Source organism: Cytobacillus sp. FSL W8-0315 (assembly GCF_038002905.1).
In the GTDB taxonomy this organism is placed as follows: domain Bacteria; phylum Bacillota; class Bacilli; order Bacillales; family Cytobacillaceae; genus Cytobacillus; species Cytobacillus pseudoceanisediminis.
On record NZ_JBBOOC010000001.1, the window covers coordinates 2,880,191 to 2,995,533 of the forward strand.

98 protein-coding genes and 6 pseudogenes (2 of these 104 running past the window's edge) are annotated in these 115,343 nt (G+C 38.8%); 76 read left to right on the forward strand and 28 right to left on the reverse strand.

All coding sequences use genetic code 11. The features are described 5' to 3' along the window. The 7 genes and pseudogenes from MKY20_RS14805 to MKY20_RS14835 form a co-directional block, all read left to right on the forward strand. Positions 1–562, forward strand: the 3' end of a protein-coding gene (locus tag MKY20_RS14805; protein WP_341001735.1) for a dihydrolipoamide acetyltransferase family protein. It extends 653 nt beyond the left edge of the window; the window shows 562 of its 1,215 coding nt (coding positions 654–1,215); the start codon falls outside the window, past its left edge; it ends in the stop codon at positions 560–562. 15 nt (positions 563–577) lie between these two features. Continuing rightward, a complete protein-coding gene (gene lpdA / locus MKY20_RS14810) occupies positions 578–1,957 on the forward strand; it encodes a dihydrolipoyl dehydrogenase (RefSeq protein ID WP_341001737.1) in 1,380 nt (459 codons plus the stop codon). 14 nt (positions 1,958–1,971) lie between these two features. Further along, a complete protein-coding gene (locus MKY20_RS14815; RefSeq protein WP_019382247.1) occupies positions 1,972–3,030 on the forward strand; it encodes a 2,3-butanediol dehydrogenase in 1,059 nt (352 codons plus the stop codon). A gap of 191 nt (positions 3,031–3,221) precedes the next feature. Continuing rightward, the gene (locus tag MKY20_RS14820; RefSeq protein WP_009333898.1) at positions 3,222–5,105 is read left to right on the forward strand and encodes a sigma-54-dependent Fis family transcriptional regulator; all 1,884 of its coding nucleotides are present in this window, start codon (positions 3,222–3,224) and stop codon (positions 5,103–5,105) included. Between the two features lie 583 nt (positions 5,106–5,688). Then, complete coding sequence (gene purU / locus MKY20_RS14825) at positions 5,689–6,588, forward strand: formyltetrahydrofolate deformylase (RefSeq protein WP_341001743.1); 900 nt, start codon at positions 5,689–5,691, stop codon at positions 6,586–6,588. A gap of 278 nt (positions 6,589–6,866) precedes the next feature. After that, a pseudogene (locus MKY20_RS14830) lies at positions 6,867–6,986 on the forward strand (DinB family protein); the annotation flags it as partial. Between the two features lie 21 nt (positions 6,987–7,007). Further along, the gene (locus MKY20_RS14835; RefSeq protein WP_251267021.1) at positions 7,008–7,496 is read left to right on the forward strand and encodes a DinB family protein; all 489 of its coding nucleotides are present in this window, start codon (positions 7,008–7,010) and stop codon (positions 7,494–7,496) included. A 96-nt stretch (positions 7,497–7,592) separates the two neighbouring features. Here the strand turns inward: MKY20_RS14835 and MKY20_RS14840 are convergent, their stop codons facing one another. After that, positions 7,593–8,063 (reverse strand): DinB family protein, encoded by a 471-nt coding sequence (locus MKY20_RS14840; RefSeq protein ID WP_341001746.1) that lies wholly within the window; start codon positions 8,061–8,063, stop codon positions 7,593–7,595. Positions 8,064–8,334: 271 nt separating this feature from the next. On the opposite strand from MKY20_RS14840, the pseudogene MKY20_RS14845 reads away from it, so the two are divergent. Then, positions 8,335–8,548, forward strand: a pseudogene (locus tag MKY20_RS14845) (acetyl-CoA C-acyltransferase); the annotation flags it as partial. Positions 8,549–8,682: 134 nt separating this feature from the next. On the opposite strand, the gene MKY20_RS14850 reads toward MKY20_RS14845, so the two are convergent. Then, entirely contained in the window at positions 8,683–9,240 is a 558-nt protein-coding gene (locus MKY20_RS14850; protein ID WP_256815137.1) for a helix-turn-helix domain-containing protein, read from the reverse strand. A 113-nt stretch (positions 9,241–9,353) separates the two neighbouring features. Between MKY20_RS14850 and MKY20_RS14855 the strand changes: the two genes are divergently transcribed. The 9 genes from MKY20_RS14855 (at position 9,354) to MKY20_RS14895 (ending at position 19,791) form a co-directional block, all read left to right on the forward strand. After that, positions 9,354–9,950 (forward strand): LysE family transporter, encoded by a 597-nt coding sequence (locus tag MKY20_RS14855; RefSeq protein ID WP_341001750.1) that lies wholly within the window; start codon positions 9,354–9,356, stop codon positions 9,948–9,950. Positions 9,951–10,116: 166 nt separating this feature from the next. After that, on the forward strand, positions 10,117–11,694 hold the full coding sequence (locus MKY20_RS14860) for a helix-turn-helix domain-containing protein (protein WP_341001753.1): 1,578 nt from the start codon (positions 10,117–10,119) through the stop codon (positions 11,692–11,694). A gap of 111 nt (positions 11,695–11,805) precedes the next feature. Then, positions 11,806–12,990, forward strand: a complete 1,185-nt coding sequence (locus MKY20_RS14865) for a metal-dependent hydrolase family protein (protein ID WP_341001754.1) — start codon at positions 11,806–11,808, stop codon at positions 12,988–12,990. Positions 12,991–13,141: 151 nt separating this feature from the next. After that, the gene (locus MKY20_RS14870; protein ID WP_232292501.1) at positions 13,142–14,557 is read left to right on the forward strand and encodes a sodium:solute symporter family protein; all 1,416 of its coding nucleotides are present in this window, start codon (positions 13,142–13,144) and stop codon (positions 14,555–14,557) included. A 26-nt stretch (positions 14,558–14,583) separates the two neighbouring features. Further along, complete coding sequence (locus MKY20_RS14875; protein WP_341001757.1) at positions 14,584–15,714, forward strand: M24 family metallopeptidase; 1,131 nt, start codon at positions 14,584–14,586, stop codon at positions 15,712–15,714. 70 nt (positions 15,715–15,784) lie between these two features. Further along, positions 15,785–16,990, forward strand: coding sequence for a metal-dependent hydrolase family protein (locus MKY20_RS14880; protein WP_217031846.1), 1,206 nt, complete (start codon positions 15,785–15,787; stop codon positions 16,988–16,990). Between the two features lie 144 nt (positions 16,991–17,134). Then, positions 17,135–17,497, forward strand: coding sequence for a Na-translocating system protein MpsC family protein (locus MKY20_RS14885; RefSeq protein WP_009333910.1), 363 nt, complete (start codon positions 17,135–17,137; stop codon positions 17,495–17,497). A gap of 132 nt (positions 17,498–17,629) precedes the next feature. Next, on the forward strand, positions 17,630–18,652 hold the full coding sequence (locus tag MKY20_RS14890; RefSeq protein ID WP_256815147.1) for a Nif3-like dinuclear metal center hexameric protein: 1,023 nt from the start codon (positions 17,630–17,632) through the stop codon (positions 18,650–18,652). A gap of 17 nt (positions 18,653–18,669) precedes the next feature. Further along, a complete protein-coding gene (locus MKY20_RS14895; RefSeq protein WP_341001766.1) occupies positions 18,670–19,791 on the forward strand; it encodes a hypothetical protein in 1,122 nt (373 codons plus the stop codon). A 48-nt stretch (positions 19,792–19,839) separates the two neighbouring features. Here MKY20_RS14895 and MKY20_RS14900 read toward each other — a convergent pair whose 3' ends face one another. Beyond that, on the reverse strand, positions 19,840–20,304 hold the full coding sequence (locus tag MKY20_RS14900) for a hypothetical protein (protein WP_341001768.1): 465 nt from the start codon (positions 20,302–20,304) through the stop codon (positions 19,840–19,842). A 214-nt stretch (positions 20,305–20,518) separates the two neighbouring features. Between MKY20_RS14900 and MKY20_RS14905 the strand changes: the two genes are divergently transcribed. Then, complete coding sequence (locus MKY20_RS14905) at positions 20,519–21,157, forward strand: hypothetical protein (protein ID WP_341001770.1); 639 nt, start codon at positions 20,519–20,521, stop codon at positions 21,155–21,157. Positions 21,158–21,827: 670 nt separating this feature from the next. Next, a complete protein-coding gene (locus tag MKY20_RS14910) occupies positions 21,828–22,394 on the forward strand; it encodes a competence protein ComK (protein ID WP_284521830.1) in 567 nt (188 codons plus the stop codon). Between the two features lie 89 nt (positions 22,395–22,483). Here the strand turns inward: MKY20_RS14910 and madM are convergent, their stop codons facing one another. Both madM and madL read right to left on the reverse strand, forming a co-directional pair. After that, positions 22,484–23,248 (reverse strand): malonate transporter subunit MadM, encoded by a 765-nt coding sequence (gene madM, locus MKY20_RS14915; RefSeq protein WP_341001774.1) that lies wholly within the window; start codon positions 23,246–23,248, stop codon positions 22,484–22,486. Further along, positions 23,229–23,642 (reverse strand): malonate transporter subunit MadL, encoded by a 414-nt coding sequence (gene madL, locus MKY20_RS14920; protein ID WP_341001776.1) that lies wholly within the window; start codon positions 23,640–23,642, stop codon positions 23,229–23,231. Before madL ends, madM begins: the two co-directional genes overlap by 20 nt. Positions 23,643–23,929: 287 nt before the next feature. On the opposite strand from madL, the gene MKY20_RS14925 reads away from it, so the two are divergent. From MKY20_RS14925 to MKY20_RS15010, 18 genes are all read left to right on the forward strand, one after another. Next, the gene (locus MKY20_RS14925; RefSeq protein ID WP_341001778.1) at positions 23,930–24,595 is read left to right on the forward strand and encodes a GntR family transcriptional regulator; all 666 of its coding nucleotides are present in this window, start codon (positions 23,930–23,932) and stop codon (positions 24,593–24,595) included. Beyond that, complete coding sequence (gene mdcH / locus MKY20_RS14930; protein ID WP_256815154.1) at positions 24,592–25,518, forward strand: malonate decarboxylase subunit epsilon; 927 nt, start codon at positions 24,592–24,594, stop codon at positions 25,516–25,518. The genes MKY20_RS14925 and mdcH overlap by 4 nt, the downstream gene beginning before the upstream one ends. Before the next feature lie 29 nt (positions 25,519–25,547). After that, complete coding sequence (mdcA, locus tag MKY20_RS14935) at positions 25,548–27,194, forward strand: malonate decarboxylase subunit alpha (RefSeq protein ID WP_252245055.1); 1,647 nt, start codon at positions 25,548–25,550, stop codon at positions 27,192–27,194. 18 nt (positions 27,195–27,212) lie between these two features. Continuing rightward, positions 27,213–28,082: a triphosphoribosyl-dephospho-CoA synthase gene (locus MKY20_RS14940; RefSeq protein WP_341001783.1), complete on the forward strand. Its 870-nt coding sequence runs from the start codon at positions 27,213–27,215 to the stop codon at positions 28,080–28,082. A gap of 18 nt (positions 28,083–28,100) precedes the next feature. After that, on the forward strand, positions 28,101–28,412 hold the full coding sequence (locus MKY20_RS14945; protein WP_009333922.1) for a malonate decarboxylase subunit delta: 312 nt from the start codon (positions 28,101–28,103) through the stop codon (positions 28,410–28,412). After that, positions 28,390–30,081 carry a biotin-independent malonate decarboxylase subunit beta gene (mdcD, locus tag MKY20_RS14950; RefSeq protein ID WP_009333923.1) on the forward strand — a complete coding sequence of 564 codons (1,692 nt, stop codon included), beginning with the start codon at positions 28,390–28,392 and terminating at the stop codon, positions 30,079–30,081. The genes MKY20_RS14945 and mdcD overlap by 23 nt, the downstream gene beginning before the upstream one ends. Continuing rightward, a complete protein-coding gene (locus MKY20_RS14955; protein WP_341001788.1) occupies positions 30,075–30,692 on the forward strand; it encodes a malonate decarboxylase holo-ACP synthase in 618 nt (205 codons plus the stop codon). Before mdcD ends, MKY20_RS14955 begins: the two co-directional genes overlap by 7 nt. Positions 30,693–30,863: 171 nt before the next feature. Beyond that, positions 30,864–31,514, forward strand: coding sequence for a hypothetical protein (locus MKY20_RS14960; RefSeq protein WP_009333925.1), 651 nt, complete (start codon positions 30,864–30,866; stop codon positions 31,512–31,514). Between the two features lie 239 nt (positions 31,515–31,753). Beyond that, positions 31,754–32,494, forward strand: a complete 741-nt coding sequence (locus MKY20_RS14965) for a hypothetical protein (RefSeq protein WP_284521836.1) — start codon at positions 31,754–31,756, stop codon at positions 32,492–32,494. 258 nt (positions 32,495–32,752) lie between these two features. After that, positions 32,753–33,670: a heme o synthase gene (gene cyoE, locus MKY20_RS14970; RefSeq protein ID WP_009333927.1), complete on the forward strand. Its 918-nt coding sequence runs from the start codon at positions 32,753–32,755 to the stop codon at positions 33,668–33,670. A 314-nt stretch (positions 33,671–33,984) separates the two neighbouring features. After that, positions 33,985–34,461, forward strand: coding sequence for a hypothetical protein (locus tag MKY20_RS14975; RefSeq protein WP_341001792.1), 477 nt, complete (start codon positions 33,985–33,987; stop codon positions 34,459–34,461). Between the two features lie 314 nt (positions 34,462–34,775). Continuing rightward, the gene (locus MKY20_RS14980; protein WP_252245052.1) at positions 34,776–35,279 is read left to right on the forward strand and encodes a DUF2243 domain-containing protein; all 504 of its coding nucleotides are present in this window, start codon (positions 34,776–34,778) and stop codon (positions 35,277–35,279) included. Next, positions 35,269–36,093: a cytochrome c oxidase assembly protein gene (locus MKY20_RS14985; RefSeq protein ID WP_341001795.1), complete on the forward strand. Its 825-nt coding sequence runs from the start codon at positions 35,269–35,271 to the stop codon at positions 36,091–36,093. The genes MKY20_RS14980 and MKY20_RS14985 overlap by 11 nt, the downstream gene beginning before the upstream one ends. A gap of 261 nt (positions 36,094–36,354) precedes the next feature. Next, a complete protein-coding gene (locus MKY20_RS14990; RefSeq protein WP_009333931.1) occupies positions 36,355–36,900 on the forward strand; it encodes a helix-turn-helix domain-containing protein in 546 nt (181 codons plus the stop codon). A gap of 43 nt (positions 36,901–36,943) precedes the next feature. Then, positions 36,944–38,989 carry a hydantoinase/oxoprolinase family protein gene (locus tag MKY20_RS14995; protein WP_192908782.1) on the forward strand — a complete coding sequence of 682 codons (2,046 nt, stop codon included), beginning with the start codon at positions 36,944–36,946 and terminating at the stop codon, positions 38,987–38,989. Next, positions 38,990–40,738, forward strand: coding sequence for a hydantoinase B/oxoprolinase family protein (locus MKY20_RS15000; RefSeq protein ID WP_009333933.1), 1,749 nt, complete (start codon positions 38,990–38,992; stop codon positions 40,736–40,738). Between the two features lies 1 nt (position 40,739). Next, positions 40,740–41,069: a cupin domain-containing protein gene (locus tag MKY20_RS15005; RefSeq protein WP_192908781.1), complete on the forward strand. Its 330-nt coding sequence runs from the start codon at positions 40,740–40,742 to the stop codon at positions 41,067–41,069. Between the two features lie 96 nt (positions 41,070–41,165). After that, entirely contained in the window at positions 41,166–42,515 is a 1,350-nt protein-coding gene (locus MKY20_RS15010) for a purine-cytosine permease family protein (protein ID WP_251267000.1), read from the forward strand. A gap of 62 nt (positions 42,516–42,577) precedes the next feature. Here the strand turns inward: MKY20_RS15010 and MKY20_RS15015 are convergent, their stop codons facing one another. The 3 genes from MKY20_RS15015 to MKY20_RS15025 form a co-directional block, all read right to left on the reverse strand. Continuing rightward, positions 42,578–43,576: a hypothetical protein gene (locus MKY20_RS15015; RefSeq protein ID WP_251266999.1), complete on the reverse strand. Its 999-nt coding sequence runs from the start codon at positions 43,574–43,576 to the stop codon at positions 42,578–42,580. Next, entirely contained in the window at positions 43,563–43,910 is a 348-nt protein-coding gene (locus tag MKY20_RS15020; protein WP_009333937.1) for a PadR family transcriptional regulator, read from the reverse strand. Before MKY20_RS15020 ends, MKY20_RS15015 begins: the two co-directional genes overlap by 14 nt. Before the next feature lie 627 nt (positions 43,911–44,537). After that, the gene (locus MKY20_RS15025; protein WP_251266998.1) at positions 44,538–45,161 is read right to left on the reverse strand and encodes a LysE family translocator; all 624 of its coding nucleotides are present in this window, start codon (positions 45,159–45,161) and stop codon (positions 44,538–44,540) included. Between the two features lie 112 nt (positions 45,162–45,273). Between MKY20_RS15025 and MKY20_RS15030 the strand changes: the two genes are divergently transcribed. Beyond that, positions 45,274–45,819, forward strand: a complete 546-nt coding sequence (locus MKY20_RS15030) for a cupin domain-containing protein (protein ID WP_071155333.1) — start codon at positions 45,274–45,276, stop codon at positions 45,817–45,819. Between the two features lie 560 nt (positions 45,820–46,379). Here MKY20_RS15030 and MKY20_RS15035 read toward each other — a convergent pair. Then, the gene (locus tag MKY20_RS15035) at positions 46,380–46,856 is read right to left on the reverse strand and encodes a CBO0543 family protein (RefSeq protein ID WP_341001804.1); all 477 of its coding nucleotides are present in this window, start codon (positions 46,854–46,856) and stop codon (positions 46,380–46,382) included. A 293-nt stretch (positions 46,857–47,149) separates the two neighbouring features. On the opposite strand from MKY20_RS15035, the gene MKY20_RS15040 reads away from it, so the two are divergent. After that, the gene (locus MKY20_RS15040) at positions 47,150–47,476 is read left to right on the forward strand and encodes an ArsR/SmtB family transcription factor (protein WP_035329701.1); all 327 of its coding nucleotides are present in this window, start codon (positions 47,150–47,152) and stop codon (positions 47,474–47,476) included. Between the two features lie 84 nt (positions 47,477–47,560). Then, positions 47,561–48,076, forward strand: a complete 516-nt coding sequence (locus tag MKY20_RS15045; RefSeq protein ID WP_251266995.1) for an SRPBCC family protein — start codon at positions 47,561–47,563, stop codon at positions 48,074–48,076. A 716-nt stretch (positions 48,077–48,792) separates the two neighbouring features. On the opposite strand, the gene MKY20_RS15050 is transcribed toward MKY20_RS15045, so the two are convergent. Beyond that, entirely contained in the window at positions 48,793–49,329 is a 537-nt protein-coding gene (locus MKY20_RS15050; RefSeq protein ID WP_061794373.1) for a hypothetical protein, read from the reverse strand. Positions 49,330–49,426: 97 nt separating this feature from the next. Between MKY20_RS15050 and MKY20_RS15055 the strand changes: the two genes are divergently transcribed. Together MKY20_RS15055 and MKY20_RS15060 are read left to right on the forward strand one after the other, a co-directional pair. Then, positions 49,427–50,050, forward strand: a complete 624-nt coding sequence (locus tag MKY20_RS15055; RefSeq protein WP_251265153.1) for a hypothetical protein — start codon at positions 49,427–49,429, stop codon at positions 50,048–50,050. A 304-nt stretch (positions 50,051–50,354) separates the two neighbouring features. Then, a complete protein-coding gene (locus tag MKY20_RS15060) occupies positions 50,355–50,582 on the forward strand; it encodes a hypothetical protein (RefSeq protein ID WP_251265154.1) in 228 nt (75 codons plus the stop codon). A 728-nt stretch (positions 50,583–51,310) separates the two neighbouring features. Here MKY20_RS15060 and MKY20_RS15065 read toward each other — a convergent pair. The 8 genes and pseudogenes from MKY20_RS15065 to MKY20_RS15100 form a co-directional block, all read right to left on the reverse strand. Then, positions 51,311–51,562 (reverse strand): annotated as a pseudogene (locus MKY20_RS15065) (hypothetical protein); the annotation flags it as partial. 286 nt (positions 51,563–51,848) lie between these two features. Further along, complete coding sequence (locus MKY20_RS15070) at positions 51,849–53,030, reverse strand: M24 family metallopeptidase (protein WP_341001814.1); 1,182 nt, start codon at positions 53,028–53,030, stop codon at positions 51,849–51,851. Next, positions 53,011–54,057 (reverse strand): ABC transporter ATP-binding protein, encoded by a 1,047-nt coding sequence (locus MKY20_RS15075; RefSeq protein ID WP_251266993.1) that lies wholly within the window; start codon positions 54,055–54,057, stop codon positions 53,011–53,013. Before MKY20_RS15075 ends, MKY20_RS15070 begins: the two co-directional genes overlap by 20 nt. Beyond that, positions 54,015–55,004, reverse strand: a complete 990-nt coding sequence (locus tag MKY20_RS15080) for an ABC transporter ATP-binding protein (protein WP_251266992.1) — start codon at positions 55,002–55,004, stop codon at positions 54,015–54,017. The genes MKY20_RS15075 and MKY20_RS15080 overlap by 43 nt, the downstream gene beginning before the upstream one ends. Positions 55,005–55,021: 17 nt before the next feature. Further along, positions 55,022–55,924 carry an ABC transporter permease gene (locus MKY20_RS15085; protein ID WP_251266991.1) on the reverse strand — a complete coding sequence of 301 codons (903 nt, stop codon included), beginning with the start codon at positions 55,922–55,924 and terminating at the stop codon, positions 55,022–55,024. Positions 55,925–55,932: 8 nt separating this feature from the next. Further along, positions 55,933–56,850 (reverse strand): ABC transporter permease, encoded by a 918-nt coding sequence (locus tag MKY20_RS15090; protein ID WP_284521845.1) that lies wholly within the window; start codon positions 56,848–56,850, stop codon positions 55,933–55,935. A 72-nt stretch (positions 56,851–56,922) separates the two neighbouring features. Further along, positions 56,923–58,473 carry an ABC transporter substrate-binding protein gene (locus tag MKY20_RS15095; RefSeq protein ID WP_341001818.1) on the reverse strand — a complete coding sequence of 517 codons (1,551 nt, stop codon included), beginning with the start codon at positions 58,471–58,473 and terminating at the stop codon, positions 56,923–56,925. Further along, positions 58,463–58,912 (reverse strand): MarR family winged helix-turn-helix transcriptional regulator, encoded by a 450-nt coding sequence (locus tag MKY20_RS15100; protein WP_258752449.1) that lies wholly within the window; start codon positions 58,910–58,912, stop codon positions 58,463–58,465. Before MKY20_RS15100 ends, MKY20_RS15095 begins: the two co-directional genes overlap by 11 nt. A gap of 610 nt (positions 58,913–59,522) precedes the next feature. On the opposite strand from MKY20_RS15100, the gene MKY20_RS15105 reads away from it, so the two are divergent. Then, positions 59,523–60,752, forward strand: a complete 1,230-nt coding sequence (locus MKY20_RS15105) for a histidine--tRNA ligase (RefSeq protein WP_341001822.1) — start codon at positions 59,523–59,525, stop codon at positions 60,750–60,752. 434 nt (positions 60,753–61,186) lie between these two features. Here the strand turns inward: MKY20_RS15105 and MKY20_RS15110 are convergent, their stop codons facing one another. Beyond that, positions 61,187–62,422 carry an IS110 family transposase gene (locus MKY20_RS15110; RefSeq protein ID WP_035333656.1) on the reverse strand — a complete coding sequence of 412 codons (1,236 nt, stop codon included), beginning with the start codon at positions 62,420–62,422 and terminating at the stop codon, positions 61,187–61,189. A 556-nt stretch (positions 62,423–62,978) separates the two neighbouring features. Between MKY20_RS15110 and MKY20_RS15115 the strand changes: the two genes are divergently transcribed. Then, positions 62,979–63,644, forward strand: a complete 666-nt coding sequence (locus tag MKY20_RS15115) for an HAD family hydrolase (RefSeq protein WP_341001826.1) — start codon at positions 62,979–62,981, stop codon at positions 63,642–63,644. Between the two features lie 376 nt (positions 63,645–64,020). Here MKY20_RS15115 and MKY20_RS15120 read toward each other — a convergent pair whose 3' ends face one another. Next, entirely contained in the window at positions 64,021–65,028 is a 1,008-nt protein-coding gene (locus MKY20_RS15120; protein ID WP_284521865.1) for a DUF3231 family protein, read from the reverse strand. A 335-nt stretch (positions 65,029–65,363) separates the two neighbouring features. Between MKY20_RS15120 and MKY20_RS15125 the strand changes: the two genes are divergently transcribed. Further along, complete coding sequence (locus MKY20_RS15125; protein ID WP_445293099.1) at positions 65,364–66,992, forward strand: metal ABC transporter solute-binding protein, Zn/Mn family; 1,629 nt, start codon at positions 65,364–65,366, stop codon at positions 66,990–66,992. A gap of 545 nt (positions 66,993–67,537) precedes the next feature. Here the strand turns inward: MKY20_RS15125 and MKY20_RS15130 are convergent. Then, on the reverse strand, positions 67,538–67,789 hold the full coding sequence (locus MKY20_RS15130; protein WP_341003357.1) for a LysR substrate-binding domain-containing protein: 252 nt from the start codon (positions 67,787–67,789) through the stop codon (positions 67,538–67,540). Between the two features lie 323 nt (positions 67,790–68,112). Here MKY20_RS15130 and MKY20_RS15135 point away from each other — a divergent pair, with 323 nt between their 5' ends. The 5 genes and pseudogenes from MKY20_RS15135 (at position 68,113) to MKY20_RS15155 (ending at position 74,953) form a co-directional block, all read left to right on the forward strand. Then, positions 68,113–68,754: a TetR/AcrR family transcriptional regulator gene (locus MKY20_RS15135; protein WP_009334034.1), complete on the forward strand. Its 642-nt coding sequence runs from the start codon at positions 68,113–68,115 to the stop codon at positions 68,752–68,754. Positions 68,755–68,796: 42 nt separating this feature from the next. Continuing rightward, entirely contained in the window at positions 68,797–71,106 is a 2,310-nt protein-coding gene (locus tag MKY20_RS15140) for an ABC transporter permease (protein ID WP_019382085.1), read from the forward strand. Positions 71,107–71,119: 13 nt separating this feature from the next. Continuing rightward, positions 71,120–71,878 (forward strand): ABC transporter ATP-binding protein, encoded by a 759-nt coding sequence (locus tag MKY20_RS15145; protein WP_217027020.1) that lies wholly within the window; start codon positions 71,120–71,122, stop codon positions 71,876–71,878. A 495-nt stretch (positions 71,879–72,373) separates the two neighbouring features. After that, a pseudogene (locus MKY20_RS15150) lies at positions 72,374–73,713 on the forward strand (UDP-glucose dehydrogenase family protein). Further along, positions 73,691–74,953: a glycosyltransferase family 4 protein gene (locus MKY20_RS15155; RefSeq protein WP_019382082.1), complete on the forward strand. Its 1,263-nt coding sequence runs from the start codon at positions 73,691–73,693 to the stop codon at positions 74,951–74,953. Before MKY20_RS15150 ends, MKY20_RS15155 begins: the two are co-directional and overlap by 23 nt. Before the next feature lie 707 nt (positions 74,954–75,660). On the opposite strand, the gene MKY20_RS15160 is transcribed toward MKY20_RS15155, so the two are convergent. Beyond that, positions 75,661–76,530 (reverse strand): LysR family transcriptional regulator, encoded by an 870-nt coding sequence (locus MKY20_RS15160; protein WP_341001838.1) that lies wholly within the window; start codon positions 76,528–76,530, stop codon positions 75,661–75,663. Between the two features lie 287 nt (positions 76,531–76,817). Here MKY20_RS15160 and MKY20_RS15165 point away from each other — a divergent pair, with 287 nt between their 5' ends. The 3 genes from MKY20_RS15165 to MKY20_RS15175 all read left to right on the forward strand — a co-directional run bounded on the left by MKY20_RS15165 (position 76,818) and on the right by MKY20_RS15175 (position 80,126). Continuing rightward, positions 76,818–77,705: a DMT family transporter gene (locus MKY20_RS15165; RefSeq protein ID WP_009334040.1), complete on the forward strand. Its 888-nt coding sequence runs from the start codon at positions 76,818–76,820 to the stop codon at positions 77,703–77,705. A gap of 627 nt (positions 77,706–78,332) precedes the next feature. Beyond that, positions 78,333–79,280, forward strand: a complete 948-nt coding sequence (locus tag MKY20_RS15170; protein WP_217027014.1) for a LacI family DNA-binding transcriptional regulator — start codon at positions 78,333–78,335, stop codon at positions 79,278–79,280. 75 nt (positions 79,281–79,355) lie between these two features. Further along, on the forward strand, positions 79,356–80,126 hold the full coding sequence (locus tag MKY20_RS15175) for a Cof-type HAD-IIB family hydrolase (protein ID WP_019382076.1): 771 nt from the start codon (positions 79,356–79,358) through the stop codon (positions 80,124–80,126). Between the two features lie 554 nt (positions 80,127–80,680). On the opposite strand, the gene MKY20_RS15180 is transcribed toward MKY20_RS15175, so the two are convergent. Together MKY20_RS15180 and MKY20_RS15185 are read right to left on the reverse strand one after the other, a co-directional pair. Beyond that, the gene (locus MKY20_RS15180) at positions 80,681–81,928 is read right to left on the reverse strand and encodes a helix-turn-helix domain-containing protein (RefSeq protein ID WP_341001839.1); all 1,248 of its coding nucleotides are present in this window, start codon (positions 81,926–81,928) and stop codon (positions 80,681–80,683) included. Between the two features lie 230 nt (positions 81,929–82,158). Next, entirely contained in the window at positions 82,159–83,877 is a 1,719-nt protein-coding gene (locus MKY20_RS15185) for a M4 family metallopeptidase (protein ID WP_341001841.1), read from the reverse strand. 247 nt (positions 83,878–84,124) lie between these two features. On the opposite strand from MKY20_RS15185, the gene MKY20_RS15190 reads away from it, so the two are divergent. The 10 genes from MKY20_RS15190 (at position 84,125) to MKY20_RS15235 (ending at position 95,971) form a co-directional block, all read left to right on the forward strand. Further along, positions 84,125–84,937: a DUF4047 domain-containing protein gene (locus tag MKY20_RS15190; protein WP_341001843.1), complete on the forward strand. Its 813-nt coding sequence runs from the start codon at positions 84,125–84,127 to the stop codon at positions 84,935–84,937. Next, a complete protein-coding gene (gene sipW, locus MKY20_RS15195) occupies positions 84,906–85,454 on the forward strand; it encodes a signal peptidase I SipW (protein ID WP_284521872.1) in 549 nt (182 codons plus the stop codon). The genes MKY20_RS15190 and sipW overlap by 32 nt, the downstream gene beginning before the upstream one ends. 79 nt (positions 85,455–85,533) lie before the next feature. Beyond that, positions 85,534–86,151: a TasA family protein gene (locus tag MKY20_RS15200; protein ID WP_009334048.1), complete on the forward strand. Its 618-nt coding sequence runs from the start codon at positions 85,534–85,536 to the stop codon at positions 86,149–86,151. A gap of 279 nt (positions 86,152–86,430) precedes the next feature. Then, positions 86,431–86,625: an aspartyl-phosphate phosphatase Spo0E family protein gene (locus tag MKY20_RS15205; protein ID WP_019382072.1), complete on the forward strand. Its 195-nt coding sequence runs from the start codon at positions 86,431–86,433 to the stop codon at positions 86,623–86,625. Positions 86,626–86,928: 303 nt separating this feature from the next. Beyond that, a complete protein-coding gene (locus MKY20_RS15210) occupies positions 86,929–91,017 on the forward strand; it encodes a S8 family serine peptidase (protein ID WP_341001848.1) in 4,089 nt (1,362 codons plus the stop codon). A 388-nt stretch (positions 91,018–91,405) separates the two neighbouring features. After that, positions 91,406–91,825, forward strand: coding sequence for a VOC family protein (locus MKY20_RS15215; protein ID WP_009334051.1), 420 nt, complete (start codon positions 91,406–91,408; stop codon positions 91,823–91,825). Between the two features lie 495 nt (positions 91,826–92,320). Further along, the gene (locus tag MKY20_RS15220; protein ID WP_009334052.1) at positions 92,321–92,818 is read left to right on the forward strand and encodes a DinB family protein; all 498 of its coding nucleotides are present in this window, start codon (positions 92,321–92,323) and stop codon (positions 92,816–92,818) included. A gap of 422 nt (positions 92,819–93,240) precedes the next feature. Next, positions 93,241–93,759, forward strand: coding sequence for a YfiT family bacillithiol transferase (locus MKY20_RS15225; RefSeq protein ID WP_009334053.1), 519 nt, complete (start codon positions 93,241–93,243; stop codon positions 93,757–93,759). Positions 93,760–93,931: 172 nt separating this feature from the next. Beyond that, positions 93,932–94,630, forward strand: coding sequence for an MBL fold metallo-hydrolase (locus tag MKY20_RS15230; protein WP_009334054.1), 699 nt, complete (start codon positions 93,932–93,934; stop codon positions 94,628–94,630). A 168-nt stretch (positions 94,631–94,798) separates the two neighbouring features. Further along, on the forward strand, positions 94,799–95,971 hold the full coding sequence (locus MKY20_RS15235) for a cytochrome P450 (protein ID WP_071158854.1): 1,173 nt from the start codon (positions 94,799–94,801) through the stop codon (positions 95,969–95,971). Between the two features lie 343 nt (positions 95,972–96,314). On the opposite strand, the gene MKY20_RS15240 is transcribed toward MKY20_RS15235, so the two are convergent. Next, a complete protein-coding gene (locus tag MKY20_RS15240) occupies positions 96,315–97,094 on the reverse strand; it encodes a protein kinase domain-containing protein (protein ID WP_009334057.1) in 780 nt (259 codons plus the stop codon). Positions 97,095–97,452: 358 nt separating this feature from the next. Here MKY20_RS15240 and MKY20_RS15245 point away from each other — a divergent pair, with 358 nt between their 5' ends. From MKY20_RS15245 to MKY20_RS15255, 3 genes are read left to right on the forward strand one after another with little or no spacing between them, the layout of a single operon-like run. Then, positions 97,453–98,124, forward strand: a complete 672-nt coding sequence (locus MKY20_RS15245; RefSeq protein WP_009334058.1) for a response regulator transcription factor — start codon at positions 97,453–97,455, stop codon at positions 98,122–98,124. Continuing rightward, on the forward strand, positions 98,112–99,218 hold the full coding sequence (locus MKY20_RS15250) for a HAMP domain-containing sensor histidine kinase (RefSeq protein ID WP_009334059.1): 1,107 nt from the start codon (positions 98,112–98,114) through the stop codon (positions 99,216–99,218). The genes MKY20_RS15245 and MKY20_RS15250 overlap by 13 nt, the downstream gene beginning before the upstream one ends. A gap of 51 nt (positions 99,219–99,269) precedes the next feature. Next, complete coding sequence (locus tag MKY20_RS15255; RefSeq protein ID WP_034296879.1) at positions 99,270–100,754, forward strand: serine hydrolase domain-containing protein; 1,485 nt, start codon at positions 99,270–99,272, stop codon at positions 100,752–100,754. Positions 100,755–101,097: 343 nt separating this feature from the next. Here MKY20_RS15255 and MKY20_RS15260 read toward each other — a convergent pair whose 3' ends face one another. After that, positions 101,098–102,333, reverse strand: coding sequence for an IS110 family transposase (locus MKY20_RS15260; RefSeq protein WP_252222885.1), 1,236 nt, complete (start codon positions 102,331–102,333; stop codon positions 101,098–101,100). Positions 102,334–102,943: 610 nt separating this feature from the next. Here MKY20_RS15260 and MKY20_RS15265 point away from each other — a divergent pair. The 5 genes and pseudogenes from MKY20_RS15265 to MKY20_RS15285 all read left to right on the forward strand — a co-directional run bounded on the left by MKY20_RS15265 (position 102,944) and on the right by MKY20_RS15285 (position 107,822). Beyond that, positions 102,944–103,741, forward strand: coding sequence for a phosphotransferase (locus MKY20_RS15265; protein WP_009334061.1), 798 nt, complete (start codon positions 102,944–102,946; stop codon positions 103,739–103,741). Positions 103,742–103,946: 205 nt separating this feature from the next. Beyond that, positions 103,947–104,284, forward strand: a pseudogene (locus tag MKY20_RS15270) (VOC family protein). Positions 104,285–104,674: 390 nt separating this feature from the next. After that, positions 104,675–104,884: a heavy-metal-associated domain-containing protein gene (locus MKY20_RS15275; RefSeq protein ID WP_009334062.1), complete on the forward strand. Its 210-nt coding sequence runs from the start codon at positions 104,675–104,677 to the stop codon at positions 104,882–104,884. Positions 104,885–105,565: 681 nt separating this feature from the next. Continuing rightward, positions 105,566–106,831 (forward strand): erythromycin esterase family protein, encoded by a 1,266-nt coding sequence (locus MKY20_RS15280; RefSeq protein WP_341001862.1) that lies wholly within the window; start codon positions 105,566–105,568, stop codon positions 106,829–106,831. Between the two features lie 358 nt (positions 106,832–107,189). Continuing rightward, positions 107,190–107,822, forward strand: coding sequence for a type 1 glutamine amidotransferase family protein (locus MKY20_RS15285; protein ID WP_251264888.1), 633 nt, complete (start codon positions 107,190–107,192; stop codon positions 107,820–107,822). A 548-nt stretch (positions 107,823–108,370) separates the two neighbouring features. On the opposite strand, the gene MKY20_RS15290 is transcribed toward MKY20_RS15285, so the two are convergent. After that, on the reverse strand, positions 108,371–108,724 hold the full coding sequence (locus MKY20_RS15290; RefSeq protein ID WP_251157043.1) for a DoxX family protein: 354 nt from the start codon (positions 108,722–108,724) through the stop codon (positions 108,371–108,373). Between the two features lie 112 nt (positions 108,725–108,836). Between MKY20_RS15290 and MKY20_RS15295 the strand changes: the two genes are divergently transcribed. After that, positions 108,837–109,544, forward strand: a complete 708-nt coding sequence (locus tag MKY20_RS15295; RefSeq protein ID WP_251157044.1) for a Crp/Fnr family transcriptional regulator — start codon at positions 108,837–108,839, stop codon at positions 109,542–109,544. Between the two features lie 602 nt (positions 109,545–110,146). Beyond that, positions 110,147–111,229: pseudogene (locus MKY20_RS15300) on the forward strand (DUF3626 domain-containing protein). Between the two features lie 1,159 nt (positions 111,230–112,388). On the opposite strand, the gene MKY20_RS15305 reads toward MKY20_RS15300, so the two are convergent. Beyond that, a complete protein-coding gene (locus MKY20_RS15305) occupies positions 112,389–112,610 on the reverse strand; it encodes a hypothetical protein (protein WP_019383356.1) in 222 nt (73 codons plus the stop codon). Positions 112,611–112,797: 187 nt separating this feature from the next. On the opposite strand from MKY20_RS15305, the gene MKY20_RS15310 reads away from it, so the two are divergent. From MKY20_RS15310 to MKY20_RS15320, 3 genes are all read left to right on the forward strand, one after another. Beyond that, positions 112,798–113,493, forward strand: a complete 696-nt coding sequence (locus MKY20_RS15310; protein WP_009334070.1) for a response regulator transcription factor — start codon at positions 112,798–112,800, stop codon at positions 113,491–113,493. A 3-nt stretch (positions 113,494–113,496) separates the two neighbouring features. Beyond that, the gene (locus MKY20_RS15315; RefSeq protein WP_251157046.1) at positions 113,497–114,432 is read left to right on the forward strand and encodes a sensor histidine kinase; all 936 of its coding nucleotides are present in this window, start codon (positions 113,497–113,499) and stop codon (positions 114,430–114,432) included. A gap of 206 nt (positions 114,433–114,638) precedes the next feature. Continuing rightward, positions 114,639–115,343: the 5' portion of an ABC transporter ATP-binding protein gene (locus MKY20_RS15320; RefSeq protein WP_251157081.1), read on the forward strand. Its footprint extends 219 nt past the window's final position; the window shows 705 of its 924 coding nt (coding positions 1–705); the start codon lies at positions 114,639–114,641; the stop codon falls past the right edge of the window.

The following is a 115,343-nucleotide window of genomic DNA, read 5'->3' on the forward strand; positions in this document are numbered from 1 at the left end:
GAAGCAAACAGCCGAAACGATCCAAAACCGTTATGAGAATAAACTGACGGTGACTGACTTTATCGCTCGGGCAGTGGTGCTTTCGCTTCAGCAGCATCCGCAAATGAATAGTGCCTATATTGATGAAACAATCCATTTATTTAAGCATGTGCATCTTGGAATGGCAGTTGCTATTGATAAGGGCTTAGTTGTTCCAGTTATTCGCCATTCTGAAAAGTGTTCACTCATTGAATTGTCAAGTAGCATTAAAACGTTGGCACAGAAGGCAAGAGTTGGGCAGCTGAGCAGCGAGGAGATGCAGGGATCTACCTTTACGATCAGTAATCTTGGCTCTTACGGTGTGGAACATTTTACCCCAATCTTAAATCCGCCGGAATCAGGGATCCTTGGAGTCGGAGCTGTCTATGATACGCCGGTTTTTAAGGGGGAAACAATAGAAAAAAGAAGCATCCTGCCTCTCAGTCTGACGTTTGACCACCGTGTCCTTGATGGAGCACCGGCAGCAGCGTTTTTACAAACAGTCAAACAGTTTTTGGAAGAGCCGGTTACGATGCTTTTATAGAAAGAAGGGAATGCTTTGGGATCGATCGCCATTATTGGAGGTGGACCTGCTGGATATGTAGCTGCCATTACGGCTGCCCAGCAGGGACAGGAAGTGACCATTATTGACCAAGGGCCTCTTGGAGGAACATGTTTAAATGAGGGCTGTATGCCTACAAAATCTCTGTTAGAAAGTGCTGAAGTGTACAGCCAGCTATATCATGCCAATAAGTTTGGGATTCGTCTGCCATCTGGGCTAATAGAAATTGATTGGAATGCGGTCCAGGATCGTAAAAACAGGATCGTTTCAACTCTTGTTCAAGGGATTCAATATTTAATGAAGAAAAATAAAGTGAAGGTAATTAAAGGAACGGCCTCTTTCAAGACAAGTCAGGTTCTGCAGGTTGTGAGCAATGGAAATCAGCAAGAAATGAAGGCCGATAACATAATCATAGCGGCAGGTTCCGAACCTGCCCCATTGCCCTTCGCCCCCTTTGATGGAGAATGGGTGATTCATAGCGGCCAGGCAATGTCACTTCAGTCGATTCCATCCTCGCTGCTGATTGTCGGCGGTGGTGTAATAGGCTGTGAGTTTGCCAGTATTTTCAGCAGAATGGGCACAAAAGTGACCATTGTCGAGATGGCGGGTCAGCTCCTTCCAGGCGAAGATGAGGATATCGCTGGTGTCTTACATAAACAGCTTGAAGAAGACGGCGCAGCGATTTACACTTCTGCTGCTCTCAAGCATTTGGAAGCAGCCCGGAAGAAAGCGTTCATTGAAGACGATAAGGGACTCCATGAAATTCAGGCAGACCGGGTTCTCGTTTCCGTTGGCCGCAAGCCTAGAGTCAATCACTTGGGTTTAGAAGGTGCAGGGGTTGACTTTTCCAATCAGGGGATCCATGTGAATGACCATATGCAAACAAACATCCCTTCCATTTATGCATGCGGTGACGTAGTCGGTGGAATTCAGCTTGCCCATATGGCTTTCCATGAAGGAAAAGTGGCGGCTTTAAATGCCTGTGGGATGGATGCTGTACTTCATGCCAGCGCTGTTCCCCGCTGTATTTACACATCACCTGAAATCGCAAGTGTTGGCTTAACAGAAAAGCAGGCGAGAGAAAAATATGGTGATATCAGAATGGGTGAGTTTCCATTCTCGGCAAATGGCAAGGCGCTAATCGCCAATGAACAGGCTGGAAAAGTAAAGGTTATGATCGATCCGGAATTCGGGGAAATCGTCGGAATTTCCATCGTGGGAGCTCATGCAACAGAGCTTATTGGGCAAGGAGCTGTCATGCTTCATGCAGAATTGACAGCAGACCTGATGGAAAATTTCATCTCCGCCCATCCAACCCTTTCTGAAGCCGTTCATGAAGCGCTGCTAAGTGCTGTTGGTCATGCTGTTCATGTATAAAAGGGGGGATTTGATTGAAAGCAGCTCTTTGGTATAACACAAAAGATATCCGTTTGGAAACAATTCCTGAGCCTTCTCTTGAAAAGGATCAGGTGAAAATAAAGGTTTCTTATTGTGGCATATGCGGGTCAGATTTGCACGAATATTTGGCCGGTCCCATTTTTATCCCAGTAGAAGAACCCCACCCCATATCGAAGGACAAGGCGCCGATTGTCATGGGTCATGAGTTTGCCGGGGTGGTCGCTGCCGTTGGGGAAGATGTAACTGGAATAGAAGTGGGGGACCGCGTGTGCGTAGAACCGATTTACAGCTGCGGAACATGCCGCTCTTGCCGTAAAGGACACTATAATGTTTGTGAACATTTAGGTTTTATCGGTCTTTCCGGCGGATTAGGCGGCTTTTCAGAATACAGTGTGGTGCCATCTAAGATGATTCATAAAATTCCGGACCATATGACATGGGAACAGGCAGCTCTAGTTGAGCCGGCAGCTGTTGCCGTTCACGCTGTCCGCCAAAGTGACATGAAGATTGGGGATTCAGTCGCTGTTATTGGAACAGGGCCAATCGGTTTGTTGGTTATTCAAGCAGCTAAGGCAGCTGGTGCAAGTAAAATCGTTGCAGTCGAGGTTTCCCCGGAACGAAGGGATTTTGCAAAACAGGCTGGAGCAGACCTTGTCATGGATCCTTTAGAAAGTGACCCCATTCAAGCCATAAAAGAATTTACTGATGGGCTTGGAGTTGATGTTGCATTTGAGGCAGCTGGCATCGAGGCTGCTATTCATACCGCAATTGAATCGACAAAACCGGAAGGGAATGTAGTGAATATCAGTATATGGGAAAAACCTGCCAGCATTCCGGTAAACCAATTTATTTTAACAGAGAGAAAGATGACTAGTATCATAGCTTATCGAAACATCTTCCCGCAAGTTATTCAATTGCTTGCGAATGGGCAAATGAAAGCAACAGAGTTCATCACGAAAAAAATTTCCCTTGATCAAATCGTTACTGAAGGGTTTGAAGCACTCACGAAAAATAAAAACCAAATTAAAATATTGGTAGATCCATCATTATAAGATCATTTCAGGCTTCGTGCTAATGCGCGAAGTTTATTTTTTTGAATATTCATAATAAGGAACCGCTGCTTATTGAAAGCGGATACATAATTTAATATAATAAACTTGAAAAATGCCTATTAACACTCAGAGACTCATGTTCAAATGAAATAAATGTATGCCGGAAAATTTTTCTGAATAGAGGGGGCTCCATGGATACTACTTTTTATTTTGATACTTGGAAGCGATTTGTTCATGAAGGTGTTCTTGACCAATCACGATTAGACAAACGAATTTTGGAATCCTGGTACCGATGTAAAAAAGAAAGAGTAAACCCATATTTGAATAAAGGCATGCATTTATTAACTGAAGAGGAATTACATAATAAGAAAGCTCAAAATTCACTGCTTATCGAAATGACTGACCCGTATTTAAAAAAGATGGATCCGATGATAAAAAGTTCTGGCATGATGGCATTATTGGTCGATCCTGATGGATATGTATTATCCCTATTAGGGAATGAAAAAACCTTAATGGATGCCAGCAGAATTAACTTTATGGAAGGCGTACGCTGGACTGAGGGCGCTGTCGGGACTAATGCAATCGGAACGGCATTGGCAACAAAAGAAGCAGTCATGATTCAGGGCCCTGAGCATTACTCTGTGGCTTCTCATCAATGGAGCTGCTCTGCCACTCCCATTATGGACGACCATGGAAGATTACTTGGAGTCATCGATGTTTCATGTCCCGTAGAGCAATCTCACCCTTTTATGATTGGCATGGTTACTTCCATTGCTTATGCGATTGAAAAAGAATTAATTAAGAGATCCCACAGAAAAGAAATCACCATGGTCCGGCAAGCATCCCAATTAGCTGAGACCCATCACAGCCAGCTCTTCATCGTGTGTAATCAGCACAAACAAATCATATCCGCAAGTAAACCCGTCCGTGAGAAAATACCGCAGGTCATTGGAATGAATCTGCAGGAATTACTGCATAACAGATACCGGATCAAGTCTGAAATGCCTATCTATACAAAGGAAGACAACTGTCTGAATGGAATCTGCCTTTTCCTGTCTGAAGTGAATGTGGCTCATCAAAAAGCTTGCTTCCTTCCCTCAAGACCAGCAGACTCCTTTGTATTTAAAGGGGAATGTGGAGTAAGTGAGATTTTCCAGAACACATTAAAGAAAGTGAAACTCGTTGCTCCAACAGATGCTACCGTATTTATCTCAGGGGAAACGGGTACAGGCAAAGAGTTGATTGCAAGGGCCATTCACGATAACAGCCCTCGCAAAAACGGCCCTTTTATCTCGTTGAATTGCGGAGCTATTCCTAAAGACCTTATGGAAAGTGAACTCTTTGGGTATGCAGAAGGGGCTTTTACCGGGGCAAAACGTCAAGGAAATAAAGGGAAATTTGAACAGGCTCAAAGGGGGACGATTTTTCTTGATGAAATTGGTGAAATTCCGCACACGATGCAGGTAGCTTTACTGCGTGTCCTTCAGGAAAGGAAGGTCACCCCTATTGGCGGAACCAAAGAAGTTTCTTTGGATGTCCGGATCATAACGGCGACACATCGTGACATTACTGACCTTGTAAAACGGAGAGAATTCCGTGAGGACCTCTATTACCGTTTAAATGTATATCCAATCGATGTTCCGCCCTTAAGAAATAGAAAAGAAGATATCCCGTATCTCATTAAGCATATTTGCCAAAAGAACAATTGGAGCATAGGCAGCATAGACATCCAAGATCTGATTACCAGATTAAGAGACTATGACTGGCCAGGAAACATAAGGGAATTAACCAATCTGATCGAACGGCTGCACATCATGCTCCCAGAACAACAGTCAGACTACACCATTTTAGAACAGCCTCCAGAGCTATTAAACTTGAATTATTCTTCCGCTTCAGCGAATCCGTTTGAAGAAGGCAAAGTGGAAGAAACAAGCTTAAACACACGTGAGAAAATCCAAAGGGATTTAATGCTGGACGCTTTAAAACGGACAAATGGAAATGTAACAGCAGCAGCAAAATTCCTTGGCATTCCACGAAGTACTTTTTATAAAAGGCTGAAGAAGTTTGGAATGTGATTATGAGAAACTAAGGACGGTTCTTTTGCTTTCAGGAAGAAAGCTAGGGAACCGTTTTTGACATGTATCTGTATGATGGAAGATTCCATTGGACTGCCCAAGAGGTGCAAAACTCTCGGTGTGTTTAAGAATTCACTCACCGTAGTAGGGCACCTTTATTATTTGCAGGATAGACACGGTCCCTTCTCTGTAAGGTCGAATCCAATCATTAACCTATTTAATCTTAAGGCTGTTTTCGCACAATGGTGAGACCCCACAGGCGCTGCGAGCCGAGGAGGCACACCGCCCCCGCCCCGCGGTTCGCTGAGCATCCTGGAGTGGAAATCAACCTCTTCTCACTCATTGTTTTTTAATCACAAAATCATAAAAAACAACAATCTTTTAGATAAAAAAGAGCTGCCGCTTATTCGAGTAGCTCTTTCGTAGACATTCCATTGAAAGGGCTGGCACCAAGACTTCAGCTTTACTCCATGTTTACTATCCCATAAACCCAAATAAATAACTTGATAAAAAATAAAAATATGCTTTTAAATCCAAACCAATAAGTCTATTATAGTTATTAAAATTAAAAAAGGAGATTCATATGAATTCATCTATTCAAGAACAACTTCAAGTATTTAGAGAAAGTCAAAAAAACAGGGGGCGGCTGCTTATCAATTGTCCTGATCAACCGGGTATTGTGGCTGCTGTATCCAAGTTTCTGTTCCAGCATGATGCTAATATTATTGAATCGAGTCAATATTCGACAAATCCAGAGGGTGGCACCTTTTTTATACGAATCGAGTTTGAATGTCCTGGTTTACAGTCGAAGGAAGAAGAGTTGAAGAGTCAATTTAAGGAAATCGCAGAAACATTTTCAATGGAATGGAAATTAGCATTTGTTTATGAATTGAAGAAGACAGCCATTTTCGTATCAAAAGAACTTCATTGTTTACGTGAGCTGTTATGGGAATGGCAAAGTGGTGATTTGCTTACCGACATCGCTCTTATTGTGAGCAACCACGAGGAAGCAAGAGAGATTGCAGAATCCTTGCATATTCCATTCTTTTACATACCAGCAAGTAAAGAAAATAGAGTTGAAGTTGAAGAAAGACAGCTGCAGCTTTTAAAAGAATTTGATATTGACTTAATCATCTTAGCAAGATATATGCAAATTTTGACGCCAGCCTTTGTGGGGGCTCATCCATTCAAGATCATTAATATTCATCACTCTTTCCTTCCTGCATTTGTTGGTGCGAGGCCATATGATCGAGCCCATCAGCGCGGAGTAAAAATAATTGGGGCAACGTCTCATTATGTTACAAACGATCTTGACGAAGGACCAATCATTGAACAAGATATCAAGCGTGTTGACCACCGGGATCATATAGATGATCTAAAAAAGAGCGGACGTTCTATTGAACGAAGTGTTCTTGCCAGAGCGGTTAAATGGCATTTAGAAGACCGGATTATTGTTCATGAAAACAAAACAATTGTTTTTTAAGGAAAAGGAGCAGTAATGAGTGCCTGTCCCTCAGTTTAGTAATGCATTTTCATGTGACCCCCCTGTCAAGTAGACATGGAAATATTAAAAAAGCTTTAGGCAGCTTTAGCTCTATATTCCATAGGGCTAAGGCCGTTTAAGTGTTTTTGGTTTCTGCTGAAGGTTTTACCGAAATGAAATGGCAAGATCTTGTACGACGATTAGACGAGGGATCAGCTTAGTGGCAAAATGAGATTGAGGCAGCCACGGAATCAAAATTGCATGAATAAATCCCCCATTTTCCTGTAGACGCGCTTTGGTGGGGGGCGTTATCAAATTTGTGCTCACATAACACTTATCATATTGGACAGATCATCTATATTCGAAAAGTCCAGGGTTCCAGGCAAAGTAAAGAGTAGAAAGAAAAGAGGATGGATACAATGGAGCGGAAGGAATATGAATGGGTCAAAGAGAATCGAGAAGTGCTCTTGGACTTTTGCAGTAAAATGGATCCAAAAGATTTTACGTGTGAAATGGGATTCGGCTGGCAGAGTGTGCGTGACACACTTGTTCATATAGCGAATTGTTATCATGGCTGGCTAGGATCATTTGTTTTATTAAAAACGAAGGAGCCTATCACACCTAGAGAAAACATTCCGACAATCGGTATCGAGGAAATCAGGACACTGTTTGAACAAGCAGATGCTTATGTGTATGAAGTTCTTGAGTCATTTTCTCAAAAAATGGATGAGTCAATCGTGCAGCCTATTCCTTGGAGAGAATCAACGGAGGAGATTTCAATGACTCCTCGAAAACTGTTCATGCATACTGTCACTCACGAATACCATCACAAAGGACAGATAATGGCGATGGCCCGCCAGTTAGGGTATGAACCGCCAAATACGGATGTTCTGGGGACGAGAGAGTAGATTTAGATAAGAAAGGATGCCCAATGGTGATATACGTAATATCGATGGGCACCCTTTGTCACTTTTAAGACTAAAATTAAAATGATCTTTCCTTTTTTAGCTCTTTACTCCTGTATGATGAATAACCCGTTCCATCGCTTGAATATGCCCCAAATGGTTTGCCTCATGAAATAACGCAAATTCGGCTAATTCACCAAAGGTTTCAAGTCCCAGAAATGGTTTATCTAGCTTTTCATTTAACCGTCCAGCTGGAATTTGCTGGATCCGGGCCAATTGATCCTTCAGCTGGATAATGAGCTCATCTGCTTCAGGTATATCACCTTTCCAATCAGCCGGCTTAGTACCGTTTCCAAATAATTCAATATAGTTTGCAGGGATATGGGTCGTTTTACGGGGAAAGCCGAACATAAACTGTTCACAGACCGTTAATACATGGCCAATATGCCAATGGATCGTGTTGTTAAAACCGTCTGGCTGTATACTTGCTACATCCTTTGATACGGACTCGATCTTTTTAATAAAATAACCTCTTGTCTTCTCAAACTGTTTAAACACTAGTTCATTCATTCTTTTCTCCCCTTCCAAATATTCTCATCTGTTAATATACCAAAAATCCGGAAAGATTAGGAGTGTCAATGGACTGAAAAATTGATTATTGTTGTCTTTGATATACGGCGAAGGTTTAGTTTGAAGTTAATAAATTTACATTTTGTAGATGGCAGGGCCTTACATCCAACCAATTATAATGTCACTTACTCAACGTTAAGCAAACCTGTAAGCTTTTCTTTATCAAACCGGTTGATGATATGCTGTGGGAACATTAACCGATTCCTATATACAATCATTAGCCGTAATCAAAGAATTGAAATTGGATTAGGAAGTCGTCAATGTGAATGGTGGCGCAATCGCTGGGACATCCAGTTGAAACGAATGGAGCCCGAATTAGTTATTCTCTGGCGCTGGAGATGAATGAAGGGAATGTGAAATATGGGCTTGGGTCACTTTGTATAGGCGGTGGGCAAGGAATTGCGCTATTACTGGAAAAACCTTAGAATACACACTTTATTGGTTAGATACACAGTATGAGAAAGACAAAAGGAAAGCAGCCCCGGGAGGCTGCTTTTTGTGCGGAAGGGTTTGTCAATTTAAGCTTTCAGTTGGATTTACGCCAATCATAGCAACGCATTTATTCTGCCGGATAAAATAAAATCATACTGACACGTGCCAAAGATTTCCCTGAATTATGATAGGTATGGGGCCGATCCGCTTTGAATCTGATGGAGTCACCGCTTTCTAATGTATATTCATCGTTATTAACCCGTATGGTGATTTCCCCATCAAAGACCACAATTAACTCTTCGGTTCCTTCGATATGTGGTTCAGCGCTAAGGTATCCGCCTTTGTCGATTTCGACGGTATACACTTCAAATCGCTTATCGTTTTCGAAAGGAAAGTAAGGGTATACCCGATACCTGCCATGATCCTCTGATAATGTCTGAATTTCCTTCTTCAAAACAACTTGAGTATCCGGCTGCGGATGATTAATCAGGGAGGTAAAAGAGATCTTTAGACCATTTGCGATCTTCCAAATGGTTGTGATCGTAGGGCTTGATTCACCCCGTTCAATTTGGCCGATCATCGTTTTGCTTACTCCCGTTAATTCGGCCACCTTCTCTAAACTTAATTTTTTGCTTTCTCGAAATGCCTTTAAATTCTTAGCAAGAATTAAATGTATTTCCTCCATGCCTGCATTCCTTTCATCTGTACAATATAACGTCTGTATAATACAATATATAGTAAATCGTTATAATGTCGTTTTTGTACATTATAACACACATGCAAAGGGGGAAAGCAGCTATGTCTTTATTATCTTTTTTCTTATATGTTTTTGTTACGAGCTTTACACCAGGTCCAAACAATATTATGGCCATGGTATTCGCTAACCGGTTCGGTTTAAGAAATACGATTCGATTTTGTTTGGGCGTAAGCGCAGGGTTCTTTGTCATAATGATAATTTGCAGTTATTTTAATCTATTGCTTCATCAATTCATTCCAAGGATTGAATTGATCATGACCATCATTGGGGTCCTTTATATGCTGTTTTTGGCCCTTAAAATGATGACCAGTAAATCGGATGACCAAAACAATAGTGAAGATAAGCATAACGGCTTTTTAATCGGGATGCTTCTGCAATTTATTAATCCAAAGGGGATCTTATATGGGGTTACCGTTATATCAACCTTTATCCTCCCATACCACACCTCACATACAAGTCTGATATTCTTTTCCATTTTCCTTGCATTTGTTGGTTTCCTGAGCACCTTTTGCTGGAGTGTTTTTGGATCGATTTTTCAATCCTTCCTGGCGAAGTATAGAAGTCAGTTTAATGTGATAATGGCTTTGCTGCTGGTGTATAGTGCCGGGTCGATTCTTGTGGGGTATTTCATTCGGTAAATGATTGAGCGGTCTTAATGATGGGGTACAGCCAAATGCTGTACCCCATACATGTTCAGTAGGTTTTATCCATTTTATTTATCATAAGGTGCCTTTATAATATTAACAAAATATTGAAAGAAATAAGAAATTCATAGATAAGTATTTATCCAAAGGGGGGAATCTTATGATTACAGTTGAAGACTTTGCAGATGTGTTGGAAAGGGATCATATTTTGCAGGTGAGCGGCGGCAGGCAAAATATGAATAAAGAGATTGCCTACTTAACAAGCATGGAGCTTACGGAAAAAACATCCCGAATGAAAGAAAAAGGGTTTGTTATGACTACGTTTCATGCATTTAAAGATGTGAAGCAAATGGTTAGCCATTTAGAATGGATGCAGGAGATCGGTATTAGTGCAATTGGTTTTCATACAGCAGCATTGAAAACAATTCCAAAGGAAGTTATTGACTACTCCCATACCCATTCTTTCCCGCTTTTTGAAATCCCCCAAGAGATTCCATACTATATCATCCACGAAAAATATAATAAGCTGGTAAATCGGAGGGAAAATGAACAGGCTTCGAAAATCCATAAATTAAATGAAAAACTGATGGAAATTGTTCTCCTCGAAAAGGATCTGAATTCTATTGTAAAAGTAATAGGAGAATATATAAACAATGTTGTGTGCGTGCTGGATCCGTATTTTGATTTGATGGCCTATTGGAAAACGAAAGAGCAAACCAGAGATGAGATTAAGCACCTGATTAATTTAATCATTAACCAGCATAAAGAGAACGTGTTAAAAGTGCGCTTCACCAATCGTGAAACCAATATAGCTGTGAAAATGGATGGTCTTGCTGAACAGAATTTCAAGGTAGCCCCGCTGTTTTCTAAGATGAGCTTTCTTGGATATCTGATCATTTGTCAAAATGGAACGGCGGATAAGTTTTCAGAAGAGGTCATAAAGAACGGTATACGTGCTTTAAGCTTAGCTGCCTATAATAAAAATACATTGCTTCACTATCAAAAGAGCAAAGATATCGAAATGCTGGAAAGTATTTTTCAAGGTGAGTCCGATGATAAGAGTCTATCTGACTTTTATATGGACCTTAAGAAGGTAAGATGCATTTTCCAGGTGCAATCCTCCTCTCCGGAAACACTTCAGTCCAAGCTTCAAATGCTCTCTGAGAGTTTAATAGAAAATGAAACAAACTCCCGATTATGGATTTATAACAGAAAAATTGTCGGGGTGATTGATTCAATTTTAGACAGAGAAAGGTTAGCAAAAATGCTGACAGATTATCCAGGAATTCGTATCGGTGTAAGTGCGATAGACGAGGTGAACCATTGCAGCAAAATGAAAGCGATGTATGACCAATCATCTGTTGGATTGCTGCATGGCCAAATCCATGATCAACAAATGGTGTTTTGGGATGAGATGGGGATTGAAAAAATAGCCTATAACTTACAATCCCATCATTTGTTTCAAAACTTTGATGAAGAATTACTGGGTCCATTGTTTGCCTATGATCAGGAAAAAAATGCTTCCTTAACTGAAACGCTGTATACATACTTAAAACACTTTTTCAATCTGCAAAAATCGAGCGGTGAATTATTTGTGCATCCAAATACGGTAAAGTACAGATTGCAGAAAATAACCGAAATAATGCAAGTAGATATTCAAAATCCATCCAATTATTCCATGCTGATGCTGGCATTTTCCATACATAGCTATAAACAGAAGGCAGATCCATTTCAATAGAATTGTTTAAAAGGGACAAATTACTGTCTCTTTTTTGTTTGTAGTGTACAATGATAAAAAATCTTTCTATTGTTATGATTTTGAATAATCAAACAATAGGAGGGCTTTACAATGCCGGCAAACACCAAATGGATCTTAATAAATGGCAGCATTATTGATGGACTAAATGATGAGGTGGTGGAGAATTCATACATTAAGGTTGAAAATGGGAAAATTACAGAGGTGCAGCGAGGGGAGCCAGGTGAAACAGAAGGGTTTGAAGTCATTGATTGTACCGGAAAACATATACTTCCCGGCCTGATTGACTGTCATGTACATCTCGTTTGGAATGGCAGTGCAGACCCGCAATCTGTCATAAAAAACGAAGAAAATGACAGGATTGCTTTGGAAGCCTACAAGCATGCATTAGATACACTGAAATTAGGAGTCACTACGGTAAGAGATTTGGGTGCACCGGATCGCACTGTATTACATGTAAGAAATGTCATTGATTCCGGCTTGCTTGCAGGACCTACCATTATTGCTTCTGGAGCACCTATTTGTATGACAGGCGGACATGTTTATTATTTAGGCTATGAATCGGACGGGCCGGACGAAGTCCGCAAGAATACTAGAAGGGTGCTTAAAGAAGGGGCGGACCTGGTGAAGGTGATGGCAACGGGCGGTATTTATACCAAAGGGGAAGAACCTGGTTCCGTCCAATTAACAATTGAAGAACTGAGTGCTGCAAAAGAAGAGGCACTTAAGAAAAATAAGAAGGTCTCCGCCCATGCAGATGGAATTGAAGGAATCATGAATTGTTTAGAGGTCGGGATTGACACAATTGAACATGGAATTTACGCAGATCGTCAGGCTCTTGAAATCATGAAAAATCAGGGAACCTTTTTAGTGCCGACAATGGCTGTCATGAGACAGCTTATTAGCAGCCCGGACATTCCGGCATATGCTCTTGAGAAAGCGAAGCAGGTAGTGGGACCGCATTTCTCTATGCTGCAGGAGGCTGTTCAAATCGGAGTGAAGATTGCGACAGGTACTGACTGTGGCTCTCCATTAACCCCGCCCCGCTATTATTATGATGAATTAGCGATTATGCATGAAGCGGGAATGTCGGAAATGGAAGTCATCAAAGCATCTACGATTGTTGCCGCTGAATGCCTTGGGATTGAAGATCAGCGCGGCAGTATTTCTCCAGGAAAATTTGCCGATCTGCTGATTGTAGACAGCAATCCTTTAAATGATTTAAATAGTTTGCGGGGAGACAAGCTGGTTATGAAAAATGGTGTTTTGGTCAGCTGAAGTCTTCACGATGCTGAAACGGAAACTGCAACGGGGCTCTGCAAGTGCGGGGTCTCCCTTGGATACCATTAAATAGGAAACATGGTTCTCTGTTCCAGGATAAAATCTGTTTTAAGCTTCCACACAGCCTTATATAAAAATAGTAAAAGGAGTGAGCTTATTGAACACTTATTTAGTTGCAGTCATTCTTTATCTGATCCTGATGGCGCTGATTGGTGTGTATTTCGCAAAAAAATCGGTGAAAAACAGTGATGATTTCATGGTTGCAGGACGAAGCCTGCCTCTATTCGTTGTCATGGGTACTCTTCTTGCAACGTTTGTCGGCTCTGGAACTGTCGTCGGCGGAGCAAGCTTTATTTACCAATACGGACCGTTTGCCGCTATTTTTAATCTGTCAGGCGGAATTGTTGGAGCGATCATTCTGTATTTTATAGCTTCTAAAATCCGCCAGATTGAAATCTATACAGTACCGGATCTTTTGGAACGGCGCTTTGGAAAAACAGCACTTTATATATCATCCGTTATTATCATCTTTGCCTTTGTCGGAATAACAGCTTATCAGTTTACAGGCGGAGCCTATGTGCTGCAGTTAACTACCGGCATTCCATTGGAAGTTGGAGCCATTATTATGTGTGCACTGGTTATCTTTTTAACCGTAAGCGGCGGTCTATTTTCAGTTGCGTATACGGATGCACTTAGTGCCATTCTCATTATCATTGGCTTTCTTTTCGGGGTTCCCTTTGCATTGAATGCTGTTGGGGGATTTGAAGGATTATCTCTATCTTTGCCTGAAATGAATAAGACCTGGAATGGCGGTTTATCATTTCCTCAGCTTCTCGGCTTCTTCCTGCCATTGTTTTTACTCGTTTTGGGTGATCAAAACATGTACCAGCGATTTTCCGCTGCAAAAGATCCGAATGTAGCCAGAAAATCCACGATCGGTTTTTTTGTTGGCAGTGTGTTTGTCATTAGTTTAACCATCATCTTAGCAACTACCTCCATTGTGCTTTTTCCGGACATAAAACCCGATACAGCCATTTTATCCCTTGCGATCGATGGTGTACCCCTTGTAATCGGACTGCTTATTCTTTGTTCAGCCGTTGCTTTTATTATCACAACAGCTACTTCTTACCTGTTATCAGCATCAGGAAATATCGTAAGTGACTTAATACAGCGTTCAAGCAAAAGGAAGCTATCAGAAAGTAAACTTCTATGGTACAACCGTGTCATTGTCGTGATTTTAGGGGTCCTTGCTTATGTATTAGGGCAATTTTTCCCAAGTGTCCTGGCCATCCAAATGTATTCCTATACGATGTATGGCGCATCTCTTACTCCCGCCATCCTTGCAACCGTATTATGGAAGAATGCGACAAAAGCAGGCGTCATCAGCTCCATGATTGTGGGTGGTTCTGCAACTATGATCTGGGAAATCGGTCTTGACCGGCCTTTAGATTGGAATAGTGTGCTGTTTGCCTTGCCATTGTCCGTTTTAACACTCATTATTGTCAGCCTGGCAACCAGAAATAAAAATGTATCAGCAGACCTTACGACAGATCATACAAGCTAAAAGTATTTTAAAAGGAGTTGGAAAGCGTGAATTCAACGAAACGAATCAATCGATTAAAAGAGTATATGAAAGAACAAGCCATTTCTGCTGTATTTGTCTTTAATCCTGACCATCAATTTTATTTAACGAATTTTAAAGCTTTAATTTATTCACGGCCCATCATCTTTCATTTACAGGAAAAGACAGCCATGATTGTTCCTGGCCTTGAAGAAACCCATGCAATGGAACATTCACATGCAGATGATGTGCTGGTCTATTATGAGCATCCTGATGCTGGCAGGGATGAGACATCGCATATGGAGCATATAAGTGCATTGGTAAAACAGAGTCCTGACTCATCAAAAATTGGTGTGGATATAGCGTTTATTCCGGGTGAGGTTCTTCTCTATCTTCAGAAATCAGGCTATCAGGTAGTTGATGTCGGGCAATTCATTTATCAAATGCGATTTATCAAGGATGAAGAAGAAATTCACATGCTGGAGCAGGCCGGACAATTAGTGAACCTGGCAGTAAGCAAGTCATTAGCGCAAATTCAAGCGGGAACTACAGAAATGGAAATAGATGCAGCGGGAAATTCGGCCCTGTTTGAAGCAACTGCGGCCCAATATCCTGATTCAGTTATTGATGTTGTGGTTATGTCGCCTTCAGGATTAAAACGAAGCATCATGCCGCACGTCTTTTCCAACACAAGAAAAATTGAAGCGGGAGATGTCATTATTCACAGCAGACAGGTTGGGCTAAATGGATATCGTGCTGAATTAGAGAGAACCGTGATTGTCGGGAAGCCAACATCCCAACAGGAAAAGGCTTTTCAAGCTGCTATAGAAGCGCAGCAGCGTGCGATTGATTTTATTAAGCCAGGTGTAAAGTTTTCAGAGGTAGATGGTATTGCCCGTGAAGTGTTTGAAAAAGCGGGACTGGAAAAATATGCGATTCACCGTACCGGACATGGAATAGGTGTATCAGCTCATGAGCAGCCATTTTTGCGTTATGACCATCATGATGTGGTAGAGGAAGGAATGGCATTCTCGATTGAACCCGGGATTTATATACCTGGGGTTGGCGGTTTTAGACACTCTGATACTGTTCTTATTACATCTGATGGATGCCGATTAATTACAGAATATCCGTGTGATATGGAGTCGCTGCTTTTCTAAATCATATATCAAACGAGAAAGGGAGAAGTATTGTACTTCTTCCTTTTAAAAGTGATAGGAGGAACATGTGATGGAGTTTGTAATTTCGAATGTGCAGCTATTATTTGGTGAAGAATTGGAATGTAAGAAGGGTTTAGCTCTTTTGATAAAGGATGGGTTGATAAAAGATATTATCCCTGAATCCCAACTGCCGGCCACCGTGAAAGTCATCGATGGAAATGGAGGGTTTCTAGCTCCAGGTTTGATAGATTTACATATTCATATGATGTGGGACGGTTCATTGAATCCGGTTCAAACTTCCGAAACAGAAGGCTATGAGCAGATGCTGATAAGGGCTGTTGCCAATTGTCAAACCTATCTCCATCACGGAATAACAACTGTCAGGGACATTGGCTCCATTGATGATATTGCTCTGCATGTGGCAAAAGGGATCAAAAGGGGGCTCATTTCAGGTCCTGATGTCATAGCCAGCGGAAAAACATTAACCATGACAGGCGGGCATGATCCGTTCTGGGCGAGATTTGTCGATGGGAAGGAAGAGGCGCTAAAAGGTGTGCGAGAACAAATTTTTAAAGGTGCTGAAGTGATTAAAGTAAGTTCTACTGGCGGGGTCTACGGAAGAATAGAAGGGGAACAGGTCGGCAATGCGGAACTTAGCCTGGAAGAGCAGGAAGTCATCTGTAATGAGGCGCATCGTTTTGGTCTCAAAGTTGCGTCCCATGCGATTGGCCGTGATGGAATACATAATTCGATACTTGCGGGAGTCGATACGATTGAGCATGGCCATTTTCTGGATGATGAACTAGTTGCCTTAATGGAAGAACGGAATACCGCCTGGATTCCAACATTGTTCGTTTATAAGCAAATTGCTACTCAGGAAGGGATCCCTTCTTATGCAAGAGACAAAGCAGAGGAAATCGTCAGCATTCATCGGAATGCATTTGAATCCTACTTTAACCGGAATATCGTAATTGGGGCGGGTTCAGATGCGGGTTCACCATGTACATCTCACCGGGCGCTGCTGGATGAATTGTATACCATGAATGAAATGATTCCTGATGCGAAAGAGGTGCTAAAAACAGCAACAGTAAATGCCGGAAAAATTTTAGGACATGACGTTGGGCAAATTAAAGAGGGCTACAGGGCAAATCTGATTTTACTTAAAGAAAATCCGCTTGAGTGCCTGAGTAATTTAGAAAGTATAAAGATGGTTGTAATCAGGGGAAAAGTTCTCATGAAGTATACAAATAATAACCTGGAAATGATAGCGGAATGAGTAGTTTCTGAAGGAAGAGTTTTAATGATGCAAATTTTATCTAGTAAATTATATTTTTAATATAAACACTTTACAGATAGTTTTAACTATGATAAATTCTATTTATCGAATGATTCTGAAATTTCAAAAAGATGGTGTGAGTAAATGAGTTGGACTGCTGGCCCATTTAAACAGGAACTTATCAAGGACTATAACAATATTAACCTTCTTTTGTTTAACATTGGTGTCAAAAGTCAAAGAATCGACTTTTTGGGGGATAAGATATTAATTTTCGCCTATCATAAGAGAATTCCTTCTCTTAAACATTTGGACGAGATTAATCGCTTTGTAACCCGAATGACTGACATTGCCATCATTGATAGTTATAAGGAACACTTAAGGAATGTCCTGGAAGAAAAATATGGAATGAAGGTACTTTCTATTTTAAAAGACTATGATCCCGTTACTGAACTTTCAGGTACTATCATTACCCTTGATCGGGATACAAGTGCCTATATTTCCAGGTAACTATATAAAGATGACTGGTCCATTGAACTCTTAAGAGTGCATAAAAACCGTCAGTACAATCTTTCAGACTAGCGTCTGTTTGATTTGTGCTGACGGTTTTTTTTATAAAAAAATAGAGGAGGCAGCAACATTATGAAAACAGTAGAAGATGTATTGATTGCGCTGGATGACCTTACAGGAGGAAGAGTGATTAAATCACTAAATGATATAACGAGAGGGGAGCATCCCTTTGTCCTCATGAAGTCTTCCAACATTCCCGGAAAAGAGATTATCGAAACGCCTGGTCTTGTCTATGGTGACATGAAAAAAGAAGTAAAAAAAATAGCCGTTGCTATGACAATGACAGAAGGAAGTATCGAACTTGCCGGAGCTACTGGTGTCGATGCCATTGTTGCTCATCATCCGATAGCTGAAGCGGCTAATTCAGGTGGTGTTATTTTGAAAAACTATCTGGATTTATATAACGTAGCTGCATTTGAATTGCATGAAGCTTTCCACGGTTTACATCCTGGCATCCCATTTTTGCACGGCCATCAGGTATACCGGACAGAGGTTTCTTATGGAGGAGTACACGGAAATATTTTATATGTGGGAAAAGTAATCCCAGAGGTGAACACTCTCGGAGATATTTTAACCCGGTTAGATAAATATATGGGTCTGCAGGACGAAGATGATCTATTACATACTGAAAAGGAGCTTCGCACTGCTTCATCTCTGATTGAAACAAGTACAGTGACGCGCGGGAGAATTGTTGTTGGAGAAGAAACCAGCCCTGTGAACAATATTGTGCACATTTTCCCGCATACGGGATTTTCCCCTGATCATTTGCGGCAAGTCATCAAAGAACACCCGGAAGCTGACACTGTTCTCGCTTCCATTAGCCGGGTTTATGATGGACATCCCCTGATTGAAACGGCTAAGGAGTTAGGAGTTAATTTTATTATTGGGAACTGTCATGTGTTAGAAATACTCGAAAATGGTTTACCTTTAGCTTATGCCTTAGACAGACTGCTGCCTGGTGTTGAAGTCGTTGTTTTCCGGGAACGTGTGACAAGCATGTCCATAAATGAAATGGGATCACCTCATTTAAAGAAATATGCAGAAGAAATGGCTGCTGGTTATCTATTGAAAAAAACGGCTGTCCATACACTATAGAAAAGGAGTGCAGGTAGATGAGCGAGGTTAAATCCTTAGTACAAAAAAATATAGAAATAGAAGAGACTGGTACCCCGATACCATTAACCAGAAAATGGACACAAATCGAAGTAGTAGGTCTTGGTTTAGTAATAGCCTCACTGTTGGTATTGTTAATCTCTCCAGGAACATTAGCCGGGTTATTTACTTCCATTGTCGATCAGGTTTTCCCGGTTATCGTAGAGATATTTTTAACCGGCACGGTAGGAGTTTCCATTATTGTTAGTGTCATTTTAGGCCGGGTACTGGAAAGGCTGGGATTTACGGACGCGTTAATTCGGATATTTATCCCTGTTACAAAGCTGATGAAAGTAAATTCAGCTGTTATTATTCCGAGTATTTATAATATTCTTGGTGATATAAATGCTGCCGGAAAAATTGCCGGACCGATTTTGATCCGTTCGGGAGCAACAAAAGCAGAGCAGAAAATAGCGGTAGCAACCATGGTTCAATCTCAGCAATCCTTTGCTACATTTATGTTAGGCATGGTTGCATTAACGGCTGTAGGGGCCAATGCCTTTGTAGTCGTTGTGTTAGCTGTTTTCATGCCTGTCATTGTTGTCCCGTTTCTGCTATCTAAAACCATTTATCGGGATACAAGAGCTGTCCAAATTGCAAAGCTGCCTCAATTCACACCCAATACTGGATTTCTTCCAACATTATTTAATGCAGCCAGGGAGGGAGCAGAGCTTTTATTCCTTCTCATTATTCCGGCTGCCGCTGTGGTGTTTGCTGCTATTGGCGTTTTGGACTATATCGGAATTTGGTCAAAATTTGAGTCCGGCTTATCAGCAGTATTGTTAGCTCTAAATATTCACCCGGAGACTGGTATTCTTTCAATTTTGGCTAGTCCGGCGCTTGCAATGGCCCAGTTATCAGAAGTTGCGGGCTCTTTGGACCCGCGCTTGGTGATTGGATCTTTCGTGCTGGCGTCATCGGGATTACCCCTGTCAACAATCTTTGGTCAAATCCCGGTTATTTGGGCAGCTAATTCTGACCTCAGTGAAAAAGAAGCATTGGGAGCAGCTGTATTAGGAATCGTTATGCGTATATTGACAGCCTTTTTAATTGTTTATTACTTAACACCGATATTGGTTTAATGCTCGGAGTGAAGGTGAAAAAATGGCTTTAAGGATTGAATATAAGGTCTAAATTTTACCCAGTAAAAAAGATAGATCGATAAAATATTGATCTGGAGGGTTCCTTTCAATTGATTGGGGATCCAGGTGGAGCTCTGTTTTGCTTAAAAGATTGTTTTCCTCGCTCCATAAGAAAAGAACGGCCGTTTGATGAAAGGGTTCCATAATCCCTTTCTTCTGCGCAAGTAGTTCAATTTTAAGATCATCCAGGAGAAAGTCAGGCCGGCAAATAAGCTTACAAGGTGCTGTTTGTAAAGGTTCATAGTGATTGATTGTATTTTCAGATAGATGGTGTATCCTCCCTGTAGCTGCAATTCTTTTATCAGGGAGAATCAGTCCAGTTTCATGAAAGATGTCTCTTCCGATGGATGAAGGAATTTTTTTTTTGTTCCATAGGACGGACATTGAAAAAGTGTGGCCTGGCAAAACGGTCCATGCTCTTTTGGCTATAAGTTCAAATCCGATAAAGGACATGGCTCTCCCTCTTTTCTGCTGCTCGTTACTGATGTTTATGCGCTAAAAAGCAAAAATATCTGCTATGATTCCATCAGTGTAAAACTTACTATTTATGAACATAGCTATTATTCAAGAACCATTCCGATTTTTTGATACCCCTCCCTGATAAGATATGAATATACCAACTAACTGGTATTCAACAAGAGAATTTTAATAACAGGGGGAAAAAATTATGAGAAGCAAGCACTTTTTAGGCCTGGTGATATTGGCAGCCTTTTTGTTCATCACAGGATGCAGCAGTGAGGAAACAAAGGATACAGGAACGGAGGAAACGCCAAAAGAAGCTGATAAGAAGAGTGAAGATGAAAACGAGTCTGTCAAAGTGGATAAAGGTCTGTTAAATGTAGAGGTAACGCTGCCAGCTTCCATGTTCGAAGGTGAAGATATGGATAGCTCCATTGCAGAGGCCGAAAAGGAAGGCATTAAAGTCACCAGGAATGATGACGGTTCAGCGACTTATAAAATGTCTAAGAGTAAGCATAAGGAAATGATGAAGGAGATGGAAACTGAGCTGCAAAAAACCATTGCGGATACGAAGAATGGTGAAGATTATCCGTCTGTAAAAGCCGTTTCGCACAACAAGGACTATTCAGAGTTTACTTTAGAAGTAGAAAGAGAAGCTTATGAAAACAGCTTTGATGGATTTGCCGTGTTTGGACTTGGACTATCCGGAATGTTTTATCAGCTATTCAACGGGGTGAATCCTGAGGAATACGAAGTAAAGATCTTGGTTAAGGATGCGGCGACAGGCGAGGTATTTGATGAGATCATTTATCCGGATGCAATGGAAGAGACAGGGGAAGAATCTTAAAAAGCAAATGAAAAATGCGTGCCTTGTTAAGATAGGGCACGTGTTTTTTTTAGAATTTATAAATCATTGAGCCGGACCAGATGGAATCTCTGTTCATTCTCAACTTGTTTTACGGAAGAAGTTCACAAAATATTCGAAATTAGAAAATAAATTTCTTTTCTTCATCCAAGACTTTTCTGGCAATGGCTAAAAAATGAAAGGATAGGTGTTATTTGTGACATGCATCACAAATAACAGTCATATTTTGAATCCAGATAATTTAAGTGCACATTATATTTTTTCTTTCACAGTTTGTCAATAGTATAGAAACAGCCTAAATAAATAAAATTAAGAAAAAGTAGTGATAATGACATAGTTTATCAAAAAAAAATAATTTACAATAATCAGACAAAATGCCTATAATAGACCTCGGGAAGAGGGGTATTACAAATTTTCGTTCATCAGCAAGAAACTAAGGGTCCTGTATCAATCTGGTGAAAAGGTATTGATCACTCAGCTGAAGTCTCAAAGGAGGTGAGTAATTTGTAAGCAAAATAAAAACCCTCAGGCAGGTCCTGGCAGACGAAAGCCTGAGAGTCTCAGTGAGATGGAGTATACCAGCTCATAAGTTAGTATACTCCTTAAATTTCATTTTTTAAATAGTTAAATTAAAAGGAGGCTTTTACTAACGATGGAAGCAACGCAAATAAGGAGATATATTATTGTTCCTGAAACGAAATCGATTAGAGCTCAGTTTAATGATAATGGGGAATGCCACAGTCTTATTTTGGAAGGTGACTATACGTTTAAGGTAGATATGAAACCCGTCGAGATTATTGATGAAAGCCTCAAGTATTATGGCTTTGACTTGAATGGGGCCATCAGCGGTTCGAGAGCCATTCTTGGCCCATGCAAGGCAGTGCCTGTACGAATTCCAGGAGAGATTAACATGTATTGGTTTCCTCATACTTCGCCGGGGCAGGAGGAGTGTGTGTGGTTTGCTCTTCATCATGTAGAAGCCATCTTGCCTGAAAATCATGATCTATCAAACGTTTATGTGAGCGGCGGACATTGCTTTAAGCTGAATGCTGCTGAAAAAGATCTTACATACAAATATGATCGGACAGAGAAGCTGGAATCAAGAATATCCAAACGCACGGTCAACACCTTCAGCTTTATTATGGAAAGAACAACGAGTACCTACACCGTTGAAAAAGGGAAGAGGAATTACTTTATCACAAGGAAAAAGGATAAGTAGAAGCTGGAGCCTGTTCCGATAAACTGGGGGCAGGCGCCCATTACAGCAGAAAAAAGCGGCATAATGCCGCTTTTACTGATTTAATGTATTTAACCGAACACAGCTTTTGTCATTAAAAATAACACAGATGGTGCCATCAGACAGCCCAGTCCCGTGTAAAAGGTTGCCGTAACCGCTCCATATGGCACCAGCTTTGGATCGGTAGCAGCCAATCCGCCGGCAACTCCGCTTGTCGTTCCCATAAGCCCTCCGTAAACCATTGCCGTGCGGGGGTTATTAAGGCCAATATACTTTGCGACAAAAGGTGTTCCGATCATCGTAAGAATGGATTTTACTAAACCCGCTGCGATACTGAGAGTAATGACTTCAGAGCTGGCTCCAATCGCCGTTCCTGTTACAGGCCCAACTATGTATGTTGCAGTGCCGGCACCAATTGTTGTAAGGCTGACCGCGTCTGTATATCCAAATGCCAGGGCAATTCCAACTCCGATTATAAAGGAGAGGACAACACCCAAAAAGAGGGAAACAACGCCATTTACACCGGCTTTTTTGATTTCACTGAAATTGGCGCCAAAGGCAGTGGCCACAATGGCAAAGTCACGGAGCATGCCTCCGCCCATCAATCCGATTCCAGCGAAAATGCCGATGTCAGAAAGGCCTTTTTCACCGCCGGTTACCATTCCGCCAATATAGGCGAGCACCAATCCAAGAGCTATGGCTATGGCTGAACCGTGTATTCTGCCTTTTGTCAGTTTATCAGAGAGGAAATAAGAGACGAACATTGTTAATCCTACCACAGTGAAAGCAACGATAAGGCCATTGTCCGTGAGTGCATTACCAAATATTTCTAACACGCTGATCCCCTCCCGTCATTTCATTTTCCAGCGTTTCGTCTGTATTGCCGCCCTTGCTTAGAATAGGTACGATCGCCCAGCTGATCAGAACTGCAGCAACTCCCGCGGTTAGGGCAAGAGGTCCTCCGTCCAGAGCTGCAATCACATTTTGCTGAGCTGACATGGCAATAACGATGGGAATATACATGGCGCTCCAGAACGACAACCCTTCCTGTGTCGGAGCCTTTAATTTATCTTTCTTCTTTAAGTATTCAGCCAGAAGGATTAACATCAGCATGGCAATGCCTACACCGCCGACATTTGCGTCTATTCCCAGAATGTTTCCAAGAAGATCTCCCAAAAATACACCAGATAATAAACAGATAGATAATAAAGCAACCCCGTAAATAACCATCTCATCTCTCCTTTAATATTTTTGCACTGAGCTAAGGAACAGAGAAGCATAGAATCTATTAATCTGACTGAACTTAGGGGCCGGTAATCAAAGATCGCAGAAAAGTAAGCGTTTGCATTTTTATAATCTACAGTCGACTGTATTCCTAGAACCCATCATAAAACGAATGAAAAGACGAAGTCAATTAATTTTTAAAATTTTCTCAAAATATTGAATTATTGAAAATGTAACGTTATAATTAAAATCGACAGTCGACCAAACATTTTTACACTAAAGGAGACAATGTCATGAAAGCGGATAAATTTAATCAAAATGCATTATCAAATCATATAGCGGAGCATATCACCGAACAAATCATAAAGGGAGAACTGGTTCCTGGGGATAAATTGATAGAGCATATTTATGCCGAAGAGTATGGAACAAGCCGTGCACCAGTAAGAGAGGCCATATACTTGCTTTCGATTGAAGGGCTTGTGGAAAGGATACCCCGTAAAGGAGCCATCGTTAAGGATTACACGGAAAACGAAATTTATGATTTGCTGGAAATTCGTATCATGCTGGAATCAATGGCTATGGATAGAATCCGCAGAAACGGAATCGATCAGCATGAGCTGAAAAAAATGAAAGCGCTTCTAGACAAGATGAACGATGTTACGGATGTTCATCAGTACACGCAGCTGAACCACTCTTTTCATACGGCACTTATAGAAATGAGCAAAAGTGAAACGATCAAGACCATGTATTCCCGGCTTGGATGGCCATTGCTGAGAATACAGAGTCTTTCATTTGCCAGCCAGGGAAATATTGAAAAGTCAGTGCGTGAACATGATCTATTAATTGGCCTTTTAAAAGATGGAAAATTAGACGAGGCAGCAGAATTGCTCACAAGGCATAATCAGGATGTAATAGCCAGCATGAAACGAAAGATGGGCAAGCGGGAGGGAATGGAATGAAGCTTGCATTCGTATTTCCCGGCCAGGGCTCCCAAAAAAATGGTATGCTGCACAGCCTGCCGGACCACCCAGCCGCTCTTGAAGTTCTGCAGGAAGCAAGAGATGTAATAGGGGAAAATGTCTTAAATCTCGATACTGACAAAGCCCTAAAGTCCACTGTTTCAGTTCAATTGTCTTTGCTTATTGCGTCAGTGGCTGTATCAAAAGCATTTAAAGCGGAAGGGGTGAGGCCGGATTTTGCTGCAGGTCATTCAGCCGGAGCCTTTGGAGCTGCCGTTATGTGCGGGGCGATGAGTTTTACCGATGCTTTGGAGATTGTAAAGCTGAGAGGAGAGCTGATGGAGCAGGCTTTTCCATCGGGCTATGGGATGGGGGTGATTACTGGTTTTGATGCCAGGATTGTATATGAAATCACTGCTGCCATTTCTTCAGACGAGAATCCGGTATATCCCTCGAATATTAATGCAGCAGACCAGGTAACCATATCCGGCTCCATTCCGGGCATCAAGAAGGTTCTTGATCAAGCCGGCCAACGAGGCGCAAGGACGGCCGAGCTTCTGAATGTAAGTGTGCCATCCCATTGTCCTTTGCTGAAATCAGTCGGTGATTCTTTATATGACAAGCTTGCTTCTGTCCATATCCGTGCCCCTTTTATCCCATATGCCGCAAATCGGACAGCAAGGCTATTAAGGGATCCGGAGCAAATTCGAGAAGACCTCGCTTATAATGTTTCGCATCCGGTCCGCTGGTATGAAATCAGCTCTTTGCTTTGTGAGCATGGCACAAGGCTTTTGATTGAGATGTCTCCAGGGAATGTCCTGACCACATTAAATAAAAGAACTCTGCCTGGTGCCCGCTCTGTCTCCGTGGATGAAAATGGGTTAGATAATTGCCTTTTCCTGGCAAAGAGATTTTGTTCTTAAAATATTTTAATAGAGAGGGGAATTTTATCATGCAGGCTGCCAAACAGCGATCCTGGAATACACGTTTTGAAGCCAAGCAAAAACGATTAGAGAGAATGAAAGGCATCACCAGCAATCGAATTATTCCAACCAGCCAAATTGTCGAGGCTCTCGAAACACTGATTATGCCGGGCGATCGGGTGGTGCTTGAAGGGAACAATCAAAAGCAGGCATCCTTCCTTTCAGCTGCTCTTGCTCAGGCTGATCCGAAAAAATTATTCGATTTGCACATGATCATGTCCAGCATTTCCCGACCTGAACATCTCGATATATTTGAGTATGGCATTGCCAGCAAAGTGGACTTCTCATATGCCGGCCCGCAAAGTCTCAGGATGGCGCAAATGCTTGAAGATGGGAAGCTGACAATGGGAGAGATTCATACATATGTAGAGTTATATGGAAGGCTCTTCATTGATTTGATTCCTTCAGTGGCTTTAGTGGCCGCGGATAAAGCTGATTCAGAAGGCAACTTATATACTGGCCCCAATACGGAGGAAACACCGACACTTGTTGAAGCGGCAGGCTTCAGCAGCGGAATTGTCATTGCACAGGTGAATGAACTGGCTGATGAATTGCCTCGCGTAGACATTCCAGGCTCCTGGATTGATTTTGTCGTTGTTGCTGACAAGCCTTATCAGCTTGAGCCGCTATTCACACGTGACCCTCGCCATATTACAGATATTCAGATTCTGCAGGCCATGATGATCATAAGGGGAATCTATGAAAAGCACGGAGTGAAATCTCTGAATCACGGGATAGGCTATAATACTGCCGCGATTGAACTGCTTCTCCCTACCTACGGTGAATCCTTAGGCTTGAAGGGGAAAATTTGCAGGCATTGGGCTTTGAATCCTCATCCTACACTCATTCCGGCCATTGAAAGCGGATGGGTAGAGAGTATCCATTGTTTTGGCGGAGAAGTAGGCATGGAAAAATACGTCGCTGCCCGGCGTGATGTGTTTTTTACCGGTCATGATGGAAGCTTGCGCTCAAACCGGACACTTTGCCAGCTTGCAGGACAATATGCTGTTGATCTATTTGTAGGCTCGAGCCTTCAGATCGACGAGGCTGGAAATTCTTCAACTGTAACGAGAGGACGGCTTGCCGGCTTTGGGGGAGCGCCGAACATGGGACATGATCCGGGAGGAAGGCGCCATTCCTCTCAAGCGTGGCTTGACATGATGACGGACACTGACCCGCTTGCACGCGGAAGAAAATTGGTTGTTCAGGTAGTTGAAACCTTCCAAAACGGAAATAAACCTGTATTTGTTGAATCGCTGGATGCTGTAGGAGCTAAAGCAGATATAGGCCTTGAAACAGCGCCTGTCATGATTTATGGGCATGATGTGACACATATAGTCACCGAGGAGGGCATTGCCTATCTATATAAAACGGATAGCATGGAGGAGCGGAGGCAGGCCATCGCAGCCATTGCCGGTGTGACCCCACTTGGCCTGAAGCATGATGTAAAGGCGACGGAAAAATTAAGAAGAGAAGGATTAATCGCTCTTCCGGAGGATCTCGGAATTAGAAGGACCGATGCAAAACGATCCCTGCTGGCTGCCAAAAATGTTGAGGAGCTTGTGGAATGGTCAGAAGGGTTATATGAACCGCCTGCCAAATTTAGAAGCTGGTAAAGGGGCTGATTGGAAACAATGAAAGACTTAGAATCTTACAGCCTATATCTTGGAAAGCTGGCCGTACAATCACTCATTGAAGAGGCTGAGCTGACGCCAAAACCAGGACTGGTCGATAAGAAAAGCTCCGGCTCGCATAGAGATATGTCATTAAACACAATGATTCGGTCAGCTATTGCACTTAAGGATACATTCAGGGTAATCGCTGAAACAAGCTTTAACCGGACCCCTTCTCAGGAGCTGCGCGAAGAGATCGCCATGATTGGCAGGCGGGGTGAACAGGAGATGTTCCTGGCTACGGGTGGAGTAAATACCCATAAAGGAGCGATATGGGCATTAGGGCTGCTCGTTTCAAGTGCTGCAATGGACCTGGGGAAAAGCCCGGGCAAAGAGGTAGCCGTTCAGGCAGGAAGGCTAGCTCTATATAAAGATCGAAACCTGCCTGCCGGTAATACAAATGGCAGCCGGGTTAAAGCAAGGTTTGGAGTGGACGGAGCAAGGGGAGAGGCCGAGCAAGGTTTTCCCCATATCAGACAGATAGCGTTGCCAGTTCTTGAAGAATCAAGAGAAAGAGGTCTGAAGGAGAATTTTTGCAGGCTAAACGTACTTATCGCACTGATGGCAGAGCTAAATGACACATGTATTATGCATAGGGGAGGTGCAGAAGCCCTCGAAATCACAAAGGCTCATGCAAAGGAAATAGTACTGGCAGGAGGGGTTTCTGCCGACAAAGGATGGCAGCTGTTAGAACAATTGGATCAATTGTTATGCAGCATGAATGTATCACCGGGTGGAAGCGCTGATTTGCTTGCCGCTGCCATTTTCCTGGATTATCTGGATCAGAATGCGAAAAGCGAGTTTAGGAGATTAGAAGCTTTAAAAATTTAGCAGAAGGAGAGCTGCCGAATGGAGAAATTGAACTTTCGCTTTCCTGCAACTCAAATGCTTGAATCAAATGCCCATGTGGGAGTTGTAGGATCAGGCGACCTGGAGATTTTAATGGAGCCATCCGACCAGGGATATGCAGATGTAACAGTCCGTACTGGTACAACAGGCTTCAATCAAATATGGGAAAAGGTATTAGAACGGTTTTTCAGCCATCATGCTATTTCAGCAAACATTAAGATCAATGATTTTGGGGCAACTCCGGGCGTTGTATCATTAAGGCTCTCACAAGCATTGGAGGTGGGCAGAAATGCTGGATACATTAAAAAATAGCTTTGTAGAGTGCGGAGGCAGAGAGCGTGCAAGAGTGCTTATGGATGAAGGCACATTCAGGGAGCTTTTGGGACCATTTGAAGGTCTTGAATCCCCCCACCTGGAACCGCAGGGCATTGTTCCCCAAAGTGATGATGGGGTTGTGGTTGGCAAAGGAAAAATAGAGGGGAGGCCGGCAGTCGTCATCTCCATAGAAGGCAGCTTTCAGGGAGGCGGTATTGGAGAAGTTTCCGGTGCGAAGATAGCTGGTGCTTTAGAGATGGCACTTGTTGAAAATAAGGCCGGCCATACTATCTATCCTATTTTTATCTTTGATACAGGGGGTGTCAGACTCCAGGAAGCTAACTACGGACTCTTATCCATTGCCGAAATAGGCGCAGCGATCGTGGCATTAAGGGAATACGTGCCTGTTATAGGAGTCATTCCCGGGAAAATTGGCGCTTTTGGCGGGATGTCCATTAACGCAGGATTATGCAGTACGTTAATCATTACCCGTGAAGGCCGGCTTGGATTAAATGGGCCAGAGGTAATCGAGCAGGAAGCGGGGATACAGGAGTTTGATTCAACTGACCGCAAGCATATTTGGGGCACGATTGGAGGCAGACAAAGGGTGGCTTCAGGTTTTGCCGATATTGAGGCTGAGGATGACATCGCCGCTTTCAGAAAAGCCATATTGTCTGCCATCCTGCAGGGACCTGTGGAAAAGCCAAGAAGCTCACAAGTTGAAAGGTATCTTGCTTTTCTTCGCTCTATAAATACTTCTGCCGTGCTCACTCCTCAGAAAGTTCAAGATTTGTGGGCAGAAACTGACTATTATCATTCAGAAGAGGATGATAGTGATAGTAAGAATCATGTTGTGAAAATCAAAAGCAGGGGGCATAGATGGTTTAACCTTTTGTCTGCCGGCAGCCAAAACATCAGTGCAGTTCCTTCGGTTTTATGTTCCGATTCAAAAATCGGCGATGTATCAGTTCGCTTCCTGGCAGTTGTGCCGGATGAATCAAGCCGGTTCCCTCGAGCACGTTCTGGTGAATTTGGCCTGGAGCAGGGATGGATGATCGCCAAGCATGTCCGTGATGCAATCGAAGAAGATAAATATAAGGAAGAAAAACGCGCAATTGTAGCGGTTGTTGATGTTCCAAGCCAGGCTTACGGGTACCGTGAAGAGCTTTTGGGAATCCATCAGGCATGTGCTGCAGCTGCAGATGCCTATGCAACAGCAAGATTGTCCGGCCATCCGGTCATTGCTTTTATTCCGGGAAAGGCTATTTCAGGTGCATTTTTATCACATGGATTGCAGGCGAACCGATTAATTGCCTTGGATGATGAAGGGGTCAATGTCCATGTGATGTCCAAAAAATCTGCTGCAAGAATCACGCAGAGAACCATTGAAGAACTTGAAGAAGCAACCAAAAAAGTGCCGTCAATGGCTTATGATATCCGGTCATTTGAAAAATTGGGGGCGCTCCATGAATTGATTTCCGATCTAAATGCTGATGCACCAGGGGAAGCTGACCGTGATGTAATCTTTAACAGAATACAGGCAGCAATCAAGGACATCCAAAATTGTCCGCGTGATTTAAGCAGCAGGCTTTCCTCCGATTTTGCCAAAGAAGGAGGAAGATCCGCTTCCATTTTGGTCAGAAAGATGCTGGCGGACCAATGGTAATCGAGCCGCACGACTTATTGAAGATTGACGCAAAACATCTCATAAGCCATACACCAATTCCGGACTGGGCGATTCAAGCACTGAACATGGCACCCTATGTGGTTGTCCGGAGGGCACATGCTCCGAAAGGGCAGATTGCTGTAGGGATTAGGGGGAAGGCAAGGAATGAAAGATTCGGTGCCTTTATGCCAGCAGATGCGATCATTTCCCATATCAGGCCTGAAGATTTAACAGCAAGAACTCTTTGGGAAAATAAGCCATCACCTGTATTCTTATCTCTTACCATAGCAAGTGAGATATTGGCAAAACATAAACTGGTATGGGGGCCAGGGGGAAGTGCCGGGTTTGAACTGGCCACCGGGAACGTGACTGTAACAGCGGAGAGCGATCTTGATCTTATACTGCGTGCTCCAGAGCCGATCCCAATTCATACAGCAGCAGAGATAATGAATGTAATGAAGAGCTGCCCTGCAAGAGTCGATATACAGGCTGAAACGCCAGCGGGTTCGTTTTCTTTAGCGGAGTATGCAAGTGGTTCAGACACAATGATGGTGAAAACGAAATTTGGACCATTACTCTGTGAAAACCCTTGGAAAAGTAAATTGAATTAATCAATGGAACTGCTGGAAAACCCTTCTTAGTAAATTAAGAGGGGTTTTTTGAGCTTTGGCAATCTTTTTGCCGGATGGAAGTCTCAATTTTACTGTTTTAAAGGGAAGTGAGAAAAAGTGTCGAATTAATGAAAAGTAAAAATTTAACATTGTTAGGGGTCTAAACAGATTATGAAAAGAAATTTGCTGATTATTTTCGCCATTCTCATCACTCTTTTTATTGCAGACAGATTTATAAGGCCAGGAATGGAATCCGCTGGAGTGGGAAAGGTGAAGGAAGAAACCAAGATGAACGGGGAAGAGTTTAAGGTTGAAGATTACGAGAAGATTTATGTAAAGGCAATCAAGAAAGCGGAGAGTTATGAAATAAAGGACAAGGAACTTCTAAGATGGGTGGTAAAAGGAATAGCAAGCAGGGAAATGGATCATAAGCCGGAATTAACGAAAAAGGCACTGATAAAGAATGCCAGGGAAAAGATTCAATTGGAAAATGCCAGTATCGAATATGCCGAAGTAAAATATGACATAAAAGCTGCTGAACAAGAGGTGGAAGCATTGGCACTTGAACAATTAAAAGACCTTTCTTCAGACATTCCATTAGAAGGTTACCTCAAAGCTTTTGCAAAGACTTATAATTTAAGTCCAAAGGAAGTACTGCTGGAGATCGAAAAAAGTTCCCTTATGCTGATGGTTACGAACGAAAAGCTATACCCAAAATTAGTGGAAGCATATAATTCGGAGGACCGTGCTGAAGTAAGCAGGAAATATGGAAGTGAGGTAAAAAGCTTTATGGCGGGTATAGAGCCGGAGATTGATGCATAGTTTTGGATCATTGTGTCCTTAGGATTCCTCACAATTCAATTAAATTTATGAATACTATTCTTCACTGCTTCATCTAAATAATATTTTCCAAAATCAGCACCTGACCTTCTTGTACCGTACAGGACAAAAAGGGCAGGTGTTTTAGTTTTCCTGATCCACCCATTTGAAAATTTAATAGGCCTGCATAATATAATTAAGAACAAAGAGGATAACATCAAATTAAAGGGAGATAATCAAACATGAAAAACCTGACCATTTTCACAGCCTCAGCGACTAGACCTAATCTACTGGTGAATGCTGCAGATGACCGAATTGAACCGCCAGCCGGCTGGAGCATTTCGGCTGAAAATCCAGAAGACATTATTCATGGCTTCTCTCAATTAAAGATAAAGAAAGAATACAAGCTTAGAGGATATCAATATTTCAGCGGAGGAAACGGCAATGGAATTGTCTGGGCGATTCCAGCTTCAGAGGAACTTCCTCATCCTGATTTCTGTGACCGTTTGGATGAAATGTTTCTTGGTCCGCCAAAGCCTGAAATTGCCCTGGCTGATTTTATGGGGGCGATTGAGGGTGACAGATCTCCATTATCTTATCTGCAGGCAGCGATTGCATGGCATGAACTTCATGAATTTGGGGCTATGTGGCATGGCTGTTCCTGGGGACAGGATCGGCTATTGCCGTTTACGGATGATTACAAAGAAGAAATGCTTTCTGAAATAGACGATCCGGATGCAGATTCAAGCATAGAAGATTACTTGAATTTCATTCACCCATGGGATGAACTCAAAGAAATTCCCGCTATTCTGAATCCTCATTTCTTCTATCAAAAAGGAAAACCGACAGTCGTGTTCTATACGATCAACGATATTGGCTATTATAAATTAAGCAGGTATATCCATACCTTTGAAAAGGAGTCTTATATTCAAATGGTACAACGTCAAGAAATTGGAGCTGGAGACGGCGGAATTATTTTTTAGACGGCTTATCCAGTAAAGTGATACAAAGCTGTCACGATTATAAGCCCCTTTACAATGTGAATAATGGTAGAATGGACAAAGAGAACTATGCACCTGAGCAAGGTTCTCTTTTCAATTTGTCATCAGCATTTCAGCACAGTGATTTTTCAGAAATCATTAAGTGGCAACTCCTGTTATAATAAGTGTATACTGTTTATCTAATTAGTATTTTTTTAGATAGAGAAGAGAGATAATCAATAAAAGGGGAATAGATCGATCATGAAAGAGGAAGCAACCCTGAAAATGCAGGGACGGCCTTTATCAAAGATCCTCGCACTGACAGTCAAGACAGGGATTATAAAATCAAACCTGATCCCGATGTTTGCAGGATTAACATTGGCCTTATATACCTATGACTTCGGCCTTTTGGAAAAGCTGCCTGAGATTTTACTTGCCTTTATTGGCTCAAGCCTGGTAATGGGGGCAGCCGGGGCTTTTAATAATTTATATGACCGTGACATCGACTCGATTATGAAGCGGACCCAAAGCAGACCAACTGTCACAGGGGAAATCAAGCCACAACAGGTTTTATGGCTTGGTGCCCTCATGTCTGTTTTTGGAATCCTCGCTCTTGCCTTCACGACTCCTTTGGCGGGCTTCCTTGGGTTTTTGGGGCTGTTTTTTTATGTGGTTCCTTATACGATGTGGAGCAAGAGAAGAACCATTTACAATACGGAAATCGGAAGCATTTCCGGTGCGATGCCTCCGCTGATTGGCTGGGCTGCCATCCATCCGGATATCACGCATCCTGCGATCCTTGGTTTATTTATCATCACTGTCATTTGGCAAATGCCGCACTTCTATGCGATTGCTATTCGGAAGCATGATGAATATAAAGCAGCAAACGTTCCGATGCTGCCCGTTGTAAAAGGGGTCAGAAGAACGTATATCCAGACAAATATTTATTTGATCATTCTGATCGGGATCAGTTTTCTGTTAGGTTCCTTAAGCATTGGCCTTATGCTGGTTGCCCTGCTGCTGGGGATTATTTGGCTGGGCATAAGTGTTTACGGCTATAAGCGTATGGATCCGGAGAAATGGGCGAAATCCCTGTTTATCTTTTCGCTAGTTCATATGACAGTCCTGTTTTCGACGGTTATTATTTACTCGATTATGGGGATTATTTTTGATTTGTAAATGGAAACTAATAAGCCCTTCCTGAAAAATTCAGAGGGGCTTATTTTTTTTGCTTAAATCTGCTTCTAATAAGTATCTGTGCGCCAGAAACAATAGCGCTGTTGTCCTATCCCTAAGTTACACATATCCATGCTTAGCAGCACTTGCATGTTTAGAAATTCTAAGCTCCTTTACTATGATTTTTGAGCTGAAGGAAGTTCTTTTGGAAACGTCCACTTCAGAAAAAAATTCATTTATTTTTTAAAGGACTTCTTGGTAATCACGTATATTATCTTTTTAAAAAAGAACCCTAATTAAAAAGAGAGGGTACTAATATGTCATTAAGAAAGCAATGGATACTTAATATTCTAATGGTGCTGCTATCATGGTTGTCATTACCGCTTCTAGGCAGCGGCAATATAAAAAGATTTTTTCCTTCAACACTCCTGATTGGTATTTTAGAGATCCTGCATGCACGAATCGGAAAGAAGAAAAAATACTGGGCTTTTTACAATAAGCCAAAATCTAATCTTTTTGGTGAAATGCCTTTTGATATTGGTCCTTTTATTTTTACCTCAATCTGGACACTAAAGTCAGCATACGGGAACTTTAGGAAATATATTTTTATCAATGCCATAATACACGCTATCTTTGCATATCCATTTACCTTTTTTGCAAAAAAAGTAAGATACTATACGCTAGTGCGTTTTAATAATTTTCAGTTTTTTCTTTATTTCTTTTTTAAAGCATTTTTATTATATTGGTTTCAATATCTTTTTGAAGAAAAAATAATGTTTAAGCAGAGGAAGTAAAGAAATAACAATTCGAGGATGAAAAAGAAAGGGAGAAATCTTTTATCTGATTAAAAGACGCGTTTATCAAGACACGCGTATTTTTCGTTTGGCCTGATAAAGGAATTGGACTGGAACCGGATAAAGATGATTCAATGAAAAAACGTAAATAAACATGACTGCCTGATAGTTCATCTTAAAATGCGGGTATATAAAACCATACAGATGGCTCATAAAAGGTGATGAGTTCGAGTAATGTATGATCATACTGGTTAGAATGATGGGTGAACACTAGAAATAATGTATCGTCAGGACACGAATGGAGGAATAAGGTTATGGCTGCTGAACATAATCCTACAGCTAAATCAAACCATCCTGCCAGCTCAGCCCGCAATCTGTGGTCTGGTGTGCTGTTTGGCATTGGGTTTGCTGCCTTTATAGATGAGACAATTTTTCACCAGCTGCTGCGCTGGCATCATTTTTATGACAAATCTACTACGGATATTGGACTTATCTCCGACGGGCTTTTTCATGCTTTCAGCTGGTTTGCGACAATTGGAGGCTTGTTTATTTTTGCCGATCTTCGTCGGCGAAATGCATTGTGCTTCAAGCGGTGGTGGGGAGGGAAGCTGCTGGGTGCTGGCGGTTTCCAGTTATATGATGGTACGATCCAGCACAAATTAATGCGGATACATCAGATTCGCTATGTAGAGAATGTATTTATTTACGATCTTATATGGAATGCATTAGCTGCATTAATGATCATAATCGGTCTGATCCTTGTTATTCGTACAAACAGGAAACAGCAACCTGAAAAGGCTGTCCCCCATGAACAATAATCATATGCATCATACTGACGGAGCTCCTGCAGCTGATCTAATCCCTCAAATACTCACTGCATTTCCGTTTGTGCTGGCTTTAATTTTATATATTCTTGCCGTATTCGTCTCCAGCAGGAATCACAAGCCGTGGCCGGTATACCGGACTGTTTGCTGGATTTTTGGCGTATTTTTCGCTGTTACATCCGTAGCAGGCCCCCTTGCTGCCCGTGCCCATACAGATTTCTCGGCACATATGTTCAGTCATTTGTTTTTAGGCATGCTTGCACCGTTGCTCATGGCACTTGCATCGCCAATGACGCTTGTGCTGCGAACGCTAAGTGTTCCTCTAGCAAGAAGGCTTTCAAGGGTTCTGAAGAGTAGGATTTCGCGAATCTTAAATCATCCCATTATAGCATCCTTTCTTAATATAGGGGGGCTTTGGTTATTATACACGACCTCACTTTACTCGTTTATGCACGAGAGTATTCTTATTCACCTAATTGTTCATTTCCATGTATTCCTGGCAGGTTATTTATTTACAGTATCAATGATTTATTTTGATCCGATCCCTCACCGTATTCCTTTTTTGTACCGTGCACTTGTATTCGTTTCTGCTTTGGCAGGACATGGGATTCTTTCAAAATACATTTATGCTCATCCGCCTGCTGGTGTATCCGCAGGTCAGGCTGAAATTGGAGGCATGATCATGTATTATGGCGGGGACGCGATTGACATTATTCTCATATTCATCTTTTGCTGGCAATGGTCCAGAGCCAGCAGGCAAAGAGAAGATGTATCACTAAGCCCGGAAACAGAAAGTACTAGAGTGTAATCAATGAGGGTGCTTACCTAATGGGCTTCATCATTAAAGTCAATTTACTCCGGTTTTCATATATGAAAGCCGGATTTTTTTATTTATCAATGCAGGTTTGCAGCTTTAGCTTTTATCAAAGTGTAGGTGGTTATCTTTTATCTATTTTAAATTTTCTTTTAATTTTAAATATTTTATGATATTATACGTTTAATTACAGTATTACTAAAATAAATTACACTATTACTTAATTTTTTCAGTACTGCTTCAAAGGAGATCGAGATGGAAGAAATTTATAAAAAAATAAAAGATTTAAGGCTTCAGAAGGGATATACCCTAAAAGAATTAAGTGAACGTACCGAGTTGTCAATCAGTTTCCTTTCTCAGGTGGAAAGAGGAGCTACTTCATTAGCTATTACTTCTTTAAAGAAAATTGCGGATGCGCTAAATGTCAAAATATCTGAGTTTTTTGAAGATGAAACACCTAATCAGAACTTTATGGTTAAATCTTGCGAGCACAAGCCATTCAATATTAAGGGATCTGAGTTTACTTATGTAAGGGTGAACGGGGAATTTTCAGGAAGAAGCCTTGAACCATTATTGGTCACCTTAGCGCCTAATCAAAAGCAAACTCAGCAGTATGGCCATGCTGGCGAAGAATTTTATTACGTATTAAAGGGTTTTGTCATTTTCCACGTGGATGGGAAGGAATACATAGTCAGAGAAGGAGATTCCATTCACTTTCCATCAACGTGCCCGCATACGGTAGAGAATCCCATAAATGAAGAGTCAAGATTACTTTGTGTTTTGACGCCAGTTATTTTTTAATTGGCTGATTATAAATATCCTATTCAATGAAAGGTGGAGTATCATGCGTGTAGCTACAGATATTGGCGGGACATTTACTGACCTGGTTTATGTCAATGATGAAGGTGAAATTGGGGTTGCTAAAAGCCATACCACACCTCCCAATTTTGAAAAGGGAGTGATCGACGTTATTGAGAAAAGTGAAATCGATCAGACAGCCATCAAGACTTTTATCCATGGTACCACGGTAATTATCAATGCTCTTACAGAACGCAAAGGGGTCAGGACAGGTTTAATTACAACCAAAGGTTTCCGTGATGTGCTTGAAATTGCAAGAGGAAACCGTCCGGATCTATTTAATGTACGATACGAAAAGCCGGTGCCTTTTGTTGAGCGCTATTTACGCCAGGAAGTAGAGGAGCGCCTGAATTATAAAGGTGAGGTACTTACTCCGTTAAACAAGGAACAGTTATCGGCTGTTATTAACTATTTCAAGGAACAAAAAGTAGAAGCCATTGCTGTCGCCTACTTACACTCTTATGTTAATCCAGTTCATGAAATTGAGACAGTGGAATTAATAAAAAAGCTATGGCCAGAAGCAGCCGTTACAGCATCCTATGAAGTGACGAAGGAATGGAGGGAATATGAACGGACCAGTACTACGGTTCTTAATTCATATGTTAAGCCGATTGCGGCTACCTATGTAAACCGTCTGCATAATAAATTAGTAGAAAACAAGACTGACAGCCAAAATTACATTATGCAGTCAAACGGCGGTACAACAACCTTTAATAGTGCAAAACAAACCCCTATTAATATGGTAGAGTCCGGACCTGTAGCCGGGATTTATGGTGCTGCAGTTCTTGGTGAAATCTTGAATGAGAAAAACATCATTGCTTTTGATATTGGCGGGACTACAGCGAAATGTTCTCTGATTAATCAGGGGGAGGTAAAGGTTTCAACTGATTATTTTATCGAAAAAAATGAACGAAGTGCTGGTTATCCCATAAAAGTACCCGTTGTTGATATTGTTGAGATTGGAAATGGCGGCGGTTCAATCGCATGGATAGACGGAGCAGGTTCATTAAAGGTGGGTCCGCAATCTGCCGGCGCTTTACCTGGTCCTGTGGCGTATGGTCAAGGTGGAACGGAACCAACAACCACAGATGCAAACTTGATTACTGGCAGGCTTTCTCCAGAAAACTTCGATTATGAAGTAGATTTGGATAAAGTAAAGGCTGCCATTAAAGAGAAGGTTGCCGATCATTTTGGAATGACGGTGGAAGAAGCTGCATTAGGGATTATTCGAATTGCAAACTCCAATATGCTGAATGCATTAAAGCTTATATCAGTAAGAAAAGGACATAATCCCCGTGAATTCTCATTGGTCGCTTTTGGGGGCGGAGGATCAATGCATGCACCTGCATTGGCTAAAGAACTTGGTGTCAAAAAAGTAATCGTACCAGTAGCTTCATCTGTGTTTTCAGCATGGGGAATGCTTATGACCGACTTAAGGCATGACTACATCCAGACATATATTAGAAGAATAAATGAACTTAATCCTATTGAGTTAAACAAAGAATGGAATTCAATTGAAGTACAAGCACTTAAACAATATCAGGAAGAGGGCGTATCGGAAGAAAAGGTGTTATTTACGAGGTTTGCAGATATCCGATATCTTGGGCAGGAGCATACCGTAAAGGTTCCTGTTCCGAACGGGGAATGGTCTGATGAAACCCTTAAAGAAGTGGTAAAGCGCTTTGGTGATCTTCATGAACAGCACTATACTTTTAAGCTTGAAGGAACACCAGCAGAAATTGTTAATCTGCATTTAACAGCTTTTGGGAAGGTACTAAAGCCAAAAATGAAAAAAATTAATTCCATAAACAGCAATATTCAGGAAGCTTACAAAGAAACACGGCCGGTCTATTTTGAAGAGGAAGGCTGGGTCGAAACAAAGGTATATTCCCGCAGTTTATTTGGTAAAGGCATGGAGGTTTCCGGGCCAGCCATTGTAGAGGAACAGTCTGCTTCTACGGTTATTTATCCAGGTCAGTCCTTGACTGTAGATGAGTACGGAAATTTAATCATTGAAACAGGGGTGGAATAAATGACGCAACTTGTTCGCAGTAAAGTAGATCCATTTACACTTGAGATTGTGAAAGATTCACTTGTTGCCATTGGCGATGAGATGTTTATTGCACTTGCTAAAACATCAATGAGCCCCATTATTTATGAAGTATTGGATTATGCCAGCGGTCTTACCGATGCAAAAGGGCAGCTGTTGACGCAAGGAAATGGTGTTACAGGATTTATTGGGATGCTTTCAGATATGGTAAAGCAAACACTCAAGAAATTCGGGGATGGAAAGCTAAAAGAGGGCGATATTATCATTATTAATGATTCCTATGGCGGCGGCGGCTCCCATCTTTCCGATGTTGGCCTGGTCATGCCCATATTCTATGAAGGAGAAATTGTTGCTTTTTCTGCCAATAAGGCACACTGGACAGAAGTGGGTGGGAAAGACCCAGGTTCCTTCAGCAACGATGCTACAGATATTTTTCAGGAGGGCTTGCAGTTTCCAAGTGTTAAGCTCTTCAATGAAGGCGAAATCAATCAGGCTATTGTCGATATCATCGAAGCCAATGTTCGATTCCCGGAATTGTCGCTGGGAGATATGTGGGCTCAGGTTGCAGCCCTTAAAACGGGTGAAAAACGTGTTAAGGAATTATGTGATAAGCATGGGAAGCCATTATTTTTATCGTCAGTTGATTATCTCCTCGACCACGGAGAACAGCTTGCACGTCAGGAATTAACCAAACTGCCAAAAGGCACTTTTCATGCTGAAGGGTTTATTGATGATGATGGCTTTGGGAATGGCCCTTTCAAGATCAAAGTTAAAGTAACCATCTCTGATGAAAAATTCGTTGCTGATTTTAGGGGAAGCCACCCTCAAGTTCCAGGACCTGTTAACTGTTCTTATACGGCACTTGTTTCAGCTGTACGGACTATTTTCCTCGCCATTACGAATCCTTCTCAAGATGCGAACGATGGAGTGTTCCGTCCATTGGAGGTTATTACAGATAAGGGCTCAGTTCTTTCAGCAGAACGGCCTGCTCCTGTTTCAATCTATTGGGAAAGCATGCTTGCAGGAGCTGACTTGATATGGAAAGCTCTTGCTCCAGTAATTCCACATAGGCTTAATGCTGGCCACCTGTTATCTGTTTGTTCGGTCGTATTATCAGGATTGCATCAGGATACAGATGAACCATTTTTAATTGTTGAGCCTTCTGTTGGCGGCTGGGGCGCATCTGAAGGTCAGGATGGTGCAAGAGGACAATTCTGCATTGGAGATGGCGAAACGTATAATGTTCCAGTTGAAGTAGCTGAAACAAGGTATGGCATTATGGTTGATGAGTACAGCTTGCATACAGATGGAGCCGGAGCAGGAGAGTATATTGGCGGTTCTGGTGTCATTCGCTCTTATAAAGCCCTAACTGACAACCAAATGGTTTCTGTAACTTTTGGACGGAATAAATTTGTTCCTTGGGGAATGAATGACGGGAATGACGGATCAGCTAACAAGGTTTATATTGAGAAAGCAAATGGTGATGTCGATGGCCCATTTGGGATCTATCCTAGATACCCCTTGAATAAAGGGGATGTCGTTAAATTGGTGACCGCTACAGGCGGCGGATACGGAGAGCCTTTCAAGCGTCCTGCAGAAAAGGTAGCCAAAGATGTGAAAAATGGCTATATCACTGTGGCGCAGGCAGAAGCTGACTTTGGGGTAAAAGTAAATGAGAAAACATATGAAGTCGAAGGTTTAACAGAAGAACGTCAGAGGAGAGGTGAATAAAGTGGATGTATTAAATATAGCGGATATCCAGATTGATTCGAATGCTGCAGTTCCACTTAAAACAGTATTCTCACAAAAAGCATTGGCTGGAGACCTGAAAGTTGGTACGGTTGTCATTCCACCAGGAAAGCGAGTCCCTTTAACAGGAGTTTCTAATCATAAAGAAAATGAATATTCGATTATAGTAAAAGGTTCAATTGTAACAGAAACGAAGGGAAGAACCTATCGGGTTTCAAGCGGAGATGCAACCTTTATTCCTGCAGGGCAGGAACATATTGCCTACAATGACAGTGATGAGGATTGTGAGATTGTGTGGGTATTGGTTGGTTAACTACTTTCACTATAAAGACCTTGCATGGGCAAGGTCTTTATTATAAGAAGATTTTACAGAATATTCCGATATAAAATAAAAAGGAGTTGGACAGGGATGGAGGATGTGTCTTTAAGGAAAACCGGAGGAAAGGATGAAGCTCTTGCTTCAGTACCAATAAATGAAAGGCAGCACTGGATTTCACCTGCAATCATTTTTGGGGGACTTGAATTTACAATTCCGGTTTTAATGGTAGGTGCAACATTGACAGCAAGCTTTGGTCTCGGGAAGTTGTTCTGGATCTTGGCAGCAGCTTTGTTTATTTTCCAATGGATCGGTAATGCCCTTGCAGGATACATCGGTGCAAAAACTGGCCGGTCATCGTCAGTAATTGCCAGAACAAGCTTTGGTTCAAATCAGGCAAGATTTATTGTAGGCTTGACAATATTTATCGTTTCAATGGGGTGGTGGGCGCTCCAGACAGCTGTAGCAGGAAATGCCATAGCAGCGATGTTTGGAATAGATTATAAGACTGAGTGGTTTATGTGGGCCATTGTTACAATCATTGCTGGCCTTCTATTTGCACTGCCATCCATAATTGGATACTCATCTATGAAGTGGACTGATTATTTAGCGGTACCAGCTGGATTATTATTAATTGCAGGCGGTATTTTCTATGCTTTAAAAAATATCGGCTGGGAAAAGATAGCATCCTGGAACCCTGAACCACAAATGACTTTTCTTGCTGCCGTCAGTTTAGTTATTGGCATAAACGTTTCACAATGGGTGATTGCCTCAGATTATACACGCTATGCGAAGCCTTCTGTAAAAGACAATGTCCTTATACCACTGGGTATAATTGCTGTTGGTTTCCCGCTTTTTTATGTTGGCGCCATCATGTCCATTGGGGTTGGCGATGCGGATATTGTAAATGTCATGATGAACTTAGGATTTCCGGTATGGGGGTTCCTTATCTTATGGTTAGCGACTTGGACCAGTCAATTAGTAAATAACTATAGTATGGGTCTGGCGTTGGCAAATATGCTGAACGTTAACTCTAATAAAGGGAGAGCCTTGCTGACTTTGGCTGGTACGATTATTTCCATTGTTATTGCTTTAGCAGGCATACTGGATTATTTTATGGATTTTCTTTATATGACGGCATTAATTTATCCAGCCATTGGCGGTGTAATGATGGCAGATTTCTTTTTTATCAGAAAACAGCAATGGACCGATAATAAAGGATGGAATTGGATGGCGACCATTGCATTAGCAGTAGGAACTTTCGTTGGTTATTATACTCAATATGTACAATCCTTTGGCCTCCCAGCTGTCCAGTCCATCATTGCTTCTGCACTTGTATATATCATTGCAATGAAAATCAAAGCAAGAGTGGCACCTGATCATTTTACCGTGATTAGCAGCCAGCCAGACTCATATACTTCTGATAATGTTAAAATTCTATAATCTATTCAATAATGCCTGTTCTCTAATTTTTGAGAACAGGCATTATGATTGTGGACTTCACATTATTGAATTCTTGATTTACGTATCCCATCAAAGATACTCATTCCTGCATAAAAGATAAATACCATCATGATGCCGCCAAGCAGCCAGTTTTTAAATTGAGCGGCTGAAATCGAGAATAAATCGCTCATGTAGGCTGTGAATTCAGGCTGGAGCAAATTCGGGTTCAGCAGAATGAAGATGAACACGATGGTGGCGAACAGTTCAAGGACGGTGTTGAAGATCGCCATTCTTTTCGTCCATTGGCCAATGATTAATTTGTAGAGTGCCAATCCCACTTCGAGCGCAATGATGACTACGACGATAGGCCAATACCCGAGCAGAACCTCCTGGCTGACTGCTGCAATTTGGAACTTCAGTCCTTCACCGCCGCCTCTATATACACCCATCAGCCGGTCTGCATAAAAGTAAAGGGTTGCCCAAATGGCAGTCCACATTAAGCTTCCGAAAACCTCAAACTTGGAAATGGCTTTCTTCTTCGGAATATAGGTGATGCTTTTCAAGTCTTCCGGTGTCCATGGTTTTAAGCTAGGAGATAAAGGATGCTGCTCTTTTCCTTTATCCATTCTCTCAATAACGGCGAATACAATCGTCAGCCAGAAAAATACCTGAACGGCCACTTCAATCAGTCTCCAAATCCCATATCCCATGAAACCGAGCACCGCATTAATGATGGTATCATCGCGGTTAAAGTCCAAAATGAACTCGGCAGCAACGGAAATCAATGCAACCGCTGCTGCAATCGGCAGGATCATTTTTAATAATGACACATAAACATCAAAATAGCGCGGCCCGATGAGATGCATCGGCTGATCACGGTAACCGGCGGCTAAAGCTGCGGGGCTTCCCAATTTACCGAGGACATCCTTAACATCCTCCTCATTGTAATCATCCGGAAGCATATCCCCAATCGTTGACTGCAGCTCGAGTGCGATATCCGCACGGCTTTTTTCAGGCAGCCTCCGGGTCACTTCCTGTATATATACCTCAATTAAATTCATCTTCCTCATCCCCTTTCAACAGCCCGTAAAGCTGTTTTGAATTCTTGATCCATTCCTCTCTTAACTGCAGAAAAGTCTCCAGTCCCAGTTCGCTCAAAACATAATACTTGCGTGGCCTGCTCTCGGTATGATCCCAATTGCTTGTCACAAGCTCCTGTTTTTCCAGACGCCGCAGCAATGGATATAACGTGCTCTGATCAATATTTATGCCGGAGTCCTCTAATAATTGAACTAGCGAATACCCATATTGCGGTGTCCGCAGCTGGCTTAGAACCGCCAGCGTCAGTGTTCCTCTCCGAAGTTCTGTTGTTAACGAATTCAGCAGCGTACTCATTCACTCACCTCGCTTGATATACTATATGTCATACACTATATGGTTTATACTATGTATCATACAGTATGGACGTGACAATAATCAACTGCTTCTTTTAAGTTTTTTTATCAGTAAATCTGGTCCTGCTTGGATAAGCAAATGTGCAGGGCAGACATTACCTTTGTAATTCAGGCTCAGGTAGGTAATGCATTGGTTTTTATAACATTGAATTTTTAGAAATATGTTAGTTATATAGGAGGTGATAGTATGTTTGTTTTAAGAAAATGCTGGTGGTGTGAACCGCTGCCATCAGCTTTTGAGGGATGTGCCGACAGTACATTAAGGAATGAGAGAAAAGGGCAGGAATTTTTGCTTATGCTGAAAGGAAACTGCCGAATTTTTAGCTTTAGGTCCTTGTCAAAGTCCTTAGCCTGCAGAGTTTTCTTTTGTCAGATTTAAAGATGCGCAATTTTTAAGTTCTCCCAGCAGCCAGGAGCAGTTCCTGCAGAAAGAGAATTTATCATCGATTGCCGAAGCACTGCTGCTCCTTCACCATTACCATTGAATTCACCAGGGTATCCTGTGATCTTCCTTTTGTGCTTCAGCGGAAGTAAAAAAACATTGGGGTTATCCAATGTTTTTTACAGTTTAATGCTGTTTATCCAAGGCTAGCTTTAATCCAAATCCAATTAAGACAAGCCCTGTTGCTTTATCCATAACCCTTTGTACTTTCGGGGACATGAGCCATTCCCGCATATAATTTATGAAGTAGACGTATATGAAAAACCAGGAGATGCTCAGCAGTGTGTATATAATTCCCATGATGATCAGCTGATGTGTTGCGTTTTCGCCTGTCTTCACAAATTGGGGCAGAAAGGTTAAGAAAAACATCGCAACCTTGGGATTGAGCACATTTGAAAGGAGTCCTTGTTTAAAGGCAGACTTTTTCATATCGGATTTAACCTCAGGTTCTATACCAGTGTCTTTCTTCTTTTTCATCGAGATGAACGAAGATAACCCGAGATAGATCAAATAGACAGCCCCGGCATATTTTATGATTTCAAATGCAGCAGCAGACTGCATTAAGATAGCTGATAGACCGAAAGCAGCCGCAAAGGTATGTACCAAAGAGCCGGCTGTAATCCCAAGTCCCATTTTATAGCCATCTGCTCTTCCGTCTGCAATCGTCCTTTTTGTAATAAGAGCTGTATCGATTCCGGGACTCATTACCACAAACAATGAAAGAACCAAAAACGTAAAGAAATCATTCATTTTCTTCACTCCTTGCTGATGTGTTAAAATATAATTTAACAAATGTTAAATATAATTTAACACAAGATGATCGTGTTTTGTTAAAATATTTAAAAATTTAAGGGGCGGGATTATGGAAAATATAGATATTGGCAAAAAAGTGGAGAAATTCAGGAAGGAGAAGGGTTATAGCAGCAGAGAATTAGCCAGAATAGCTGAAATTACCCCTTCCATGTTAAGCCAGATTGAACGGGGGCTCGCGAATCCTTCGATTCAGACCTTGAAGGTTTTAGCCAAAGCCCTTGATGTTCCCACCTTTAGCTTTCTACTCGAAGAGACGAATACAGAAGATTTAGTTGTACGATTTAATGAACGTAAACATATGGTGGTTGAAAACATATCCTATGAATTATTGTCGCCTGATTTTACAGGGACACTGGCAACTGCAATCATGAATATCCCTCCGGGCACCTCCTCGTCGGAGAAGCTATTGGAGCATAAAGGGGAAGAGGTTGCTTATATATTGGAAGGGAAAATTAAGGTGAATCTGGATGAAGCAGAATACATATTAGAAGCTGGTGACAGCGTTAAAATACCAGCATATATGAAGCATAAGTGGGAAAATACCTTTGATGAAAAAGCTGTTATTCTATTCTCTGTGACTCCGCCCTCCTTTTAATCTGGACCCGCATCCTATGTGTGTGGGCAGCGGGCCGGATTATTTACTGGGGAAGCGGCGGATCAAAGATGATCCATAAAAGTAGAATGCTTATAAATCCTAAAACCCAGGCTGCCCATGGCTTCCATTTATGGATCGCGAGTAAGGAAAAAGTCATTATGTTAAAAAGAAAGGAATAAGCAAGTGTCCATCCATACTGATGAATGATGCTTTCATTAAAATAAGCAATTAATTCAATACCCTCGAAAATCAGAGCCCAAAAAACAACCCAGCCTATTCTTTTGAAAATGGTTTTGGGGAATCTTCCCAAGTACACAACAGATCAGAAATGCTATGGCTGTTGCTATTATGGTGTGCGTTGGCAGAATAAAATGGTCAATCCATACAGGACGGAATTCCCAAACCCTGAAGTCATGAAGCAGCGAAGCATATAGCAGGTCGCCTATAATCCAAAATAATAAGGTGGGATAAAATTCATTCAGCCGTTTCCAGGCACCAAACAATAAGCTAACGATGATGAAAAAGACAACAAACGATGTTTGCATATCATAACAAGCCCCTCAATAACCATTTTGTAAGCAAGAAAGACCAAAATATTTACAAAATAAGCGGCTGATATAGAAGGAAAGACATAATGAAAACCAGGTAATATACCATTCCCAATGTATATAGGTAATGAGATCGGTGTATTTTTCGATCAGGACTTCAACAAAGGTCAATACTGATGCAAATCCTGCAAAATAACTGAATTGAAGAACATGGCTCCGGTCATTCGGATACCACACAATAAACGCGGCACATACAACCGGGAACGCATAGTATTCATATGTAAAGCTCGTTCTGCTTATGGAGGGGAATAATCGAATCGGATATTCAAGCATGCCCAGCTCCACGACAGCCAGACCCGCCAGAAACGTAATAAACTGCTTAAATAAGGCAGCCATAACCGCAAGCCGAATCTTGTTTTTCGGAATGAAGAGAAGAATGGAAGTCGCTGCCATATAAACCATTACTAAGATCCACCATTCGATTCTCATGTGGTTTCCCGCTGTTCTGCCTGAAACACAGCTTTGTCTTTAAGAACCAATTCTGAAAATTATTAGCAGGGAAGAATCATGCTGACTAACGATTAAACAAGGTAAAGAGTATTATCGGATATGTTTATTTAGAGGGGAGAAAAAAATTACTTTATGATTTTTAAAATATTCCTTTACGGGAATATTCCTAATGGTGTATATTGTTCTTAAGGAAAGTTAAAATAAGGAAGCGGGGGTGGGATCTACAATTGAAATGGAAATAGTGAACACATCACACTGGGAGATGATTCAACATGAACGGGCAAATTTTCAGTGCACTCGCTGAGCCCAACCGCCTGGATATCATTGACCTGCTGCTGGAAGGAGCGCTTCCGGTGGGGGATATCGCAAAAAAACTTGATTTAAACCAGCCTCAAACCTCCAAGCATCTTCGCGTTCTTTGTGACGCTGGCCTCGTGGAGGTTCAGCCGATCGCCAACCGCCGGATTTATAAAATCAGGCCTGAACCGTTTCAAGAACTGGATAGGTGGCTTGATTCCTATCGCCGTTTATGGGAAGGCAGGATGGATAGGCTGGATGATTACCTTAATGTATTGCAGGGCAAAAAACCTTTGAATTGATGGATAAATGGAGTAAGCTCAACAAAATCTGTCTCTTCAGTTGCAAACGGTTTTACAAATACAGCTTCTAATGGAGGAGTAACAATGTCAAATAATGCAATGCTTTCAAGAGTTGAAGATGAACGAGTGCTGGTATTGGAGCGCGTATTCGATGCTCCGCGCGAGCTCGTCTATAAAATGTTTAAAGAGCCAGAACACCTGAAACATTGGTGGGGTCCGAGAGGATGGGAGCTCCCTGTTTGCAGCGTTGACTTCAGACCTGGTGGAGTATGGCATTATTGCATGAAGTGTGTTGATCAGAATCAGGGCCAATTCTATGGCATGGAATCCTGGGGCAAGGGGATATACAAGGAGATTAACGAGCCGGAAAGCATCAGCTATACAGACTACTTTTCCGATGCTGAAGGGACAATTAACGAGGAAATGCCATCTACAGAAGTGACTCTGGAATTTGTGGATGTAGACGGCAAAACGAAATTAATTAACCGTGGAGAATACGTTTCCGCAGAGGCTCTCCAGTCCGTAATGGAAATGGGTATGCTGCAAGGCATTACAGATACTTGGAATCGTCTTGAAGAGCATTTGAACGAGGTCAAATAACGAAATTTAACATATAGAAGGCAAGATTTGCTTTTAAATATATTAATTAACATGGCGTTGATCCAAGAAGGATTAACGCTTATTTTATGAATTAACGCTTGTTTGTTACAAATTAAATGGATTTTTCTATATCTCTGCGATCTTTAGGGAAATTATTAGAACAAAAAAATAGCCGCAGATTTGCGGCATGCCAGAGAGATGTGTGCTCTGTAGTATACTTTATTCAAAAATGGTAAGAGCCAGGGTTAGAAATAGAGCTGTAGTGGATTTGTGGTTTGCTCCCTTGCTGACATAAATAAATTGCCCAGTATAAAAGAGGGTTACGCGTTATTGACCCATATTGCTAAGAAAATAATATCTCTTGGTGGCTTGTCTTACATGAAAATAAGTTTCCTCATACTTTAGTAGACCCTGCTCAATGTTTAAAAAAGTGGAGACCGTAAAATAATAAATCTTTGGATTGGTTGGCTGGATTACGGTATAAGTATTGACACTACCTATCCATTTTCATTCTCTGTGGTGAAACGCTTATTTTAGTGCTTCATGGATCGCTAAAGGGTACTTTAACGGAATTAAGTTTAAGAAATGATCAGAGGTATAAATCTCTGATCATTTTTATGATTTAAATGGAAATATCTCAGATTTATTTCTTTAACGAGTTGAACTTCCTTCAAAACAGAACCCATTACCGTTACTCTAGCTAATAAAAGCTTATTTTACATATTTTCATGGTATAAGGTCTCTCCATCCTTAGTATACACTTTTATAGTTTGAATGTTGTCAGGATCTAACTCTGTTTTAGCTATGTAACTCACTGTATAAGACTTTTCTTTTTTTGAATTAACTACAAATTTTTCTGTTTTTCCTTCTTGTGAAATTAACTCAAAATAACCTACTTCCTGAGGATCTTTTTCAAACTTTACTCCTACATAATTATTATATTCCCCTTCAAGAAGAAGAACATAAAAATCTAATCCCCTTTGCTTTCCCATTTCAGTTTTCACTTCTCCATTTTTACGGTACTCAACTAACCCAATCGTATTCTCAGAAGTATTTTCATATAAAGAATATATATGATCTTCATCAGGATGGAATTCTAAGCTTTCATATTCATTGTGTTTCATATAATCATCATAGGCATTTAAAAGGATGTTTCCATTTGGATCTGTTTCTTTAAATACTAGTTCATATACTACAAGCCCAATTACTAGAGCCCCTAATAGTACCAAAGTATAGATTGAATACTTTTTCATCAAAACACCTTCCAATTTAATCCATTTTTTCAAATCTATTGAATATTTTTTCCAAAAAATTTACTATAATATTAATACTATAGAGGGAGTTGGAAAAATGCAAAGGGAAAAAACTACCAGTCACTGGTTCTTAGCTGTATTACTAGTAATTTCTTTGTTTGCTGTACCTTTTAATGCCAGTGCAGAAGAAGAGATCGATGTTCCGGAAGTTGAATTTTCACCAGAGATAATTAATCAATATATAGATGGTGAGGGAAATTTAATAACCGAAACTTCTAGCCTACCAGATAGTTTTGTTACTGACCAAAATGGAAATATCATTAAAAGCGGTGGGGTATCTACATTCTCATGTGCCTATCAATACAAATATGAAACACTCTCAGATAAGCTAGATAGATCAAATACCTTTATAAACTATCATCCTTCATTTAAAAGCTGGGATAAAGTAGACGGATACTTTTTTGGTCAATCAACTGTAAGTTATTCTATTGGTTATAGTGGAGCAAGTGGGGCTTCAGTTTCTGTATCAGTAGCACCACCTGGAAATGGTACATTTATCAAGGCAGACCCTGCTAGATGGTCCCGTCCAGGAATTTACGGTGACGTTTGGAGAAAATATCAGAGAATAACCCGTACGGGCGGTTGCAGTAGCGAAAAATATATTACATATAAAACTTCCTACCATACCAAGAAAACATATATTAAAGCCAAATACCAATAATAGAAAAAACGAGGGCATCTGCCTCGTTTTTTCTTTGTCGAAATGAAGAATATATTGGCGTCAGAATCATAGGGAATTAATCCATATTCTGAATAAGAAGTTCTCCGAGAAACCACATATACTCTCAATAGCCAGAAACATAATTATACGAAAGGGGCAGGCTAATCAGCTGCCAAACCAGCTGGCTTTTCTTATTTAACAAACGGGGCAGCTTTGTGGAATAAAGAAGCGGGCACTAAATGAATTACAAAATGTTACAATTGCGTTAGAAGCAAAATCAAAATTTAGGATAAGGAGAAATTATATGGAGAGAACTTTAGTGAAAACGGCAATATATTCCTTTATTACTTCTTTCTCATTAATGATAGTTTTGATACAAAGGGTTAGAACCACAGAAGATGTTAATGGAATGGTTTCGTCATCAGAAACAACTTATCCAGAGTTTTTCTTTATGATTTTAAAAAACTCAATAATTATTACATTCATAATGGTCATAATTATGTTTCTTTACAAAAGATACAAAGGAAAATGATTGCTATTAGGGAGACGGTTGTTCTTATAGACAATCGCCTCTTTTGTTAAAGGGGCTGTATGCCTTAATTTAGAATGCAGAACAACAAACTTTGGTAATGAAAAATAAGTAATACAAATATCAAAAGTTATTTGGTAAAAGCAAAAAAGGATGTGAAGAATTGTACTTTAACAATAGGGTGCTTTTATTTGAAGGGGACCTAAGAATTTCTAGTTAGAAAAGGAATGTCTTCAAAATTGAGACATTCCTTTGGTTTTTCTAGAGTACAACTTACTTTCATTATGACATTATGTCAGGGCAGTTGATTGTCATGAAAAAAGAGGATATTAATTGACCGGAACGCATAATAACAATTCCAAAAGGGAAACGACTTAATATGATATATCAACGGATGTATAATAACGGAATAAATGTTCGTATAATACAAATTAACGCATTCACAGAACTGGTTATAAAATTGTCCAAGCCCTTGGTATATAAGGGATTGGGCATTTTTAATTATATCATATCTAACGTTAAGAAGGATTAACGCTTGTTTTATGAATTAATTGCTTATTTGCTTGGTTCGAAAAAAATTTAATTAATGAATGTTTTAAGATTGTAGCATTGGTTTTATATGGTTTTCAGTATTTTAAAGATAAAGTATTTGCGAAAAGAGTGAAATACAAATTTAAGCTCTCCTTCAATAAGATTTGATTAATTATCTTAAAAACTCGGGCTTTTCTGATTCAAAAATGAGTCTCTCTCTTTATTGTTTTAGGTACTGATGAAGATGATGCTCTCGATGCTGTTGAGGAGGTATTGAAAGATTGGGGGAGTAGGTATGGACAATTCGCATTTATATTTATTAATATAATGACAACTCCTAGCCAATGTGAAAAACTTACTAATTCAGCTAAGATAAGTGCAGAAAATGTTACAGCTACTGGAAGCTCAGAAGCAGTTAAGATCGTACCAAGCCCTGGTCCGATATGGAGCATGAAGAGGGTATTCTAGACTTATACTTCTTCTTTTCATTTTTAATAACACCCAGGCGGGCGTTATTATCTTTAATTTATGAACGCACTTTACCCAAGTGAGTAAAACTACTATCGTAGTTAATTAATCCTTTGGGTAAAGTACGTTTTTTCCATTTTCCATTACTTTTTAAGTTCCACTGGCCGAAATAAAAAAATTCATTTAAAGTACCTCAGAAAAAATTATAATGACTCAACCGTCCTTTCAGAAAGATTGAGTCATTCATTATTGGTACTAAGGATAATTCCTTTAGTAACAAATTAAGGATTGGAGGTCTCTCGGGTAATAGGTCAACATTTCAATACCATCTTCTGTCACAAGAACCGTATCAGAGTGTCTAAAGCCACCTAAGCCCTTCACATATATTCCAGGCTCAACGGTAACAACCATGCCTGGTTCTAGTAATGTGTGATCACCTAAGTCGAAAAACGGTGCTTCATGCCCTAGTATTCCGATGTTGTGGCCGGTATGGTGTCTCGTTAATTCTGTTAAGTTGTTTTCTTTGAAATATGCTTGAACATCTTTTTCAACATCAGAGTACGTTCTTCCAGGTTTAATGGCTTTAAATGCAACTTCTTGGGCTTCATACATATGGTGAAAATATCTTTCCTGCTCTTTAGAATATTCTTCAACGAACATGACTCGCTCTAACTCACTTGTATATCCAAAAACACTGGATGCTGCTCCTGTTACTAGAGTGTCTCCTTTTTTTAATACGATATTTTGTGTTACGGCATGGGGGAAAGCAGATTCTGGACCGACTTGACCGCGAAAAACAGCGTAAGGTGTTTGACCATGTGGTTTATAATCGGATCCAAGTGTATCAATCATGGCTTTTGTTGCTTCATTCGAAGCCTTACTAGTAATTTCAATTTCACTTAAACCACTTTTGGTATACTTTTGGAGCAAGCGGTGCACTAGATTTCCCCAGCGACAGGATTCTTTAATTAATTCTATTTCATTTGGACTCTTAGTAAATCTCATTTCTTCAACTACGCCCTGTAAAGATACAAATTGCTTCGAGTCGATTAGCTGATCTATAGCAGGACCACGATAGCCCATTGGGGAGCCATAGCCTATAGAATCAAAACCAATCGTTTTATTCTCAAACCCATATTCTATTAAGATTTCTTTGAAATACTCCATCGGGTGCTTAATTCCCGGATATTCAGGATATGAATGTACATAATCCACAACACTATATTCTTCAGCATGTTCATGCTCTAATGCTGGAACAAATAAGTGAACTTTATCTTGCGGATCAATCAGCAAACCAATAGGTCTCTCGGTAGGATGAAAATGAAATCCAGTTAAGTAAAAGATATCTGTTACAGAGAAAAGAACGGTAGCATCACATTCCTTTCCTTTGTAAATGCTTTTAAACTTTTCTTGTCTTTCTTTAAATTCGTATTTAGGAATAGATAATAGCATTTGTTTTTTCCTCCTTGTTATTGGTATATAGATGGCAGCTTGCGGTATGACCTGTAGCTATTTCTGTGAGTGAAGGTTCAATAGATTTACACATTTCCATGACAAATGGGCATCTTGTGTGGAACGTGCATCCAGAAGGTGGATTGGCAGGGTTAGGAACATCTCCTTTCAATACGATTCGTTCTTTCGCTTCTCTAGGGTGAGATACAGGGATAGCTGAGATTAATGCCTGAGTATAAGGGTGCTTTGGATTTGAAAACAATTCTTCAGTGTCGGCTAATTCTACAATTTTCCCAAGATACATAACTGCAACTCGGTCTGTCATATGTTTAACTACACTTAAATCGTGGGAAATAAATAAGTATGTCAAACCAAAATCTTTTTGTAGCTCGAGCATTAAATTAATAACTTGTGATTGAACAGATACATCGAGAGCAGAAACGGGTTCGTCTGCTATAATAAAGTCTGGGTTTAAAATAACAGTCCTAGCTATGCCGATCCGCTGCCTTTGTCCACCGGAAAATTCATTAGGGTGCCGATCAAGATGTGTTTTAGAGAGACCGACGATTTCTAGAATCTCGATAATTTTCTCCAACCGTTCGTCAGGATGAAATTTCTTATGGACTCGGAGCGGTTCCATTAAGATTTGTTTAATGGTCATCTTAGGATTAAGAGAAGCGTACGGATCCTGAAAAACCATTTGCATCTCTTTCCGTAATGAGCGCATTTTTTCAGTCTGTAATGATAGAAGGTCTTGCCCCTTGTATCGGATTTCACCTGAAGTTGCACCAGTTAACCTTAATATGGTTCTTCCAGTTGTCGATTTTCCGCAACCAGATTCTCCAACTAGGGCAAAGGTTTCTCCTTTATTAATCGAAAAACTAATATCGTCTACAGCCTTTACTACTAGCTTCGGCTTAAAGAGACCTTGTGATATATCATAGTATTTTTTTAGATTCTTAACTTCTAGTAAGGGCTTTTCCGTCAATGAATATTCACCTGCCGATTGGACTCTTGTAGCCAACATTTACTTAAATGCTCTCCCATTGAAAAAGTAGGAGGGGCGCTCACAGTGCATTTATCAAATGCATATGGACATCGATTGGCGAATGTGCAGCCTTCACCAATTTCATCAGGCCTAGGTACTTGTCCGTTAATGGAATAGAGTTTGCTTTTTCTCGAATTATTCGTCGGAAGTGAATGGATTAGACCTTTTGTATATGGATGTAGGGGATTGTCAAATAGTTCATGGATCTCTGCCACTTCAACAATCTCCCCAGCATACATGACCACAACACGATCGCACATTTCTGCTACCACACCCAAATCATGTGTGATAAAAAGAAGACTCATATCTTTTTCAGCTTTAATTTGCTTCATCAGTTCTAAGATTTGTGCTTGAATGGTTACATCTAAAGCAGTAGTAGGTTCATCGCAAATGAGGAGTTTAGGATCGCATAAAAGGGCTAATGAAATCATTACGCGTTGCCTCATACCGCCTGATAATTGATGAGGATATTCGTTAATAATCTGTTCCGCTCTTGGAATGCCCACTTGCTTTAACATATTGATGATGGCTTCTTTTCTTTCTTTTTTTGGCATTTTTTTATGCTGTTTTAGTGGCTCACTTAATTGTTCACCTATTGTAAAAACAGGATTGAGAGAGGTCATTGGTTCCTGGAATATCATGGATATTTCATTCCCGCGAAGTTTTCTGTATTGGTGATTATCTAGAGTAGTTACATCTATATTATTAAAATGAATACTCCCAGAAACAATCTTGCTTTTTTTCTCTGGTAAAAGTCCCATTATCGCTAATGAAGTAACACTTTTTCCACTGCCAGATTCACCAACAACCCCAAGAGTTTCACTTTTTTTCAAGGAGAAATTTACCTCTCGAATCGGTTGAACGGTACCTTCTCCAGTACTAAATTGGATACCAAGATTTTTGATTTCAAGAAGTACTTCAGTCATTTTTTTTTCACCTCCTGTTATTCGCCTTTTAGTTCTGGATCGAGTGTATCCCTTAACCAGTCACCGAATAAATTAACCCCAAGTGTAGTGAGGATAATCGCAATACCCGGGAATGTGATTAACCACCAAGAACTGAAAATATAGTCCTTTCCTTCATTAAGCATATTGCCCCATGCAGGAGTGGGCGGTTGAACTCCGAATCCTAAGAAACTTACGGATGCTTCTGCGATAATGTATGTGCCCATTTGTAAAGAGATTAAAATAATGATGGGTGTAAAGATATTAGGAAGGATATGTCTTACTAATATCTCGAATTTCGGCACACCAGTTGCGATTGCTGCTGTAATAAATTCCTTTTCTCTCAAAGCCAACACTTCACTACGGATAACTCTGGCAAAAATAACCCATCCAGCTAAAGCAAGAGATATGATAATGTTTGTAAGTCCTGCTCCAAGTACTGCACTTATGACAAGTACTAATAAGATAAATGGGAAACTTAATTGAACATCCACAATTCGCATTAGAACTATATCAATCCAGCCCCTAAAGTATCCTGCAATCACACCGATAATGGTGCCAATGACCCCGGCTAATAAAGCTGTGGCTAAACCGATGATTAAGGAGACTTTTGTACCTGCAATGATTCTAGAAAGTATATCTCTTCCTAATTGATCGGTTCCTAATATGTGACCGTCTGTAAAAGGAGGCAGTAGACGATCTCGTAATGGGGCATCCATAGGATCAAAAGGGGCAATCCATTGCCCAAATAGACTGAGAACTACTAAAAAGATAATGATGCAAAAACCGAGCAACCCAGCCCAGCTTTTTGACAGTTTTCGAAAGAAATCCTTGAATTTAGATTTCTTTTTAAATTTCATATCAATTGATTTATTAGTGGTTGTAATTGTACTGGTTTCCACAGCTTCACCTACTTCACTCTAATTTGGGGGTTCACATATGCATATAAAATATCTGTAATAAAGTTGATGACTGCATAAATGATGGCAATGATAAATACGCCAGCCAATACAATTGGGAAATCTCGATTCATTAATGACTGGTGTAATAGTCTGCCAACACCAGGCCAAGAAAAAACAGCTTCCGTAATAACAGCGCCGCCTAATAATACACCGAGATCAAGCGCAATTAATGTGAGAATCGGAATCAAAGAATTTTTTAAGGCGTATTTCATAATTAGCGTGGATGTTGGTGTTCCAGCTGCTTTGGTTGTTCGGATATAGTCTTTATTTAATACATCTAGCATGGCCGATCGAGTAAAGCGGACAAAACGCGATACGCTATACAAAGCTAGTGTAATAACTGGAAGCACCATGTGATTAACAGAGCCGCCTCCACTCGATGGAAAAAATTTTAGTTGAGCAGCAAAAATAAAAATTAAAATTAAACCAAACCAAAAACTGGGGATAGCCTGACCGATAACCGTAATCCCTACACTTGCTTTATCAAATAGGGTGTTTCGTTTATATGCAGATAGAACTCCAAGTGGAATAGCGATGATGATTGATAATAACAATGCTGAGAATGCTAGTTGAAAAGTTGCAGGCATTCTTTCTAAAACTAGTCCTAGAGCATCGTCGCCGCTTCTTAAAGATTCTCCAAAATCACCTTGAATGGCGCCTTTCATGAAGTCAGTGTATTGAACATATAGTGGGCGGTTAAATCCTAATAACTCACGATATTCTTCAATTTGTTCCCTTGGCGCATCAGGCGGGAGGAATAGTGTGGTCGGATCTCCCGAAAGACGAATTAAAAAGAAGACTGCTGTTAGAGCAAGAAATACAACGATGACCACTTGTATTAATCTTTTAATTATAAAATCTAACATAGTAGCACCCCGCCTTATCCCTTGGAATAAAAGAAGAGAGAAGGGGACCCTCTCTTCTTTGAAACTATAAATTTAGTTCCATGACATCTCAAACACGTTCATTTTCTCATCAACACGAGGTGAGAAATTTAAAGAAGATTTAACAGCGTAAAGGTCTGCTTGTTGCCATAATGGAACCCAAGCAGCTTGTTCTACTAACTGCTGTTGAAGCTCAGCGTATCCAGCATAGCGCGCTTCTTGATCAAACGATTGGTTTGTTTCCTTAATCTTTTTCTCAATATTCTCCTGGTAAAAACTACTGTATGGCGCTTCTAAAGTGAACAAGTTTTCAATTGTTGACTGGGCATCGAAAGCTGGCCCCCATCCAAGAATGTACATATCACCAGTTTCTCTTTTTTGAATTTTCTCCAAATGCTGACCCCATTCATTCACCCTTACTTCTACATTGATCCCAATACTTTGTAATTGTGAAGCAATGGCTTGAGCAATATGGGAGTCCATCGGATATCGACCACTTGGTGTATCCAAAGTTAATGTTAATTCTTCTGGACTATAGCCAGCTTCTTCGATTAACTTTACGGCAAGATCTGGGTCATAGTCGTATTCTTTAGTTTCAGCATAATCAGCATTCAATTGGGACAGCGGTCCTGTGATTCTCGATCCATACCCACTTAATACAGTTTCTAGAAGTTCATTTGCATTGATAGCGTGATTAATCGCTTGTCTAACTTTGACATCTTTTAATGGACCATCGACAAGGTTCGATAATGCTAAGTAATTGATACGTGAAGAAGAAATTTGTTTTACTTCATTACTTTCAAATTGTTTAACTGAGTCGACAGGGATGTTCTTAAATAAATATATTTCTCCGCTCATAAAAGCAGACATCCTTGCGCTAAATTCCGGAATAATTCGGAACTCAACTTCCTCAATCTCAGGTTTTCCTTGCCAATAATCTTCAAAAGCTTTTAATTTCAAATGGTTATCTCTTGACCATTCAACAAACGTATATGCCCCTGTACCAACTGGTTTGCTTGATGCTTTCTCTATACCTACTTCTTCAACATAGCCAGGTTCTATAATGAGCAAATCTTCTGCAATTCGTTGGATTAAGCTTGGAAAAGGCACGGATGTATGGATCTCCACTTCGTAATCTGAAAGTACAACGACCTCCTCAACGTTAGCCCATCTTGAACGGTAAAATGACCCGTTACTTTCATCTAAGATGTAGTCGATACTAAATTTAACTGCATTTGCATTAAAATCTGCTCCGTTATGGAACTTAATTCCTTCTTTCAGCTTTAAGTACCATGTTTTTTCATCTATATTTTTCCATTCCTCTGCAAGAACAGGGACAAACTCAGCTGTTTGAGAATCTCGATCAATCAGTGGATCATAAATATTACGAATTAGCGTATCTGTGGTGTAGTTGACATCGTGATTTGCTAGAAGTGTGGTAGCGTCTGCTTCAAAACCGATGACAAGGGGACCCTGACTATTAGCACCTGAACTGGAATCTAGTGAACTACTGGAATTACCATCCACATTCGTACTTTCTGTACATGCTGCCAATAACATCGTAATGATTAAAAGAAATGTAATCAGGAGCTTATTATTCCTCATCAAATCTTCCTCCTTTATTGACTGATAAAATTTTCTCGATTTCTTCCATTGATTGAATAAGAGAATTTACTTGTTCCAAATCAATTTTTTCAATCATCCTCCTTACATCATGGCTGGCATTATCTGAAAGTTCTTTAAGAACTTTTTGCCCTTTTTCAGTGATATGCAAATATTTCTTCCGTTTATCTTGGTTATCCGATACCCGTTCAATAAGTTTTTGTTTGCTGAGCTTATGTATCATTCTACTTACATAACCTTTATCGAAGTCGAAATACTCGGATAATTGAGAAGCTGTACATCTCTTCCTTTTATCTATCTCATATAAAATCATCGCTTCTGACATTGAATATGGGCTTCCTTTTGAATACTGAGCATACAAACCAACAACATTAAGATAAAAACGGTTAAACTTCTTAATTTTTTCGATTTTTTCATTCATATAGTTTAGTTCCTTAGTTCATAAATTTAGTTGCTAATAACAACTTGTTTACATATTAATTTTAATTGGTCACATTTGTCAACAGAATTTTATGAAAATTCTGTATAAATAAAATCAGGTTCTCTTATGCCTTATTAATTGTGGACATCGACCAGTGCAATTATATATTGACTCATCCACCAATTTCTGTAGTTGATTGGTTAGTGGGTTATAATTCTGTTTTCTTTAAGGATCCTAATATATACTTTAAAGTGATAAATCATATAAAGGGCTTACCGGCAGGTAATTAACTATTGAAAATCTAAGAAAACAAGAGTAAACAGCCGTTTTCGCTTCTTTTATTAAGGGAGGTTAGTTGAAGAAAGATTCTTGAAATTCAAATTACAGTATGATACATTTAATGGAAATTAGGAGTGAGTAAATATGCGTTCAATAAAGAAGATAACTATCTCGTTCTCACAACTACATCATCATATCTTGTAGCCTTGCTATTCGATTTATAAAAATCGTAAATAGGAAGGTTATTTATCATTAAACCGGATTTGATTAAGTTTAAAACTTACATCAAGTGCGGTTTTTTATTTTATAAAAAACTTTGGAGGTAATGAAAATGAAGAAAATGGATTATCAAAATGTAAAGGGTACACAAGATTACTTACCGAATGCTGAAGTTATTAGAAGAAATATTAGAAGAACATTAGAAGACGTATTCATCCAATACGGATGTAAACCTTTGGAAACCCCAATATTAAATTACACGGAATTACTCGCTTCCAAATACGGTGGTGGGGCTGAAATTTTAGAAGAAATGTATACATTAACTGATAGAGGTGAAAGAGACTTAGCTTTACGATACGATCTCACTATACCGTTTGCAAAAGTTGTTGCGATGAACCCGACGCTTAAGATGCCTTTTAAGCGATATGAAATTGGTAAAGTATTTAGAGATGGACCAATTAAAACAGGTAGGTTTCGAGAATTTACACAATGTGATGTTGATATTGTAGGTGTAGATTTACAAATAGCCGAAGCTGAATTAATGGTTATGGCATTGGACGCATTTAGAAAGCTTAATTTAAAGGTATCGATCCAATACAACAATCGAAAATTACTCACGGGAATGCTTGATGTATTCGGTACAGAAGCTCAAAAAATTAATAATGTAGTATTAATTCTAGATAAGCTTGAAAAAGTAGGATTAGGAGCTGTTATTTCAGAACTTAATGATCAAGGATTATCAAATTCAACGATAATGTTAATTAAACAGTTTTTAACTGATGAAAGGAATTCAACTCTCAGCTATTTTGAATCTTTTTCAGAACAAAATGAAGAGGTAAGGCAAGGTTTAAATGAATTAAAAGAGCTGGCATCCTATCTAGAATTCCTAAATATTAATAAACAGTGCATTTTTAATCCATTCTTAGCAAGAGGTTTAGAGATCTACACAGGTACTATTTATGAGATATTCTTATCTGACCAATCTATAAAATCAAGTATTGGAAGTGGCGGAAGATACGATAATGCAATCGGTGGGTTGATAGGTACAACTGAAAAATTCTCAACAGTAGGAATATCATTCGGCTTAGATGTAATTTATACGGCTATGAGTAAATCTGAGAAGGAATTAAGAGAGAATCCGAATATAGATTACTATATAGTCCCATTAGGCACTCAAAAAGAATCCTTATTGGTAGCAAATTACTTAAGAAATAAAGGCTATAAAGTCGAATATGAAATGAGCAACAAAAAGTTAGGCAAGGCTCTTGATAAAGCAAACAAAGAGGTCAATCAATCCCCATATTTCTTGAAGTTCTTTTTTGGTTCAAATCGATTGCTGTAAAGGTATTCAGTATTTTTTACAGAATAGTGTTCACTTACTTGGACCGTCAGCCAGGTAAACACACCCCCTATAATAATTCCTGCTTTCCAATATCCTAAAAGAAATGAGAATATAGATATAATTAATAAGGTGACAAGAATAATTACTAACGCTTTTTTCAAAATATTTCACCTTCTCCTTAGTGTTTAAGGACTTCTACGTGTGTATCATAATTAAGGTTTCACTTTCCAGAGAACAAGCGGTATTTTTTGGGAATATTTTTGAATAGTGTTCTCGCTGCAGTACTTTGTTGTTTAGCTAAACCAGCTAATAGTTTGTCAATATTTTTCAATAAAAACTTAAAATATCTCATGCTATACTAAAAATGCGCATGCCAAATAACCTTCCATTATTCTGTTGTTGGAAGGTTTTGTGATATTTAGTTTAATTTGGTTTTAAGCTATATCTTGGAAAGTTGTTTTGCTTTTTAAAAGGGCAAATATCCAGTGTAAGAGCTTATTTACACAAGCAATTACAGCTACCTTAAAAGGTTTTCCTTCTTCACGTTTTTTATCATAGAACTCTCGTAATTTCTTATTTCGAGGAATAATTTCATCGCTTGTTTTACTCTTGCGACAGTCACGAATCGCACAACGAACAGCCATATATAAGGCGTGACGAAGCCTACTGGATCCTCTTTTCGTGATTCGGTTTCTGGTGGCTGTAAACTTTCCAGATTCGAATACACTAGGATCAACTCCAGCGAAAGCTACGAGCTTTTTAGGATCATTAAATCGATCTATCTCCCCAATTTCTGAAATGATCGTTGCAGCGATCTTTTCACCGATACCAGGGATAGATTTGATAATATTATATTCTTCAACTTCTTTAGCGAGGGCATCTATCTCTGACTCTAACTTGGATAGGTGCTCTTTGTATTGAAGAATAATGTTTATATACATACCAAGACTCAAAATATGACTCTGATACAAAGTCTTTTCAAACGGATTTCTGTCTGCGGCAGCTTTGAGTTGAATAGCTTTTTCATTAGCCCATCTGTATGAACGGCTTTTACATAATTGAGCGATTTTGTCAGCTATGGTCTCAACGCTTGCCTCTAATATATCTTCAGATGAGGGAAACTCTGAAAGAGTTAACAGTGATACTACCGAATATAAGTCACCAAAAACCCCTCTATATTCAGGAAAGACCTGGTCCAGAATGGCTTGAAATTGTAGCTTTGTTTGGATTAATACCCCCGTTATATTCTCGTGCTGTCTGGTAAGATTTCGAAGGTTTAAAAGTTGAACTCCACGCTTTTTATATGGCTCAAGATCCTCTTTATAAAACAGCTCGCAGAGATGGTAAGCATCGAGCGCATCTGTCTTTACTTTCCGAAGACTTGAACTTTTCGCCTTATAAGAAATCAGTGGATTAATGATGATCAATAAATATCCACGGTCCTCCAAGTATTGAACAACAGAGGAATGATAATGTCCTGTTGCTTCTAGGACGATAGGTGGTTTCTTACCTGTTTCTCTCTTTACGACCTCCAGAAACTCTACAAGTAAATCAAGACCTTCAATAGTATGAGAAACTTTAAAGCTCTTACGATATGGTTTGCCTTTATCCAAAAATGCCTGAACCTGACTTTCCCCTTTTGAAACATCCAGACCAATGACTGGATTCATTTAAAAATCCTCCTCCTAAACTAGTAATTTGCCAGTACCCCTAATTCCTCCATGCAGTGTCACAGCTTCGCTTGTTATACGAGATCTATGTCCCAACCAGCCTCAATCATGTTTCTACAAGTAGGGGGTGAACCGTTTAGTTGACGGGGTCGATGGCCCCACGGGCAGTTACGTTCTACCCTGGCTACTGATATAATAAGACCAAATAAAAAATGGTCAACCAGAAATATCTGGTGACCTTATAATACGAACTGGGCAGTTTAGTAGAAGAAGGATGACATGAACATACAGGAATATTATACTTAGGCTGTATTAAGTTAAGGTGTTTTACCTTTATTAGATTAATACATAACGAAGATAAAAGATAAAAGATAAAAGATTAAAATTATTAAACTGATGTTGCAGAGGTACTCAATTGTTTCTGAACAAACATCCTCAACATATATCGCATTAAGACCCGATTTTGTTGACGATTTAAACGGCGTGGAAACTTCTGCCTAACCTTCAAAAAGTTATGTTTAATGATTAGGATATTATAGTTTGAAAGGAGATTATAATGGTTTTAAAATATAAATGTTTAATCTTAGACCACGATGATACAGGGGTAAAAAGTACACCAGGTATACACTATCCATCATTTGTAGAGGCTCTTAAATACTTGCGGCCAAGTGATAAACTTATTACTTTTGAAGATTTTGTTAGATACTGTTTCAATCCAGGTTTTTCTTCTTTATGCAAAGACATTATTAAATTCACAGAGAAAGAGCAAAAATATCAGCAAGCAGTATGGAAAAAATATACCGAATCAACTGTACCAGACTTCTATGAACTGTTTGCAGAAACAATTCAAGAATTTAAAAAACAAGGTGGAATTGTGACGGTTGTTTCTCATTCTGAGAGAAGCCGAATTGAAAGAGATTATTCTATTCATTGTGGTTTTGTGCCAGACGCTATCTTTGGATGGGAACTTCCTGAACATCAGAGAAAACCACATCCATATCCAATTAAGGAGATTTTAAAACGCTTTAATCTTCAAGAAACTGAAGCACTAATGTTAGATGACTTAAAACCTGGATTGGAGATGGCGAGAAGTTGTCATGTTGATTTTGCCGCTGCTGGATGGTCTCACAGTATTCCCGAAATAAAGGAACAAATGAAATTAGAATCTAAATATTACTTTGAAACAGTAGAACAATTTAATCAGTTTATATTGTGTAAATGACAAAACACTTGGGGAAACCCAAGCGTTTTTATGTGCTGATTCACTTGTTGATACTATAAAATTAGTATGAATTAATGTGTTCATTCGATATCAAATTTAAATTTCCTACTCCAAAACAAAAACAGCTTAATCGACAACAACGCTCTTTATAAAGGGAAGATTGAGCCAATGAACATATAAAAGCACACTTTGTGAAGAAAAGTACTTACAGCAAAGGGTGCTTATGTTCAAGACAGCTAACCAAAATAAGCGATTTCTTGTTGGCTAAAGGGGCAGGTCAGTTAAATAAGTATTCTTGCACTTTCAAGAAAATAACCACCTGCTTATAAAAGCGGATGGTTATTTAAGATGTTTACTTTGAAATTTTCCATTTTCTCTATACTTCTTCTGAAATCTCTTTTCTATTAGGAGCAAGTGGAGGCTGTTCTAGCCACCTATTTTGTTCCATAAGGTTAAACCACTTTTTTGTAACCATAAGATTTTTTAAAATTGTTCCTTCATAAGCAGTTACAAGGTCTGTTCGCATTGCTGATGCTAATCCTGCCCCATGATAGTTTTGTGCAGCCTGGAACAAGAAACCAATATGATACAACATTAACTTATCGGAAAATGGTGAATCCGTTGAAGTTGTCACTTCTGTTTCCCAGGATTTCGGAACGGGTAAATTGTCTGATTGCATTATTTTTGAAAATTTTTTTATTTGTCCATCTGCTGTTTTCTCTGAATCGCTTAAAAACTTCCTTACTTCTTTTGTTTGAGCGACTTGACTGAATGCAATAGAAAGGGTTTTAGCCATAATGCTTTTTTTAAGGTTGAAAGATATACTAATAATTTCTGTTGCTGCTAATTTTCTGCCCTTGCCGAAATATCCATCTGTGAAATCCTGGCTGGAAACAAATTCAGGGTTTTTAGCAGGATAAAACAAAGGGTCTCTCTGAAAATTTCCTTTCTGCAGTAATAACTCAATTGTTTGGTGGTACATATTTTTTGCATCCGTATTGCAGGAATCGTAAAACTCCCTTAAGTCTTTTCTGACAGAAACACCTAATGAAGTGCTGTGGCCCAGTAAACCGTGTAACGTCATGATATGTAAATAATTCAAGCAAAATATATCCGTAAACAATCTCTGTTTACCATTGAAGAGGTCAGAATCATTAAATCCAATTGGAACTGGAAACCCGTCACTCTGTATAAAGGATACAATTTGTTGCTTTTGTTTTCCGAATGTCTTAATAGCATCCTCAAAAATGGCTTTGATTTGCTCATCCTCAATAATTGAGACCATATATCTATTTACAATATCAGTCATTGTACCATTTATAAATTCTCCCCAAAGAGTGCCTATTTCGGAAGCTGTGAGTTTTAAATTATTCTTATCCTCCACGCTATCACCTCTGTCATATTATTTACCAATTTAGCAAGCAATATGAAATTGAAAATAATAAGAAAACATTCTGAAGAAATTCATTAATAATAACAAAACTTTGAATAAAAGACCTTTTTAGGTCTGGCTAGTAACAGCAGTACATTTGGCAACCTTCAGAGTCCATTTAGGGTCTGGCTTCAGCCTCAGAGAAAACCACGCGTTCTCACGCGTGGTTTTTATTTAAACTGAAGTGCAGGTTAGTTGAATGGTTATAACTAAAAAATCGTAATGATTACTATTTACAAATCGTAATCATTACGATAAAATATTTACAAAGTAAAGGGGGAGTAAAATTGTTGAAAAAATTTACAGGCTTACTTAGTTTAGTTATTGTCATCTTTACGCTAGCTGCGTGTGGAGGAAAAGCTACAAACAGCAGTGAAAGTGAAAAGGAACCAAAAGAATCTGGCAAAGAGTTAAAGATTTTTACAACTGTATATCCACTTCAGTTTTTTGCTGAACAAATCGCAGAAGACCAAGCTTCTGTGGAGTCTATTCTGCCACCGGGATCAGATTCGCATACATATGAACCAACCACCAAAGATATGATAAAAATATCTGAATCCGATGCTTTTATTTATAATGGGGCAGGTTTAGAATCATATGCAAACAAAATCTCGGAAACTATTCAATCTGATGACGTCAAGATACTTGAAGCATCAAAAGGAATTAACTTGGAAAAGCATGTACATAACCATGAAGGAGAGGATGGCCACGTGAGTGACCACACTCATGAAGAAGAAGGCAGTCATGAGGACGAGCATGCTGGACATAATCATGGGGATCAAGATCCTCACGTTTGGCTGGATCCTATTCGTTCTATTCAGCTTGCAGAGCATATAAAAGATTTATTAGTTGAATTAAAACCTGATCAAGAAGATTTCTTTAACCAAAACTTTGAGGAGTTGAAAGGAAAGCTCGAAAACTTAGACCAAGACTTCCGTGCACAACTTGAAAATTTACCTGAAAATAAAATTATTGTATCTCATGCTGCTTATGGCTATTGGGAGAAAAGCTATGGGATCGAGCAAATCGCAGTATCTGGATTGAGCCCTGCTAACGAGCCCTCACATAAAGAGGTACAAAACATCATAAAGACCGCTGAAAAACATGGATTGAAACATGTATTTTTTGAACAGAATATAACTCCTAAAGTGGCGGACATAGTTAGGAAGGAAATTGATGCAGAGGCTTTACGCATACACAATTTATCGGTTTTAACAGAAGAAGATATAAAGAATAATGAGGACTACTTTACTCTCATGCAGCACAACTTAGAGGAACTAACAAAAGCTTTATCTGAACCTTCATCAGAGGGGGCAGCTCAGACAAATGAACAGGGTGAACACGATCACGGCCATACTCATGCACATGATGAAGAAACAGCAAAAATTTATGAAGGGTATTTTGAAGACAGTCAGGTGAAGGATCGATCCTTATCCGACTGGGAAGGAGACTGGCAGTCTGTATACCCATATCTTCAAGATGGTACGCTTGACGAAGTATTTACTTATAAAGCAGAACATGAGGGTGAGATGACAGCTAAAGAATATAAGGAATATTATAATGAAGGATACCAAACAAATGTTGGACGAATTCAGATTCAGGGGAACAAGGTAACGTTTTTCAAAAATGGAGAAGAATATACTGGTGAGTATATCTATGATGGGTATGAAATTCTAACATATGATGCGGGGAATAGAGGGGTTAGATATGTATTTAAACTAGAAGCAGAAGCTGAAGGTCTTCCTCAATATATTCAGTTTAGTGATCATAGTATCTATCCGACAGAAGCTGCTCACTATCACCTTTATTGGGGTGATGACCGAGAAAAATTGTTGGAGGAAGTTACCCATTGGCCTACTTACTATCCATCAGAAATGGATGGCCATGACATTGCCCATGAAATGATGGAGCATTAAACTAAGAGTGGCAAGGATTATAACTTTAGATTCCAGGGTGCATATATTCAATAGCTGCTAATCAGGCAGCTATTTTTCTTTTTAAACTAAAGAGGCAGCGCTCCTGTAATAAAGGAATATGGAGTTTGAAAAAGAAAATAATTCCTTGCTAGAATGAGAGAGTCCTGAAGCCGGGAATCGAAAACTAGAATGAGGTATAAATGTAAAGGTTATGGTGCTGCACTAGGTGTATTGATGGAAGATGAACAAGTGGTAAAGGTATACTCCTAACAATTGGATGGTTATCTTTCATCCTTACCTTTAATTTAATGCCGCCTATGCTATTGTTTTTTCCTATGAGTTGTAATAATAATGCGAGATTACCAGGGGGATAAGCAGGGGCAGCTATGGTTATTTTAGGTAGAATAAGCGGTATCGTTGTGGCTTTTAGGGATGTTCGTCAGTAATTACTTAATGAAGGGTAATTTGTATACACCTCACTAGACTTGTTTTAATTTCAGATAAGCGTCCATCCACACTGGAAGAGTTGAAAGAGAGGAACCGTTCTAATCTTGAAACACTTCATGCGAAACAAGATCGGGATGAAAGTCTGATTCTATAACGAATGATCCGTCTAACTTATGATTTAATACTTCTTCTGTTAGTGTTTTTGTGACACCAGTAATTAGCGATAGATTTACATTTTTATATTTCTTAATATAGCTGGACAATATTTTTGGTACATGAATTAGGGTTTTAACTTTTCCAATCTCTAATTTTCCAGACGGTTCTTCATTACTTTGAATGGCTTTTCTCAGTTTTGGAGGAAGTTATTCGTGCAATTTCAGAAGATTTAATGATTGAGGACGGTACTGTGTTAACCTCTCTTGCTTTTAGATACTAGCAGGTATTATCATATTGTGATTTTAACCGTTTATTGACCGGGGAGAAATTAGGTGCGGTGATCCATGAGGGATTATCGCACTTTTTTTGAACTCAGTTCTTTTTTTGAAAACTCCACTAATACTATTGAGGATAAATTTTGAAATTTTTATAAAATTTACAAACACTCCATATAAAATTAAAAATTGTCTGTTACTATTTAATCGACAGACAGTCGGTTCATAAAGGCGGTGAAACAATGAGAAAAGAAGCGGAGGAACGCAGGAACGAAATACTTGATGCAGCCGATGAGCTTTTTGGTCAGAAGGGTTTTGATGGAACGAGTACAAATGATATTCTCGAAAAGGTCGGTATTGCGCGTGGTACACTGTATTATCACTTCAAGTCGAAAGAGGATATTATGGACTCGTTGGTTGACCGGTATAGTGTTCGTCTTTTAGGCTCTGCGCAGGAAATTGCTGCAGATGAGAGTATTCCTGTAGTCGAACGTATTATCCGAGTTGTTATATCAATTAATTTAAGTGGCGGAAGCAGCCAGGAAATTATGGAGCATATTCACAAGCCACAGAATGCCCTTATGCATAAGAAAATAGAAAAGGTCATCATCAATGGAGTTACGCCAATACTGACGGGAATAATCCAAGAGGGCATTGAACAGGGCCTATTTAATACTCCGTACCCGTATGAATGTATGGAAATGATTGTTACATATGCTAATACCGTTTTTGATGATGATATGGTAGAGATGACCTATGAGGAGCGTGCATCACGGATACGAGCAATTATATTCAACGGAGAAAGGCTGCTCGGTGCAAAAAGCGGAAGTCTGATGAATATTATGCAAATGTTTGGTAGCGAAAATGCTGTAAATAATGAATAAATTTGGGAATTCGATTTAAAAGCTTAAAAAAAGAGGTGGCTTATGTATTTCAGAATACTCCGCAATGACATTTTAAAGAGCAAAGCAATAACATTTACAACAATGATATTTGTTGCTGCAGCATCCATGCTTGTTTCACTCGCAGTAATACTGGCGGTCAATCTTTCGGGTGCACTGGACACGTTAATGACAAAATCTGAAACTCCACATTTTATGCAAATGCATTCCGGTGATATTGATAGAGCACGACTTAAATCCTTTGCAGAGCAACATAACAATGTCGAAGAGTATCAGGTAGTTGAATTTCTTGGCATGGACGGTGCTCACATTATTTTAGGTGATAACTCGCTAGCAGATAGTGTTCAGGACAACGGCTTCAGCTTACAGAACGAAAAGTTCGATTATCTTCTTGACCTTAACGGCAAAATCATCAACAACGTATCTGACGGCGAGCTTTATGTTCCAGTAACCTTTATGAAAGATAGCACAGTCCAAGTAGGTGAAAAGGCCGTAATCAGCGGGAAGGAATTTACCGTTGCGGGATTTCTCCGTGACTCGACCATGAATTCCTCGCTCTCCGCGTCAAAACGATTTCTTGTAAGCAACAATGATTTTGCGGAAATAAAAGACTTTGGTAGTATCGAATATCTAATTGAATTTAGATTAAAGGATTTCTCCGCGATAGGCGAATTTGAAACAGCCTATGCTTCCGCAGGCCTTGAAGCGAACGGACCAACCGTTACCTATACGCTTTTCAAAACGATGAACGCTATTTCAGACGGGATGATGATTGCAGTTATTCTTCTTGTAAGCGCACTTGTGGTTACAATCGCATTTATGTGCATACGCTTCACGCTCCTTGCGAAAATAGAGGACGACTACCGCGAAATTGGGGTAATGAAGGCAATTGGGATGCGTATTTCCGACATAAAGCGGATTTATCTTGCGAAATACTTAGGCTTAGCGGCGATAGGCAGTATTCTTGGATTTATTCTTTCGGTTATGTTCCAAGGCGTGCTTCTTGAAAATATCCGACTTTTCATAGGTGAAAGTAAAAATTCTTCTTATGCGAATGTCTTAGGAGTTATCGGTATCCTTCTCGTTTTCCTGGCAATTATTGCTTATGTCAATGGTGTGCTGAAACGATTTCGGAAAATATCCGCTGCGGAAGCTTTACGCTTTGGAACTTCTCAGGTAAAGACAAATGACGCTAAGCGTTTTTCCTTAGTTAGAAACAGACTGTTTAGTACGAATGTTTTTCTGGGAATCAAGGATGTTCTAGCAAGAAAAAAACTTTACGCAACAATACTTATTGTCCTGGTGATTTCGGCATTTATCATTATTGTTCCACAGAACCTGCACAGCACAATTTCCTCAAAAAGCTTCATTCAGTATATGGGGATTGGAAACTACGATATGCGTATTCAGGCCAATTCATCTGATAATACCGATGAAATTGAAAAGACGATAGAAAGCGACGACGCCGTTTCCAAGTATGCTGTTTTGACAACAAAGACCTTTAAAGTAAAAGCGAGAAACGGTTTAGAAGAAAATATAAAAGTTGAACTTGGTGACCATTCTGCATTTCCAATAGAGTATTCTGAGGGAAGAGCACCTTCCCGTGATGACGAAATTGCGCTTTCAGCTATAAATGCCGGTGAACTGAGCACAAAGATAGACGAAATTATAACGCTGGTGATTGAAGGGAAGGAGAAAAAGCTCACGGTTACAGGAATATACTCCGACGTTACGAATGGTGGCAAAACTGCAAAGGCTGTATTCACCGACAATTCGGCGAAAGTCATGTGGACCATCCTTTGTGTTGAACTTTTGGATAAATCCCTTGTCGACAGGAAGGTTGCGGAGTATTCAGACCGATTTGATTTTGCAAAGACTTCAGATATAGATAAATTTGTATCTCAGACCCTCGGCTCGACAATAAGATCCGTTGAAATAGCATCTTACGCTGCAGTTACTGTTGCGCTTGTTATTACAGTACTGGTTACTATATTATTCATGAAAATGCTAGTTGCAAAGGACAGACCTTCTATTGCCATTATGAAGGCGCTCGGTTTTACAAACTCGGATATTAGGGCGCAGTATGTTTCTCGTTCAGTTTTCGTTCTAATTGTCGGAATTATTCTCGGTACCCTACTCGCGAATACTCTCGGAGAGTTCCTTGCGGGCGTGCTAATCTCTTCGTTCGGAGCGTCAACGTTTAATTTTACGGTCAATCCTTTTACGGCATATCTGCTAAGTCCGTTGATGATGATATTCATTGCACTTATTGCAACCATGATCGGTACCTCGAGCGCGGGACAAATAAAAATTTCCGAAAATATAAAGGAGTAGGAGGAGTAGACATATGGAGAAGATTATTATTGGTGAGCATATAGTAAAAACTTTCGGTGAGGGCGATGAAGAGCGCACTGTTCTCGATGGAGTATCTATTGAAATAAACGAGGGTGAGTTCGTAGCAGTTATGGGACCTTCGGGCTCTGGAAAATCTACACTACTGTTTGCTTTAAGCGGAATCGATGGTGTTGATGACGGAAAGATCGTTTTTGACGGCAAGGATTTATCGGCATTCGGGGAGACTGAGCTTTCAGATATACGTAGAACAAAAATGGGGTTAATTTTTCAGCAGCCGACCATGCTAAAAAATCTGAATATTCTCGACAACATTATTCTTCCGTCAATTCGCGGAAACCGAAAAAACATCGCAAAAGTTTCGGAGAAGGCAAGAACGCTTCTTAAAAGGGTAGGCATTGCGGAGCTTGAAACGCGCGATACTACACAGGTTTCGGGAGGTCAGCTTCAGCGTGCGGGTATATGCAGAGCATTGATGAGCAGTCCGAAAATTATCTTCGGCGACGAACCAACAGGTGCCCTTAACTCAAAATCTGCCCATGAAATAATGGACATTTTTTCTGAAATCAATGCGGATGGTACTGCGATTATGCTTGTAACTCACGATGCGAAGGTTGCAGCGCGGACGGAACGTATTCTGTTTATGCTGGACGGAAAAATTGTAAGTGAGTTGAAGCTTCCAAAGCTGAACGGGTCGGATATAGAACGTAGAGTCGAAGAAGTGACGGCGAAAATGTTGGAAGTAGGAATATGATTATTGTTTCACAGTCTGATAGAAATTACTTATTTAAAAACATATCATCGCCATACTTAGAACAAATACTTTTCCTGCTAAACGTTATACAAATGACCCTAGTATCCATTACTTTGATAAAAAAGGTAAAAACTTTATTGGGCTAAAGGGTGCTTTTGTTCAAGAATTGGCTGCATATTAGGCAACTTCTTTCTTTTTAAACTAAAGGCAGTTTATTAATTAACCAAAACAACATTTTGAAACTTAGAGATGACTATGCATTGGAGGGAAGCGCATGGCTGAATTTTTTATGCACCCATTGCTGTGGCTTTTTGGCTGGCGGGAAAGGATCGGAGAATGAGGAATAGCAAGTACGGACAGCCCAATCAGGGCTGTTTTTTATGGAAAAAAAGGATTGGCAGAAATGCTGAAACATATTTTTTACAATAGTTTAACACGTCCTAAAGAAAGGTTTAAATTTCCATCAGTACAATGTCAGTATAGAGGAGGGATTGCATGAAAATAGCTGTTGCAGGAACAGGTTATGTGGGATTAATTACAGGTGTTTGTTTAGCAGAAATGGGACATCGGGTGATTTGTACAGATATTATGGAAGAAAAAATTCAGCTTCTTAAAACGGGGCGATCGCCTATTTTTGAGCCGGGACTAGAGCAGATGCTGAAGAACAACCTCTTAAGCGGCCGTTTAGCATTCACTGTAAATCCTAAAATTGCCTATAAGGATGCAGAAATAATCTTTATTGCAGTTGGTACACCGGAAAACCATGACGGGACAAGTAACCTGGATTACGTTCATGCAGCAGCTTATTCTATTGGTATATGTATTGAAAATGATGTTATTGTCTGTACAAAGAGCACAGTTCCTGTGGGGACAAATGAAAAAATCAAAGAAATTATTCAAAGTGTAAAGCCTCCGCCTCACCAGGCAGAGGTTGTTTCCAATCCTGAATTTCTGCGAGAAGGTTCCTTTTCAACGGTGACCGAATAATATTAGGAACCAATTCAAAAAGCGCAGCAGCAAAATTGGAGGAACTTTATCTTCCTTTAAAAATACCTATCATTAAGACTGATATGCGAAGCGCTGAAATGATTAAGTATGCATCAAATGCCTTCCTCGCTGCCAAAATCAGCTTTATTAATGAAATTGCAGCAATATGTGAAAAAACCGGAGCCAACATTGAAGAAGTTGCATATGGGATTGGAAAAGACAAGAGGATTGGGCCGTATTTTCTGCAGGCGGGAATTGGCTATGGAGGTTCCTGCTTTCCAAAAGATACAAAAGCCCTTGTGAAATTAGCGGGTAATGTACAGCACAAATTTGAGCTTCTCGAATCCGTAATCAAAGTGAATAATCGTCAGCAGACCTTGGCCGTCAGCCTAGCCAAAAATATATTAGGTTCATTAGAAGGCAAAAGAGTGGCTCTCCTGGGTCTTGCATTTAAGCCGGATACAGATGATGTTAGGGAAGCGGCGTCATTAATGATTGCCAAAAGACTTCTGGAAAATAACGCATCGGTTATCGCATATGATCCTGCTGCGGTACCCAATGCAAGGAAGGTTTTAGGAGATGCAATCGAATATACGATGAATGTACAAATAGCCTTAGAAAATGCCGACTTGGCTATTATTGCAACGGAATGGGAACAAATCAAACATTTTCCGCTGGAGTTATATACAGAAAGAATGAAATCCCCCGTTATAATTGACGGGAGAAACTGCTACTCTCTTCGAGACATCCGCAGACATTCTATCAGCTATATTTCAATCGGAAGGCCTTATATCATCCAAGATAAAATAATGGAAGGAAGATCATATGAAAATAGCTTTCTTCACTGATACTTTTTACCCTGACATCAACGGAGTCGCGAAAACACTCAAAAGATTTACAGACTATTTAAGCGATCAGAAAATCACCTTGAAAATATTTGCGCCATCCAGCCAATCAGATGAGTATGTTTCTTCCCATATTCGCCGATTCAAAAGTGCCTCTTTTTTCCTATATCCAGAATGCAGGGTGGCTTTTCCAAATTATTTTCATATCAAAGAGGAACTTGAAAAGTTTAATCCTGATTTAATACATGTTGCCACACCTTTTAATCTGGGACTTAGTGGTCTTTACTGCGCTAAAAAGTTAAATATCCCTATAGTGGGGTCGTACCACACTGACTTTGACTATTATCTTGAATTCTATGACCTCAAATTTCTGTCAAACATACTTTGGAAATACATGACCTGGTTTCACAGCACCTTTAAGAAAGTCTTTGTTCCTTCGTCTGAAACACTGCAGCAATTAAGACTGCATGGATTTTCAAATTTGGAATTATGGCCAAGAGGTGTCGACTGCAAGCTGTTCCACCCATACTATGATAAATTATCAGTCCGCAGGCAATACTCCATCAGCAAAAAATACCTTCTCACCTATGCAGGCAGACTGGCACCTGAAAAAAATGTAGATATCCTCCCTGATATAGCGCAATTACTCCCACCTCATTTTGAAGAAGATATTCATTGGCTAATTGTTGGGGACGGACCACTTCGAAAACAATTACAGGAAGCAGCTCCAAAAAACATGACCTTTACGGGTTATTTAGCAGCCCAGCAGCTAGCTGAAGTGTACTCAGCATCAGATTTGTTTGTTTTTCCATCTCCTACAGAAACCTTCGGAAACGTTGTTCTTGAATCAATGGCCAGCGGAACGCCTGTAATTGGTGCGAATGCGGGGGGAGTTAAAAGCATTATTCAGAATGGTGTAACAGGTTATTTGTGTGAACCTGGAAATGCGGAGGATTTCGCTGCTTCGATCATAAATCTGCTCAAGAACCATAAAGTCAGAAGCCGAATGGGGTTTGATGGCAGGGATTATGCGTTAAAGCAGAAGTGGGATGAAATCTTTGATAATCTAATAGGTCAATATAAAGCGGTTATAGGGGAGAGTGGCGAGAAGAAGAAGAATGACCTCAATCCTTTCCAGAGTGAATTTACAGAAGATTACCTTTGCAGAAATAATTACAGGGTGCCGATAATGCAGCAAAAGCTGGAGTTGAACCGCAAAAATATAACCACCTCTAAAAAGTAGTCCCAGACCGGAAAGAAGGAGTTCGCTCTTACCCTATAGAATTTAATACAACAAATGGTTTGTCTAATTCATAATTTCTTTTAGGGAATAACCATGAATATTCTAAAAAACGTGGAAGTAATTTTTTTATTTACTTTCCTTCTTACCTCTTGCAGCAAAAACAGCAGGTGAACTATACCCATTGGGTAAATTAGTGAAAAATATATATTGAAAGTACTGAAGATGAGGTAGAATCCATACTTTCTCACAAACTTTTAAGGAGAATTTCCTAGATGCGTGGCTTAATTTAAAATTAGAAGATATAGAAACCCTCAATACTAATGGACAACATGATAGGAGTCGTGTTTTTTTAGAAATTGAACTTAAGAATGGGGTTACTTTTAGAGACGTTTATTGGACTGAATCCAATACATTTCATTCTAGTATAGTTGGAGATAAACATATAAAGGATATTCTCGAATATGAGTTATCAAATTTAAGAAAAAATTTACATGAGTTTGATAAAGCTGCTCTCAAATATGAGGGCAGCTTTCCTTGTAATACTTGAACCTATGGCATTTAAGCTAAAAATGGTGAACCATTACACAATAATCTATAGGGTACATTACTTAAAGAACCAGCTGCAGTCTAAGGCGCTTTCTTATTGTACTAAACGGGCATGTTAATTGAATAAGCTTTCGCTAATCTAAATTTAGAATATAGTATTATCACTCCGTGTTTCTGTATGATAAATATTCTAAAAATCTCTTGGAAGCAAGAGAAAGTGTTTTTTGATCTCTGGCAGCAATACCAATATTTCTAAAAGCAGGAACTTCCAGCTCTTTCGCTATAATTTTGTGAGGTATACGCTGTAAAATCAATTCTGGTAATATACTGATTCCCAGCCCGTTTTCCACCATAGACATAATGGCATAGTCATCCCAAGTTGTAAAATTAACTTGCGGTGAAATATGGTGCATCTCAAAAATCTCTGAAATCTCTGCTTTTGCTCCCTTTTCCAATAGCATAAACGGACTGTTCAGTAAGCCGCTAATTGGAAACTTCTCACAATTAGCAAGCGGATGGTTTTGGGGAATCACTACCAGCAAACGGTCTTGTTCCAAAAAAACCGTTTCAAGATCTGCTTTTGACGGCAGCCGTACAAATCCGAAGTCAACACGTCCATCTAAAACCCATCTTTCAATTTCTGTGTAATCATCAAGCAGAAGTTCAAAATCAATCTTCGGGTAATCCTTCTTAAAAACTCTGATCATGTTAGGGAGCCAATGAGTTGCTACGCTGGAAAATGTCCCAATACGAATAATCCCGGACTGTATATGGTGTAAGTCTTCGATTTGCGTCATTAAGATTTTGTACTCATTGCAGATTCTCTTTACTTGGGGCAGTAATTTTAAGCCATCAGAAGTTAAACTGATACCCGCACGTCCTCTTTCAAAAAGGGAAACCCCCCATTCCGTTTCTAAATCGTTAATCATACGGCTGATCCCAGACTGTGTATAGTCCAGTGATTCGGCAGCTTTTGTGAAGCTGCCGAATTCTGCTGCCCTGACAAATGCCATATATTTTTGGATATTCATATTTCTTTTCCTTCCCCATCTGGTTTTGTCATATATATCATGAGAAACATTCGTTTTTGTAATATCTGACACCATGATATGTTATTAATATCAAAAATTCAAGGCAGGAAAGGGGAGCTATAAAAATTGTTTTTTGTGAGTGAAATAATGAAAAAAGCACCTGTCTTCTTTTAGTTTCCGCCCCAAGAAAGGGTCTGCATTCCGACTGAGATTTGAAAATGAAGTTAAATAAACATAATAAGAATCTGCGAAATACAAGCTGATTCGCAGATGGGCAGGAGCAGAAGATGAAACCTAAAATTCAGTTTATATTATCAATGATTACTTTCGGTACAATTGGTTTGGTGGTCCGATATATTGATTTAGCTTCGAGTGAAAGTGCTTTACTAAGCAGTTTCCTGGGATGCATATTTTTATTGCTGGTATTCTTCATGATGAAGAAAAAAATACCTTGGAATTTAGTAAAAACGAATGCTTTATTTTTGATTCTTTCAGGTATTGCATTGGGAGGAAATTGGATTTTTCTTTATCAATCGTATGACCATACGACAATTGCCAATGCAACGCTAGGTTATTACTTTGCTCCTGTGATTGTAATGATTCTATCTCCCTATGTCCTTAGGGAACATTTATCCGTTAAAAAAATGGTTTGTATTGGTGCAGCAATCATAGGTATGTTAATGATTGTAGGTGAAGGCATGAGTGCATCAGAATCAGATGATATTCTTGGACTTTCCTTTGGATTAATCGCAGCAGCATTTTATGCTGCGTTATTGCTTTTAAATAAATTTATTAAAGATATGGGAAAGTTAGAGCTGACCATCATTCAGCTTGGAACAACCACTTTACTGTTAATGCCATATGTTTTCCTTACCGAAGGATTTGGCATCTTTGAAGTATCAAGTTCTTCTATTCCTTTTATTCTAATATTAGGAGTCGTCAACACAGGGATTGGGTTTTGGTTATTTTTCTCCGGTATGGAAAAATTAAAAGGACAGAGCATAGCTATGCTAAGTTATGTTGACCCATTTGTAGCTATATTGATTTCCGCAATTATCCTGCAAGAACAAATGACAATTATTCAAATGCTTGGTGGTATACTGCTATTAGGCTCTACACTAGTTAGTGAATTGAAATCAGTTAACCATTCCAATAGATTAATGAAAACCAGCTGAATAAACTACAAAAACAGTGGGAGGCAATCGTTTCCTACTGTTTTTTAGTTTGATAACTTTAAATAAGCCGCCAGGACCGAGAGGTAATTGAAGAAAGGTTTTCAAATTTGTCAGTTTTTTTCTAATAAAATCAAGGCGCATGTTAGTTTAATAATGGGTAGCTTTATTAAAAAGTTAATCCGTCTCTTTGTAGCTGTTTTAGCAATTATTGATTTTTCTATTGACTTGAAATGCATTTCATAAATTAGATTGAAAGTAAGCTGATTTTCAACGTGGGAGAAGAGAGATGAACAGAATGATTAACCTTCAACAAGATGAACATGTACTATATACCCTTACAGGGTTATTGGAAATCTTTGATGGAGTACAAAATATCTACTATGGTGATTTATTTTTAACTAATAAAAGATTATATGTAATAAGCACCAAGCAATAAATGTTGAAAAATCTTTTTGGTTTAAAGGAGAAATGAGAAACATTGAACATTCGACACTCATTGTAGGAAAACACAGGATTGCGATAAGATGGGCATACAATGGAAACCTACTTTACTTTATAAAAGCTTTTCAGAAATTGGATGTAAATGTGTAGGTTCTCTTGATTCCTGATATATGTGGGAGGTATGTGATGACAAATATTAAAGACATTGCAAGATTAGCAGGTGTATCTGTCTCTACTGTTTCTAGAGTCCTTAACAATTATAAGCACGTTGCCAGAGATAAAAGAGAGTCTGTTCTTAGAGTTATTGAAGAAATGAACTATACGCCAAATAAAAATGCGATTGATTTAATTAGAGGAGAAACCAGAACAATAGGCGTTATTCTCCCATATAACAACAATCCAGCATTTGATCAGATATTAAACGGTATACTGAACAAGGCATTAGAGCATGATTTTTCGATTACGGTACTTCCTTCAATCTATAGTAAAGAGAAAGAAGTGGAGTATTTAAAAAAATTAAAAAGCAAGCTGTATGATGGCATCATTATCACTTCAAGAGCAAATGATTGGGAAACGATCATTCCGTATACTGGGTATGGTTCTATCGTTTCTTGTGAATATACACAGCACAAAGAAATTGGATGTTCTTATATGGACCGTTATTCTTCTTATCTAGATGCCTTTCAATTATTAAAAAACAAAGGGCATTATGCTGTAGCTTTCACAACAGCTAGGATAGAAAGCAATAGCACGAAGCAAATGATTGGTGCATATAAGGAGGTTTTTGGTGAATTTCAACCTAACTATCATATTTCAGGGTGTCTTTGCTTAGAAGACGGATATAAAGCAGCGGAGCATTTCCTGCATTTACCGGAGAGACCCACAGCTGTCTATGCGAATGGAGATGAAGTGGCTGGTGGTATTTATTTATATGCTAAGTCTCAGCAATTAAAAATCCCTGCTGATTTAGCAATCATTGGTCAAGAAAATCAGCCAATTGGTATTGGTATGGGGATTACTACAGTAGATCATCAGTTAACGAAAATTGGTGAGCAAGCTTTTAGCCTAGTTATAAAAAAATCTAGAGAAAAAGTAAAAATACCTTATCATATTGTGGAGAGAGATTCTGTTTAAAAACCCTGCTTTGAAGGTGTTTAACACGGTGGTAAAGATTGAATAAAAAATAGTAGTGGAATGTGGTGAAAGTTAGTGCATAAAAAGTTTATTGTCTTTGATATAGATGGAACATTATTAACGACAGAAATGAAGTTTCTCGACAGTACAAAACAAGCTTTGGTTTCTCTTAAAGAAAAAGGCCATTACATCTGCATTGCGACAGGACGGGACTACGCTTCAGCAAAATCCATCGTTGACGAGCTTGAAATTGAAACATATGTTTTATGCAACGGATCACTTGGATATGTTCGTCATGAATTAGCGCATGAAGTAATGTTATCAAAAGAGTCTATTATGAAACTTATTGAAATTGCAGCGGAAAACAATGATCAGATTGTGTTCCAAACAGTGAACGGAATAAAAAGACATTTCGAAGAACCTGGAGAGTCGTTAATTAAGGCTTACGAAAGTCTAGGATGGTCGATCCCTGACTATGATGGATTGTATTGGGAACGAAACCCAATTGTTCAAGCTATGCTTTTCTGCAAGCAAGAAGATCTTCAAAAATACGCGATCGAAGAATTCAGATATGTGAGTTGGCACAAATTTGGTTTAGATGTCATTCCTAAAGAAGGTTCGAAAGCAAATACCATTTTGAAAATCGCCGAACAAAATGGATTTAAGCGGGAAGATATTGTTTTTTTCGGGGATGGAATGAACGATATTGAACTAATGGAACTATCAGGAATTGGGGTCGCAATGGGAAATGCTGAAACAGAAGTTAAAGAGAAAGCCGATTTAATCACGGATAGTTGTAATGAGCATGGAATTTATAATGCTCTTAAGAGCTTGTCATTAATATAGAAAAGAAGAAATCTTAAAAATCAATCAATAATTTTCAGGGAATTAGTTTTTACCGACAAGATTTTGTGAATGTTCTCACTTAAAGTAAAGCTGCCCTGTACAATGAGGGCAGCTATCCTTGCTTGTTAAAGAAAAAGTTTTAGTGAAGAAAGTGAAAAGGGGAATTACCTGTTTTAGCTTCCTTCCATACCAGATTTATTAATAATCCTCATCATTCGGGAAAGTTTGTTTAATTTTCCTCTGAACGGGGATTACAAATTGTCTATGTAAGAATGTGCTAATTACTGCTTTCTTGCACGAAAAAACCGCATGCACCCAGCAAAGATAGAATAGTGCATGGCGATCAATACTTTTTCAAAAAATAATATTTCGTTCTAAAATCCATATCTTAATGGAAAGTCTGTTGGAAAGATCATACCCCTTTCTAAACTAGCTGAGAGAAGATTTCCCCCAGTCCACTAATGTTCCTAAAACAATATACTTATATTAAATCCCATTAATAAAGGTTTAGCTCAAGAAGTTCGGATCATTTTCCGGCCATCTTCATCGTAAGCCTAATTTGGATCTATAAGTACCTTTGAAATTTGGGCCGCTTTCTGAAAATCTTCGCTTTCCATATAGTGATCATATAGTTCTTTGGCATACTTGTTTATAAAAACCGTATGCTTATTTGTAATAAAATAGGGTAGGGCATCTTTCTCTAAGAAGGTGTAATACTTATTTAAATTATTCTCTGTAAGTAAAATAAAAAGTTTGAATAATAGATGGTAAAATTCGTTTTCCAAGTTTTTTGCCATGGAAAGTCCTTCTTGTGCTTTTCTTAATATTGAGGTTTTACGCATTATCTTTCCCGCAAGACCGCTTTCCAAATAATTGTACAGGCGTTGAAGATATGAAGTGGAATGCTTATTAGTCATAGAAAGTGCTTCTTTATAAAACTTATGTGCATGAGCATAATCTTTTCTTCTAAAATGTTCAAACCCAAGATTGTTTAATAGCATTCCTTTTTTATCAGTGGCTTGCACTAATTCACTGTGATGAATCAAATTATGATAGGATTCCGTTAGCTCTTCTAGATTGAGGTGTATGTCGTTTCCAATCTGGAGAAGCATCAGCGACTCTGCCGTGATCGCCATAATGGAATTATTGGTTTCTCTAAAATAGCGGAGTGCTTTTTCAGCATGCACATAAGCCATCACTCTGGAATCGATACAGTGATAAGCAACGGCTAAATCATAATTGTATTCAGGATTTCCATATTCATCCTTTTCTATTTCTTTCAAGACTTCTATAGCCTTTTGATGATTTTCGGTTCTGGATGAAATACAATTGCATATGTAGTATATTCCCCATGCATGCCTCAGCAGGTTTCTCTCATAAGGGGGGAGGCTGGGGTGTTCTTTTTGTACAGACTGTAAAATAGAATATGTCTTTTTATAATTCATCTTTATGATATAATACCTTGCCTGTAACAGCTGGTATAATGCGGCATATTTCGAAGATTTAATATAAGGGATTTTTTTCAATTCTATATTGATTTCATCTACTTCTTTTAATCTCCGCATAACAATGGCCTTATGCCACTGATTGAGCTGATTCCCCAGGTTTTCAAATCGAAGGATTTCTTTCTTTATGTCGAGGTGCAAACGTTCTGATAGTAATTCGATAATCTCTGCAGAACAAGCTGTATGCCCTCGCTCAATCTTGCTGATATAGGAAAGAGTGCAAATTCCAAAACCAAGTTGTTCCTGGGTAAGACCGGCCTTTTTTCTGTAAAATTTAATGATTTCTCCCTCTATCATGTGATACTCTCCTTATGCGACTTAAATGACTTTATGTAATAAGTTATAATATTTTTACAATAGTACCACAATTTTCAACTTTATGACTAGTTACTATTAGCACATAATCATGTTATTGAGTGGGTTGTTAGAATGACCCAGTGTTTTTTGAAAAGTAGAAAAGTGAAAAGGGATGTCAATAAATAAGGCCATGAATGAACTAAATTCATTCATGGCCAAATGTAAGTTTCTTAGTTTACTCCTACAGAAGCATAAGCATCCATAACAGCTTTGGTCTCTGCAGAAGGCTGCCCATTTCTATCTGGATGCAAATCTCGAGCAGCTTGAATAGCTGCTTCACGCATTTCTTTAAATCCGGAAGTTGGCGTTAAGTATAAAGTGAGAGCACGGTAGTAGATTTTTTCCGCTTTTGTCCTGCCAATGCCTGTAATATCTACTCCGTTATTTGTACCGCCTGCAGTAATTAAGTAAGCTGCTTTATTATTAATGCCGCTGTTAATATGAACCCCACCGTTATCTAATTCACCTTGGTAGCGATCTTGATAGGTATCCGGATAACGCCCTGATGGCATATATTTTGTGCTAACACTCTTAGAAGCGGGGTCACTCATCGAACGAAGTCCTCCGTCGCCAGGAATGTTTGGAGTGGTGTTATCCTCTCCTAGATCCCATTCAACCTCTCCTGTTGCGTACATTTCCGCGAAATTACCGAGGATGTCTGCTATTGATTCATTGATCGCTCCCGATTCATTTTCGTAAATTAAGTTTGCCGTATGCTCAATAACACCGTGTGTCATTTCATGCCCAGCTATATCCAAACCACCTGCAAATGAACCAAATTCAATTCCGTCCCCATCTCCATATAGCATTTGTTCTCCATTCCAGCCGGCGTTATTCCACTTTTCCCCAATATGAACTGTATTAATTAATTTCATCCCTTTATCATCTAAGCTGTTACGCTTATGAACGTTTTGATAGTATTTGTTCACTTTATCAGAGTTGAAATGGGCTGAAACGGCTGCTGGGTTGTGAAAAAAGTTACTAGTATTGGTTGTTGAAACTTCCCATCCCGTGAAGCCAAAAATTGCTGAAGAAATTAAGAATAAAGTTTCATCTATACGACGAGCGTCAAAAGTCGATATTGGCACAGTATTGCTGTTGGCAACAGAAGTACCATGCAGATAACTTGTTTTAGTTTCCGAATCCTTACCTGCGTTGAAAGATTGCATATCGCCATGTACGTCCAGTCCTCTAGCGGTAACTGGGGAAAGATCCGTTGGTTCAGCACTGTGAATTTTATTGAAGCTGTCGATCACTTCTCCTGTTGCTGCATCCACAAAGTAATGGTAGTACCCGGGTGCCGGGATAGAAGTAGATGCTTTAACTAGGTAGGTTAAATAATACTTGCCTTTATAAGGATAGATCGTTAATTCAGAATCTATATCATCATAATTTTTCACTTCACCAAGCTCTGATTCTACGTCATTTTTGACAATTTCTATAGCCTGCTCTTCTGAAATGGATGCCTCAGTTGGAATGGCTGAACGAGTCAAAGTTTGGGTGACCTTGCCAAATGATGCAAATACGTTATTGTTCGAATCTAATGCTACAGTTTGTCCAGAACCATATACTGGAATACCATTGTATTGCTCAACAGTGCGTGCATGGTATGTACCTGTCGCACGATCCGTTTTCTCACTTACAATTTTAAATTGCCCTCCTTTGGTTAATGACCTCGCAGCTGGATTTTCCACTTTTGATTGTAGGTAAGCCTTTACAACTTCTTGCTTACTCAATCCTTCAGCTTTAAAGAGAATAGTTGAATTGCTGGTTGAATCTGTTGCAAAAGCTGGTACGGTTGGCATTATTCCCCCGAATGTCACTGAAAGAGCCAATACAGCAGGAATAACCACCTTTTTACTCATCTTATTCTGATTCTTCTTTTTCATAAACACACCCCTTATTGAATTTTTGTTGGAACAATTAGAATTATTCAGAAAAGTTTCGGCAAAATCAATATTAACCAGAGAAATTAAATTTGAGAAAATTTCAGACGGGTTTTGCGGTGTTTTAAGTGTTTTCGGGTCTAATCGACAAATTTCAGCGTTGTTTTGTAATGGAAATTTCTCAATACAATTTTCTGACAAATAAGTAATAATGATTTCTATAAAGTCATTTTGCTTAGGGGGGTGAAAAATGAAAAAAGCTGCTATTCATAAAGCCATCATACTTACTTGTTTATGTTCCATGTCATTTTATTTAGGGCTGCATGTAATAGGAGAAACAGAAGCTTCCTTTTCAAGCCAAGTTTCAACAAAACCAATAACAATATCTGCAGCAATTATTTTTCCTGAAACTATTAAATTACTAGAAGATAGGGCAGATGAAATTGCAGATCAGATGCATCACGAGTATGAACGGATTAATACTGTTCAAGCAGAAGGATCGTTACAGGTGTTACATGATAGATTTACTAAAGTTGAATCTATCGAAAAGGAGCTGTATCAGCAATTTACGGCTCTTCAACAGATTTATAATGAACTTTCCGACTATCATAACCAAACTAATGATAATGGTCATACCTTTGATTATGTTTCTGAAGGGCTGCTCAACGTAGAAAACAGGTTAAAGGAAGTACGGGAAAAGATAGATTTTGAAAAACTAGAAATGATCCTCTCCTCTATTTCAGTGGAGATAAAGGAACGAGAAGATAAAGCTTCCCAGGGAAATACTCAAGTGAAACAACATAATGGAAGCACTGAAATTCAGATTGAACCTGAACATGAGGCAACAAAAAAGTTAAATAATAATGAGCAGGCGCCGGAACATACAGAAAAAACTCAGGAATCAAAGGAAGAAAAATCTCAGGAAACTGCACAATTCCAGAAACGTCAAGAAAACTCTAAATCTCTTATTGAAGGGTCATCTAATCAAGAGACATCACAGAGTTCAAATAATAATGAGCAGGTGGTAGAACATGCAGAAAATAATTTTGAGATGCCTAAGTAGTATTTTGGGATTCGCTTTCGTGGTCGTCGTCTGTTTCTTAGCATTTGTTGTTCTTTCTTCAAGGATATCTGGTTCAGAACCGACTTTTTTAGGATATCAAGTCAAAGCAGTCCTATCAGGTTCCATGGAGCCCACTTTTCAAACGGGTTCTATTATTTCAATCAAGTTAGGAAATGATCATTCTAATTATCAGGAAGGTGATATTATTACTTTCCGGTTAGAAGAGAAGATCGTTACCCATAGAATTGCAGATGTGAAACAAGAGGATGGACAAGCATGGTATAAAACCAAAGGCGATAATAATGACGCTCTGGATTTATGGTCTGTTCCCGCACAAGATGTGGTTGGAAAGTACACTGGCTTTACGATTCCGTATATCGGGTATGCATTGAACTTTGCAGCTTCAAAAACGGGGTCAGCTCTTTTGTTGATTATACCGGGTATATTGTTGGTAATTTCTTCATTGCGCACCATCTTGAGTGCGAAAAAAGAGCTGGAAGTAAATAATGCAAGATGATTTAGGTTATATCTCCCATGTATCTACACACATACATAGGAGTTTAATAATAATTTTAATATTTTAAGGGGGATTTACAATGAGTTTTACAAAGAAGGTAAGTCAAGGTGTTATGGGTGCAGCATTAGGATTGTCATTAATCGGCGGAGGAACATTTGCCTATTTTAGTGACTCAGTCGAAACCCAGAACACATTCGCAGCAGGTACATTGGATTTAGGGCTAAATCCTAGTACAGTTGTTAACATTAGCAATATCAAGCCGGGTGATGAAATTTACCGTGAATTTACACTTGAAAACAACGGTACATTAGATATTGGAAAAGTGCTGTTAGATACAAGTTACACCGTTGATGATGCCCAATTGGATGGAAAAGCCAATCAGGATGATTTAGCAAAACACATCAAAGTTACGATCATGTATAACACAAGCAGTTCAACTAACACTGTTGTAGAAACTACATTACATGATTTACAGACTAAACAACCAGACTTAACTCAAATAGATAATCTTGCAGGTCCATATCCAGATGGCATTCCTGCAGGCGAAAAAGAAAAAATATTCGTATTATTTGAATTTGTAGACAATGGAGAAGATCAAAATCAATTCCAAGGTGATAAGTTAAAAGTAGATTGGACATTTAATGCAGAGCAAACAGATCCTGCTTACCATGACGATACAGAGCCAGATAATAACTAATAGTAAAGGTGCTCTACTATTTTTAAATAGAATCCTAGCTTCAGTTTAATTCTTGGATTTCAAGAAAGCATCGCACCAAAAAATGACGCCATCCTTTCTAAAACCTAATTAGAAAGGATGGCGTTTGCTGATGCAGCCAAATGTAAACTTGAAGTTTCACAGCGATATAGATTAAGTTTTCTTATATTTTTTTAACGTTGTAATTTGTCAAAAGCCGAACTAATTCGTTATTTAATAATGAGCCTTATTTTGCATTCAGACTATAACCAGGAGAAAGCAATGAATATAACTAGACTTGAAATTAAGATTAACTTTAAACGTAATCGCATGATCCGTTCAGGTATAAAAAAAGGTTTAAATCACCCGGATACAATTAGACTTAGTCAACAGTTAGATAAACTGTTGAATGAATATCAAAAAGGTAAGTTCTATAGGAGCATCCACCACATAGCATATTTACAATGTTTAGGCTAAGGCACTTGGATAATTATAAATGATCTAAGCCTTAGTGAGAAAAGTATTAAAAGATTTTATGATAATCCATTTAGATCTTTACCCCAAATCATAACTGCTGCGACCGGGATAAATTTACCAGAAAACGTACTATAAACCTATTTATCGTCTTTTTTTTCGTAGCAAGGAATACTTTCGTCATACAAAAAAACCCCGATTGTAAATAGGAAGGAAGGGAACTAGAATGAAAGTGTTGGAATATTCTAAACACTAAAGAGAGGGTATTTAAGCATAATAAAAATAATAAAGAGAGTGGGGAAACATATGAAAGTCAGTTCTATAATGAAAAAAACAGCAGTGATTACCTTGTCTGCTGGATTGCTAGTTTCACCTGCAACTTCAATTTTCAGCATACCAGAAGCAGGTGCAAGTGAACGAAGTGCTGAAGACATCTTATCCACTTTGAACAGTGAACAAAGAAAAGCCTTAGAACAGCTGCAACTGAACACGGACGGAGGGCTGATAGGCTTCAAAAGCGAAGATCTATCCTCACAGAAAGAAATCTCCGTTATCGTCCAGTTTAAATCAAAGCCTAGTAAAGTAGCGGTTCTGGAAGCTGCCTTAAAAGGCAAGGAATTGAAAAAAGAGAAAGCCGAAGCAGAGGTTGAAAAAGAACATAAAACGTTTAAAGCTGACATCCAAAATATCTTACTGAAAGAGAATCCCAAAACAAAAAGCATCTCAAGTTCCATTTCCCATACGTTCAAAAAAGCCTATAACGGTGTAGCCATGACATTGCCAGCCGATCAAGTAGCACTCCTATTGCAATCAGATGTCGTCCATGCAGTATATAAAAATCACACCTTTACGGTTGATCCTATTCAAAAAGAACTGCCTAAAGATATTGAAAAAGAAGTCACCACTTCTGTTGAGAGTATCCCTTATTTAAAAATTGATGAATTACATAAGGAAGGGATTACGGGTAAGGGTGTTAAAGTAGCTGTTCTTGATACGGGGATTGATTATAACCATCCAGATTTAAAGGATGCTTATAAAGGTGGATATGATTTTGTTGATGATGATAAGGATCCAATGGAAACATCCTATAAGGATTGGCAAAATTCGAATCAGCCTGAAATCAATCCCTTTACAGGCTCGACCTATTATACATCCCATGGGACACATGTCTCAGGTACGATCGCAGGTCAAAATAAAAATGACAGTGAAGTGTCTGTTGTAGGGGTAGCACCTGACGCCGACCTATATGTGTACCGTGTGCTGGGGCCTTATGGAAGCGGAACCTCTGAAGATGTTATTGCAGGTATTGAAAAAGCAGTGGAAGACGGAATGGATGTTATGAACCTTTCATTAGGTGCAGCGGTAAATGATCCAAATTATCCAACGAGTACAGCGATTAATTATGCCGTTTTAAACGGTGTAACGGCAGTTGTTTCTGCAGGGAATTCCGGACCAGGCTCTAACACAGTCGGGTCACCAGGTACTGCTGCATTAGCTTTAACGGTTGGAGCGAGTGACGTTCCCGTTGAGCTGACTACGTTTACAGGTAGTGTATCAGAGGATTGGTCCACTGAGCTCGTAAGTATGGGAAGAAGCTTTGCGGATGATTTTTCTAAACTGGATGGTCAATCCCTTGGACTTGTCGATGTAGGTTTAGGTGCACAGGAGGATTATACAGGCAAAAATGTTGAAGGAAAAATTGCTTTCGTCCAACGCGGGAATTTTGCCTTGGCTGACAAAATCAAATTTGCCAAAGAGCATGGTGCTCAAGCTGTGATTATGTATAACAATGTTGACGGCCAGATTGGTCAAAACCTTGGTGAATCGACTGCATTTGTTCCTGCATTCTCTATCACCAAAGCAGCAGGTGAGCAATTAAAAGCGAAGATCACTCAAGGGGATACAACTCTTACATTCTCAAATTTAAAAGAAACCCAATCAGAAGGAGATAAACTGGCAGACTTTAGTTCAAGAGGACCGGTCAATGATAATTATGATATGAAGCCAGAAGTCGTTGCTCCAGGGGTGAGTGTGCTTTCTGCATACCCTTCTTATATGATTGACCCTGAGAATCAGGAAGATTATGAGTATGCCTATGCACGTCTTTCAGGAACATCAATGGCGGCACCCCATACAGCTGGAATCGCGGCTTTATTATTAGATTCGAAACCAGATCTTGACCCTGACGATATTAAAACGATTCTTATGAATACGGCGGATCCTTTAAATGGTGAGTATAGCCTGTATGAAGTGGGGGCTGGCCGAGTGGACCCTTATCAAGCCATTCACGGTGATATGAAAATGCAGGTGACCGATGAAACCCTCATTCCAGATGGTGCTGGTTTTGTAACGGTTAATAATCCATCCGGTGATATCAGCTTTGGTAATCACTTTGGCGCAGAAGGAAGTTATGTCCGTGAAAATCGAAGCATTAGGTTCAAAAATAGCAGTGATGTGAACAAAACGTTTACGGTTTCTGTTGAAGAAAATGCAGCGGAAGGAACGAACAGCCTAAGTAAAAATGGTGTTTCCGTTAGTACAGGCAAAAGTATAAAAGTAAAAGCAAATAAAGAAGTGAAACAGAATGTCTTCTTAACGGTACCGAAAACAGCTAAAGTGGGTCTATATGAAGGATTCATTACACTCACAAATAAAGAAGATTCATCTGATCAGTACCGTATACCATTTAATTTTAGAATTACAAAGGAAGGGTTACACTATTTAGATTTACTGACACCTTCAATAACACCGCCATATTTAAATCAAGAAAGAACGATGATTGATAATCGTTTAGGTGCTCTGGCTAGATTTAATTTAAGCTCACCAGCGGAAACAATGGATGTCATCCTTCAAGATGGCGAAACAGGGAAAGATATAGGTTTCCTTGGAACGGTGAATTTAAAAGGCAGTCCACTAGATCGGGATCTTTCTTTAATAGGACTATTTAACGGAAGATATTACGAATTCACTGGGAACTCCAAACAGCCGATTGCAGAAGAAGAGAGTTATGCACAGCCTGGTCACTATAAATTGTTATTTGTAACAACGGGTACATCCGGGAAAGTGACAAAAGAAACGCGTGACATCTTCATAGATATAGATGATCCGAATTTTGAAAGTTCACTCGACGGTCCATCACCATTCCTTGAATACAAACCAGGGCAGGAAACATACCCATTTGAAATTCAGATTACTGATCCACTCGTGGAAAAAATGCAGAATGCAGGAATCGAAATCGATCAATCATCGAATGCGGTCATTTATAAGTGGGGAGAATGGGGATTCCCTTCTAGTCCTGTCGCTATGGATAAAGATGGGAAATGGGCAGAAGAGATAGCTATGGAAGAATCTATACAAGCACTGAGATTTACAATGAATGGACTTGATTCTGCTGGTAATTCACCAGTGCAGAAAGATTATTACTTTGTCAAGGAGGGGACACCTGTTACGTATGTAAAGAGTGATATCAATAAAGTAAAAACAGGTGAAACGGTTCAAGCTCAAGTAATCTTGGATAATGTAAGTGATGCTAAAGAAATAACTTGGAACTTTAAAGATAGGTTCGGGTCAATGGAATTAATCGATGCCAAGCTTGCCAATGGAATATCCGACAAAGCTGCAATTGCAGTTAATGGTGATGAGGTGAAGGTAACCTTTAATGGGACCAATGAGACATTTGACCACACTGCAGTTGTAGAAGTATCAGTTAAGATTACGGATGAAACCTTCCTTACTGGCACTAGTATTAATCCTACTGCTACTCTAATAAATGGTCAAAATGAAACAAGTACACTATTAAATGCTGGCCAAAAGATAGAGGTCGATCCACAATATAATTCAGCTTATGGCTATGTATTAGCGGAAGGATTCCGTAATCCTGATAACGATCTGCTTGAGAGCAGAGATTGGTCAAAGGTTGGAGGATCTTTGAAATTTATAAAATCCGATAGTACTGTAGTGGACGCTACTTCTTTAGTAGAGGATAGATTAAATTACCGGGTAGAAAAACTTCCTTTAAGCAAGGATCCATATACTTTGGAGATTAAGATTCCTGGTCACTTTGAGGTTCACAGTAAACAACATATTGGGTTTGAATACAAAGGTAAGCTCTTTGGTAAAAATCATTATGTTAATCCAATTGATATTACAGCTGGTGATGTCAATCAAGACCAAGTCATTGATGTTTTAGACGCCATTGAAATCCAAAAGGCCTGGAAAACCGATAACCGTTCGGCTGACATCAACTTTGATGGGACGGTTGATGCGAAAGATATCGCCTTTGTTCAAAAGAATTACCAGCTGCAAAACAAATTTGTTGAAAATCCACCGGCTCCAAAAGAAAAGCATGATGGGAAAACATTAGAAAGTATTTTAGAAGAGTTGGGTGTTGAGTAAAGCAGGAAGTATTATTGTTATCAGAATTAAAACAGGAATTAAATGAAAAATATTCGAATCGTATAGGATACCTGATGAATCCCTACTACCGTATCAGGTAGTAGGGGTAACTTAGTTGAGAACACCTTTTTCACAAGTGAATGACCTTCCTGACATCAATAGCAATTTGAAAAAAACAAAAGAATCAGGATGTTAGGAGTAAAACTATGAAAAGAAGTACAATGAAGCTGCTTTCAAAGTAATCGGGTGTATTCTCTTCTTTTATTGAGGAGGTAGCTGAATAACGGTTGCATATATCAGTATAAAATCCTTACTTAATGCAGGAAGTAAGGATTTTTTGTTGAATGATTAAATTTAGAATATTTTGGAATGTGAGGGGAGACAAAAAATGGGTGAGAAATTATTAAGAGTTGGCACAACCTATATACCAGTAACTAATGTAGATCTTTCTTCTGATTGGTATGTAAATAAATTAGGAGCAGAGTTAAGCTACAAAGATCAAGACAAAGCAATTTTAAACATCGCTAATCAAAGCATTTTTCTTGTGAAGTCTAATGAAAATCAAAGCTCTAATTTCTTTGATATTTACGGTGATGAGCGTTTTTCATTAACATTCGAAGTAAATGGATTAAATGCCTTAGAAGCAATACATAAAGACTTTAAGCATAGTGAAATTAGAGTTGGAGAGATCGAGGATAGAGGACACACGGGAAGAAATTTTGTTTTTTATGATTTAGATGGTAATAAATTTGATGTATGGAGTGAGCTTAGTCCAATCTTCAAAGAAAAATATCTCATTTCCGAATAGATAATTTTATGAGGAGGCAATGTTTAATAAAGCATCTTCCGTTAATTGTTCAATAACGGGAAAGTTTGTGAGTGGAAGATCCAATGTACCTTATAGAGCAGACAATTAAAAAGGTCTGCCCTATAGGGTCTTTATTTGTCATGAAGAAGGAATAAAAGCTGGATGAGCCGAATAATTCATAGTGATCATGGGTTTGTTGTATTCTCAAAATAAAAGAGAGTATTTCAATAAGAATATTTTTTCGTTATATGGCTGACAGTCGAAAATGAAGGTTATTTTATGCGTATCAATGGCTTTTTTGAAATTGATTGAGGATTAGTGTTTCGTCACCCGGACAATACCCTGCCGTGTTGAAGAGAATTAGAGGCTGGAGATATAGGTATGTCCAATATGGAAGGGACCATTTGAATTTGGTTTTTACCTTTTTAGGACCGATTAATTTGTACTTTAGTTTAACTTTGAAAGATTACACTAAACAGTGAGGAGAATGTTTGTATGCAAGTTGTAACCAAAATGTTTTTAGAACAACTCGACATGCATTGCCATGAGAATGATTGGTTTGCATCCATGAATCAGGCGCTTCATGGAGTCAGCGCAGCTGAGGCAGCATGGACAAGTTCGGGAATCAGCAATTCGATTTGGCAGATTGTCAACCACTTGATTTTTTGGAATGAAGACGTAATCCATCGAATTAAGGGCACAGAGAATCCGCATAAGGCAGAAGACAATGAAGAAACCTTTGGAAATCCGGGGGATCCAGAAGACGAAATTGGGTGGACCCAGACAGTGCAGCGCCTTAATGAAGTTATGAATAAATTAAAAACGGTCATTGCGGACCTTGACGATGAAAAGTTAAAAACTCCGTATGCAGCTAACAGGTATTCTATTGAACGTTTACTCAGCAATATCATGATGCACGATACGTATCATATCGGCCAAATTGTTCTGTTGCGAAAGTTGCAATCCTCTTGGGGTGGCGTTGATTGGTCCTAAAGCACCATAATTCAGCGACTTTCGTCCAGCCGCAGAAGCAGTATTGACGGTGTGCAGCCCTTTCATTCTCTATGGTGAAGCTGGGAATTCCGAGTCACACATATACAAGGACATCTCGACCAAATTGAAAGAGTCAAAAAAGCCTTTAAGGAGAAGCGAGTTTAAAGATTAATATTTATCTTCTAAACGGGGCAGCCTTCATGCAGAAAAACAAAATTTGTGAATACATGTACTAAAACTTTAGGTGCTTATGTTAACATCGGCTGCCGAACCAGGCGGCTTTTTCATATTGAGCAAAAGGTGCAGTATAGTTATAACTTTCAAGTTGAAAAAAAATTAAGGGAATTGATGGAGAATTACCTGTATTTTATCCTAAATATAGGTAGCTGCAAAAATCAGGGGATCTTTAGGAGGAATAGCAGATGGATTTGAAATATCCAATTGGCCAATTTCAATATAATGGTGAAATTACTCACAGTGTTACAAGTATTTGGATAAATGAGCTAGAAGAGTTACCAAGATTGTTACGAGATGCTGTAAGAGACTTAGATAATAAAAAGCTTGATACAGCTTATCGTACAGGAGGGTGGACTGTTCGACAAGTAATACATCATCTTGCGGATAGTCATATGAATGCCTATGTTCGCTTTAAATTGGCTCTTACGGAAGAAACCCCTGTAATTAAGCCATATGATGAATCGAATTGGGCGGAACTATCTGATTATAAATTGTCGATTGATATTTCACTTTCACTTCTCGAAGCACTCCACGAGCGCTGGACCAATCTTTTACGCAGTCTAGGTTCGGCTGATATGGAAAAAACATTTATTCATCCGGATTCAGGAGAAGTTTCAGTAGGTGAAAATATCGGAATCTACGCCTGGCATGGTAAACATCATCTTGCACATATTACTTCTTTATGCAGTCGTATGGGATGGTAAATGCTTAGTTGGATTAACATACTTTTTTAACGGGTTATTACCTTATGATCTAGCTAGCTGCCAAAACAGACGGCTTTTTTCTATTTGAACTAACAGGGGAAGTTAATTAAAGAAGGTATTAATAAAAATTGAGCGAAATATACAAAAATATTGCTGATTATGGGGGAGTGAAATGAAAACATATTTGGAACCAGTGGCCAAAAATATATATGCTTTTTTAGTATGGGATGAATCTTGGAACTCTTATAATAACTGCTATTTGTTGCTCGAGAACAATAATATTATTCTTATTGATTCAGGAAAGAAAGAACATTCTCACTTGCTGTTTTCCGCACTAAAAAAGAAAGGAATTTCTAAAAGTGATATAACTCATTTTATTGCCACACACGGTCACAAAGACCATATTGAAGCAATTCAATTTTTAGGTGAAATTGAAGGCTATATTCATAATCAGGATGTTGAGTTAATTCCAGAAAATATTAGAAACAAATTAAATATGAAACTTCCAGACAACGGCCCAACTGTAAGTAATTTAGAATGTGTTCTCCTGGGACACCATACTAAAGGTTCTGTTTTCCTATATCAACGTGAAAGCAAAGTGCTATTTTGCGGAGATCATATCTGTTTTTTTGGAGAACAATTGAGTGGTAATGCTGTAGATACAGGTGTTTGGGAGAGGGAAAAATATAAGCAGTTTGTTTCTGAATGGTCTCAAAACGAGGAAATGAGGGAACAGCACAATTTTAGTTTATTTATAGAAGGGTTAAAAAAAATTACCAAATACGATGTTGAGTATTTGTGTACGGGGCACGGTGCAGTTTTAAAAGGTAAAGTAAATGAATTTATTTCTGATTTGCTGGAGTTTGAATAGTTAAATAATATTTTTTAATTAACGGGAGCTGTTCTTCAAGAGGGAGAATAGCTCTTTCTTGTAATGGAATAGTTTAGTTTAACAGACAGGAATTTCATTTTTATTTACAGAATATTTAGTAAGGCAGAAGCTTCAATTGAGAGTTTTGAGAGAGAGGGGGAACAACGTATGAACTATGGACTATTAGTGCGCCCAAGGGGATTGGCTGAAACAAACTCACCCTATGATTGGTTTAAAAAAATGCGAAAAAATGCTCCAGTTTCTTTTGACCCAGAACGGAATTGCTGGGACGTATTCTGTTATGAGGATGTCCAAATGGTCTTACAAAATTTCAGGCTGTTCAGTTCAAAAAGAAATGGAAATGTTCAAACCTTGCTAGATATGGATCCGCCAACCCATCGAAGGTACCGCAATTTTGTAAGCCAGGCATTTACACCAAAAACTATTCAAGAACTGGAACCTAGGATTACGGCTATAACTCACGAATTATTAGCACCGCTGCTAGGAAAACGAAAAATAGATATGGTTGCGGAAATCGCTTATCCTCTTCCTGTAATCGTGATTTCTGACATGCTCGGAGTACCGAGTCATGACAGAAAGATGTTTAAAGAATGGTCTGATATTCTAGTTGCGGGAACACAAAGCGCATCGCCTAATGTAATGTACAAGTTATTTGCTAAACAAGAAAAGGCTATGCTTGACCTGCAAACATATTTTAAGCGAAAAATTTCAAATCGCCAGATTAACCATGCAAACAATATCATATCCACGTTAATGACTGCAGAAGTTGGTGGAGATTCATTATCCATGGATGAGTTATTAAGTTTCTGCTTCCTTCTACTTGTTGCAGGGAATGAAACAACTACAAATTTAATTGCCAATACAATGCTCACTCTTTTTGAACAGCCGGATATACTCAACCAATTATATAGAGATCATTCTCTTATACCTGCAGCCATTAATGAAGTACTAAGATATCGTTCTCCTTTTCACGGTATGAATCGCTTCGTCACTGAAGATATACAATTAAAAGGCATGAATCTGAAAAAAGGGCAGGAAGTAATGGCTTGGATTGGATCTGCAAACCGGGACGAAAGCGTATTTGACAAACCGGATGTGTTTGACATCAACCGCTCTCCAAACAATTATCTATCTTTTGGAGCAGGTGTTCACTATTGTCTGGGATCACAGCTTGCCAAATTAGAAGCGAAAATATGCATTACCGAGATGCTTAAAGCGATACCGACTATGAAATTGGACACTTCTAAACATCTTCGTTTAATTTCTAGCACATTTATGTATGGATATAAAGAGCTTCCTGTCATTTTAGGATCAGAATAATATCCATTATTTCAAAATCTTGCTGTTGGAATATCTTCTGCCCTCGTATTAGTGACTGAATTCAAGTGCTTATGAATATGTTTTAGCTTTAAATTATGTTAGACTAAAAGCCAAAAAAGAAGAGAGGTAAACAATGTTTAAAAAAATAATGAAACAAATTAAGCAACTTTCCCAAGGAAGCAGTGAGCGAAGAAATGGCCATTATCGAAGGGGCAGCAGCAGTGAGCGAAGAAACCGTTATTATAACCGAGGAAGCAGCAGCAACCGGCGATATAAACAATCTCCAATGAGTGGAAGTAACTACTACAAACGAAAGGGTCGAAGCAGCAGTTAATCTTCCTCCTTAATATACTTTTTCCTTCGCTTTATGTGCGGCATGAAGATCAGTTAAAATTTCACTAATATTTAAGTAAGGTTCTTTAATTTGTAGCAGTCTTTTTAGCAAATAAACAGTTTCCTTCTCTAAAGAAAGTTCTTCTGTCCAAGGAAGAGCTTTTTTGTTTTTAGAAGAGTACGTCGTATAAAGCAAATATAAAAGTATTTCTCCTAGATCATAGTAGTCCTGTTGTTTCATCTCCAGAAAATTTCTTTGTTTGTTAGGTGAAGAACTAGATGAAGAGTGGAATGGGTCAGTTCTATGCTTTGACAAACCAAAATCGATTAGAAAAATTTCCGTGTTTTTTATTAAGATGTTTGGAATACGTAAATCTTGATGGTAAATGTCTTTTTTGTGAAGATAATCTACTAATTCAAGTAGGTGAGTAAGAATTAGTAAAGACTCTTCCTCGTTAAAGGTCTTTTTATTAAAAAAAATTTGGTCTTCCAGATTATCCGCTTCAATGAAACTCATTACATAATATAAGTGTCCGTTATTTGAAAAGGCTTCAAATAACATCGGTATATTTTTGTGGTTAAGCATACCCAAAACAGTGATTTCATTTTCAAACATCGCCACCTCTTTTTGGTTGCGTCGCTTACTTGGACGAAGCTGTTTGACTACTCTATTCTCGTTTGTTCTTAACTCTTTGCACAAATAAACAATCCCATAGCTCCCAGCCCCGATAACGTTCAATATCTCGTAATGTTCGTTCAAAACTGTTCCTTTTTTAATAGGCTTGTCCACAAAAAATTGGTAAAGCTTCCTAAATGCTCGAAAAATTGAAACTTTCCTCTCCTCCTTTCTGGATTTTGGTAATTTATAAAGAGATTACTTGACTTTATATCTGTGTTTTCTTATTGGGAAACACTCAATCGTATGGTGCTATTATAACAAGATATCATAAAATACCTAAAATGATATATTGTTCTAAGGGGTACCACCGTTGAAGCAATTGGAAGGACTAAGGCACCTCTTTGTTTTAAGATAAAGGGGCAGTGCTGGTTCTATAAAAAATCGAAGCGATGTTGTGGTTGTAACTTGAGGGTTAAAAAGAAAAGAATTTGAAGGAAGTAAAAATTCGTTAGGGAAGCAGGTAAGATCAATGAAAAAGATATTGATAATTGATGATGAAGCAGACATGCGAAAACTGCTGGCAGATTATTTTGAAGTTAACGGGTATCACATCATGACCGCAAAGGACGGCAATGAGGCGGTAAGGCAAGCAGAAAAACAACCGGATATAATTTTACTGGATATAAACATGCCTGAGATTAACGGTCTTGACGTTTGCAGGAAAATCCGGAGTTATGTTTCCTGCCCCATCTTATTTCTTACCGCACGTGTAGAAGATGCTGATAAAATATCCGGTTTTCAGGCTGGCGGAGATGATTATATTCAAAAGCCGTTCAGCATCCATGAACTTGGCGCAAGAGTGGATGCCCATTTGCGCAGAGAAATGAGAAATCAAAAGAAGACAACGGTTAAGTTTAGTGGCGACCTTGTCATTGATTATTCAGAGCGAGCGCTTTATTGTAACGACATACAAATTTCTTTGGCAAAAAAGGAGTTTGATATTATAGAACTCTTGTCTAAACACCCTGGTATGGTTTTTGACAAAGAACGCATGTATGAAAGAGTATGGGGGACGAACGAAGAGGGGGACAGCTCAGTAATCCCTGAACATATCAGGCGTATTCGATCAAAATTGAAAGAGCATGGCTGCGGAAGCAAGATAGAGACTGTGTGGGGTGTAGGATATAAATGGAAAAGGTAATGGGCTATCTTCGATTGAATAATATGACCATACTACAATCCTTCATCACGCTAAATTCCTTATATTTAGTTTTCGTTTTAACAGCCATTGTGTTCGAATTCGAGTGGGCCGAAGAGATGACGCGACGCTTTGCCAATCACCCTTATGGGAACGACTGGGTTCTAACTGTTCAAATTGCTGCGATACTTTTGACGGTAGGAACCGGATTAGTCTTGATGGCCAGCATCTTTTACAAACTGAAACTGAAAAAACCTTTGGAAATCCTGATGAACGCGTCAGAGAAAATCTCGGCAAATGATTTAGGGTTCCATATTTCCTACGACAGCAGGGATGAAATGAGCGAGCTTTGCCGTGCATTTGAAAAGATGCGCAGTCAATTGGAAAGTAACTTTAAAGCCCAATGGCGCTTGAACGAGGAACGTAAGCAGCTTAATGCGATTTTTGCCCATGACTTGAGAACACCTCTGTCCATCATGAAAGGATATATCGAGGTTGTAACCACCTATCTGCCGCAAAAAAGGATATCCGAGGAAAAACTGCTGGATATCATCAAAACAATGGAAATGCATATTGTTCGTATGGAGCGTTATGTAGAGGCCATGAACTCTATTGAGAAGTTGGATAATTTTCCAATAAACAAACAAATTATCGAAATGGATGCCCTAATCAACTTTCTGGAAGACGGTGCCAGCCGAATTGCAGACCAAAGTGGCAAATCTTTCGACTCATGCAGATCTGCAGATTCCACAAAATTGTTTATCGATAAGGATCTCGTGATGCAGGTTTCTGAAAATCTGGTGGCAAATGGAGTGCGTTATGCTTCCAGCCATGTTCAAGTCCATTACTCGGTTCGCAATGGCATTTTTTCCATAACGGTCACTGACGATGGCTCCGGATTTTCCGAAGAAGTGGTACGGAAGGCAGTTCTCCCCTTTTATCGGGGCGAGGCGTCGGAAGCAAATGAGAACAAAGGGTTAGGGCTTTATATTTGTAAAATATTGTGTGAAAAGCATCAGGGCTTCTTACAGGTCGCAAACAGTACCTGCGGTGGTGGAAAAGTAACAGCAAGCTTTTTTTGCAGAATTGATAAATAGTTGAAAATTATACTTTAGTATTTCCTTATCCCAAGAAAAAGGAGTGCTAAAATGATTTTCACTTATAAGAAAATACCCGCTTTCTTAACCAGCTTGCTTCTGGCAGTGCTAATGACTGCATTGCCTTTTGCTGATGCCCGCGCTCAAAGTAAAACAGAGATTGTGAAAGAAATCGATGACTATATTAAGAAAAACATGGAAGTCAACCATATTACAGGTGTATCTCTGGCAATAACCCACGGTGAAGATGTGTTTTACACGCAAGGCTATGGTACATATTCAGATGGAAGGGAAATAACCTCAAGAACGCCCTTCCCAATCGCCTCATTGAGTAAATCCATGACTGCGCTGGCTGTATTGCAGCTTGCAGATAAGGGACAGATTGACCTTGACGCTCCATATGTCTCATACTTTCCCGACATTTCGCCCACAGACGATCGCATCACTCGCATCACGATCCGGAACTTGCTAAACCATACTAGTGGCCTTAATGATAAAGTAAATCCCGACATGACGAAATCCGTTCAATTTAAAACATTACAAGAGATAAACAAATCTTTGGACAGAGTAAAGCTTGCTAATGATCCTGGTGATACATACAACTATCATAACCCAAACTATCAATATCTAGCATTGTTAGTGGAACAGATCAGCGGTAAACGGTTTTCTGTATACCTTAAAGAACATATTTTTGCTCCATTGGGGATGAATGGCACCTTTAGTGTCAGTTTGACGGAACAAATCAATGAAAATGATGCCATTCCGCGGGGACATTATCTGTTGTTCGGCAACCCGAAAAGTACAGCCGAACCGATATGGTTTATAGAAGGCCCAGCAGGTGTGGTTACCAATGCCGAGGATATGGCAAAATGGATGCGTGCACAATATAATCCGCAGCTTCTTTCCCCTAATCTCATGGAACAGTACCATACTGCAGGGCAGCGCGCTCCTTATGGCATGGGGTGGCTTGCTTCCAATGAAGCCGATTGGGGCAGGTCGATCTCCCACTCGGGAATTTTCTGGACTTACAAGGCTGAAGAAACTGTTTATTTAGACAAGGAACTTGGAATTACCATGATGTTTGACACAGGGATAAACGCATTCCTTGATTATTCCGCCTTTGTTAAAGGCGTTTCCCAAATCATGGTTGGAGGAAAGGCAGAAATTTCAGCCATCAATAGCCGAAACATGGAAATAGCGATGATTCTTCTTATGGCGGGAACAATCCTCTGGAGCGGGTATTCATTCTACCGGCTGAAGAAGAAAAAGAACAGGCTTACGGCATTTCGCCGAAAGCTGATCTTCGCATCAGTAAGGACTATACTCCCCGTGCTGATCCTTTTATTTCTACCGTCTATTTTGGCCATATTTGCAGGAGGCAGGGTTGTGCCTTGGAATGGAATATGGATGATGATGCCGTCTCTTATTATTTGGCTTGTATTATTAGTTGTGGTTAATCTTGTTAATAACACCTTCCTTTACTTCATTTATTTTAATTCAATAAAAAAGCGTAAAAGCTCGGCAATATCTAAATAACATAAACATCGGCTTTCCAGGGTTCAGCTTGTAGAGACCGCCCAATTTGGAAAATGTTAAATAAAAATAATTAGAAGTATAATAATCTTATGCTTTAAACAGGAGCAAAAAAGAGCGAAGGATTTTCATTCAAGTATTAAATACTTATCTGACAGGTTTTTATTTCAAGATAAGCTGCTAATCTGGCAGCTTTTTTCTTATTAAACTAAACCAGCTAATAGTTTGTCAACATTTTTCATTTAAATGGTTTTTTATTGTGTGGTATCCTAAAAGTAAGCATGCTAAATAACCTTCCGTCAGAGCTCTTTTGGAAGGTTTTGAGCTATTTAGGTAGCTTTTCATTTTAAGCTATATCTTGGAAAATTGAATTGCTTTTTAAGAGTGCAAAAATCCAGTGTAACAGCTTATTGGCACAAGCAATGATGGCAACCTTGTATGGTTTGCCTTCACCACGTTTCTTATCGTAAAACTCCCGCAACTTCTTATTGCGTGGGATGATTTCCGGTGTTGTCTTCTTTTTGCGGGAATCACGAATCGCACAACGGACAGCCATATATAACGCGTGCCTAAGCCTGCTTGATCCTCTTTTTGTAATCCGGTTGACTGTTCCTTTAAATCTACCGGACTCAAAGATGCTGGGATCTAACCCGGCAAATGCCACAAGCTTTTTTGGATTGTTAAACCGTTCAATCTCTCCGATTTCAGAAATGATCGTTGCCGCGATCTTTTCTCCGATACCCGGGATGGATTGGATGATTTGATATTCCTCCATTTCTCTTGCCAAGGCATCTATCTCTGCTTCCAACTTCGATAGGTGCTTTTGGTATTCCAGAAGCATCTTTATATTCAGTTCAAGACTTGTGATATGACTTCGATATAGGATTTCCTTAAAAGGATTTCTGGAGGCTGCCTCGATGAGCTTCTTTGCTTGAGTGAATGCCCACTTACTTGAACGGCTTTTACAAAGCTCATCAATCCGGTTGGCCAGGGTGTCTTCTTCAACTCCCAATACTTCTTTGGATGTAGGGAATTCCATTAAGGTTAATAGTGAGACAACCGAATATAAGTCTCCAAATACATCTTCGTATTCAGGGAATACCTGATCAAGCACTGCCTGAAATTGGAGCTTTGTCTGTACATACATACCCGTCATATTTTCGTGTTGCCTCGTAAGATTGCGAAGGTTTAGAAGTTGAATCCCACGTTTTTTATAAGGCTCCAGTTCCTCTTTGTAGTAGAGCTCACACAAATGCCTGGCATCGATGATATCTGTTTTTACCTTCCGCAAGGAAGAACTTTTTGCTCGATAAGAGACAAGTGGGTTAACAATAATAAGCAAGTAGCCTCTTTCTTCAAAATATTGGACGACAGGTGTATGATAATGGCCTGTAGACTCTAAAACAATCGGTGGTTTAATCCCAGTATGATCTTCTATTTCACTAAGAAACTCACTTAATGTTCCCAGACCTTCTAGAGTATGAGGTACTTTAAAGCTTGTTTTATAAGGTTTTTTCTTATCCAAGAAAGCCTGTACCTGGCTTTCGCCTTTGGCCACATCTAGTCCAACAACAGGGTTCATTATTTTATCTCCTCCAAAAAATTATAAATTTGCCGGCAGCCCCTAGACCTTCTTGCAGTTTCATAGCTTCGCTTGTTATACGAGATCACTGTCCCAACCAGCCAAATCATGTTTAAGCAAGTAGGGGGTGAACAGTTTAGCTGACGGGATCATCCTCCCACGGGCAGGTGCGTTCTACCCCGGCTACCGTAATCATAAAACCATATAAAAAATGGTCAACCAGAAAAATCTGGCTGACCTTATAATACGAACGGGGCAGGTTTGTTGAATAAGGTGTGTTGAAAAAATTACAGATAAATTGTGTGAATTCGGTTTTATTTAATTACTAATATTTGGTATTATATAATTTAAAGAGATGTAATGAAAGGGGAATCTATATTACACATGTGGAATACCTTGAAATGATTATTTAATTGGATAGAGACAGGGTGCGGTCCTTGGTCTTTAAGGATGCGTTTATTTGTCTATCTGAAATCATTCAAGGGATACAAGATGTGGACAATTAAATTCCCATTGCCAAGCAGATATCCTTATATATCTGTTTTTCATTATGGGTAAAAATACATCTCAATTGACACAGTCATAACGTCCCTAAATAGGGGGAATTCTAATGAAAAGTCATTACGAAAACGAAGAAGTGCTAACAGGAGGAAATGTCTCGATAGTATACCGTTCGGGAGATACTGTTCGACGAGAATTAAAACCTGATAGTGTAAAAATTCATAAGTTGTATCAGCATTTAGAAAGTGAAGGATTCGACTATGCACCGAAGTACTTAGGTATTGATGAAAAAGATAGAGAGATATTAACTTTTATTGAAGGAGAAGCTGGTAATTATCCTTTAAAAAAATATATGTGGTCTAATGGTGTTTTAAAAGAGATAGCGAAAATGCTTCGTCTCTATCATGATGCTGTGAGTAATTTTCCTATCGACGAGAATTGGCAGCCAATAGAAAACACACCTCAGCCAATGGAGGTGCTATGTCACAATGATTTTGCCATCTATAACATCATTTTTAATCACGAAAAGCCAGTAGGGATTATTGATTTTGATCTTGCTGCTCCTGGTCCAAGACTTTGGGATATAGCTTATACTCTATACACTTGCGTTCCTTTAAGCAGACTTTATCATACTGAATCAGGTAAGGCAGTTTATTATGATCCATTAAAGGATGCCAACCGTATAAAACAAAGAGTTAGATTATTTTTTGAATCCTATGGTATTGAGGGGATAGAAAATGGTTTTTTTGAGATGGTGCTGCTGCGAGTAGAAGGTTTATGTAAAACAATGCAAAGGAAAGCAAACGAAGGCAATATGGCGTTTCAAAAAATGATCGATGAAGGACATTTTGAACATTATCAAAAGGAACTTCAATTCATTCGTGAACATGGGAAAGAATGGATTTAATAAAATTTTGAACTAAATGTATAGTATAGCGTTAAGCCACTTGGGTTTAACGCTTTTTTAATTTTGAATATTCCAGGATAAATATAATTGAAAAAAGGCAAGTTTGTGCTATTTTATTCACTACAAAAGAGAGGAAGAAGCAAGAAGTCTAAATCAAGCTTGTAAGATAGTTTTGAAAAGTTATGCTAATAAGGAAGTGTACCCTATGAAACTATACCATATCAATCCTACGGCCACTGACGTTATTGCTGCACGAGAGTTCTTAGAGAAATATTTCTACTTGCAAACCAAGAGGATAAAAAGCGATTCATTTGCTGTATTAACTGATGATGACGGATTGCTGCTAGCTTTGATGAAAGATACTCAGGCCAACTACCCCATGTCCTTTCATATTGGCTTCTTTCAAGAGAGTAATGAACGAGTATACGAGATCAATCAACGATTGAAGGATGATGGTTTGATGTGAAGCCGCCTAAGATGGCTCATCGATGGACATTCTATGTTAAAGCCTCAGGAGGATTTACTGTGGAGGTACTAAGTTGAGTAAGATATATTCGATACTTTTAGGTTACCTAATACTGCAAAGAATCAAGAATGCTTATATTCATGTTCAGCTGCTAATCAGGCTGTTTTTTCTTTTTACCATGAAAATAAGTTTCTTCAATTGAATAAGCTCAATATCCTCGTACTTTACTATAAGTCATTTTTCATTGTTTTTTAAATCTTAACCGGTTAATTTTTAAAAATTTACATATTCTATAATTCAGTGGCGAAAAATGGATAATTAAAATAATAAATAAGGGGAATTATGAAAAAATCGTTCAAACTATGAGAAGGTTTAGACGCTGTAATGGTGACGATCCATCACCTTATTTATCTTGAAGGTGCTAACAGAAGCTCAAAGAATAAATGTTCGGAAGGAAGGATTAAAAATTGAAGCAATTAACTATTTTTATTAAAGAAGCAACAAATGAAGAGCCGATTCAAACATTAGAAACGATTCTGATGAAGTTGGATGGCATTGAGAGAGCTTTGGTGGACATCGATGATGGTGAAGTAAAGATTACATACGACGAAAGGCAAGTTGACCATGAAAAAATTAAAAATTGGATTCAACAACATGGTTTACATCTTCTTAACTAAAAAATTTCTTATTTCTAGTTCTTAAACTAAAATTTATAAATAAAAGAAGTAAATAAAGTAGATAATATTCACTTGCTTATTCCATCTACCTTTTGTTAGATAGGTTCAACAATCGGGCGCTTTCTTTTGTAAGAAGGCGTCTTTTTTATAAGCTCCTACACAAACAGATTGCTAGGACTTAGAAACAAAGTGTACTGAACATTGGCATCCATTTAAAAATGGATGCTTTTTTTAACTTTACTTTCCATTCTTAAATACGGAATTAAAATTTTTTTGGTGATTAAGCGAGCAGGTGCTTATATTCAAGATCAGCTGCCGAATTCTTTTTCTTATTTAACAAAAGGGGCAGGTTTGTGTAATAAGAATTCTGCGAGATATTATTTAATGAATCTTTTAATAATATCATACGTACATAATATTAAGGGTGGTGTGAGTAATGAATTTTGGTGGGTGGGTTGCAATCGGAATTGCGGTTGCAGTTGCTATGGGGTTATTTGACAAAAAAACTAAGAAAAATAAATAGATAATAAATAGACTTAGACTTTAATAAGGCTGCCATTACAAAGGTAGCTGCTTTTTTATATAACAAACGGGGCAGGTTAGTAGAAGATCTTTCGGAAAATAGTCTTTTAGAATCTAATGGTAGTATTTTTTAAAATAAGAGTATTTGAGGGATATAAGATGGTTTTTTTAAAAAAGGATTCTTTATTATTAACAATCATTTCGCTTTTTGTTTTATTAACAGGCTGCGGGAGTGCCAAAGTAGTGGAAGAAGAAGATCAATACATATCAGCCGTTAAACAAATCGATATTCCAGATGATGTAAAAATAATCGGTTTGGGGGAGGCAACACACGGAAACATTGAATTTCAAGAGTTGAAAAGAGATGTTTTTGAAGTGCTTGTAAAAAACGAGGGTGTTCGTGTTTTTGTCTTAGAAGGTGATTTTGGAGGCGGACAGCGAATTAATCAGTTCATTTTAAATGGAAATGGAACAGCAGAAGAGGCAGTGAACACTCTTGATTATAGTATTTATAAGACGGAACAAATGATTGATCTTGTTCAATGGATGCATGATTATAACGATTCTGTGAGCGAGGATGATAAAGTTTATTTTTATGGAAATGATATGCAGCGTTATGACTACAGTAAGAAAGGAGTGCTTGATTATTATAAAGTGGTAAACGCAGATGAATTCAAAAAAAATGCATTACATTTGAAACATATTTCAAATGATAAAATGCGTGAGTTAACTACGGAGCAATTGAATGAAATCGATGAAACAATAGAAAAAATCATTTTAGACCTGCAATCTAATGAAGTGACTTACGTGAAGCAATCTTCTGCTGATGCCTATGCCTTTGCTTTACAAAATGCGAAAAACATGAAACAACGTACGCAGTTATTTTTAAACGAAGGAGATTATACGAAACTTCGTGATCAATTTTTAGCGGACAATTTACAATGGATAGCTGAATTTGAAGCAGCACGTGGCCATGATAAAATATTTGTCACCGGACATAATGGGCATATTGAAAAAACGTCGGCATCGGTAGCCGGTTACAAATCGATGGGGCATTATTTAGATGAGGTATATGGTGAAGAGTACTTTGCCATTGGAACTGATTTTATCAGCAGCGAGTTCCAGGCGAAAAAGGGCGACTCTGGTGAACGGAAAATTTATAAACTGGAGAATCACAATGATTTAGTTGATGCATTTAGTGAAGTGGAGTCAAATATTTTCTATGTTAATTTTGAAAAAGCGAGTACGTCTGATGAATTAATGGATATCATCACGAGTGAGCAAAAGATGTCAAATATCGGGGATGATTTTCGTACGTGGTACAAGTTTTCAAAGGTGTTTTACACGATTAAAATGACACCCAGCGAAGCATATGACGGTATTATTATTGTAAAGGAAGCAACGGCAATAAACGTAATAGAATAGCATTCTCCCGAGTATACAATTTTTTGAATAACAAGGCATAAAAGGAGAACATTATCTCATTTTTCACGGGCGCTTATTCTTTCATATGAGGGCGCCCTTTTTTTAGTGTCGCAACACATTTTAGAGATTAACATTTGAAGTTTTCTGCACAAGCTATAGGGTCCTGTGTTCAAGATTTTCTACTAAATTAGGCAGTTTTTCTTATTGAACAAATGGGGCAGGTTAGATGAAAAAGAAATAGACTTTTGGTTAAATATGGTATACAATAATCTCTAAGAGAACGTATGTTCTTTTAGGTGGGATTTCTTTTGATGTGTAAAAAAATAAACTATAAAATTTATGATTGGAGTGTTATTGGATGCAAACAAAAAAAGTTTTTCTATATGTATTTAATACAATGTCGGACTGGGAATATGGATATTTAATTGCTGAACTAAACTCAGGAAGATATTTCAAAAAAGATTTAGAACCTTTAAAAGTAATTACAGTAGGAGCTAATAAAGAAATGATTACTACTATGGGAGGATTGGGCATAAAACCAGCTATTTCCCTTGAAGAATGTACTCTTGAGTGTAAAGATCTTTTAATTTTACCAGGAGGGACTACTTGGAATGAAGAAATTCATCAACCTATCTTGGAAAGAATTGGACAAGCTTTAAAGCTTGGCACTATTGTTGCTGCAATTTGTGGTGCAATTGAGGCCCTTGCGAATATGGGATACTTAGATACTAGAAAGCATACAAGTAATAATTTAGAATACACTAAAATGGTATGTCCTAACTATAAAGGAGAAAAGTTCTATGAGGTGGGATCTGCGGTATCTGATGCGAATTTAGTTACTGCATCAGGAATAGCTCCTCTGGAATTTGCGATGGAAGTACTGAAAAAATTAGATGTATTTGCACCCGATACATTAGATTCTTGGTATAGTTTAAATAAGACTCATAAACCTGAATACTTCTTCCAGTTAATGAACTCAATGAATAAATGAGTTAAAATATCAAATGGCATATTTTTATTTTTTGAAATAAATTTCCATACTTTGTACGATGTCAAAGTATAATTTTTACACATAATCAAAGTTTTTAGATAAGTTAACAGAGGTTGTTGATAATTATAAACTATCGGGGGTGTTGATCCAAGCAGGATTAATGCCCTTTTATGTTGAACTCCTTATTGTAGAAACGGGCAGTTTTGTTCAAGGAGGATTCCCTATATGAAGGGCGAGTAATGGTAACATGGTGATAGATTGTGAAAGAAATATTTGTAATACTAAGAGCACTATCTCTGTGAACAGACAAAATACGTTGATTTTTAATATTATTTAATGCTAGGTCTCAGAAAACACTTATATACAATGGAGGATTAAGAAAAAAGAAAAACTGTACTTTAGTAAAATAGTTGCCTTTTCCCTTCGAGTTAAATAATAGCCCGTTTCTTTATATAGAAGCGGGCTATTTATTTTAAGTAAGCCTAAGGCCCCCATAATAAAGCCCGTTTTGTGCATGTAACATATATAATTGGCATAGCTATTCTTAACTACTTAACAATTTGAATAAAGATGATTACGCTAGCTAAAGTAAGCATCGTTAAAGCATTTAACCCCATAATCGGTCTATGTTTGGCTCTAAAGAAGTGAGCATGTAAAGCACCAAGCATAAGAATAATAATTAGGGATCCCGAAAGCAAAATAAATTTAGGAAGCCAAAATCCAATAATCAATCCGCCTACCCCCAATAATTCTAAGAAAGCAGTTATTTGCATAAACCAAAGGGGGTAGCGATATTCCCTCCAGTGCTTAACCATTGACTTGGTACGCACTAATTTCATCGAAATAGAAATAACGAAAATAAGAATTAGAATAATTTGAATGGTAACCGTTACAGAATCCATACAGTTCCCTCCTTTTGTATAATAGACGTGCATGCTACACAGTAATTCTAGGCTTTTTAATTTAGTGAGTATGTAGTCTGGACTACATTCCGCAGAATTTTGGGAGGGCTCTATGGATAAGATTAAGTATTTATCGAGAATACAGCTTTTTGGGGATCTAGCCTTGGAAGAATTAAAGAAATATGAACCGGTCACACCAATAAAAGTTATGAAAAAGGGTACCATTATTAGTTCTCCTCATATGAATCAAAAGATATTGTATTTGATCAAATCGGGTAAAGTTCGTTTGTATAGATTAACTGAAAGCGGGAAAGAGTTTACAATTGATATTTTAGAAAGTGGACATGTGTTTGGAGAGATTGGTACGTTTACAACAGGTTCTGAAAATTTATATGCTGAGACATGGGAAGATTCTATTATTTGCAGAATAGATAGAGTGCAGTTTGAAAAAATAATATGCGAAAGTCCAAGTATTGCATTAAAACTACTTGAAATAATCTCCAGCCGTTTAAAGGAAGTCGAAGAGTTATTAGAGTATATGGCATATAGCAGTGTAAAGAAACGCCTTTTATTCCTGTTAAATAAACTTACAGAAAAGTTTGGGGATAAATCGTCAGGCAGAAGCCCGGGAGATTGGATTGCACTTGATATTCACATCACTCATCACGAATTAGCAATGATGATGGGCAGTATTCGTGAAACAGTGACAGCCCTTTTAAATGAATTGAATGCGGAAGGAATTGTACGCAAAGCAGGAAGGCGAGGAACAATGGAAGTTCATGGCGCACGTCTAAAATGTGCATTAAAAGAGGATAGATAAAAATCTGGATTTATTGCAGAGACTGCCATACCAGGTGGATTTTTCTTTTTGAACAAACGGGGCAGCATTCCTGTAATGAAGGAAAATGGAGTTTGAACAAAAAAATAACCTCTTGGTAGAATGAGAGAGTCCTGAAGCCGGCAAGCGAAAAGGACATTACTCAAATACCAGGAGGCATTAAAATGAATTATAACCAGAATAAGAAGATTGCTCAAGTTACTCCTTACACCCTGATTATAGGGAGGGATATCGCGAAATTCAAGCATGTGGCGTAAATAATAGTGAGATAGAAAATGATTATCAAACGGAACTAACATATGAAGACAAACTTGAAATGGGGTATTTTTATAATGCAGCTTCTGTTAATAACCAAATTGACCCTAAGCTTTTTACAAAAGAATAATCTGTTTCTAATTATAAAGGCTAAACCCGTTGGTTGATATATAAAGCTTTGTACATAAATCGAGAGTTGAAGTTAATGCTGCCAATCCAGGAAGCATTTTTCTTATTGCACAAACGGGGCAGATTTGTTTAAGAAGGAAAATAAGGAATCCTTGCTGAATTATTGATTTAATCCGATGAAAGGAGAGATTCATTTATTTATGGAATTATCAAGGTCACAATTATTAGCTTTGGAAAATATTACAAAATATGCACAGGACTATACCTATGAAGCTAAAAAGACAATAAATCACATATTAAAAATGTCTAATATTTCGGATGAAACATTTAAAAATGCTGTAAATAAATTAAAGGCCCATGCAAGAATAGGATTACATTTTCACCCAGATAGGCCAGATTCATCTATGAAAAGTGTTGCTGAAGCACTGTTAGAGTCTGGAATATATAAGAGCCAGTTTGAAACAGGGTTGTCTAACGGCAGTGTATCTGCTTACCCAGGTGGTGAACGAGACCTTTGGGAGAAGAGAATTTTTGAAGGTGCATATCACCTGCAGGGCATAACCAATAACCATCGTCCTAAATATGGTGCATTGAATTTGATGTTGCACCCAGATGGACCTTCCCCACGTTTTGGTTCATGCTATTTTCTTCTATCCCCTAAGGTTTCATATCGTTCTACCTATACATATTTAGATTCGCATCAAGACCCAAAAGAAAAGGGAACTTATAAAGAGTTTGACATGATTTTGGCTGCTCTTTTAGAAGAGGCGTTCGTAAGAGATTTTGCAATTGGTGAAAGAAATCTGCCTCCAGTTAGATTAGTAAATCATTTACTGGTTAATCTTGAACGACCGTTTACAGACCCAGCAACCAAAAAGCCAAATCGAAATCTTAATCACTATATTGAAGCCCAGATTCATGGAGATATTTCACTTAAAGAAGACGTGGATTTGCTTGTTGCAGACCCTTCTTTTAAGAAAACTCGTATAGGGAGAATCTTAGAACAACTGTGCTTTAAATATTCCATTCAACTGTATTGGCATAAGTGATTTGCACTTATGATAGAAGAAGTTCCAAAAGATTTTAGAGGCCCATCTATGCCCTCCTTAGCAAAACTCATTGGACAAAATAATGTTATCGATGCGAGCATAATTGGAACTGCTGTAATGGACTTAATACGCAATCCGGCATCTTGGAGCGAACGTGGGGATCATAAGGAGGTACTTCAGGAATTAAAACTATTGTGGCACGTTTTAGTGAGGTATGGAAAGCCATTAGATTAAAGCTGCCTTTTTTGAATTATTACACTTAAAGTAATGGGTGCTTAAAATCAATTGCCAAGCCCAGGCGGCTTCTTGTATATAGACATGTCAGAAATAAATAAAGTTATTCCTAATGTTGAAAAGATGAAAGAAGTAGGGTAGCTCCATACAAAGACACACTGGGTAAAGCACAATAATGAATATATTAAGCAATAGAGAAGTATTCCTATATAAGAGATTCAAACATTGATTTATTAACGATGTATACTTATTCTTTTTTCAAAAAAACCTTATTGTGTACTTTCATTATTGTAATTAGCAATGGAACTGTAATGACTAACATAAGAATCAAAATTACAGCGTTCATATAGTATTGAATATTAGGATTGTATCCATATGTACTGAATAGAAAAAAAGATAAAATGAACAAAGCAGATAAAAACAGCTCAAAAATTAATGTGATAATAAAAAATAATACATAAGGAATAACAATCCCTTTGTGAGAAACATGTTTTAAAGTTAATCCGTCCCAGCATAGGCCGGCTAATTTATTTATTTTCCTCATTGATACCACTCCTAGGAACATACCTAATATATAGTATGTCAAAAACAGCCTTTTTTACTGTTTTTAATACAATTTAATAATAAACTTGTTGGATTTTTTAATATGCCCAATAACTTTAAGCCAATCCTGCTGCACTAGTTTGACTTTTAGGAAGCATGTATGCCTAGGGATGGGGTGATATCCAATTTGCCGTTATTATCTCGATCTTGTTGCTGTCATTTGTAGATGATACTGCTGCAGGATTAGGTTTACAAGTATGGAAGAAAAGAGTTCTCGCCCTGATTGTCGGGTCCTTTTATCCACAGTTGCCGTTTCCTTTATGGAGACGATCGGATTCAGTGGTTTAAGAATATGGCGAAAATATTTATTCCTGCTTTTCAGATGGAGTTCTTTTTATGACATCTGCTTCACCTGAAACATCAATGTGAGATGTTTCTTTCAAGAGCAGCTGCCAAATCAGGAGACTTTTTATTATTTAACTAAAGGGGCAGGTAGTTAATAATTAAGTTATTCCAGTAATGTTTTTTAAAAAGCGACCAGCCTTAAAAATATGGTCGCTTTCTTTATAAAAAAATATACTTTCTTATTGAAAAACCTTCTGTGAAAAAAGGGTTTTTATTGTAATTGGTTATTTGAATTTAATTTATTTTGTTGGTTGTTTTGCTGATTTTGTTGCATCTGTGTGGCCTGATTACCACCCATTCCTGCTGCCAATGGTATAAATTGTTGAAGGGTTTGCCCCGTACCTTGCCCCCTGGTCATACTATAGAACGCTGCTGCACCGATACCAATTGATGCAACTAATGGAAACCAAATTTGCTGTTGTTGTTGCTGCATTTTTCCACCACCTTTTCTAGCCTTAATGCCTTTTTATTTTTCGTTGTTAATATTAATAAAATGTAAGTAAAACATTTCCAAGCTACTTGGTTTTTGAAAGAAGGAATTTTGTGTATAGTATCGAAATACAGTAATAGAAAAACGTATATGATAGGCTGTGTTAAAAGAAGTGAATGGATGTGGAAGTATGCAAAAACGTATTTTGCTTGTGGAAGACGACCGGGAAATTAATAAATTGATAAAGGATCACTTAGAACAGGAGAATTTTAAAGTACTTACCGCATTTGATGGAGAGGAGGCATTATCTCTCTTTAAGAAAGAAGAGTTCGATTTAATCCTGCTTGATTTAATGCTTCCTAAATTTAGTGGTATGGATATCTTAAAAAAAGTCAGAGAAAAAAGCTTACTTCCTGTTTTGATTATATCAGCAAAAGGAAGTGACCTGGACAAAGCTTTAGGTCTTGGTTTTGGTGCAGATGATTATATCAGTAAACCTATTTCCATGATTGAACTGACTGCCAGAGTGCATGCAGCGATTCGAAGAGCAACGCAATATATTCCCGCTACGAACCATTCCGCTCCCGCAATTATCCAATTTAAAGAACTTTCCCTCGACTTATCCACCTTTTCTGTACAGGTGAAGGATAAGATTGCCCAGCTAACATCCAAAGAATTTCATATTTTAAAGCTTTTTATGACAAATCAGAGCAGAGTGTTTACAAAGGAGCAAATCTACCAGTTTATTTGGCAAGATGATTATTATGGTAATGAAAATGTAATAAATGTTCATATAAGAAGGCTTCGTGAAAAAATTGAAAAGGATCCGTCTAACCCGCAGTATATTCGGACAATTTGGGGGATCGGATATAAATTAGGAGAATAATTTATGATCCTTGCGCTTAGTGTGCTGATTACTTTCTTACTCGTCATGAATATAATCCAGTATGTTTCCCGAAAAAAAATAAATAACCATTTACATGAAATAAGTGAAAAGTTAGCAGAAATCATAGAGCACAAGACAGCTGAAAAAGTGTTATTGCAAACAGACCAGCATTCCATACAGTTTTTACTCATTCAAATAAACCGGCTATTGGCATACAACCAAAAGGTATTTGCAGATTACGCAAGTACAAAAGACAGCTTAAGGAAGATGATATCCAACATGTCACATGATTTGAAGACACCACTAACAGTTATTTTAGGTTATGTGGAGAAACTTAAGCTGGATGATAAGTTAAGTGAGGATGAGAAGGAAAAGGCCATTTTACGGCTTCATGAAAAAGTAGTGGGGTTAATCTCATTACTTAATCAATTTTTTGACCTTGTCAAAATAGAATCCGATGATTATATGATTCCATTAAGCAAGATATCTCTTAATGAGATTTGCAGGAAGAATGTTTTGGATTATTATGATTTGCTCCTTTCAAAGGGTCTTCAGGTAGAAATTGATATCCCGGACCGGAATTTTTACATCCTCGGCAATGAGCATGCTTTAAATCGAATACTCAGCAATTTAATTTCTAATTCTATACGGTATGGAAGTGATGGGGGAGTATTTGGTTTAACACTTCGAGAAGATAAAGGGTCCATTGCTGTAGAGATTTGGGATAAAGGAAAAGGGATTGCAGAGGTGCATCAGGATCGTGTATTTGACAGGCTTTATACACTGGATGATGCCAGAAATCCACAATTTCAAGGAAGCGGTCTAGGCTTAAGCATCTCGAAGCGTTTAACAGAAGCAATGAATGGTTCGATACACTTAAGAAGCAAACCCTTTGAGAAAACGGCTTTCATATGTATCTTTAAACAAATGATATATTAAGATTGCTTGAAAGAGGTGTTCTGCTGGAACGGCTCTTTTTTACTTTTGCCTATTTTTTGGTGACATGATTAGATAGCCACGCTATCTTGGTACATACTTGCCTCTGGATGATGTAAAAAATTCCAACTTAAGAAACATGTAAGAAATGAGAAAGAAAAAAGTCAGTATCTCTGATTAAGATAAAAGTAATAAAGGAGGTCTAAATGATGGATTACGTTGTTCAAACAAATGGATTAACGAAAACCGTGAAAGGTATAACACTCGTATCGAATGTAAACCTTCATATCAAAAAAGGGGAGATATATGGATTTCTTGGTCAGAATGGTGCTGGAAAAACAACGATCATGAAAATGCTCACAGGATTGCTTATTCCTTCTAAGGGAGAAATTTTATTGTTTGGAAAAAAACTCACAGAAACCAATAAGTCAGGCTTAAAACGAGTAGGGAGTATAATTGAATATCCCATTTTTTTCGAGCATTTAACAGCAATGGAGAATCTGGAGCTTCACTGTGAATATTTAGGTTATTATGATAAAAAGGCTATTACACAAGCTTTGGAATTGGTCCATTTAAAAGGAATTGAAGATAAAGTGGTTAAGGATTTTTCCCTTGGGATGAAACAGCGCCTTGGGATTGTAAGAGCCATTATCACCAAGCCTGAGCTGATTATTTTGGATGAACCGACAAACGGTCTGGATCCAATTGGCATTAAAGATATGCGTGATTTAATTCGGATGCTGAACAAGGAATATGGGATTACCTTTCTTCTGTCCAGTCATATTTTAGGAGAAATTGAACAGATTGTTGATCGGGTTGGTGTGATTCAAAATGGAAAACTGGTGAATGAAGTGAGCTTAGCAGAGATTAGGAAGCAAAGAGCGGATTATATTGAAATTGTCACACCAGACGCC

Excerpts from the sequence above, each read along its gene's own strand:
- MKY20_RS14820 (WP_009333898.1), top strand. The coding sequence starts at position 3,222 with ATGGATACTACTTTTTATTTTGATACTTGGAAGCGATTTGTTCATGAA.
- purU (WP_341001743.1), top strand. The coding sequence starts at position 5,689 with ATGAATTCATCTATTCAAGAACAACTTCAAGTATTTAGAGAAAGTCAA.
- MKY20_RS14835 (WP_251267021.1), top strand. The coding sequence starts at position 7,008 with ATGGAGCGGAAGGAATATGAATGGGTCAAAGAGAATCGAGAAGTGCTC.
- MKY20_RS14840 (WP_341001746.1), bottom strand. The coding sequence starts at position 8,063 with ATGAATGAACTAGTGTTTAAACAGTTTGAGAAGACAAGAGGTTATTTT.
- MKY20_RS14850 (WP_256815137.1), bottom strand. The coding sequence starts at position 9,240 with ATGGAGGAAATACATTTAATTCTTGCTAAGAATTTAAAGGCATTTCGA.
- MKY20_RS14855 (WP_341001750.1), top strand. The coding sequence starts at position 9,354 with ATGTCTTTATTATCTTTTTTCTTATATGTTTTTGTTACGAGCTTTACA.
- MKY20_RS14860 (WP_341001753.1), top strand. The coding sequence starts at position 10,117 with ATGATTACAGTTGAAGACTTTGCAGATGTGTTGGAAAGGGATCATATT.
- MKY20_RS14865 (WP_341001754.1), top strand. The coding sequence starts at position 11,806 with ATGCCGGCAAACACCAAATGGATCTTAATAAATGGCAGCATTATTGAT.
- MKY20_RS14880 (WP_217031846.1), top strand. The coding sequence starts at position 15,785 with ATGGAGTTTGTAATTTCGAATGTGCAGCTATTATTTGGTGAAGAATTG.
- MKY20_RS14885 (WP_009333910.1), top strand. The coding sequence starts at position 17,135 with ATGAGTTGGACTGCTGGCCCATTTAAACAGGAACTTATCAAGGACTAT.
- MKY20_RS14890 (WP_256815147.1), top strand. The coding sequence starts at position 17,630 with ATGAAAACAGTAGAAGATGTATTGATTGCGCTGGATGACCTTACAGGA.
- MKY20_RS14895 (WP_341001766.1), top strand. The coding sequence starts at position 18,670 with ATGAGCGAGGTTAAATCCTTAGTACAAAAAAATATAGAAATAGAAGAG.
- MKY20_RS14900 (WP_341001768.1), bottom strand. The coding sequence starts at position 20,304 with ATGTCCTTTATCGGATTTGAACTTATAGCCAAAAGAGCATGGACCGTT.
- MKY20_RS14905 (WP_341001770.1), top strand. The coding sequence starts at position 20,519 with ATGAGAAGCAAGCACTTTTTAGGCCTGGTGATATTGGCAGCCTTTTTG.
- MKY20_RS14910 (WP_284521830.1), top strand. The coding sequence starts at position 21,828 with ATGGAAGCAACGCAAATAAGGAGATATATTATTGTTCCTGAAACGAAA.
- madL (WP_341001776.1), bottom strand. The coding sequence starts at position 23,642 with ATGGTTATTTACGGGGTTGCTTTATTATCTATCTGTTTATTATCTGGT.
- MKY20_RS14925 (WP_341001778.1), top strand. The coding sequence starts at position 23,930 with ATGAAAGCGGATAAATTTAATCAAAATGCATTATCAAATCATATAGCG.
- mdcH (WP_256815154.1), top strand. The coding sequence starts at position 24,592 with ATGAAGCTTGCATTCGTATTTCCCGGCCAGGGCTCCCAAAAAAATGGT.
- mdcA (WP_252245055.1), top strand. The coding sequence starts at position 25,548 with ATGCAGGCTGCCAAACAGCGATCCTGGAATACACGTTTTGAAGCCAAG.
- MKY20_RS14940 (WP_341001783.1), top strand. The coding sequence starts at position 27,213 with ATGAAAGACTTAGAATCTTACAGCCTATATCTTGGAAAGCTGGCCGTA.
- MKY20_RS14945 (WP_009333922.1), top strand. The coding sequence starts at position 28,101 with ATGGAGAAATTGAACTTTCGCTTTCCTGCAACTCAAATGCTTGAATCA.
- mdcD (WP_009333923.1), top strand. The coding sequence starts at position 28,390 with ATGCTGGATACATTAAAAAATAGCTTTGTAGAGTGCGGAGGCAGAGAG.
- MKY20_RS14955 (WP_341001788.1), top strand. The coding sequence starts at position 30,075 with ATGGTAATCGAGCCGCACGACTTATTGAAGATTGACGCAAAACATCTC.
- MKY20_RS14960 (WP_009333925.1), top strand. The coding sequence starts at position 30,864 with ATGAAAAGAAATTTGCTGATTATTTTCGCCATTCTCATCACTCTTTTT.
- MKY20_RS14965 (WP_284521836.1), top strand. The coding sequence starts at position 31,754 with ATGAAAAACCTGACCATTTTCACAGCCTCAGCGACTAGACCTAATCTA.
- cyoE (WP_009333927.1), top strand. The coding sequence starts at position 32,753 with ATGAAAGAGGAAGCAACCCTGAAAATGCAGGGACGGCCTTTATCAAAG.
- MKY20_RS14975 (WP_341001792.1), top strand. The coding sequence starts at position 33,985 with ATGTCATTAAGAAAGCAATGGATACTTAATATTCTAATGGTGCTGCTA.
- MKY20_RS14980 (WP_252245052.1), top strand. The coding sequence starts at position 34,776 with ATGGCTGCTGAACATAATCCTACAGCTAAATCAAACCATCCTGCCAGC.
- MKY20_RS14985 (WP_341001795.1), top strand. The coding sequence starts at position 35,269 with ATGAACAATAATCATATGCATCATACTGACGGAGCTCCTGCAGCTGAT.
- MKY20_RS14990 (WP_009333931.1), top strand. The coding sequence starts at position 36,355 with ATGGAAGAAATTTATAAAAAAATAAAAGATTTAAGGCTTCAGAAGGGA.
- MKY20_RS14995 (WP_192908782.1), top strand. The coding sequence starts at position 36,944 with ATGCGTGTAGCTACAGATATTGGCGGGACATTTACTGACCTGGTTTAT.
- MKY20_RS15000 (WP_009333933.1), top strand. The coding sequence starts at position 38,990 with ATGACGCAACTTGTTCGCAGTAAAGTAGATCCATTTACACTTGAGATT.
- MKY20_RS15010 (WP_251267000.1), top strand. The coding sequence starts at position 41,166 with ATGGAGGATGTGTCTTTAAGGAAAACCGGAGGAAAGGATGAAGCTCTT.
- MKY20_RS15015 (WP_251266999.1), bottom strand. The coding sequence starts at position 43,576 with ATGAATTTAATTGAGGTATATATACAGGAAGTGACCCGGAGGCTGCCT.
- MKY20_RS15020 (WP_009333937.1), bottom strand. The coding sequence starts at position 43,910 with ATGAGTACGCTGCTGAATTCGTTAACAACAGAACTTCGGAGAGGAACA.
- MKY20_RS15025 (WP_251266998.1), bottom strand. The coding sequence starts at position 45,161 with ATGAATGATTTCTTTACGTTTTTGGTTCTTTCATTGTTTGTGGTAATG.
- MKY20_RS15030 (WP_071155333.1), top strand. The coding sequence starts at position 45,274 with ATGGAAAATATAGATATTGGCAAAAAAGTGGAGAAATTCAGGAAGGAG.
- MKY20_RS15035 (WP_341001804.1), bottom strand. The coding sequence starts at position 46,856 with ATGAGAATCGAATGGTGGATCTTAGTAATGGTTTATATGGCAGCGACT.
- MKY20_RS15040 (WP_035329701.1), top strand. The coding sequence starts at position 47,150 with ATGAACGGGCAAATTTTCAGTGCACTCGCTGAGCCCAACCGCCTGGAT.
- MKY20_RS15045 (WP_251266995.1), top strand. The coding sequence starts at position 47,561 with ATGTCAAATAATGCAATGCTTTCAAGAGTTGAAGATGAACGAGTGCTG.
- MKY20_RS15050 (WP_061794373.1), bottom strand. The coding sequence starts at position 49,329 with ATGAAAAAGTATTCAATCTATACTTTGGTACTATTAGGGGCTCTAGTA.
- MKY20_RS15055 (WP_251265153.1), top strand. The coding sequence starts at position 49,427 with ATGCAAAGGGAAAAAACTACCAGTCACTGGTTCTTAGCTGTATTACTA.
- MKY20_RS15060 (WP_251265154.1), top strand. The coding sequence starts at position 50,355 with ATGGAGAGAACTTTAGTGAAAACGGCAATATATTCCTTTATTACTTCT.
- MKY20_RS15070 (WP_341001814.1), bottom strand. The coding sequence starts at position 53,030 with ATGCTATTATCTATTCCTAAATACGAATTTAAAGAAAGACAAGAAAAG.
- MKY20_RS15075 (WP_251266993.1), bottom strand. The coding sequence starts at position 54,057 with ATGTTGGCTACAAGAGTCCAATCGGCAGGTGAATATTCATTGACGGAA.
- MKY20_RS15080 (WP_251266992.1), bottom strand. The coding sequence starts at position 55,004 with ATGACTGAAGTACTTCTTGAAATCAAAAATCTTGGTATCCAATTTAGT.
- MKY20_RS15090 (WP_284521845.1), bottom strand. The coding sequence starts at position 56,850 with ATGTTAGATTTTATAATTAAAAGATTAATACAAGTGGTCATCGTTGTA.
- MKY20_RS15095 (WP_341001818.1), bottom strand. The coding sequence starts at position 58,473 with ATGAGGAATAATAAGCTCCTGATTACATTTCTTTTAATCATTACGATG.
- MKY20_RS15100 (WP_258752449.1), bottom strand. The coding sequence starts at position 58,912 with ATGAATGAAAAAATCGAAAAAATTAAGAAGTTTAACCGTTTTTATCTT.
- MKY20_RS15105 (WP_341001822.1), top strand. The coding sequence starts at position 59,523 with ATGAAGAAAATGGATTATCAAAATGTAAAGGGTACACAAGATTACTTA.
- MKY20_RS15110 (WP_035333656.1), bottom strand. The coding sequence starts at position 62,422 with ATGAATCCAGTCATTGGTCTGGATGTTTCAAAAGGGGAAAGTCAGGTT.
- MKY20_RS15115 (WP_341001826.1), top strand. The coding sequence starts at position 62,979 with ATGGTTTTAAAATATAAATGTTTAATCTTAGACCACGATGATACAGGG.
- MKY20_RS15135 (WP_009334034.1), top strand. The coding sequence starts at position 68,113 with ATGAGAAAAGAAGCGGAGGAACGCAGGAACGAAATACTTGATGCAGCC.
- MKY20_RS15140 (WP_019382085.1), top strand. The coding sequence starts at position 68,797 with ATGTATTTCAGAATACTCCGCAATGACATTTTAAAGAGCAAAGCAATA.
- MKY20_RS15145 (WP_217027020.1), top strand. The coding sequence starts at position 71,120 with ATGGAGAAGATTATTATTGGTGAGCATATAGTAAAAACTTTCGGTGAG.
- MKY20_RS15155 (WP_019382082.1), top strand. The coding sequence starts at position 73,691 with ATGAAAATAGCTTTCTTCACTGATACTTTTTACCCTGACATCAACGGA.
- MKY20_RS15160 (WP_341001838.1), bottom strand. The coding sequence starts at position 76,530 with ATGAATATCCAAAAATATATGGCATTTGTCAGGGCAGCAGAATTCGGC.
- MKY20_RS15165 (WP_009334040.1), top strand. The coding sequence starts at position 76,818 with ATGAAACCTAAAATTCAGTTTATATTATCAATGATTACTTTCGGTACA.
- MKY20_RS15170 (WP_217027014.1), top strand. The coding sequence starts at position 78,333 with ATGACAAATATTAAAGACATTGCAAGATTAGCAGGTGTATCTGTCTCT.
- MKY20_RS15180 (WP_341001839.1), bottom strand. The coding sequence starts at position 81,928 with ATGATAGAGGGAGAAATCATTAAATTTTACAGAAAAAAGGCCGGTCTT.
- MKY20_RS15185 (WP_341001841.1), bottom strand. The coding sequence starts at position 83,877 with ATGAAAAAGAAGAATCAGAATAAGATGAGTAAAAAGGTGGTTATTCCT.
- MKY20_RS15190 (WP_341001843.1), top strand. The coding sequence starts at position 84,125 with ATGAAAAAAGCTGCTATTCATAAAGCCATCATACTTACTTGTTTATGT.
- sipW (WP_284521872.1), top strand. The coding sequence starts at position 84,906 with ATGCAGAAAATAATTTTGAGATGCCTAAGTAGTATTTTGGGATTCGCT.
- MKY20_RS15200 (WP_009334048.1), top strand. The coding sequence starts at position 85,534 with ATGAGTTTTACAAAGAAGGTAAGTCAAGGTGTTATGGGTGCAGCATTA.
- MKY20_RS15205 (WP_019382072.1), top strand. The coding sequence starts at position 86,431 with ATGAATATAACTAGACTTGAAATTAAGATTAACTTTAAACGTAATCGC.
- MKY20_RS15210 (WP_341001848.1), top strand. The coding sequence starts at position 86,929 with ATGAAAGTCAGTTCTATAATGAAAAAAACAGCAGTGATTACCTTGTCT.
- MKY20_RS15215 (WP_009334051.1), top strand. The coding sequence starts at position 91,406 with ATGGGTGAGAAATTATTAAGAGTTGGCACAACCTATATACCAGTAACT.
- MKY20_RS15220 (WP_009334052.1), top strand. The coding sequence starts at position 92,321 with ATGCAAGTTGTAACCAAAATGTTTTTAGAACAACTCGACATGCATTGC.
- MKY20_RS15225 (WP_009334053.1), top strand. The coding sequence starts at position 93,241 with ATGGATTTGAAATATCCAATTGGCCAATTTCAATATAATGGTGAAATT.
- MKY20_RS15230 (WP_009334054.1), top strand. The coding sequence starts at position 93,932 with ATGAAAACATATTTGGAACCAGTGGCCAAAAATATATATGCTTTTTTA.
- MKY20_RS15235 (WP_071158854.1), top strand. The coding sequence starts at position 94,799 with ATGAACTATGGACTATTAGTGCGCCCAAGGGGATTGGCTGAAACAAAC.
- MKY20_RS15245 (WP_009334058.1), top strand. The coding sequence starts at position 97,453 with ATGAAAAAGATATTGATAATTGATGATGAAGCAGACATGCGAAAACTG.
- MKY20_RS15250 (WP_009334059.1), top strand. The coding sequence starts at position 98,112 with ATGGAAAAGGTAATGGGCTATCTTCGATTGAATAATATGACCATACTA.
- MKY20_RS15255 (WP_034296879.1), top strand. The coding sequence starts at position 99,270 with ATGATTTTCACTTATAAGAAAATACCCGCTTTCTTAACCAGCTTGCTT.
- MKY20_RS15260 (WP_252222885.1), bottom strand. The coding sequence starts at position 102,333 with ATGAACCCTGTTGTTGGACTAGATGTGGCCAAAGGCGAAAGCCAGGTA.
- MKY20_RS15265 (WP_009334061.1), top strand. The coding sequence starts at position 102,944 with ATGAAAAGTCATTACGAAAACGAAGAAGTGCTAACAGGAGGAAATGTC.
- MKY20_RS15280 (WP_341001862.1), top strand. The coding sequence starts at position 105,566 with ATGGTTTTTTTAAAAAAGGATTCTTTATTATTAACAATCATTTCGCTT.
- MKY20_RS15285 (WP_251264888.1), top strand. The coding sequence starts at position 107,190 with ATGCAAACAAAAAAAGTTTTTCTATATGTATTTAATACAATGTCGGAC.
- MKY20_RS15290 (WP_251157043.1), bottom strand. The coding sequence starts at position 108,724 with ATGGATTCTGTAACGGTTACCATTCAAATTATTCTAATTCTTATTTTC.
- MKY20_RS15295 (WP_251157044.1), top strand. The coding sequence starts at position 108,837 with ATGGATAAGATTAAGTATTTATCGAGAATACAGCTTTTTGGGGATCTA.
- MKY20_RS15305 (WP_019383356.1), bottom strand. The coding sequence starts at position 112,610 with ATGCAGCAACAACAACAGCAAATTTGGTTTCCATTAGTTGCATCAATT.
- MKY20_RS15310 (WP_009334070.1), top strand. The coding sequence starts at position 112,798 with ATGCAAAAACGTATTTTGCTTGTGGAAGACGACCGGGAAATTAATAAA.
- MKY20_RS15315 (WP_251157046.1), top strand. The coding sequence starts at position 113,497 with ATGATCCTTGCGCTTAGTGTGCTGATTACTTTCTTACTCGTCATGAAT.